This is a genomic window from Streptomyces gamaensis (genome assembly GCF_042656465.1).
Classification (GTDB): Bacteria; Actinomycetota; Actinomycetes; order Streptomycetales; family Streptomycetaceae; genus Streptomyces; species Streptomyces gamaensis.
Genome location: NZ_JBHSPB010000022.1, coordinates 1 through 104,954 on the forward strand (window position 1 = coordinate 1; position 104,954 = coordinate 104,954).

The 104,954-nt window shown below is 73.4% G+C and carries 77 protein-coding genes and 2 pseudogenes; 35 read left to right on the forward strand and 44 right to left on the reverse strand.

Annotated features, from left to right (window positions below; all coding sequences use genetic code 11):
• Positions 1 to 203 precede the first annotated feature (203 nt).
• Positions 204 to 2,519, reverse strand: coding sequence for an iron uptake transporter permease EfeU (efeU, locus tag ACFP1Z_RS27560; protein WP_390320356.1), 2,316 nt, complete (start codon positions 2,517 to 2,519; stop codon positions 204 to 206).
• 376 nt (positions 2,520 to 2,895) lie between these two features.
• On the opposite strand from efeU, the gene ACFP1Z_RS27565 reads away from it, so the two are divergent.
• The 3 genes from ACFP1Z_RS27565 (at position 2,896) to ACFP1Z_RS27575 (ending at position 7,568) form a co-directional block, all read left to right on the forward strand.
• Positions 2,896 to 4,314, forward strand: coding sequence for an amino acid permease (locus ACFP1Z_RS27565; RefSeq protein ID WP_390320357.1), 1,419 nt, complete (start codon positions 2,896 to 2,898; stop codon positions 4,312 to 4,314).
• A gap of 608 nt (positions 4,315 to 4,922) precedes the next feature.
• Positions 4,923 to 6,146, forward strand: coding sequence for a phosphatidylserine decarboxylase (locus ACFP1Z_RS27570; protein ID WP_390320358.1), 1,224 nt, complete (start codon positions 4,923 to 4,925; stop codon positions 6,144 to 6,146).
• Positions 6,147 to 6,173: 27 nt separating this feature from the next.
• Positions 6,174 to 7,568, forward strand: a complete 1,395-nt coding sequence (locus tag ACFP1Z_RS27575) for a S10 family serine carboxypeptidase-like protein (protein WP_390320359.1) — start codon at positions 6,174 to 6,176, stop codon at positions 7,566 to 7,568.
• Between the two features lie 73 nt (positions 7,569 to 7,641).
• On the opposite strand, the gene ACFP1Z_RS27580 is transcribed toward ACFP1Z_RS27575, so the two are convergent.
• Complete coding sequence (locus ACFP1Z_RS27580) at positions 7,642 to 8,100, reverse strand: Rossmann-fold NAD(P)-binding domain-containing protein (RefSeq protein WP_390320360.1); 459 nt, start codon at positions 8,098 to 8,100, stop codon at positions 7,642 to 7,644.
• 80 nt (positions 8,101 to 8,180) lie between these two features.
• Positions 8,181 to 9,395, reverse strand: a complete 1,215-nt coding sequence (locus tag ACFP1Z_RS27585) for an RNA-guided endonuclease InsQ/TnpB family protein (RefSeq protein ID WP_390320361.1) — start codon at positions 9,393 to 9,395, stop codon at positions 8,181 to 8,183.
• A gap of 683 nt (positions 9,396 to 10,078) precedes the next feature.
• Here ACFP1Z_RS27585 and ACFP1Z_RS27590 point away from each other — a divergent pair.
• The gene (locus ACFP1Z_RS27590; protein WP_390320362.1) at positions 10,079 to 10,615 is read left to right on the forward strand and encodes a hypothetical protein; all 537 of its coding nucleotides are present in this window, start codon (positions 10,079 to 10,081) and stop codon (positions 10,613 to 10,615) included.
• Here ACFP1Z_RS27590 and ACFP1Z_RS27595 read toward each other — a convergent pair.
• From ACFP1Z_RS27595 to ACFP1Z_RS27605, 3 genes are all read right to left on the reverse strand, one after another.
• On the reverse strand, positions 10,602 to 11,108 hold the full coding sequence (locus ACFP1Z_RS27595) for a nucleoside deaminase (protein WP_390320363.1): 507 nt from the start codon (positions 11,106 to 11,108) through the stop codon (positions 10,602 to 10,604). The genes ACFP1Z_RS27590 and ACFP1Z_RS27595 overlap by 14 nt on opposite strands.
• A 78-nt stretch (positions 11,109 to 11,186) precedes the next feature.
• Entirely contained in the window at positions 11,187 to 11,657 is a 471-nt protein-coding gene (gene cynS, locus ACFP1Z_RS27600; protein WP_390320364.1) for a cyanase, read from the reverse strand.
• A gap of 103 nt (positions 11,658 to 11,760) precedes the next feature.
• Positions 11,761 to 12,360: a carbonic anhydrase gene (locus tag ACFP1Z_RS27605; RefSeq protein WP_390320365.1), complete on the reverse strand. Its 600-nt coding sequence runs from the start codon at positions 12,358 to 12,360 to the stop codon at positions 11,761 to 11,763.
• A 133-nt stretch (positions 12,361 to 12,493) separates the two neighbouring features.
• On the opposite strand from ACFP1Z_RS27605, the gene cynR reads away from it, so the two are divergent.
• Entirely contained in the window at positions 12,494 to 13,399 is a 906-nt protein-coding gene (gene cynR, locus ACFP1Z_RS27610; RefSeq protein WP_390320366.1) for a transcriptional regulator CynR, read from the forward strand.
• A 26-nt stretch (positions 13,400 to 13,425) separates the two neighbouring features.
• The gene (locus ACFP1Z_RS27615; RefSeq protein ID WP_390320367.1) at positions 13,426 to 14,892 is read left to right on the forward strand and encodes an amidase; all 1,467 of its coding nucleotides are present in this window, start codon (positions 13,426 to 13,428) and stop codon (positions 14,890 to 14,892) included.
• A 53-nt stretch (positions 14,893 to 14,945) separates the two neighbouring features.
• Here the strand turns inward: ACFP1Z_RS27615 and ACFP1Z_RS27620 are convergent, their stop codons facing one another.
• The 3 genes from ACFP1Z_RS27620 to ACFP1Z_RS27630 all read right to left on the reverse strand — a co-directional run bounded on the left by ACFP1Z_RS27620 (position 14,946) and on the right by ACFP1Z_RS27630 (position 18,738).
• On the reverse strand, positions 14,946 to 16,076 hold the full coding sequence (locus ACFP1Z_RS27620) for an amidase domain-containing protein (protein WP_390320368.1): 1,131 nt from the start codon (positions 16,074 to 16,076) through the stop codon (positions 14,946 to 14,948).
• 116 nt (positions 16,077 to 16,192) lie between these two features.
• Positions 16,193 to 17,065 carry an LLM class flavin-dependent oxidoreductase gene (locus ACFP1Z_RS27625; protein WP_390320431.1) on the reverse strand — a complete coding sequence of 291 codons (873 nt, stop codon included), beginning with the start codon at positions 17,063 to 17,065 and terminating at the stop codon, positions 16,193 to 16,195.
• An 80-nt stretch (positions 17,066 to 17,145) separates the two neighbouring features.
• Complete coding sequence (locus ACFP1Z_RS27630) at positions 17,146 to 18,738, reverse strand: FAD-dependent oxidoreductase (RefSeq protein ID WP_390320369.1); 1,593 nt, start codon at positions 18,736 to 18,738, stop codon at positions 17,146 to 17,148.
• 176 nt (positions 18,739 to 18,914) lie between these two features.
• Between ACFP1Z_RS27630 and ACFP1Z_RS27635 the strand changes: the two genes are divergently transcribed.
• The 3 genes from ACFP1Z_RS27635 (at position 18,915) to ACFP1Z_RS27645 (ending at position 21,251) form a co-directional block, all read left to right on the forward strand.
• Complete coding sequence (locus tag ACFP1Z_RS27635; protein ID WP_390320370.1) at positions 18,915 to 19,316, forward strand: hypothetical protein; 402 nt, start codon at positions 18,915 to 18,917, stop codon at positions 19,314 to 19,316.
• Positions 19,317 to 19,437: 121 nt separating this feature from the next.
• Positions 19,438 to 20,172: a rhomboid family intramembrane serine protease gene (locus ACFP1Z_RS27640; RefSeq protein ID WP_390320371.1), complete on the forward strand. Its 735-nt coding sequence runs from the start codon at positions 19,438 to 19,440 to the stop codon at positions 20,170 to 20,172.
• Between the two features lie 56 nt (positions 20,173 to 20,228).
• Positions 20,229 to 21,251, forward strand: coding sequence for a CapA family protein (locus ACFP1Z_RS27645; protein WP_390320373.1), 1,023 nt, complete (start codon positions 20,229 to 20,231; stop codon positions 21,249 to 21,251).
• Between the two features lie 92 nt (positions 21,252 to 21,343).
• Here ACFP1Z_RS27645 and ACFP1Z_RS27650 read toward each other — a convergent pair whose 3' ends face one another.
• On the reverse strand, positions 21,344 to 22,210 hold the full coding sequence (locus ACFP1Z_RS27650) for a class I SAM-dependent methyltransferase (protein WP_390320374.1): 867 nt from the start codon (positions 22,208 to 22,210) through the stop codon (positions 21,344 to 21,346).
• Positions 22,211 to 22,328: 118 nt separating this feature from the next.
• On the opposite strand from ACFP1Z_RS27650, the gene ACFP1Z_RS27655 reads away from it, so the two are divergent.
• Positions 22,329 to 22,940 carry a helix-turn-helix domain-containing protein gene (locus ACFP1Z_RS27655; RefSeq protein WP_390320375.1) on the forward strand — a complete coding sequence of 204 codons (612 nt, stop codon included), beginning with the start codon at positions 22,329 to 22,331 and terminating at the stop codon, positions 22,938 to 22,940.
• A 6-nt stretch (positions 22,941 to 22,946) separates the two neighbouring features.
• On the opposite strand, the gene ACFP1Z_RS27660 is transcribed toward ACFP1Z_RS27655, so the two are convergent.
• The 5 genes from ACFP1Z_RS27660 to ACFP1Z_RS27680 form a co-directional block, all read right to left on the reverse strand.
• Positions 22,947 to 23,549 (reverse strand): hypothetical protein, encoded by a 603-nt coding sequence (locus tag ACFP1Z_RS27660; protein ID WP_390320376.1) that lies wholly within the window; start codon positions 23,547 to 23,549, stop codon positions 22,947 to 22,949.
• A 94-nt stretch (positions 23,550 to 23,643) separates the two neighbouring features.
• Entirely contained in the window at positions 23,644 to 25,035 is a 1,392-nt protein-coding gene (locus tag ACFP1Z_RS27665; protein ID WP_390320377.1) for an MFS transporter, read from the reverse strand.
• A gap of 5 nt (positions 25,036 to 25,040) precedes the next feature.
• A complete protein-coding gene (locus ACFP1Z_RS27670; protein WP_390320378.1) occupies positions 25,041 to 26,051 on the reverse strand; it encodes a phosphotriesterase family protein in 1,011 nt (336 codons plus the stop codon).
• 209 nt (positions 26,052 to 26,260) lie between these two features.
• Positions 26,261 to 27,922, reverse strand: a complete 1,662-nt coding sequence (gene cmdF / locus ACFP1Z_RS27675) for a tyrosine 2,3-aminomutase (protein WP_390320379.1) — start codon at positions 27,920 to 27,922, stop codon at positions 26,261 to 26,263.
• Between the two features lie 134 nt (positions 27,923 to 28,056).
• Positions 28,057 to 29,358: an APC family permease gene (locus ACFP1Z_RS27680; RefSeq protein ID WP_390320380.1), complete on the reverse strand. Its 1,302-nt coding sequence runs from the start codon at positions 29,356 to 29,358 to the stop codon at positions 28,057 to 28,059.
• Between the two features lie 210 nt (positions 29,359 to 29,568).
• Between ACFP1Z_RS27680 and ACFP1Z_RS27685 the strand changes: the two genes are divergently transcribed.
• The 3 genes from ACFP1Z_RS27685 (at position 29,569) to ACFP1Z_RS27695 (ending at position 34,459) form a co-directional block, all read left to right on the forward strand.
• A complete protein-coding gene (locus tag ACFP1Z_RS27685) occupies positions 29,569 to 32,340 on the forward strand; it encodes an AfsR/SARP family transcriptional regulator (RefSeq protein WP_390320381.1) in 2,772 nt (923 codons plus the stop codon).
• A 70-nt stretch (positions 32,341 to 32,410) separates the two neighbouring features.
• Positions 32,411 to 33,850 carry a multicopper oxidase family protein gene (locus ACFP1Z_RS27690; RefSeq protein ID WP_390320382.1) on the forward strand — a complete coding sequence of 480 codons (1,440 nt, stop codon included), beginning with the start codon at positions 32,411 to 32,413 and terminating at the stop codon, positions 33,848 to 33,850.
• 63 nt (positions 33,851 to 33,913) lie between these two features.
• Positions 33,914 to 34,459, forward strand: coding sequence for a hypothetical protein (locus tag ACFP1Z_RS27695; RefSeq protein ID WP_390320383.1), 546 nt, complete (start codon positions 33,914 to 33,916; stop codon positions 34,457 to 34,459).
• On the opposite strand, the gene ACFP1Z_RS27700 is transcribed toward ACFP1Z_RS27695, so the two are convergent.
• The 3 genes from ACFP1Z_RS27700 to ACFP1Z_RS27710 form a co-directional block, all read right to left on the reverse strand.
• Positions 34,395 to 35,984, reverse strand: a complete 1,590-nt coding sequence (locus ACFP1Z_RS27700; protein ID WP_390320384.1) for a hypothetical protein — start codon at positions 35,982 to 35,984, stop codon at positions 34,395 to 34,397. The two genes, ACFP1Z_RS27695 and ACFP1Z_RS27700, sit on opposite strands and share 65 nt — an antisense overlap.
• Before the next feature lie 302 nt (positions 35,985 to 36,286).
• The gene (locus ACFP1Z_RS27705; RefSeq protein WP_390320385.1) at positions 36,287 to 37,162 is read right to left on the reverse strand and encodes a universal stress protein; all 876 of its coding nucleotides are present in this window, start codon (positions 37,160 to 37,162) and stop codon (positions 36,287 to 36,289) included.
• Between the two features lie 6 nt (positions 37,163 to 37,168).
• Complete coding sequence (locus ACFP1Z_RS27710) at positions 37,169 to 37,600, reverse strand: Hsp20/alpha crystallin family protein (protein ID WP_390320386.1); 432 nt, start codon at positions 37,598 to 37,600, stop codon at positions 37,169 to 37,171.
• Positions 37,601 to 37,849: 249 nt separating this feature from the next.
• On the opposite strand from ACFP1Z_RS27710, the gene ACFP1Z_RS27715 reads away from it, so the two are divergent.
• The 3 genes from ACFP1Z_RS27715 to ACFP1Z_RS27725 all read left to right on the forward strand — a co-directional run bounded on the left by ACFP1Z_RS27715 (position 37,850) and on the right by ACFP1Z_RS27725 (position 43,608).
• Positions 37,850 to 40,534 carry a SpoIIE family protein phosphatase gene (locus tag ACFP1Z_RS27715; protein WP_390320387.1) on the forward strand — a complete coding sequence of 895 codons (2,685 nt, stop codon included), beginning with the start codon at positions 37,850 to 37,852 and terminating at the stop codon, positions 40,532 to 40,534.
• A 79-nt stretch (positions 40,535 to 40,613) separates the two neighbouring features.
• Positions 40,614 to 41,219 carry an EF-hand domain-containing protein gene (locus ACFP1Z_RS27720; RefSeq protein ID WP_390320388.1) on the forward strand — a complete coding sequence of 202 codons (606 nt, stop codon included), beginning with the start codon at positions 40,614 to 40,616 and terminating at the stop codon, positions 41,217 to 41,219.
• 493 nt (positions 41,220 to 41,712) lie between these two features.
• Positions 41,713 to 43,608: a hypothetical protein gene (locus ACFP1Z_RS27725; RefSeq protein ID WP_390320389.1), complete on the forward strand. Its 1,896-nt coding sequence runs from the start codon at positions 41,713 to 41,715 to the stop codon at positions 43,606 to 43,608.
• Positions 43,609 to 43,677: 69 nt separating this feature from the next.
• On the opposite strand, the gene ACFP1Z_RS27730 is transcribed toward ACFP1Z_RS27725, so the two are convergent.
• Together ACFP1Z_RS27730 and ACFP1Z_RS27735 are read right to left on the reverse strand one after the other, a co-directional pair.
• Positions 43,678 to 44,853, reverse strand: a complete 1,176-nt coding sequence (locus tag ACFP1Z_RS27730) for a L,D-transpeptidase (protein ID WP_390320390.1) — start codon at positions 44,851 to 44,853, stop codon at positions 43,678 to 43,680.
• Positions 44,854 to 45,049: 196 nt separating this feature from the next.
• Positions 45,050 to 46,096, reverse strand: coding sequence for an endonuclease/exonuclease/phosphatase family protein (locus ACFP1Z_RS27735; protein ID WP_390320391.1), 1,047 nt, complete (start codon positions 46,094 to 46,096; stop codon positions 45,050 to 45,052).
• 253 nt (positions 46,097 to 46,349) lie between these two features.
• Here ACFP1Z_RS27735 and ACFP1Z_RS27740 point away from each other — a divergent pair, with 253 nt between their 5' ends.
• On the forward strand, positions 46,350 to 48,038 hold the full coding sequence (locus ACFP1Z_RS27740; RefSeq protein ID WP_390320392.1) for a sensor histidine kinase: 1,689 nt from the start codon (positions 46,350 to 46,352) through the stop codon (positions 48,036 to 48,038).
• A 45-nt stretch (positions 48,039 to 48,083) separates the two neighbouring features.
• A complete protein-coding gene (locus ACFP1Z_RS27745) occupies positions 48,084 to 48,731 on the forward strand; it encodes a response regulator (RefSeq protein WP_390320393.1) in 648 nt (215 codons plus the stop codon).
• Between the two features lie 148 nt (positions 48,732 to 48,879).
• Here ACFP1Z_RS27745 and ACFP1Z_RS27750 read toward each other — a convergent pair whose 3' ends face one another.
• Positions 48,880 to 50,289 (reverse strand): MurL C-terminal domain-containing protein, encoded by a 1,410-nt coding sequence (locus tag ACFP1Z_RS27750; RefSeq protein WP_390320394.1) that lies wholly within the window; start codon positions 50,287 to 50,289, stop codon positions 48,880 to 48,882.
• A 127-nt stretch (positions 50,290 to 50,416) separates the two neighbouring features.
• Complete coding sequence (locus ACFP1Z_RS27755; RefSeq protein ID WP_390320395.1) at positions 50,417 to 52,492, reverse strand: NACHT domain-containing protein; 2,076 nt, start codon at positions 52,490 to 52,492, stop codon at positions 50,417 to 50,419.
• A gap of 659 nt (positions 52,493 to 53,151) precedes the next feature.
• On the opposite strand from ACFP1Z_RS27755, the gene ACFP1Z_RS27760 reads away from it, so the two are divergent.
• The 6 genes and pseudogenes from ACFP1Z_RS27760 (at position 53,152) to ACFP1Z_RS27785 (ending at position 57,434) form a co-directional block, all read left to right on the forward strand.
• The gene (locus tag ACFP1Z_RS27760; protein WP_390320396.1) at positions 53,152 to 53,334 is read left to right on the forward strand and encodes a hypothetical protein; all 183 of its coding nucleotides are present in this window, start codon (positions 53,152 to 53,154) and stop codon (positions 53,332 to 53,334) included.
• 155 nt (positions 53,335 to 53,489) lie between these two features.
• Positions 53,490 to 53,669: pseudogene (locus ACFP1Z_RS27765) on the forward strand (MerR family transcriptional regulator); the annotation flags it as partial.
• Positions 53,670 to 53,854: 185 nt separating this feature from the next.
• On the forward strand, positions 53,855 to 54,223 hold the full coding sequence (locus tag ACFP1Z_RS27770; RefSeq protein WP_390320398.1) for a hypothetical protein: 369 nt from the start codon (positions 53,855 to 53,857) through the stop codon (positions 54,221 to 54,223).
• A gap of 334 nt (positions 54,224 to 54,557) precedes the next feature.
• Positions 54,558 to 55,094 carry an NUDIX hydrolase gene (locus tag ACFP1Z_RS27775; protein WP_390320399.1) on the forward strand — a complete coding sequence of 179 codons (537 nt, stop codon included), beginning with the start codon at positions 54,558 to 54,560 and terminating at the stop codon, positions 55,092 to 55,094.
• Positions 55,091 to 57,043: an ABC transporter ATP-binding protein gene (locus ACFP1Z_RS27780; RefSeq protein WP_390320400.1), complete on the forward strand. Its 1,953-nt coding sequence runs from the start codon at positions 55,091 to 55,093 to the stop codon at positions 57,041 to 57,043. The genes ACFP1Z_RS27775 and ACFP1Z_RS27780 overlap by 4 nt, the downstream gene beginning before the upstream one ends.
• Positions 57,044 to 57,125: 82 nt before the next feature.
• Positions 57,126 to 57,434 carry a hypothetical protein gene (locus ACFP1Z_RS27785; protein ID WP_390320401.1) on the forward strand — a complete coding sequence of 103 codons (309 nt, stop codon included), beginning with the start codon at positions 57,126 to 57,128 and terminating at the stop codon, positions 57,432 to 57,434.
• Between the two features lie 31 nt (positions 57,435 to 57,465).
• Here the strand turns inward: ACFP1Z_RS27785 and ACFP1Z_RS27790 are convergent, their stop codons facing one another.
• The 6 genes from ACFP1Z_RS27790 to ACFP1Z_RS27815 form a co-directional block, all read right to left on the reverse strand.
• On the reverse strand, positions 57,466 to 58,287 hold the full coding sequence (locus ACFP1Z_RS27790) for an oxidoreductase (RefSeq protein ID WP_390320402.1): 822 nt from the start codon (positions 58,285 to 58,287) through the stop codon (positions 57,466 to 57,468).
• 156 nt (positions 58,288 to 58,443) lie between these two features.
• On the reverse strand, positions 58,444 to 59,031 hold the full coding sequence (locus tag ACFP1Z_RS27795; protein ID WP_390320403.1) for a hypothetical protein: 588 nt from the start codon (positions 59,029 to 59,031) through the stop codon (positions 58,444 to 58,446).
• A gap of 182 nt (positions 59,032 to 59,213) precedes the next feature.
• Positions 59,214 to 60,023, reverse strand: a complete 810-nt coding sequence (locus ACFP1Z_RS27800) for a lipase family protein (RefSeq protein WP_390320404.1) — start codon at positions 60,021 to 60,023, stop codon at positions 59,214 to 59,216.
• A 26-nt stretch (positions 60,024 to 60,049) separates the two neighbouring features.
• On the reverse strand, positions 60,050 to 61,633 hold the full coding sequence (locus tag ACFP1Z_RS27805) for a PfaD family polyunsaturated fatty acid/polyketide biosynthesis protein (RefSeq protein ID WP_390320405.1): 1,584 nt from the start codon (positions 61,631 to 61,633) through the stop codon (positions 60,050 to 60,052).
• Positions 61,630 to 63,732, reverse strand: a complete 2,103-nt coding sequence (locus ACFP1Z_RS27810) for a hotdog family protein (RefSeq protein WP_390320406.1) — start codon at positions 63,730 to 63,732, stop codon at positions 61,630 to 61,632. Before ACFP1Z_RS27810 ends, ACFP1Z_RS27805 begins: the two co-directional genes overlap by 4 nt.
• 1,037 nt (positions 63,733 to 64,769) lie before the next feature.
• A complete protein-coding gene (locus tag ACFP1Z_RS27815) occupies positions 64,770 to 70,811 on the reverse strand; it encodes an SDR family NAD(P)-dependent oxidoreductase (protein ID WP_390320407.1) in 6,042 nt (2,013 codons plus the stop codon).
• A 299-nt stretch (positions 70,812 to 71,110) separates the two neighbouring features.
• Between ACFP1Z_RS27815 and ACFP1Z_RS27820 the strand changes: the two genes are divergently transcribed.
• The 3 genes from ACFP1Z_RS27820 to ACFP1Z_RS27830 are packed head-to-tail and all read left to right on the forward strand — an operon-like array spanning position 71,111 to position 74,030.
• Entirely contained in the window at positions 71,111 to 71,467 is a 357-nt protein-coding gene (locus ACFP1Z_RS27820; protein WP_390320408.1) for a hypothetical protein, read from the forward strand.
• Positions 71,468 to 71,472: 5 nt separating this feature from the next.
• Positions 71,473 to 73,251 (forward strand): hypothetical protein, encoded by a 1,779-nt coding sequence (locus ACFP1Z_RS27825; protein ID WP_390320409.1) that lies wholly within the window; start codon positions 71,473 to 71,475, stop codon positions 73,249 to 73,251.
• On the forward strand, positions 73,248 to 74,030 hold the full coding sequence (locus ACFP1Z_RS27830) for a hypothetical protein (RefSeq protein WP_390320410.1): 783 nt from the start codon (positions 73,248 to 73,250) through the stop codon (positions 74,028 to 74,030). Before ACFP1Z_RS27825 ends, ACFP1Z_RS27830 begins: the two co-directional genes overlap by 4 nt.
• A gap of 115 nt (positions 74,031 to 74,145) precedes the next feature.
• On the opposite strand, the gene ACFP1Z_RS27835 is transcribed toward ACFP1Z_RS27830, so the two are convergent.
• Together ACFP1Z_RS27835 and ctaD are read right to left on the reverse strand one after the other, a co-directional pair.
• Positions 74,146 to 74,505, reverse strand: a complete 360-nt coding sequence (locus tag ACFP1Z_RS27835) for a hypothetical protein (protein WP_390320411.1) — start codon at positions 74,503 to 74,505, stop codon at positions 74,146 to 74,148.
• Positions 74,506 to 74,551: 46 nt separating this feature from the next.
• Positions 74,552 to 76,243: an aa3-type cytochrome oxidase subunit I gene (gene ctaD / locus ACFP1Z_RS27840; protein ID WP_390320412.1), complete on the reverse strand. Its 1,692-nt coding sequence runs from the start codon at positions 76,241 to 76,243 to the stop codon at positions 74,552 to 74,554.
• A gap of 379 nt (positions 76,244 to 76,622) precedes the next feature.
• Here ctaD and ACFP1Z_RS27845 point away from each other — a divergent pair, with 379 nt between their 5' ends.
• A complete protein-coding gene (locus ACFP1Z_RS27845; RefSeq protein WP_390320432.1) occupies positions 76,623 to 78,230 on the forward strand; it encodes a sensor histidine kinase in 1,608 nt (535 codons plus the stop codon).
• 103 nt (positions 78,231 to 78,333) lie between these two features.
• On the opposite strand, the gene ACFP1Z_RS27850 is transcribed toward ACFP1Z_RS27845, so the two are convergent.
• Entirely contained in the window at positions 78,334 to 79,056 is a 723-nt protein-coding gene (locus ACFP1Z_RS27850; RefSeq protein ID WP_390320413.1) for a response regulator transcription factor, read from the reverse strand.
• 352 nt (positions 79,057 to 79,408) lie between these two features.
• On the opposite strand from ACFP1Z_RS27850, the gene ACFP1Z_RS27855 reads away from it, so the two are divergent.
• A complete protein-coding gene (locus ACFP1Z_RS27855; RefSeq protein ID WP_390320414.1) occupies positions 79,409 to 80,713 on the forward strand; it encodes a globin domain-containing protein in 1,305 nt (434 codons plus the stop codon).
• Positions 80,710 to 81,750, forward strand: a complete 1,041-nt coding sequence (locus ACFP1Z_RS27860) for a protoporphyrinogen/coproporphyrinogen oxidase (protein ID WP_390320415.1) — start codon at positions 80,710 to 80,712, stop codon at positions 81,748 to 81,750. The genes ACFP1Z_RS27855 and ACFP1Z_RS27860 overlap by 4 nt, the downstream gene beginning before the upstream one ends.
• A 143-nt stretch (positions 81,751 to 81,893) precedes the next feature.
• Here the strand turns inward: ACFP1Z_RS27860 and ACFP1Z_RS27865 are convergent, their stop codons facing one another.
• The gene (locus ACFP1Z_RS27865; protein ID WP_390320416.1) at positions 81,894 to 82,370 is read right to left on the reverse strand and encodes a hypothetical protein; all 477 of its coding nucleotides are present in this window, start codon (positions 82,368 to 82,370) and stop codon (positions 81,894 to 81,896) included.
• A 365-nt stretch (positions 82,371 to 82,735) separates the two neighbouring features.
• On the opposite strand from ACFP1Z_RS27865, the gene ACFP1Z_RS27870 reads away from it, so the two are divergent.
• The gene (locus tag ACFP1Z_RS27870) at positions 82,736 to 83,161 is read left to right on the forward strand and encodes a pyridoxamine 5'-phosphate oxidase family protein (protein ID WP_390320433.1); all 426 of its coding nucleotides are present in this window, start codon (positions 82,736 to 82,738) and stop codon (positions 83,159 to 83,161) included.
• Between the two features lie 31 nt (positions 83,162 to 83,192).
• Here the strand turns inward: ACFP1Z_RS27870 and ACFP1Z_RS27875 are convergent, their stop codons facing one another.
• Positions 83,193 to 83,708, reverse strand: a complete 516-nt coding sequence (locus tag ACFP1Z_RS27875) for an FBP domain-containing protein (protein WP_390320417.1) — start codon at positions 83,706 to 83,708, stop codon at positions 83,193 to 83,195.
• 113 nt (positions 83,709 to 83,821) lie between these two features.
• Here ACFP1Z_RS27875 and ACFP1Z_RS27880 point away from each other — a divergent pair, with 113 nt between their 5' ends.
• Positions 83,822 to 86,821: a trypsin-like peptidase domain-containing protein gene (locus tag ACFP1Z_RS27880; RefSeq protein ID WP_390320418.1), complete on the forward strand. Its 3,000-nt coding sequence runs from the start codon at positions 83,822 to 83,824 to the stop codon at positions 86,819 to 86,821.
• Positions 86,822 to 86,879: 58 nt separating this feature from the next.
• On the forward strand, positions 86,880 to 87,482 hold the full coding sequence (locus ACFP1Z_RS27885) for an NUDIX domain-containing protein (RefSeq protein WP_390320419.1): 603 nt from the start codon (positions 86,880 to 86,882) through the stop codon (positions 87,480 to 87,482).
• Here ACFP1Z_RS27885 and ACFP1Z_RS27890 read toward each other — a convergent pair.
• Positions 87,472 to 88,680: a hypothetical protein gene (locus ACFP1Z_RS27890; protein WP_390320420.1), complete on the reverse strand. Its 1,209-nt coding sequence runs from the start codon at positions 88,678 to 88,680 to the stop codon at positions 87,472 to 87,474. The two genes, ACFP1Z_RS27885 and ACFP1Z_RS27890, sit on opposite strands and share 11 nt — an antisense overlap.
• A 129-nt stretch (positions 88,681 to 88,809) precedes the next feature.
• On the opposite strand from ACFP1Z_RS27890, the gene ACFP1Z_RS27895 reads away from it, so the two are divergent.
• Positions 88,810 to 89,175: a CU044_2847 family protein gene (locus tag ACFP1Z_RS27895; RefSeq protein WP_390320421.1), complete on the forward strand. Its 366-nt coding sequence runs from the start codon at positions 88,810 to 88,812 to the stop codon at positions 89,173 to 89,175.
• A gap of 56 nt (positions 89,176 to 89,231) precedes the next feature.
• Here the strand turns inward: ACFP1Z_RS27895 and ACFP1Z_RS27900 are convergent, their stop codons facing one another.
• The 4 genes from ACFP1Z_RS27900 to ACFP1Z_RS27915 form a co-directional block, all read right to left on the reverse strand.
• Positions 89,232 to 90,260 carry a hypothetical protein gene (locus ACFP1Z_RS27900; protein ID WP_390320422.1) on the reverse strand — a complete coding sequence of 343 codons (1,029 nt, stop codon included), beginning with the start codon at positions 90,258 to 90,260 and terminating at the stop codon, positions 89,232 to 89,234.
• Positions 90,261 to 90,404: 144 nt separating this feature from the next.
• Entirely contained in the window at positions 90,405 to 90,977 is a 573-nt protein-coding gene (locus ACFP1Z_RS27905) for a DinB family protein (protein ID WP_390320423.1), read from the reverse strand.
• 62 nt (positions 90,978 to 91,039) lie between these two features.
• Positions 91,040 to 92,026, reverse strand: coding sequence for an alpha/beta fold hydrolase (locus tag ACFP1Z_RS27910; RefSeq protein ID WP_390320424.1), 987 nt, complete (start codon positions 92,024 to 92,026; stop codon positions 91,040 to 91,042).
• Positions 92,027 to 92,089: 63 nt separating this feature from the next.
• The gene (locus ACFP1Z_RS27915) at positions 92,090 to 98,050 is read right to left on the reverse strand and encodes a WD40 domain-containing protein (protein WP_390320425.1); all 5,961 of its coding nucleotides are present in this window, start codon (positions 98,048 to 98,050) and stop codon (positions 92,090 to 92,092) included.
• Between the two features lie 109 nt (positions 98,051 to 98,159).
• Between ACFP1Z_RS27915 and ACFP1Z_RS27920 the strand changes: the two genes are divergently transcribed.
• Positions 98,160 to 99,323: an ArsB/NhaD family transporter gene (locus ACFP1Z_RS27920; protein ID WP_390320434.1), complete on the forward strand. Its 1,164-nt coding sequence runs from the start codon at positions 98,160 to 98,162 to the stop codon at positions 99,321 to 99,323.
• A gap of 33 nt (positions 99,324 to 99,356) precedes the next feature.
• On the opposite strand, the gene ACFP1Z_RS27925 is transcribed toward ACFP1Z_RS27920, so the two are convergent.
• The 6 genes and pseudogenes from ACFP1Z_RS27925 to ACFP1Z_RS27950 all read right to left on the reverse strand — a co-directional run.
• Positions 99,357 to 100,232, reverse strand: a complete 876-nt coding sequence (locus tag ACFP1Z_RS27925) for an inositol monophosphatase family protein (RefSeq protein ID WP_390320426.1) — start codon at positions 100,230 to 100,232, stop codon at positions 99,357 to 99,359.
• Positions 100,213 to 100,893: a hypothetical protein gene (locus tag ACFP1Z_RS27930; RefSeq protein ID WP_390320427.1), complete on the reverse strand. Its 681-nt coding sequence runs from the start codon at positions 100,891 to 100,893 to the stop codon at positions 100,213 to 100,215. Before ACFP1Z_RS27930 ends, ACFP1Z_RS27925 begins: the two co-directional genes overlap by 20 nt.
• 3 nt (positions 100,894 to 100,896) lie before the next feature.
• On the reverse strand, positions 100,897 to 101,862 hold the full coding sequence (locus ACFP1Z_RS27935) for a hypothetical protein (protein WP_390320428.1): 966 nt from the start codon (positions 101,860 to 101,862) through the stop codon (positions 100,897 to 100,899).
• A 113-nt stretch (positions 101,863 to 101,975) separates the two neighbouring features.
• The gene (gene aroQ, locus ACFP1Z_RS27940) at positions 101,976 to 102,605 is read right to left on the reverse strand and encodes a gamma subclass chorismate mutase AroQ (RefSeq protein ID WP_390320429.1); all 630 of its coding nucleotides are present in this window, start codon (positions 102,603 to 102,605) and stop codon (positions 101,976 to 101,978) included.
• Positions 102,606 to 102,615: 10 nt separating this feature from the next.
• The gene (locus ACFP1Z_RS27945; RefSeq protein WP_390320430.1) at positions 102,616 to 104,577 is read right to left on the reverse strand and encodes a glycoside hydrolase family 3 protein; all 1,962 of its coding nucleotides are present in this window, start codon (positions 104,575 to 104,577) and stop codon (positions 102,616 to 102,618) included.
• A gap of 210 nt (positions 104,578 to 104,787) precedes the next feature.
• Positions 104,788 to 104,954, reverse strand: a pseudogene (locus ACFP1Z_RS27950) (ABC transporter ATP-binding protein); the annotation flags it as partial.

A 104,954-nucleotide genomic window follows, 5' to 3' on the forward strand; every position in this document is an offset into this window, starting at 1 on the left:
TCTCCAACGGCGCCTCTCGGGCCCGGTGGCACCACCCCCCAGGTCATCGGTTCGACAGGGGGGAACAGCCATGCCGGGCCCGGAGGCCAGCGGCCCTCTTGCAGGACCGCGAAGAACATAACGGGGGCGTGGGGGACGCCGGGGTCGCCGGGGTCGCCGGGGTCGCCGGACGGACCGTGGTCTCAGGCGGCCTTGCGGGGGCCTCAGGCGGCCTTGCGGATCTCCAGGAGGTCGGGGATCGGGGCGAGGTCTTCGAGGAGCTGGCCCGTGGCCCCGTTCAGCCGGGCCCGGCTGCCGGCGTCGAGCCGGTCGACCGGGGTCCAACGGCCGTCCTGGTGCGCGGCGTCGAGGAGCTTCTGCAGTCGGTCGACACCCGCGTGCACGGTGCCGAGCAGCTTCGGGTCGCGCCGGTCGAGCAACGGGCCGAGCACGTCGAGGAGTTCACGGGTGCCCGCGAGGTTGGCGTCGGCGGTCGCGAGGGTGGTGCCGCTGCCCTGGTCGGCGTCGCCGGTGAGCTCGAACTGGAGGGTGTTCTCCAGGATCTCGTGGGTGCGCAGCGGCAGGTCGGAGGCGGCGAAGTCCTGGCCGGGGAAGGCCTTCCCCAGGTCCTTGACGTCCTGGGCGAGCTGCTCGGCGGGGGCGCGGAGCTCCTCGGCGGACCGGCCGTGCCACAGCCCGTACTCGACGCGGTGGAAGCCGGTGAAGTCCTTGTCGCCGACGCCGTCGGGGAGCCCGGCCGTACGCCCGTTGATCTTCTTGTCGAAGTCCTGGAACGTGCCGTAGGCCGCGCCGAGGGAGGCGTAGGTGCGGTGCGCGGTGAGCCAGTCGGCGCGGGCGGCGCCGAGGTCGTCGCCCTGGATGTCGGCGGCGAGCCTGTCGGTCTGCGTCGCGAGGGTGGCGAGGCCGTCGGCGACGTACTTCTTGTAGGCGTCGAGCGGCGCGGCCAGGTCGCTCTCGGAGACCGGGGTCACGGCCCGGGTGGTGCCGCCGCCGCTGACGCGTACGGGTGCGGAGGTGACGGCCTTGCCGCCGGTGGGCACGCAGCGCCAGGCGTACGTACCGCCGCCGACGGTCGCGACGAGGTCACGGCTGGTACCGGGGGCCAGGCCCTCGATCTCGCCGTAGACGGCGTTGCTCCCCGGGTCGACGAGGTACACCTCGGACGCCTTGTCGCCGGTATTGCGCATCCGGAAGGTCTGCCGGCCGGGTTCGGGGGCGCGGAATCCCTTGCCGCACTCGGTCTCGGAGACGGCGATGGTCTGCGCGCCGGCGGGCTTGGACCCACTGAAGGCGACGACGACCCCGGCGACGACGGCCGGAACGGCGACGACAGCAACCGGCACGACCCACACGGGACGACGCCGCGGGGGCCTCGAAGAGACCGGGGTCTGCTGCGGGGCACCGGGACGGCTGTACGGGACCGCCTCCGGCGCCGGTTCCGATGCCTCGCCCGAAACGGGCTGCCGCGCTGCGGGAGCGGCCGAGTCCACGTCGCCTGCGGGTCCCTGCTCCGGTACGGCACCAGGCACCCCTGCCGCAACGGACTCCCCGGCCTGCCGCGCCGTGACACGGCCCTCCCCGGGAGCGGCCAAGTCCGCGTCACCCGCGGGCCCCTGCTCCGGCGCTCCCGCCGCCACGCCACCTTCCGGCTGCCGCGCGGCACCGCGATCCCCCTGCGGAGCAGCCCGGTTCGCGGCCGTGCCGACCGCCGCACGCGTACCGCGTACGAACAGCGTGAGCACCACGGCCAAGTAGCCGGCGTACGCGACAGCCTGCAGCCAGGTCATGGCCGGGGTCAGGTTGAACACGCCCTGGACGAGCGCGCTGTACCAGGAGCCGGCGTCGACGCTCCCGCCCAGGTCGAAGGCGAGGGCGGCCTTGCCGGGCAGGACGTCGCCTTCCTGGAGGTCACGCAGCCCGTAGGCGAGGACGCCGGCGGCGATGACGACGAGGACGATGCCGGTGGCGGTGAAGAACCGGGTCAGGTTGATCCTCAGGACGCGGCGGTACAGGCCCCAGCAGAGCCCGGCCGCGATCGCGAGTCCGGCGCCGGCTCCGGTGAGGGGGCCGGCGGATTCGCCGGCGGCCCGGGCCGTGGTCCACAGGAACAGCGCCGTCTCCAGTCCCTCGCGGCCCACGGCGAGGAAGGAGGTGACGATCAGCATGCCCGCGCCCATGGCGAGCGCGCCGGTGACCTTCTCCCGGATCTGCCCGGAGAGGTTGCGGGCGGAGCGCCGCATCCAGAAGACCATCGCGGTGACGAAGGCGACGGCGACGACGCTGAGGAAGCCGCCGAAGGCTTCCTGGGCGGTCGTCGAGAGGGTGGCCGCGGTGAACGTGAGCACCGCGCCGAAGCTCAGGGAGAGGGCCATCGCGCCCAGGACGCCCGTCCACACTTGCGGCAGGCGGGACCTGGCGTCCGCGCGGACCAGGGTGGCGACGAGGACGGACACGATGAGTCCGGCCTCAAGCCCTTCCCGCAGACCTATCAGGAAGCTCGGAAACGCGTCGTCCCACATACTGCCCTCCCCGGCGCGGCGCCGGCGTTCGCACCCCGGCCGCGGCAGCAGAGCCCCTGGCGGCCGCCGTCGGCGGACATCCGTCTGCTGCCGACCGCGGTCACCCTGGTTAGCGAAGCCACACCTTAGCTAGGTAACCCTTAGTGCTCTACAAGAATGTCGTCAAGAGATGGCGTGCTTCCGGTATAGGTCTTGACAAGGGCAATTCCGGACGCACTTCACGGAACTCTGCGGGCGGAACCGTGCGGACGAATTACTGCCGCGTCGCGATCACCGTGCGTGAAGCAAACGTCCGGATAACGGACGCCTGAAGCGGATCCCCGCAGGCCCGTTCATACTCGTGCTTTCTGATCTCGCATAGTGGACAGGCGCGACCATGAGCCGGACCATCACCTCTCCTCCCCCGCAGCCCGGGTCCCAGGCCGAGGAGTCCTCGCAGCAGCAGGGCTCCTCGCTGTCGAACGGCCTCAAGCAGCGGCACCTTTCGATGATCGCCCTCGGCGGTGTCATCGGCGCGGGCCTCTTCGTGGGCTCCGGCGCCGGGATCGCCGCCGCCGGCCCGTCGATCGTGCTGGCGTACGCGGTGTCCGGACTGCTCGTGATGTTCGTGATGCGCATGCTGGGCGAGATGTCGGCGGCGAACCCGGCCTCCGGTTCGTTCTCCGTGCACGCCGACCGCGCCATCGGACCGTGGGCGGGCTTCACCGCGGGCTGGATGTTCTGGACGCTGCTGGTCGTGGGCGTGGCGATCGAGGCGATCGGCGCGGCGCACATCATGCAGGGCTGGTTCCCGGGCACCCCGTCGTGGCTGTGGGTGCTCGTCTTCATGGCGATGTTCTGCGGCAGCAACCTCGCGGCCGTGTCGAACTTCGGCGAGTTCGAGTTCTGGTTCGCGGCCCTGAAGATCGGCGCGATCGCCCTCTTCCTGGGCCTCGGCCTCCTCGCGATCCTGGGCGTCCTGCCCGGCACGCACTCCCCCGGCACCACGAACCTGCTGCACGAGGGCGGTTTCATGCCCACGGGCGTCAGCGGGTGGCTGGTCGGTCTGCTGGCCTCGGTCGCGGCCTACGGCGGCCTGGAGACGGTGACCATCGCGGCCGCCGAGTCCAAGAACCCCGAGCGCGGCGTGGCCCGCGCGGTGCGCACCACGATGTGGCGGATCGGCATCGTCTACGTCGGCTCGATGCTGGTGATCGTCACGCTGCTGCCGTGGAACGACCAGTCGGTCACGGAGAGCGGCCCGTACGCCGCCGTCCTCGATCGGCTCGGCATTCCCGGCGGCGGACAGATCATGAACGTGGTCGTGCTGATCGCGCTGCTCTCGGCGATGAACGCCAACATCTACGGCTCCTCCCGCATGGCCTACTCGCTGGTCTCGCGCGGCCAGGGCCCGAAGGTGCTGGGGAAGGTCTCCGGGAACGTGCCGCGCCGCGCGGTGCTCGCCTCCTCCGCTTTCGGCTTCTTCGCCGTGCTGCTCTCCTACTGGTACCCCACGACCGTCTTCGCGTGGCTGCTGAACATGGTCGGCGCGGTGGTCCTCATCGTGTGGGGCTTCATCGCCGCCTCGCAGCTGGTGCTGCGCCGCCGGATGGAGCGCGAGGCGCCGGCGAAGCTGGTCGTGCGGATGTGGGGCTTCCCGTATCTGACGTGGGTGGCGCTGGCCGGGGTCGTCGGGGTCCTGGTGCTGATGCTGCTCGACGCGGGCACGCGCGTGCAGCTGTACTCGACGGGCGCGCTGGCCGTGACGCTGGCCGTGACCGGATATCTCAAGCAGCGGGCCGCGGCGGCCCGTTGATCCCGCTCTTCAGCGGCGAAGGCCGGTTCCCGTGACGGGAACCGGCCTTCGCCGTGTTCTGGGGGCCCTGGCCCTGGCGGCGGGGCGCTGTTCGCCACCACCGGTACGGCGTCGGCGGCGGCGCACCAGCCCGTGGTCACCGGCTTCCAGTGCGTCGACGATGGCGGAGTTGTCGTCAACGACCCGTTCAGTCCAACCGGCTTCAGCTGCTTCGGCGGGGTCTTCAACGGTGACCCGGTCGTCATCACCGGCGCGAAACAGGCCCCCCGGTAACCGCACGCCGTGCCCGGTCCGCCCCGTGCGAGCGGGCACGGTCATGTCGGGGACCGGCTTGTTTCGACCGAGCGGATCCTGGTCATTGTGCACTGCTTCCAGCTGGGGGCACTGGAGTTGCGCAGCAGCGCGAGGCTCGGCCGTGGGGCCGGTGGGAAGGTGACGCGGGGCTCGCGCGGTGTTCGTGCGGCGGTTGCTGCCCACTGATGCGGGGACCGAGAGGTGTCCGCTTGGCAGGGAACGTATTCCTGTCGGGATCCCCCTCTTCCGCGGCAGTCCGGGCCCGGGCCAGTCTTGCCCGGGCCAACATCCCTGGCGCGGAAGGGGACAGGAAAGTGCCGCAGGGCCGCGAACAGTTCTCGACCACCCTCGACGGGTTTCTCCGGAAGATCCGCACGTGGTACGGGGACGACCACAAGGGCTTCAAGACCATGTACGACGCCGCTGTCAGGAACGTGGTGCCGTACCCGGACGACACACCCAAGGAAGTACGCTGCGACTGGAAGAACCAGGACATCGAATTCCTGTGCAGCTTCTTCACCGAGTGGTACCACTGGCAGCCCGGGGTCCACACCGGCCTGGACTACATCGAGAAGTTCAGCTGGCTCAACTACGAGAACGACTACGGCATGGTCTTCCTGACCTGCGGGCCGGGGTACGAGATGACCGCCGACTTCACCCATCTGCAAGGCCTGCAGATGGACGAGGAGACGCCGGAAGCACAACAGCTCATCCACAGGTGGGTCGCGGAACTCGGTCCCAAGCGCATGAAGGACTACGAGCACAAGGACTGGAAGACCTTCAACGAGTTCTTCGTCCGCGAGCTCAGCGATGCCGAAAAGGTACGTCCCATCAGCGCCCCGGGCGACAACAGCGTGGTCGTCGCCCCGGCCGACTGCGTCATCAACATGATCGTCGACGAGCTCACCGACACCACGCCGATCCCGGTCAAGTCGGTGACGATGAACATCGCCCAGTTGCTCGACGGTGCCGAATGCGCCGAGAGGTTCATCGGCGGCACGGCGGTGTCGTGCATCCTGATGCCCGACAGCTACCACTGGTATCACGCCCCGGTGGCAGGTGAAGTGGTGGCGGCCCGTGCTGACATCGGCGGTGTCTACTACGGGATGCGGGACTTCCCCGAGCTGCTCGACAAGGGCGATGTCGGCTACGGCTACGACTACTCGATGTTCGACAACTTCCGCCGGGGATACGTCATCATCAGGACGGAGGACAAGGACGACGACGGACATCTCGTGGGCGAACAGTACGTCGGTCTGGTGCCCGTCGGTCTCAACTCGATCGCGTCCGTGAACTTCCTGCCCAAGTTCACACCCCCGTTCAAGCGTCCGGTCCCGGTGGCCAAGGGTGAGAAGATCGGGAACTTCATGTACGGCGGGTCGCTCAACATCCTGCTCTTCGAGAAGGACCGGTTCCCCGCACTGCAGATGCTCCAGGGGCAGCGCATCGGCGTCCTGGAACAGCCGGAACGCACAGCCGGATTGTTCAACCGCTCCTATCACCGTCAGTCCCTGCGCCTGCGCCCTCTGGCTCCCTGAACCCACCGCCGAACGGGAAGGTGAACCGTGTCATCGGACCTGGTTGTCTCGATACCGGCGAACGTCGCCAACACCCGGAGCATCGGCTTCTGTACCAAGGACACCAAGAAGGTCCGCTCCTACGCCGGACACGCGCACATCGACAGCACGGAGAACCCGGGCACCCAGAACCACCTGTTCTACTGGTTCTTCGAGAGCCAGACCTGCAACCCCCACGTCGCGGTCCCCGACCAACAGGACCTGATCAGCCGGACGCCACTGCTGATCTGGCTGAACGGCGGTCCCGGCGCCTCCTCCCTGATGGGGCTGTTCCTGGAGAACGGGCCGCTGACCATCGCCGACGATGCCGCCGGGACGATATCGGTGCGCACCGACTCCTGGAACCAGGAAGCGCACGTCGTCTACTGGGACCAGCCCATCGGGACCGGCTACAGCTACTCCGACGACCAGGAGCACGTGTACGACGAGGACACCCTCAGCCAGATGTTCTACCAGGGCCTGCAGAAGTTCTTCGACTCGCACCCGGAGTACGTGCAGTGCCCGCTGTACGTCTGCGGCGAGAGCTACGGCGGCAAGTACGTACCGGCGATCGCCCGGGAAATCCGCAAGCAGAACCGCCTCAACGCCGACGGACGGCAGATCAATCTGCAGGGGATCTCCGTCGGCAACGGCTGGATCAGGCCCGAGCTCTCGCTCCGCGTCCTGATCGACTATGCCTACACGACAGGCTTCCTCGGTATCGGCCAAAGGGACTCCCTGTACGAGTCCTACGGCGTCTACCAGGCCGCGCTCCAGGCGGGAGAGCTGAAGAAGGCCACCCGGCTCGGCAACGCCCTGGTGGCCACGGTCCTGGAATACGGCGGGACCTTCGACTTCTACGACGTCCGGCGCTGGGACGACCTGCCCATGGGGGCAGTGCGCGCCTACCTCGGCAGCGAGGCGGTGAAGAAGGCGCTGCACGTTCCCCCGGAAGTCACCTGGCAGTTCTACGACAACGCGGGCCCGGTGGCCGACGCGCTGGCAGAGGACAACATGACGGACTGCTCCGAGCTGTACGCCGAGCTCATCGGCAATGGCTGCAAGACGCTTCTCTACACAGGGAACTTCGACACCGCCTGCGGATACCGCAGCACCGAGGAGATCCTGGACGACCTCATGGAGCGGATGGGCCGACAAGGAGAGTGGCGCAACGCCCCCCGGCTGATCTGGACGCAGGCCCAGGGAAATCCGAAGGGATTCGTCCGCAGCCTCGGGAACCTGACCCAGGTCAGTATCCCCGACTCCGGACACGAGGTGCCGGCCTTCCAGCCGCAGATCTGCCGGGAAATGCTCTACAACTGGCTCTTCGCGCGCCCCTTCCACGGCTACGACCCGGATCAGCTGTCCAAGCCGCGCAACGGCAGCACCGGCGGATCCTCCTGACCCCCACCCGGCGGCCGCCCCGGCATCAGCCGGAGGGAACTCCCCGCACGCAAGACCGGCGGGGGCGCACGAGTCACCCGGCGCCCCCGCCACCCCACCGCTCCAGCACCGCCCGTTCCTCCTCGTCCGTGAACCCGCACCCCAGCGGCGGCTCGCCCCGGGCCCGGTCCCAGGCCAGGACGTCGGCCGCGGTCACCTCCAGCGGGGTGGCGGGCAGGCCCGCCGCGCGGGCGCGGGCCGGACTGCGTTGCTGGGTCGCCCAGTTGTCGCGGACGAGGGGGAACGCCGCCGGCGCCGCGGCGCGCGGCACCGGCACGATCTCGATCCGGCTGCCCGCGACGCGGGCACAGGTCTCGATCAGGCCACCGAGGGTGACCGGTTCCGCCGGGCCCACCGCCTGGAAGGCCCCGGGCCGGTCGTCGGTGAGCAACCGCACCACGAGGCGCGCCAGATCGCGTACGTCCACGACCTGCACCGGCTGCGCGGGGTCGCCGGGCAGGGCCACCCGGCCGCCGCGCGCGGCCCGGCGCACCCAGTAGTTGACTCCTCCCCCTCGTAAACCGAGGGGGATTCCTAGCTCACGTCGCCTGACCCCCGGCGGGGGTACAGGTCTTACACGATCAGCGCTAGCCGGGACAGAGACCAGCCCGGACCTGGGGGCACCTCCCAGCGGTAGCTGGGGGACATGACGCGGGCGGAGTTCTTGTCCCGGGGGGACACGGCTGCGCACACGGTGCAGGTATACGTTCGTTCGGAGAGGGGGAGTGCGTGCTTGGTTCTCGCTCCGCACTGCGCACAGTCCATCGTGGTGTGCGCGGGGTGCACCAAGCGGACATCCCGCCCGTGCTTGCGGCCTATCCCGATCAGGGCCTTCTTGGTGGCACCGATCGCGGCGTCGGCGGCCTTGCGGGCCATGGTGGTCCTGGCGAGGAACTTCGGCCTGAAGTCCTCCACCGCGATGGCGTCGTGGTCGCGGACGACCTTCTTGGCCCACTTGCGGGCGGTGTCCTGCCGCTGGGCCGCAACCTTGCGGTGCAGCTTCGCGGTCTGCCGCTTCGCCTGCCGGTAGCCCTTCGAGGCGGCCTGTCCCTTCTTCGGCTTCCTGCGGGCCATCATCCGCTGGTACTTGGCGAGCTTCTGCGCGGCGGTCCTGCCGTGCTGCGGGTGGGGAAGGTCGTGGCCGTCGCTGGTGGTGGTGGCGATCTCCTTGACGCCCCAGTCGATCCCGATCACCTGCCCGGTGGCAGGCAGCTCCTCGGTCACGGCAGGGACGACGAACGACGCCCACCAGTGCCCCACGCTGTCCCGGTACACGCGCACCGACGAGGGCGGCTTGGGCAACTGGCGCGACCACACCGGACGTACGACGATCCCGCCCGCCAGATGCAGACGGCCGTCTTTGAGCCGGAATCCGTTCTTGGTGTAGTTCAGCGACGGGAGCGAGCCGCGTCTCTTCTTCCAGCGGGGCATCCCGGCCCGCTGCCGTACCGGCAAGCGGTTCCTGATGTCCTTCAGCGCCTTCGCCCGCGACTTCGCGAAGTCCCGTATCACCTGCTGCTGGGGAACGCTGGAGCCCTCCGCAAGCCACGGGGTGCTCCTGCGCGCCCCGGTCAGCATCCTGTCGAGCAGGGCAGGGCCACAGGCCGGCTTCTCCCCGGTGGCCCTGCCCCGTGCGTGCACCTGCTGGGACTTCGCGACGCATTCGTTCCACAGCCAGCGGCAGCGGCCCCACTCAGCCTCAAGATCACGCCGCGCCGAAGCGGACAGGCGAAGACGGTAGGTGTACCGGACATGCCCGGCATCCTCCGCCTTCCCTCCCGCAGCCACGCACGCCAACCTACCGGAGAAGACGGCCAGTTGAGCCCTGATTGATTTTTTTGGCGCCCCTCACCCGCCGGGACAGCGGACGCCATTTCGCCCTGACAGCGAAACCACAACCGCTGTCCTGCTCCGCAGGAGTCCGACGCCTCCCCGGCGTCAACGCCGGGGCCTCCTCGGATAAATTTGGTGAAGGTCTCCATCGGGTCGTGCGGTCCGGCCACCTTGCCGGGGCGGTGGAGCCGCTCCGTGTCCCGTACGGGCGCGCGGCGCGGGATGTCCTCGTCCGCGCCGGGCCGCAGTCCGGCGCGCTCGTACACCGCGTGGCTGGAGACGAACAGATACCGGCCGACGCGGTCGCCGAGCACGTCCATGGCCTGCCGGACGTGCCGGGGGACGTAGCCGCTGACGTCGACGACCGAGTCCCAACTGCCCTCGCGCAGCGCCTCATAGTCACCGGTGTCCCGGTCGCCGATGAGCCTGGGTGCCTCCGGGAACAGGTCCTTGCCGGTTCTGCCCCGGCCGAAGAGGGTCACGTCGCAGCCGTCGCGCAGGGCGTCTTCGACGATCGCGCGGCCGATGAAGACCGTGCCTCCGAGAACGCCGCCTTGGCCGATTCGGGCCCCGTGACAGCGGGGAGGGTGTGCGTAGGCTCAGGCGCACATGTCCCGGAGCAGTCCGAGGAGGTCGGCATGTTGTACGCGTTCGCCTTCGAGCGGGTCGGTGTGGTCGTGAGCGACCTGTACTTCATCGATCCGGATCCGATCCCGGGGCAGGAGAGCCCCGAGCGCGGGGTGCGGCTGGAGTTGCGGCTGTTCGAGCGCGGGGAGGTGACCGGGTCGATCTACGCCGCGCGGCCGGTCACGATCGGCCGGCCGCTGTGGCGGGTCGACCTCCTGCAGGACGCGAACGCCGCGCCGGCCACGTTCGACCGTACGCACCACCATCCGCACATCGACGGCTGGGAGCCGGGTCACCGCGTCTTCGTCGAGGAGCTGTCCGCCGACCCGCTGTCGTGGCTGGCGGCCAAACTCTCGGACATCACGGGCCTGTTGAAGGAGACGGGCGTGTCCGCCGACGAGCTCGCGCCGACGGACGCGGCCGATCTGCGCGCCGCGGTCCCCGAGATCACCGACACGGTGCGCCGGCTGCTGGACCGGGTGTGGGCGGGAGAGCTGGCCCGGCCGTCGGGGGACTCGGCGACGAGCGCGCGGGTCAGCTGGCTGTAGTCCCCGGGACGCCCGGCACGCGCCGTTCCCCGCCGTTGCGCTCTTGCCAGAAGCGGTACACGTCGGTCGCTCCGGCGCGGTGCTCGTGGCGCATGGGCAGGCGGCGTTCGGTCCAGTCCTTGGCGAACTCGTCGTAGAAGGTGGCGAGTTCGAAGTACTTGCGGTCGTCGACGTAGTGCGGCTCGTAGGCGTCGCGGGTGGTGAGGAAGACGACCTCGTCGGGCGAGCAGTAGTAGAGGGATCCCAGACACATGGGGCAGGGGTGGGCGAGCACGTAGATGGTGCAGCCCGTCAGGTGCTCGGTGCCCAGTCTTGTGCACGCCTCGCGGATGGCGAGGATCTCCGCGTGGGCGGTGGGGTCGTTGGTCTGGGCGACCTTGTTCGGGCTTTCGGCGAGGATCCCGCCGTCCTTGACGATGACGGTCGCGAACGGGCGGCCGCCCTCGGTGACGTTACGGCGGGCGATGTCGATGGTGCGCTGCGCGAAGTCCACGAAAAACCTCCTGGTGAAGCGGGGGGGGCGGGGCGGGCCGGTGTGCGGCCCGCCCCTGGGTCGCGTGTGCCGCTCGGGTCAGAACGGCTTGGTCGGCAGGTACTTGCCGTCGAGGGTGATGACGGCGCGCTCACCGCCCTCGGGGTCGGCGACCTTCTTCACGTCCAGCTTGAAGTTGATCGCGGAGATGATGCCGTCGCCGAACTGCTCGTGGATCAGGGCCTTGAGGGTGGTTCCGTAGACCTGGAGCATCTCGTGGAAGCGGTAGATGGTCGGGTCGGTGGGGATGCCGCCGTCGAGGGAGCCGCGGGTCGGGATGGTCTGCAGCAGCAGGGCGGCGTCGTCGTCGAGGCCGAGGAGTTCGGCCACGGCCCGGGCGGACGTCTCCGGCAGGGGGTGCTGGCCGAGGACGGCGGCGGTGACGAAGGCGACGGACAGGCCGGCCGCGTCGGCTATCTGCTGCCAGGTCAGGTCGCGGCGGGTCTTGGCCTCGACGGCGGTGACGGCGAGCTGCCGGCGGGCGGTGGGGTCGAACTGGGCATGCTGCATGGGAGGTTCCTTTCCTGTGGAACGGCGTGGAACGGCGGATGGGTCGTCACTGCCGGTCCGGGCCGGTCGAGGCCCGGGGCAGCAGGTCTGTCGGGGATGTGGTTCAGTCGGCCAAGGCGCCGGCGCCCTCGCGGTCGAGTTCTTCGACGCCGCCGGTGGCGATGTCGAAGACCCAGCCGTGCAGGGTGAGCGTGCCCCCGGTCACGGCGCGGGCCACGGACGGGTGCGTGGCGAGATTGGCGAGCTGGGCGAGGACGTTGTGCCGGACCAGGGTCGCGACCTTGTCGGTGCCGGGCGCGGCGGTGGTACGGGCCACGGCCGCGTCCGCGTGCCGGAGCCACGCGGCGACGGCCGGGGCGCCGGCCGGCTCGTGGCCCTCGGCGAGGGCGGTCATGGCTCCGCAGCCGGAGTGCCCGCACACCACGATGTCGGACACGCCCAGCACGGCGACCGCGTACTCGATGCTCGCGGCCACCCCGCCGGCGAAGGGGCTGTGCGCGGGCACGAGGTTGCCGGCGTTGCGGATGACGAACAGTTCGCCGGGCTCGCCCTGGGTGATCAGCTCCGGTACGACGCGGGCGTCGGAGCAGCCGATGAACAGCGTGCGCGGCGTGTGCCGGTCGGCGAGGCGGGCGAAGAGCTCCGCCTTGGCCGGGAAGACGTCCCGCTGAAAACGCGCGACGCCCTGAGCGAGGTCCTGCATGGCACTCCCTTCGGTGGTGCCGGTCCCGTGGGCCGGCGAGATCCACCATGCATGAGCTGGCTCTATAGAGTCCAAGAGTTGTTGACCATGATTGCTATTGCTGTCATCTATAGTCGCGTCTAGAGTCGGGAGCATGGCCCTGGAACTGCGTCACCTGCGCTATCTGCTCGCCGTCGCCGAGCACGGCAACTTCACCCGTGCCGCCGAGGACCTGCACATCTCCCAGCCGACGCTGTCGCAGCAGATCAAGCAGCTGGAGCGCACGGTGGGTGCGCAGCTGCTGGACCGGGGCGGGCGCGGTGTGCGGCTGACGGACGCGGGGGAGACCTACGCGCGTCACGCGCGGCGCGCGCTGCGCGATCTGGCCGCCGCCGAGCGCGCCGTCCACGATCTCCAGGACCTCTCGCGCGGCCATCTGCGGCTGGCGACGACGCCCACGTTCACGGCCTATCTCGTCGGCCCGCTCACCGCCGAACTCCATGCCCGTCACCCGGGGATCACCCTGACGGTCCGTGAACTGTCCCAGGAGCGGATCGAGTCGGCGCTGCTCGCCGACGAACTCGACCTGGGTATCGCGTTCGACGGACCGCACCAGCCGGGCATCGCGGCGGCCGCCCTGTTCACCGAGACCCTCAGCCTGGTCGCGGGTGCCGCCCAGGGCGCCGGCCCGGGGCGCCCGCTGCCCGTAGCAGAGCTCACGGAGCGGCATCTGGCCCTGCTCAGCGGCGACTTCGCCACCAGGGGCCACGTGGACGCCTATCTCGCCCGGCACGGTGTCACCCCCCGGATCGCGGTCGAGGCCAACTCGATCCAGGCCCTCGTCGAGATCGTCCGGCGCACCCCGCTCGCCACCGTCCTGCCCGACGCCCTCGCCCACGACCACCCCCACCTGACCCCCGTCCCGCTGCGGCCGCCGCTGCCCGCCCGTACGGTCGCCCTGCTCAGCCGCGACGGCGCCTACCACAGCGCCGCGGCCCGGGCCTTCACCCGCCTCACCGGAGAACTCGTGCGGGCCCGCGGCTACAGTCTCGCCCCGTGAAGCGCACCGGCACCGAGGAGATACCCATGACCAGCAGACCGCTCCCGCTCCCCCTGCGTCCCGCGCACGAGCAACTGGCCGCTCTCCGCCGCAAGGAGATCTCCAGCCGCGAGCTCCTCGAACTCCAGCTGCGCCGTATCGCGGAGGTCGATCCCCGGATCAACGCGGTCGTCACGCTCGACGCCGAGCGCGCCCGCGACGCGGCCGACGCCGCCGACCGGCATCTGGCCCGGACCGGCGAGCCGGCCGGGCCGCTGCACGGGCTCGCGATCACGGTGAAGGACTCGCTGGAGACCGCCGGGCTGCGCACCGCCTGCGGTGCGCCCGCCCTCGCCGGGCACGTGCCCGCGCGGGACGCGGACGCCACGGCCCGGCTGCGGCGGGCCGGGGCGATCGTCGTCGGCAAGACGAACACGCCGACGTACTGTCAGGACATCCAGACCTGCAACCCGCTGTTCGGCACCACGGTCAATCCCTTCGCGCCCGGCCGGACTTCCGGCGGGTCCTCCGGGGGAGCCGCGGCCGCGCTGGCCGCCGGGCTGACCGCGCTGGAGGTCGGCAGTGATCTGGCGGGTTCGCTGCGGCTGCCCGCGCACTACTGCGGGGTGTACGCGCTGCGTCCGAGCCGTGGTCTGGTCTCCGCGCGGGGTCACATCCCCCGGCCCCCGGGCTGGCTGACGAGCAGTGACATGCTGACGGTGGGTCCGCTGGCCCGTACCGCCGCCGATCTGGAGCTGCTGCTCGGGGTGCTCGCCGGGCCGACGCCCGCCGACGCCGTCGCCTGGCGCGTCGAGCTCCCCGGTCCCCGGCACGCGCGCCTGGAGGACGTGCGCTTCGGCGTGTGGGCGGACGACCCGCACTGTCCGGTGGACGCGGACACGCGGGCGCTGCTCGCGTCCGTCACGGAACTGCTGCGCGGGGCCGGTGCGTCCGTCGACGAGGCCGAACGGCCCGTGGACCTGCGGGAGTCGGAGCGTGCCTTCCGGAACCTGATGTACGCCTCCTCCGCCGCCTCGGCCGAGGACGAGGACTTCCGCGCGGAGGCCGAGCAGGCGGCGCTGCTGCCGCCGGACGACCACTCCCCGGGCGCGGAGTTCCTGCGGTCGCGCACCCAGCGGCACCGCGACTGGCTCCTCGCCGACGAGGAACGCGAGCGGCAACGCGAGCGCTGGGCCGACTACTTCACCCGGCACGACGTCCTGATCACCCCGGCGGCGCCCACGGCGGCCGTGCCGGACCAGAGTGCCGTCCCCCTCCCCGACCGTTTCATCACCGTCGACGGCGAGCGCCACGGCTACTGGAAGCAGACCACGTGGGCCAATCTCACCGGCCATGTCGCCCTGCCCTCCGCGGTCGTCCCGGCCGGCCGTACCGCGGACGGCCTGCCGCTGGGCGTCCAGGTCGTCGGCCCGTACCTCGCCGACCGTACGGTCCTCGCCGTCGCCGAGCACCTTTCCCGGCTGCTGCCGGATCCCCCCTCCGCGTGCTCGTGACGGGCTTGCCGCCGTGACCGGGCGGGGGCGTCCCCGCCCGGTCGCGCCGGCCGTCAGGTGCGGTAGGCGTAGTAGACCGCGTCCGGGTAGGAGGCGATGATGCTCGCGACCGACTTCCGGTAGGTGTTGGTCGAGTGGTAGGTCAGGTACGGCACGCCGGCCCGGCTGCGGTACGTGACCATCATGGAGTGGTCCTTCGACCCGTCACCGTCGAAGTCCATCTGCATGATGTCGCCGACGTCCATCTGGAAGACGTTGGACAGGCTGGTGACGCGCTTGGAGGACAGCGCGTACCAGGACCACTCGTTGGCGCCCACCCACGAGGTGGCCTCGCCCTTGGAGTTGTACCACCACTTGCGGAAGTCCTCGGCGCCGCCGGGCTCCTGCTTCCAGCCTCCGGCCGCGAGGGCCTGGCTGATGAAGTTGGTGCAGTCGCCGCCCGCGTCGTTGAACTTGCGGTAGGCGGGGTTGTAGTTGCGCCAGTACTTCTCGGCATAGTCGGCCATGGCCGCGTAGTCGTAGCCGCCGGCGCGGAGGTCCTTCGGCTGCGGGCGGGCGGACCAGCGGCTGGTGGAGGCCGGGGTGCCGGTGGGCAGGGCGCCGGTGTCCGAGGTGGCGGCGGTGCGCGGCTCGTTGATGGCGGCGGGGCCGTTGTCGGTGGGCCGGATGCCGGTGAGCTCCCACTTGCCGCTCTTGCCGGTGAAGCTCAGCTCGTGGTGGGCGGTGAAGCCGGTGGTCGTGGGCTCGTCGCCGCGGACCTTCTTGTACGTGAACCTGGTGGTCTCGGTGACCTGGACGGTGGCCCGTCCGTTCTTGACGGTGGTCTTCTCCACGGTGGTCGTGGTGTCGGCCGCGCTGTAGGCCTCGCCGAGCGCGTTGAGGCGCTGCTTGCGCTTGCGCAGTGAGGACAGGGCGCTGTCCTCACTGCGCTTGAGCGAGGCGGCTATGCGGACCTTGCCGTCGGAGAAGGAGCCCGCCGCGCGCGTCTTCGCCGCGTCCACGAGCGCTTCGGAGCGCTGGGCGAGCACCGCGTCGGCTATTCGGGCAAAGGACTTGGCCGTCGCGCTGTCCGCCGTGCCCGGCTCGGCCGCGCTCGCGCTCGTCGCGGTCACGGGCAGGAGGACGGCCGACAGAGCCACGGTCACAGCGGCGCCGACGGCGGGTCTGAACGTCGTTTTTCTCACGAAGTTACCCCTTGTCTCCCGGTCCGGGGGGAGGGACCGGGAGCGGCATCTTCGCACATACTGCCGCACGCTCGTGATCGGGTGACGGTCCGTGGGCGGAGCGCGCTCCCCTCTCCTCACGCGTCGAGCGACGGCGGCCCCTGCTCGGTCCGGCGCAGCACCGGTTCCAGGCGCCCGAGTTCGCCGTCCATGAGCTGTCGTTCGTCCCACCAGGTCGCTCCGGCGTCGACGAGCGGCCCGATCAGATCGCGGGCCTTCGCGGGGGCGGCGGGGCTGACGGCCCCGACGACGAGGTCGAAGGGCGCGCCGGAGCGCCCGGCGCCGGCCCGCTCCCGCCGTACGCAGTCGGCCAGTTCGCGGACCTCGTCCACGGGCGGGGTGTGCCCGTGGACGGCGGAGCGGAACAGCGGGACGGCCCCGTCCCAGCGGGCGGCTCGGCGCATGGGCCGGCGGTGCGGCCAGAATCCGGCGATCCACACGGGCGGCCGGGGGCGCTGCACCGGGGCGGGCAGCAGGGCGACGTCCTCGGCCCGGTAGTGCCGACCGTGGTGGGTGACGGGCTCGCCGGACCAGTAGCGGTCGAGCAAGTGCAGTCCTTCGTCGAGGAGTTCGGCGAGCAGGGCCGGGTCGGTGGGTTCGCCGAAGCTGCCGTACTCGTCCTCGACGGGCGCGCCCAGGCCCGCGCCGAGGGTCACGCGGCCGCCGCTGAGGTGGTCGAGCGTGGCCACCTGCCGGGCGAGCTGGTGGGGTCGGCGGCGGGCGAGCGGGGTGACGAGGGTGCCGAGCCGGATCCGGGTGGTGGCCAGGGCCGCGGCGGCGAGCAGCAGCCAGGGGTCGCCGACGGGGCGCCGCAGGCGCTTGTCGTGGACGACGTGGTCCCAGACGAACAGGCCGTCCCAGCCCGCCTCTTCCGCCGCCGCGGCCACGCGGGCCACGGTGCGGGGGTCGGCGAAGTCACCGAAGTTCGGGATGTTGACGGAGCATCGCAAGCTCATTCCCGCATGGTGCTCCCCGTCGTGAAACCGGGGCAACGGAAATACTCCGGCCACCGTCCGGCGGCCGTACGCGGCTATCCGGTCCGTACGAACCAGCGCTCCAGGTAGCGCTCCAGCGCGCCGTGGTCGCCCGTGCGCGCCCGCAGTCCGATGTGCCCGTCGGGGCGTACCAACAGCAGGGTGCCGGGCGGGAGTTCCCGCTGCCGCTCCCGGGCGGGCCGTACGACACACACCTCCGCCGGCATGGCGAAGCGGCCAGTGACGGCGCGGACGGCGGCGAGGTCCGCCGACGGTTCCGTGTCCCCTTCCGGGCAGAGCAGCAGGGTCAGCCGCTCGTAGGAGAACAGTTCGTGCAGGGCGACATGGCGGGCGCCCCCGGTGACCGGCAGGTCGGGCAGCCGGTCACCGGCGCGCGGCCCGCCGCTGCCGGGCACTTCGGCGCACAGCTCGCTGCCCCGGTGGTTTCTCGCCAGGTCGGACAGGACGGCCCGTTCGCGGTCGGCGGCCCGCGCGCTCGCGAGGACGGCGGGGCCGAGCAGCCGCATCGCGGTCAGGGTGAGCGAGGAGGGCGGCAGTTCCAGGACGTTCCACCGCATATGCCGCATCACTTGGCGTGCGGTGCGGCGCTGTTCGTGCGCGTAGGTGTCGAGCAGCGTCTCGTGCGCCCGGCCGCGTACCACGGCGCCGAGCTTCCAGCCGAGGTTGTGGGCCCCGAGCAGCCCGGTGTTCAGGCCGTGTCCACCGACGGGCGCCCACAGGTGGGCGCTGTCGCCCACGAGCAGCGCGCGGCCCGCGCGCAGGGTCGCGGCCAGCCGGTCCTGGAAGCGGGCCCGGGAGACCCAGCGCGGCGCGGTCGGCGTCAGCCGCGCCGCCGGGTCGCGCGCGGCCCCGGCGACGAGCGCGCGCATCGCCTCGACGCCGGGCGGCCCGGTCTCCTCGGGGCGCGGGTCGGTCAGGAACGCGAAGAAGCGGTATCCGCCGCCGGGCCGGGGGCTCGCGATGAGGCAGACGCGCTGCTCGTAGAACATGTACGTGACGTCCTCGGCGTACGGGAAGCGCCAGTCGGCGGCCGCGTTGATCTGCACGGCCTGGAGGTCGGCGCGGGCCCGGCCCTCGAAGGGGATGCCGAGGGTCCGGCGGACGAGGCTGTGGGCGCCCTCGCAGCCGACGACCCAGCGGCAGCGCAGCGTCGCGACGCGCCCGTCGGGCCCGCGTACGTCCACCTCCGCGCCCTCGCCGCCCACGCGGACGGCCAGCGCGTCGTGTCCCCACCGCACGTCGCCGCCCAGCTCGGCGAGCCGCTGCGCCAACAGCCTTTCGGTGGCGTGCTGTTCGATGGACAGCGGGTGGGGGAAGGCGGTGCCGGGCACGCCCATGTCGTACGTGCCGATGCGGCGCCCGCGCACGTAGCACTCGGCGCGGCGCTGGGGAAGTCCCTCGGACGCGAAGCGCTCCGCGCAGCCGAGGTCCCGCAGCGTCTCCAGGGCGCGCTGCCACACGACGCTGGCGCGTCCCTCCTGTTTGACGGAGGGTTCACGCTCGACGACCGTGACCCCGGCCCCGTGCGTCCGCAGTCCGACGGCGAGCGCGAGCCCGGCCGGTCCGCCGCCGATCACCACGACGTCCTGCTCGTTCTGCCCGTCCTGCCCTTCCTCTTCGCTGTCCACCGTCGGCTCCTCCCGTTTCTCCCGCTCATGGCGGCAGGACCGCGACTGCTGCGCGAACGCCCGCGTCAATGGCGCGAAAAGATCCGTGTCCGCCGAGTTGATCTTGGGTAGACACCGCGCTGAGCAGCACCTGCTCACTCTGTGCACCTCAACGACTACGCGACGAAGGAGTCATCATGATCTCGCGTGCCCTGCGCCTCGGCATCGGCGCCCTGACGGTCCTCGGCCTGACGGCCGGCCTCGCCCCGGCGGCTTCGGCCGCCGGCACGGACGGTACGGCCGTCAAGTGCCGCAAGAGCGACTTCTGTCTGTTCAGCGGCCCCCACCAGAGCGGCCAGGTCCTCTACCGGATCGATGTGAAGGTCACCAGGACGGGCTTTCACTTCCCGGAGGTCGACGCGCTCGACCCCGTGATCACGCCGCGTTCGGCGCGCAACCCGATACCGGACTCCTTCGGCTGCATCGTGCGCCTCAACGACAAGCCGCACTTCGCCGGCGACGAGCAGGAGATCTCCGGTTCCGGCGACGCGGAGCTGACCGGCGCGCCCGTCGGCTCGATCACGCCGGACTGCGGCTGACCTGCCGTCCCGCAGCCGGTACGGGCGTGATCCCGCGCCTGTACCGGCGGCGCGACGCTCCGTAGAGTTGAACGCGGGAGGGCGGGCGCCCGGCCTGCCCCGTGGACGCGAGCGGTGACGGATGAGCGGGGTGCGTGGGCCGGCGGCCCGACACGGACTGGGCAGCGCGGAGGAGATGATCGCGGAGGCGCGGAAGGCGTTCTTCGTGATGTTCGGGATCGTCGCGGCGGTGTGGCTGGCCCAGTTGGTGAACTGGGCGCAGGGATACGCGCTCGTCCGGGAGTACGGGCTGCGGGCCGGGGACGTGACCAGCCTGCCCGACATCCTCACCGCGCCCCTCCTGCACGCGAGTTGGGCGCACATCGAGTCCAACTCCGGTCCGCTGTTCGTCTTCGGGTTCCTGGCCGCCTACCGGGGGGTGGCCCGCTTCCTCGGGGTCACGCTGCTGATCGCCGTGGCCAGCGGGGCCGCGGTGTGGTTCCTGAGCCAGGGAGGCTCCGTCACCGTCGGGGCCAGCGGGCTGGTCTACGGCTACTTCGGGTACGTCGTGGTCCGGGGGCTCTTCGACCGGCATCTGATCGACACGCTCGTCGGCCTCGTCATGGGGGCGTCCTTCGCCTTCCTCCTGACGACGGCCGTGCCGGGAACCCCGGGGATCAGCTGGCAGGCCCACCTCGGCGGGCTCGTCGGCGGCCTGGTCGGCGCCTGGCTCTTCCGCGACCGGAGGCCGCGCGACAGCGCCGGCGCGAAGGGCGGCGGTACGAAAGGCGACGGCACGAAGGGCGGCGGCACGGGCACGGACCCCCATCCCCGCTCCGACCTGCACAAGGAGCTCGGCGACCTCGGTCTGCTGTAGCTGGTGTGCGCGCCCTCTCCCCCGCGCGCGAGACTGGGGGGAGAGGGAGAGCGACGGTGACGGTCACCTTGGCCCTGGCCGGGGACACCATGCTGGGGCGCTGCGTCGCGGAACGGCTGCGGGAAGCGCCCGCTCCGCAGACCGTGCTGTGCGCGGAACTGCGCGCGCTGCTCGCCGAGGCCGACCTGTGCGTGCTCAACCTGGAGTGCTGCGTCTCCGACCGCGGCGAGCGCTGGCACGCGCCGGGCAAACCCTTCTTCTTCCGGGCGCCGCCCGCCACCGCCGACGTCCTCGCGGAGCTGGGCGTGGACTGCGTGACGCTCGCGAACAACCACGCCCTGGACTACGGCTTCGACGCCCTCGCCGACACGCGCGCGCTGCTGCGGCGGGCGGGGGTCGCCGCGGTGGGCGCGGGGGCGGACGTGGCGGCGGCCCGGGAGTTCGCGGTGCTGGAGGCGGGCGGGATACGGCTGGCCGTGGTCGGCGCGACCGACCACCCGGAGGACTTCGCCGCCGCTGCCGACCGCCCCGGCGTGGCCTACGCGGACCTGCGCCACGGCGTCCCGCGCTGGCTCCTGGACACCGTCGGGCACGCGGCGGACGCCGCCGACGCCGTGCTCGTCACCCCGCACTGGGGCCCGAACATGACCTCCCGCCCGCCGCACTACGTCCAGGACGCGGCGCCGCGCCTGCTGCGGGCGGGCGCGACGCTGGTGGCCGGGCACTCCGCGCACGTCGTGCACGGGGCGGGCCACAGGATCGTGTACGACATGGGCGACTTCATCGACGACTACGCGGTCGACTCCCGTCTGCGCAACGACCTGGGACTGCTGTTCCTGGTGACCTGGGAGGCCGCACCGCAGGACGGGCACACCCGTTGGCTGCCCGTCCGCCTGGAGGCCGTGCCGCTGTATCTCGACCACTGCTTCACGACGGTGGCGACCGGCGGGCACTGGCAGTGGATGCGCGCCCGTTTCACGCGCGCCTGCGCCGAGTCGGGCACCGACGTGACCGTGACGGGGGACGAGGGACGGCTGGTGGTGGAGTGGCCCGCCGAACGTCCGCGTCGGACGCCCTGAGCGGCTCGGCGACGTCCGGTGTGCTTCGGGCAACGCCCCGAAGGGGCGCGGCTGTTGCGGTGTGCGGCTCCGCCGCGTGTCCAGCCGGCCGCTCAGGCGGCCCGCGCGGTGTGGACCGTGAGCGTCGAGAGCCAGAAGACATCGGGGCGGCGCAGGACGCCCGTGGGGGCGGCGCGGTCCAGCAACTGCTCCAGGGCGTCGCGGTCCTCGGCGTCGAGGCGGTCCCCTGCCCGGTCCCGCAGTCGGGAGAGGTGGGCGTGCGCCTGCTCGCGGACCTGCGGGGACGGCGGGGCGGGCAGGTCGACGAGGAAGGTGCGCGTCCCGGTGGGGGTGAGGCCGGCGGCGGTGAGCATGGCCCGCCAGTCCTCGACCGCCCTGACGGAGCCCGGCAGCCGCTCGCGCATCTCGGTGAAGCCTTCGTCGTACAGGGCGTCGAGGCGGGACTGCAGTCCGGGGCGGCCGATGCCGGTGTCGCGGGGCAGACAGCGCGGGGGCGCCACGCGTTCGGCGACGGCGAGGACGCCGCCGCGGCGCAGCGTCGCGGCCAGGGCGTCGAGTGCCGCCTGCTGGTCGCCGAGGTGGTGGACGGCCTTGCTGCTCCAGATCAGGTCCGCCGGGGGCAGGGCGCCGAAGTCCTCGGGCAGGCCGGCGCGTCGGGTGCTCAGCCGGCCGGCCAGTCCCTGGGCGGCGGCGCGCTCGCGGGCCCGATCCAGCAGGTCCGGGGAGCCGTCGACGGCGACGGCCTCGGCCTGCGGGAAGGCCCGGGCGAGCAGGCAGGTGGCGACGCCGGGCCCGCTGCCGACGTCGAGCACGCGGCGTACGGCCGTACCGTGCAGGTCCGTCACCTCGCGCAGCCACGCGGCGGCCGCCGCGAAGCAGGTGCCGTGGATCTCGCCCTCGCGCTCCAGCTCGGCGCCCCGTGCGCCCCAGTCCGTGGTGTGGTGGTGGTGTGCGGTCATGTGATGCCCGTGCCCGTCGTCTCGATCGGTGGTGACCTCCGGGCCGAGACTGCGCCCACAGGCCCCGCCCCGGCAATCTTTGTTGCCGTTTCCGGGACGCGGAGGTGCAATGGGCGGCATGGAACCGTCGAACGCCATCGCCCGCGCCCTGACCGAGGTCGGCCCCCGGCTCAGACGGCTGCGTACCGGGCGCGGTGTGACCCTGGCCGCGCTCGCGGAGGCCACGGGCATCTCCAAGAGCACCCTGTCGCGGCTGGAGTCGGGGCAGCGCCGGCCGAGCCTTGAGTTGCTGCTGCCGATCGCCCAGGCGCACCAGGTGCCGCTGGACGAGCTGGTGGGCGCGCCCGAGGTCGGTGATCCGCGGGTGCGGCTGACCCCTCGGCGCCGCAACGGCACGGTGGTGCTGCCGCTGACCCGGCAGCCGGGTCCGTTGCAGTCGTTCAAGATGGTGGTCCCGCCCTCGCGCAGCACCCCGGATCCGTGCACGCACGAGGGCTACGAGTGGCTGTACGTGCTCGCCGGGAAGCTGCGCCTGGTCCTGGCCGAGCACGATCTGGTGCTCGGGCCGGGCGAGGTGGCCGAGTTCGACACGCGGCTGCCGCACTGGTTCGGCAGCACCGGCGAGGGCCCGGTCGAGGTCCTCAGCCTGTTCGGGCGGCAGGGCGAGCGGATGCACGTCCGTGCCAGGCCCCGGGCCGGGGACACCGCGCAGGGGGCAACGCCCCGGTAGGCGCGGTCAGTTCGAGACGGTGGCCCCGCACGTCCCGAACGGTGCCCCGGCCTCGGCGGTCCCCGGGCCGAAGGTGCCGTTGAGGGCTCTGGCGAACTCGGGGGCGAAGGCGGCGGGCACGCCGGAGGCGCGTACCGTGACCTTCGGCGGATCCGTCGAGGCGACCTCGGGGGTGAACTGCGAGGGGCTCGCGAAGGTGTGGACGGGGAGCCGTTCGCCGTTCGGGTCGCCGGAGGTCTTCACCATGTAGGTGACGTTGCCGGAGGACGCGGCCGCCTGGCCGTCGGAGACCTGCACCAGGTGTCCTGCCGCGTCGGTGAGGGTGAACCCGCCCTTGAACTGGGCCTGGACGTCACCGACGGTCTTCTCGCCCAGGTCGACGGTGACCGTTCCCGTGAAGTCGCTCAGCGCGTAGGACGAGGGTGCCTGGCCGGCGGTGAGGGGCTTGAAGGTCACGCCCGCCTTCTGCCAGGAGACGGCGCACTCCCCGCTTCCCTGGGCGACGGTGAGCGCGACCGGGTCGCCGGCGAAGGCCGCGTGCGCGGCGAGCCCGCTGCCGACGAGTGCGAGGACCCCCAGGAGGATCACGGACGGGCGGAGCACAGGCATGACGTACACGGCTTTCTCGACGGAGTGCCCCTCCCCCACTGTTCGGGGCACGCGCGCGTGCCGCAACCGGGCGGTGCCGGACGGGTGGTCGCGTTCAGCCGTCCGCGAGCGGCCGGTCCCGGGTCTCCCCCGCGGCCCGTACGCTCCACGCGCTCACCGCGCACGCGGCCGCCATGAGGACCGCGACGGCGAGGGTGTTGCCGCTCTTGCCGTCTCCGGTGCGTACCAGCCAGGTCGCGGCGAGCGGGGCGAGGCTGCCGCCGAGGACGGAGGCGGCCTGGTAGCCGAGGGAGGTGCCCGTGCAGCGGGTGCGGGTGGGGAAGAGTTCGGCGAACAGGGCCGCCATCGGCCCGTACAACGCCGCGTGGAACACCGCCAGGTTCAGCGAAAGCGCGACCGCGAAGAGTGCCGGGGAGCGGCTGTCGACGAGCGGGAAGAGCAGGAAGGAGCTGCCGCCGAGGAGCAGGGCCCCGGCGAGGGAGACGGGTCTTCGGCCGATCCGGTCGGAGAGGGCGGCGTAGGCGGGCAGGGTGAGCAGGGAGAGCGCGCAGGCGAGGATCAGGCCGGTCAGCACGGCGGGTCTGCCGATGCCGAGGTCCTTGGCGTGGGCGGGGACGAAGGTGATCAGGACGGCGTTGGTGGTGAAGGGGCCGATGCCGATGCCGACGGCGAGGAGGGTGGCGCGGCGGTGGTGCCGGAGGGTCTCCAGGACGGGGCGGTGGGCGGTGCCCGTACGATCAGCCGTCAACACGCCGGTACCGTCCGGCACTTGCTCCCCCTCCCGACTCCCCTCCTGGTTCCTGTCCTGTGTGAACAGCGGGCTCTCCGCGAGGCCGCGCCGTACCCAGTACCCGAGGGCGACGAGGACCGCCGAGAGCAGGAAGGGCACGCGCCAGCCCCAGCGCTGGAAGTCCTGCTCGGGCAGGGTGTTGAAGGCGGCCAGGACCAGGGACGAGAGCAACAGTCCGGAGGGCGCGCCCATTTGGGGCAGGGCGCCCCACAGGCCGCGCCTGCCGGGCCGGGCGTGCTCGATGGCCATGAGGGCCGCGCCGCCCCACTCGCCGCCCACCGCGAAGCCCTGTGCGAGCCGCAGCAGGACGAGCAGCAGCGGGGCGGCGATGCCCAGGTCGGTGTAGCCGGGCAGGAGCCCGATCAGGACGCTGGAGGTGCCCATGAGCAGCATGCTCAGGGTCAGGACGGGCCTGCGGCCGGCGCGGTCGCCGTACCGGCCGAGGACGAGTCCGCCGAGGGGGCGGGCGAGGTAGCCGACGGCGAGGGTCGCGAAGGAGGCGAGGGTGCCGGTGAAGGGGGCGAGTCCGGGGAAGAAGAGTTTGTCGAAGACGAGGGCGGCGGCGGTCCCGTAGAGCAGGAAGTCGTACCACTCGATGACGCTGCCCAGGTAGCTGGAGAGCAGGATGTGCCGTAACGCGGCCCGTCGGCCGCCGGTGGCTCTGCGGGTGCGGGGACGTGCGTGCAGCGGCGGCACGGCGGTCAGCCGGCGAGCGCGCGCTGGGGGTTGGTCTCGGTCAGCTGCCGGATCTCCTCGTCGTCGAGGCCGGCCGCGCGGAGTTTCTTGGTGAAGTCGGTGAGCAGGTAGGCGAATCCGGTGCCGCCCCGCGAGGCGAGGTGGTCGCGGACGCAGATGTCGTGGGAGAGCAGGATCCGCTCCAGGTGGCCGGCGCGGACGAGGGCCATGACGAGGGCGACGCGCCGCTCGGCCTCCCGGGGCGAGGCGCACTCGTGGAAGGTGTCGAACTGCACCCAGGCGCCCCGGCGGGCGAGTTCGAGGTGGTACTCGGGCAGGCAGACCTTGTCGCAGTGGCCGATGATGACGCGCTCGGGCGGCACCCCGGCGCCGGTGAGCAGGTCGAGCTGGGGGATGCCGACGGGCCAGCGGGCGGCGTGGGTGGTGATGGCGGCGCCGGTGCGCAGCTGGGCGTGGGCGGCGGCGCGCAGGGAGCGTTCCTCGGTGGCGGAGACGTACCAGCCGTCGCTGCCGACCTCGCCGATGATCCCGGCGCGGGTGCCGTCGGTGCCGGGTATGCCGTCGGTCAGGTCGCGGACGATGAGTTCGCCGATCTCGGCGACGGTGTGCCGGTCGAACCAGTCGCGGTCGAGGTAGGGGTCGCGGTAGTGGCCGGTGCCCAGGACGATCCGGACGCCGGTGGCGGCGGCGAGACGGGCGAGGGCCGCCACGTTGGCGGGGTCCCGTCCGCCGTCGTCCGTGCGGGCCCGCGCCGCGGTACGGGCGCCGGGCGCCGCGAACAGGCCGCTGGGGTCGGTCGCGGCGCCGGTGGTCAGTTCGCTGGTGGTGACGTCGACGAGGGTGCCGCCGCCGGCTGCGGCGTAGGCGGCGACCTCGTGGCGCATCTCCTCCTCGTCGTTGAGCAGCCCCGACTGCCGGTACTCGCGCAGCAGGTTGATGAAGACGTGCTCGTGGGGCAGGACCGGGCCCAGGTCGGCGGCCGGTACGGGGCCGGCGAGCGTCATGACGTCCGGCATGGCGGGCAACTCCTCGTCTGACAGCGGCTGTTCGGGACTGGGGCGGGGACGCCCCAGCGGGTTCGGCAAGGCCTGGTGCGGTTCGGCAGCGCCCCGCAGGGCGCGGGGCCGTTCCGGTGTGCGGCTCCGCCGCGCGGGCACGACCATCCCCCCGGAGGGGGACCCCCAGCCGTGCCCGCGGACGGCGTATCGGTTATCGGGCCGAGCGCTCAGCGCAACGGCTCCTGGGCGCGGGCGGTGGCCGCCGTGAGGAACTCGCCGCGGGCGAGGGCGGCGGCGACGGCTTCGATGTCGTCGCTCATCCAGCGGTCCCGGCCGAGGAAGGGGGCGTGGGCGCGTACGGTCTCGTAGGTGCCCAGGGCCACGGGGCCGAGTCCTTCGCGGCGGCCGGAGAGGTCCACGGCCTGGGCGGCGGCGAGGAGTTCGACGGCGAGGATGCGGTCGTTGTTGGACAGGACGCGGCGGGCGTTGCGCGCGGAGATCAGCCCCATGCTGACGACGTCCTGGTTGTCGCCGTTGGAGGGGACGCTCTGGGTGCTGGCCGGGCCGATGGTGCGGTTCTCGGCGACGAGGGCGGTGGCCGGGTACTGGGCGCCCGCGAAGCCGCTGCTGAGTCCGGGGTCGCCGGCGACGAGGAACTCGGGGAGGCCGTCGCTGAGATGGCGGTTGAGGAGCCGGTTGGTGCGGCGCTCGGAGAGCACGCCGAGCTGGGTGAGCGCGATCGTGGTGTAGTCCATGACGAACGCGACGGGCTGGCCGTGGAAGTTGGCGCCGTGGAAGACCTCGTCGACGCCGTCGCCGCCGAAGAACAGCGGGTTGTCGTTGGCGGAGTTGAGCTCGGTGCGCAGCACGCCGTGGGCGTGGTCGAGGGTGTCGCGGACGGCGCCGAGGATCTGCGGGATGGCGCGCAGCGAGTACGCCTTCTGGAGATAGACGTCGGTGCGGGTGACGCCGCTGTCGGCGCGCTTGCCGGCCTGGGCCTCGCGCCGCAGGTCCTCGTGGTCGCGCAGGAGCCGGCTGCCGCGGGTGAGGGCGCGCAGGTTGGCGGCGGAGGTGATCTGGCCCCGGTGGGGGCGGGCGAGGTCGTGGCCCTCGGGCTGGAAGGGGCTCGCGGAGGAGCGCAGTACCTCCAGGACGAGTCCGGTGGCGATCTCGGCCTGGCGCACCTGGTCGAGGGCGCGCAGCAGGACGAGGGAGCCGAGGCCGGTCATGGCGGAGGTGCCGTTGATGAGGGCGAGGCCCTCCTTGAAGCGCAGCCGCATGGGTTCGATGCCCAGGGAGCGCAGCACCGGTGCGGTGGGGGTGCGTTCGCCGTTCTTGAGGACGTAGCCCTCGCCGATGACGGTCGCGGCGAGGTGGGAGAGCGGGGCGAGGTCGCCGCTGGCGCCGAGGGAGCCGATCTCGGGGATGGCCGGGGTGATGCCCTCGGTGAGGTAGAGGGCGAGGCGGCGCAGGAGTTCGGGGCGGACGGCGGAGTAGCCCTTGGCGAGGGCGTTGAGGCGGGCGGCGAGGATCGCGCGGGCCTCGTGTTCGCCGAACAGCGGGCCGACGCCGGCGCTGTGGCTGCGGACGAGGTTGGTCTGCAGTTCGGTCTCGCGGGCGGTGTCGACGAGCATGTAGATCATCTCGCCGTAGCCGGTGGTGACGCCGTAGACGGGGATGCCGTCGCGGACGGTGGCCTCGAACAGTTCGCGGCTGCGGGCGGCCCGGGCCAGTGCCTTGTCGTCGACCTCGCAGCGCACGCGGCGTTCGGAGACGGTGCGGACGTCGGTCAGGCGCAGGCTCTCGCCGTCGAAGACGACGGTGTCGGGTGCGGCGGCGGGCTGGGGCGGGACCGCCGTGGGCAGGGCGGTCTCGGGCACCTGGGACATCGGTGTCACCTCTTGGTCATGTTTCGCTGGGCTCGTGGTGCGGCTGCGGTGCGGCTGTGGTGCGGTGCGGGCCCGGCCTGCGGGGGTGCCTCGCGGTCAGGCCGGTGCTCGGTGCGGGGTGTTGCGTGGCGTGGTCATCGCGGGCGCGGGTGGGCAACGGTCTTCTCCCGTTCGGGAGTCGGCGGCCGGTGTGCCGTCCCCCGCGCGAGGAGCAGGACGAGCACGGCGACGGCGGCCGGATACAGGACGGCGGGCCAGCTGAACGGCAGGATGGCCAGGCACACCAGCGCGGCGAGCGCGGCCGCGGCGCGGCCGATGTCGCGCCGCGGCAGGATCCGCAGGGCGGCGGCCGTCCCGACGAGGTAGACCGCGACGAAGGTGGCGCTCGGCCAGGCGATGAGCTCCTGCAGATCGGGCATGGTCAGCGCGACCCCGGCCAGCAGCAGGGCGAAGGCGGCGGCGAGGTGGGCGAGCGCGCGGGCCGGGGTGCCGTGGCGGGGGTGCAGCCGGGCGAGGGCGCGGGGCAGTTTTCCGTCGCGGGCCTGCGCGTACAACAGCCGGGAGAATCCGGCGATGTTGGTGTGCACGGCGACGAAGGAGCAGCACAGGGCGAAGCACGCGGTGACGGAACCGGCCACCGGTCCGAGGGCGTCGCGGGCGAGCACGCTGACGGGGGCGAGGCCGGAGGCGTCGCGGTAGACGCCGGTGCCGACCATGACGACGGCGGACAGGCAGTACAGGACGGACAGGACGGCCGAGGCGAGCACCATGCTCAGCGGCAGGTCGCGGGCGGGCCGGCGGAATTCCTCGGCGAGGTGCACGACCATCTCGAAGCCGATGTACGACCAGAAGATCAGCAGGGCCGCGGTGCCGACGGCTCCCCAGCCGTGCGGCAGGAAGGGTTCGAAGCGGGCGGCCCGTACCCGGCCGGCGCCCAGCAGGGACACCCCGGCGAGGACGGCGCCGGTCAGGACGACGAGGCGGACCTGGACCCAGCCGGACAGCCGCAGCCCGCGCGCGTTGAGGGCGCAGGAGGTGAACAGCAGGACGGCGGCGATGGCCACGGCCCAGCGGGGCGCCAGCCCGTAGTAGGCGGTGATGTAGTTGGCGCCGACCAGCGCTATGACGGGGACGGCGAAGGGCACGGAGGCCAGCAGCCAGTAGCCGGTGAGCGTGGTGAGCCTCGGCCCGAAGGCGGCCCGGGTGTAGGCGACGATACCGCCGGCGTGCGGCAGCCTGGCGCCGGCCCGTCCCAGGGCGAGCGCCAGGGCCAGGGCGAAGACCGACATGGCGCCCCACGCGAGCACCGCGGCGGGCCCCGCGGTCCGGGCGGTGAGCGCGGGCAGGACCAGCACACTGGGCCCCATGACGGAGCCGACCGCCATCGCGGTGCCGTCGGTGATGCGCAGCGTGCGGTGCAGTCCGGTGTCCGGCACGGGAACGGTTCCTTCCCTTTTCTCGCACCCGGGGCTTCCCCCGTGAGCCCCGGGGCGGGTGCCATATTGCCAACCTGCGCTGATTTCCCCATGATTTCTCGCTGACCGGGCACATGCACGGACCGGGGGCCGTGCACGTGTCCGGGTTGCCCGGTTCCCGGGGCCTCCCGGCGATACCGATGACGCCCGACGAGAAGGGGTACGCGCCGCGTGGACTTCCGGCTGCTCGGCACGTTCGAGATCCACGAGGCGGGGCGGCCGGTCGATCCCGGGCCCCGGCTGCGGCAGCTGACCCTCGCGGTGCTGCTGCTGAGCGCGAACCGGCCGGTGACCCTGGAGCGGCTCGTCGATCTGCTGTGGGACGGCGAGCCGCCGCTGACCGCCCGCAACTCGGTGCACGGGCACATCTCGCGGCTGCGGCGGCTGCTGTCCGGCGCTGCGGGCACGGATCTGCGCCGGCACGGGGAGGCGTACGTGCTGGAGGTGGATCCCGCGCGGGTGGACGCCCTGCGGTTCCGTTCGCTCGTCGAGCGCGCGCGGGGTCTGGCCGACGAGCCGGCGGCGGCGCTGCTGCGCGAGGCGCTGGGGCTGTGGCGCGGCGAGGTGCTGGCGGGGCTCGCCGGCGACCGGGTGCGGCGGCAGCTGTGCGCGTCCTGGTCCGAGGCGCGGATGGCGGCGTACGAGCGGTGCTTCGAGGCGGAGTTGCGGCTGGGCCGGCACGAGGCGCTGCTGGCCGAGCTGACCACGGTGGCCTCGGCGCATCCCACGCGGGAACGGTTCACCGAGCAGCTGCTGATCGCCCTGTACCGGGCGGGCCGGCCCGCCGACGCGGTCGCCGCCTACCGGCGGGCGAAGACGGTGCTGGCGCGGGAGTTCGGGCTGGAGCCGGGGGACGCGCTGCAGGGCCTGGCGATGGCGGTGCTGCGCTCGGATCCCGGGCTCGCTCTGCCCGCGCGTCCGTCGGGGCAGCATTTCGCGCTGCCGGTGACGCCCCGCCAGCTTCCGGCCGACACCGCGCACTTCACCGGCCGCGAGGAGGCCCTGCGGCGGCTGGACGCGCTGACGGGGGGCGGCAGCGGGCGGGTCGCCGTGGTCTCGGGCACGGCCGGGGTGGGCAAGACGGCGCTGGCCGTGCACTGGGCGCACCGTGTGAAGGAGCGTTTCCCCGACGGGCAGTTGTACGCCGACCTGCGCGGCAGACCGGGTGCCGCGCCGCTGGACGCCGCGCAGGTGCTGGCCCGGTTCCTGCGGGCGCTGGGGGTGCCGGCGGAGCAACTGCCCGCCGGGGTGGACGAGCTGAGCGCGCTGCACCGCTCGGTCCTCGCGGACTCCCGGGTCCTGATCGTCGTGGACAACGCCGAATCGGCCGAGCAGGTACGGCCGTTGCTGCCGGGCGGCCCGGGCTGCGCGGTGGTCGTCACCAGCCGCCGCAGCCTGCCCGAGCTCGTGGCGTTGGACGACGCGGTGCCCGTGGAGCTGGATCTGCTGCGGCCCGCGGCGGCCGTAGAACTGTTGTCCCGGGCCGCCGGCCCGGGACGGGTGCCGACGGAACCGGCCGCGGCGGCCGAACTGGCGCGCCTGTGCGCCTTCCTGCCGGTGGCGCTGCGGATCGCGGCCGGGCGGCTGGCCGCCCGCCCGGAGCTGACGGTGGCGGGACTGGCGGCCGAACTGGGCGGCGGCTCACCGCTGTCCGGGCTGGCGCCGCTGGGCGGTCCGCACGCGGCGCTGCGGGGCGCCTTCGACGCCTCGTACGCGGCGCTGGAGCCGGCCGCGCGGGCCGCGTTCCGGCGGCTGGGCCTGCTGCCGGGCCCCGACCTGGCGCTGCCGGCGGCGGCCGCCCTGTGGGGAGTGGACGGCAAGGACGCGAAGGAGGCCCTGGAGACGCTGCTGGCCACGCATCTGCTGCAGGAGCCCGCCCCGGGCCGCTACCGGCTGCACGGGCTGCTGCGGGACTACGCGCGCGAACGCGCCGAGGCGGAGGAGGACCCGTGGCAGCGGCAGGAGGCGCTGGGAAGGCTGCTCGACTGGTATCTGCGGCACGCGGACGCGGCGGTGCGCGAGCTGTTCCCGGGCTTCCTGCGGCTGCCGTCGCCGCCGCCCGACGCGGCGGCACCGCCCGCGGCCTTCGCCGACGGGGCGGCGGCACGGGCCTGGCTGGAGGCCGAGGCGCCGTCGGTGGTCGCCGCGATCCAGTACACGGCCGTGCACGGGCCGCTCGCGGCGGCCTGGCAACTCGCCGACGTACTGCGGGGGTTCTTCTGGCTGCACGGCCGGTACGCGGACTGGATCACCGCGGCCCGCGCGGGTCTGCACGCGGCCCGTACCGCCGGGGACGAGCGGGCACAGGCGGTCATGCACCACGCCCTCGGGCACGCCTGCCGGCAACTGGCCCAGTACCCGCAGGCCATCGAGCACCTGAGCCGGGCCCTGCGCACGCACCGCCGCTTCTCCTGGCGCGAGGGCGAGGCCATCACCCTGGGCAACCTGGGCATGGTGTACGCGCTGCAGGGCCGGGCGGAGCTGGCGATCGAGCACCATCTGCGGGCCCGGGCCCTGCACCGGGCGACCGGGGCACGGGCCAGCGAGGCCATCGCGCTGAACAACCTGGGCGACGCCTACCGGGCGCTGGGCGACACCGCCGCCGCGCTCCACCACCACCTGGCGTCCCTGCATCTGTCCCGGGAGGCCGGCTGCCGGCAGAGCGAGATCCAGGCGGCGATCGGGCTGGCGGCGACCCACCTGAGCGACGGCCGGGTCGGGGAGGCCCTCGACCGGGTGCAGGACGCGGTGGCGGCGGCCCGGGCGGCGGGTTTCCTGCCGCTGGAGGGGCACGCGCTGACGGTGCTCGGCCAGGCACACCGCTCGCGGGGGGAGCCGCGCGAGGCCCGGCTGTACTGGCAGCAGGCGCTGGAGATCTTCACCGGGCTGGACTCGCCGGAGGCCCACGAGCTGCGCTCGTACCTGGGTCTGCCGGGCGGCTGACCGGCGCCGGGCCACACCTCTGGCCCATCCCGTGGTGCGCTCGGGCGGGTGGAGCGCTTTTGATGAGAGCGTGCCGACCATATCCAGGCGCAGTCTCCTCGCCTCCGCCCTGGCCGCCGGCGGAACGCTGGCGACCGGCGCCCTGCCCGTGTCGTCGCCGCCACAGCGGCGGCAGCCGGCCGTGCCCTTCGCCGAGTTCTTCCGGATGCCGATGCCGATGCCCCGGCTGATCGAGCCGGACACCACGAGGAACGGCGTCGACGTCTACAGCGTGGCCATACGGCGCACCCGCACGGAGATCGTGCCGGGCCTGCAGACCGAGGTCCTGACCTTCGACGGCGGCTACCCCGCCCTCTTCCGGGCCACCACGGGCCGCCCGGTGCTCATGAACCAGCACAACCACCTGGGCACCCCGGTGTCGGTGCACCTGCACGGCGGGGAGGTCGCGGACGTCGACGACGGCGGCCCGATGGACTCCATCGACCCCGGGGACAGCAGGGCCTACCACTACCCCAACCACCAGCCGCACGCCCCGCTGTGGATCCACGACCACACGCACCAGCTGGAGGCCGAGCACATCTACCGGGGCCTGTCCGCGTTCTACATCCTCCAGGACGAGGACGAACGCCGGCTGCCGCTGCCGGCGGGCCGCTACGACGTGCCGATCATGCTGCGGGACGTGCATCTCGACGACAAGGGCCAACTCCTTTACCAGATGGAGGACTCCCACGGCCGCACCACGATCCTCGCCAACGGCAAGCCGTGGCCGTACTTCGAGGTCGCGGCCCGCAAGTACCGTTTCCGGATCCTCAACTCCTCCAATCTGCGCATCTTCCGGCTGCGGCTGGCCGACGGCAGCCCCATGACGCAGATCGGTTCCGACGGCGGGCTGCTGCCCCAGCCGTGCCTGGTGGACGAGCTGTACCTGACGCCGGCCGAACGCGCCGAGGTCGTCATCGACTTCTCCCACTACCCCGTCGGCACCCGCCTGGAGCTGGAGAACACCCGCAACTTCGGCAAGGACGACCCCGCGCGCAAGGTCCTGCGCTTCCACGTGACCCACACCGCCCAGGACCCCAGCAGCATCCCGGTCACGCTGCGCACCCTGCCCCCGCTGCCGGAGGTGACCGGGCGGCGCAGCTTCGAGCTGAGCATGGACGACGTGACCAAGCCCGGCGCTCAGGGCTACATCAACGGCCGGGTCTACGACCACCAGCGGGTCGACACCTCCATCCCGTGGGGCAGTTCGGAGGTATGGACGATCAGCAACAAGGACCCGCGCTTCCCGCACAACTTCCACCTGCACCTGGTGACGTTCCGGATCCTGGAACGCGACGGGCGCCCGCCGTCGGCGGCGGAGACGGGCCTGAAGGACACCGTGGGCATCGACGTCGGCGAGACCGTCACGGTGCAGGCGACGTTCGACAGTTATCGCGGCAAGTACTTGTACCACTGCCATTTCGCGGACCATATGGCGATGGGGATGATGGGGCAGATGGAGATCACGTGACGGCAGCTCACCGGGTGCGGCGAGGACCTGTTGCGGCTGGGGGCGCTCGTCCGGCTGGCGGCGGTGAGCGGCTCCACCGCCGTGTACGCCCCCACCGGCTCCAACCCCGTGCCCCGGGACATCTCGCCCTGGTTCCCCGGGAGTTATGGGCCGAGCACCGGCGACGAGTGCCCGATGGATCTGCTCATCGTCCGCAGGGACGTGGGGGTGCGCGCCTCGGCGTGGCCCGGAATCCGCCGCCGGCTCCGGCACGCACGCGCCGAGTCCGTCCGTACGCCCCGCCCCCGCAAGCTCCGGGCCGACCGGCCCTGGGAGTGGTCACCGCACCGGCTCATCACGCTGACCACGCACGCCGGCACGCTCGTGGTGAGCGGGCCGTCCTGGTCCCTGCTGCGCTTGGGCGACGCGCTCACCCACGCGGGAGAACACGCGATCACCGCCGCCGATGCCCGCCGCACGGACCCCGTCCCGCTGTACCCGCTCACCGACCTGGTGCGTGACGGCGGCCCGGTACCGGGCGACATCGAGTTCGACATCTATGGCGTCACAGCAGCCCGTACACCTGCAACTCCCCCGAGAACGTGGCCAGATACACCTTGCCGCCCGTGACCGTCGGCGGTACGAACTTCGCGAACATGCCCACGTCGTCGCGGGCCGCGTTCGTCTTGCTGTTCCAGAGCTCGGTGGTCAGGTCGGCCGCCCGGTAGCAGCGCAGCACCCCTTCCACGACGGCCAGGTTGGCGTCGGCGCGGTAGGGGTGGGAGGCCCACAGGAGTCCGGTGGCGGGGTCGTCGCCGTGGGCGGAGAGGGAGAGCATGCCGCCGGGCATGCCGGGGGATCCGCCGGGGACACCGGTGGGGTCGGTCGTGGTGCTCGTGGACACCGGCCGGGGGTCGAAGCGCTGTCCGTCGAAGCGGTAGGCGCGCAGGAAGGCGTTCTCGGGCCAGATGTACGCCCAGGGGCCGTCGGAGCGTTCCCAGTACGCGGGCCCGCCGTGGATGTGGTGGCTGTTGCCGTCGGGGGTGACGACGTAGAAGCTCTGCGGGATCTGGCTGTCGGATCCGGCGTGGAAGTGGCCCATGCCGTCGGTGCGCAGCAGATAGAACTTGCCTTCCTTGCCTCCGCCGAGCAGCAGCGCGGTGCCGGGCAGCAGCAGGGGCCCGGCCGAGCCGAGGTCGGCGTCGAGGGAGTCGAGGAGCGCGTTGTTGTAGGGCGAGAACCAGTCTGCGACGGCGAGTCCGGGGGTGAGTTTGACGATGCTGTCGCCCAACTCGCTGCCGTCGGCGGCGAATCCGCCGTTGCCGGTCATGAGGTACAGGAAGCCGGAGTCGTCGACGGCGAGTCCCTGCCCGGCCTGCCAGATGCCGCCCCGGCGGGTGTTCGGGGTGGTGACGTACGCGCCGGCGGGGGCGAGGGTCGCGGCGTCGTGGGCGAGGACCCAGCCGTGGTAGGGGCGGCGGTCCCCGTAGGAGGCGAACGCCAGGTACACACGGCCGTTGGCCAGGGTCAACGCGGGCCGCTGGTTGTGCCGTTGGCTGACGAAGGTGACGCGGCCTCCGCTGCTGCTGTCGCCGGTGCCGGGGGCGTCGGCGGCGATCCGGACGGGGGCGGCGAGGCGGTGCGCTCCGGTGCCGAGGTCGAGGGCGTGCAGGGTGTGGTGGTAGCCGTCGGCGTCCTTGGTGAAGGCGACGGCGTACAGCACCCGGCGCGCGGGGTCGATGACGGGGGTGCTGACGATGCCGATCTCGACGGCGATGTCGGCGTACCCGGGCGGGCCGATCCCGTCGTCGGGCAGGGGGACGGACGGTCCGAGGGAGGTGTGCCACAGCGGGGCTGCGGCCCGCGGGTCGTCGGCGTCGAAGGCGTAGACGCTGTTGTGCATCGTCGCGACGTAGACGACGTCGCGGGTGCCGGCGCCGGGCACGTCGACGGCGGGCACGACGAGGGGCTGGGCGTAGATCTCGCCGTCGACGGCGCGGGAGAACAGCTTGCCGAAGCTGCCGGGGCCGACGGAGTCGGGGGTGAGCAGGTGTTCCTGGAGGTTGGCGCCGGTGCGCCGGTTGTCGTTGTGCTGCGTGGTGACCGGCGCGGGACCGGACCCGTCGTCACGGGCTGCCACGTCACTGACCGCCATCGTCCGGCTCCCCCCTGTCTCCCCCTGTCCCGGTCCAGCGTCGGGACGCGGGCCCTCGGGCGGCAATCGCCGGTGGGGGTGAAGCGGGAGCACGGGCGGTACGCGCGCGCCGGGGCGCGCCGGACGGGAGGGCCCATCCACTTCTCGCGGATCCTGATTGCGCGGTGCACGGCTGTTGGCCGCTTCCCCGCGTCTCGCCTCAGGGTCCCTCCCGTCACCTCCAGCACACCACGTCACGGGGCAGAACGCCAGAGCAGCCGGACGGCTTCATGGGATGCGTGTCCCTCATGGGCGCGCGTCCCTCATGGGTGCGTGTAGGGGACGACCGCGACGGGGCAGGCCGCGTGGTGCAGCACGGAGTGGCCGACCCGGCCGGGCTGCAGCCCGATGTGCAGGTGGCGCCACGGGGAGCCGAGGACCAGCAGGTCGGCTTCGCCCGAGAGCCGGATGAGCACCTTGTGCGTGGGCCCCTCCACGGTCGACCGGTGGACGGTGACCTGCGGGAACTCCGCGCCGAGCGGGCCGAGGGCGGCGTCCAGCGCGGCCGCGGCGCGCTCCTCGGGCCCCAGGCCCGGTTCCCGGTCCAGGACGCCCATCACGGGCACGGGCTCGTGCTCGGCGTGCCGCCAGGCCCGTACGGCCCGTACCTCGCAGCCGCGCACCACGGCCTCGCGCAGCGCGAACCGCAGCGCCGCCACGGCCCCGTCCCCGTCGCCGACCCCGACGAGGATCCTGCGGTACGTCTCGCCCCGGTGCCGCTCGTCGCCCCGGACGACGACGACCGGGCAGTGGGAGCGGCCCGCCACGGCCAGGCTCACCGAGCCCGGCAGCAGGTCCCGCAGCGAACCGTGCCCGGAGGAGCCGGTGACCAGGGCGGCGGCCTCGCGGGAGGCGGCCACGAGGGCCGTGACCGGCTCGTCCGCGAGCAGGTCGGTCTCCACGCGCTGCTGCGGGGCACGGTACCGGGCGCGTACCGCGGCGTCGGCGAGCAGCCGCAGGGCGGCGGCCTCCTCCTCGGCCTGTTCGCCGGACGGGGCCGCTCCTTCGTAGCGCTCCCACACGGACGCGTGCACGATCCGCAGCGGCAGCCCCCGGCGCACGGCCTCGTCGGCGGCCCAGTCCAGGGCCCGCAGGCTGTTGTCGGAGCCGTCGATCCCGACGGTCAGGGGGAGTTCCACCGCGTCTCACCCGCGCCGGACGGGCACCGTGCGGGTGGCGGGCCGCTCCTTGCTCTCCCGTGGCACGGTCACGGTGAGGATGCCGTCGCGGTACTCGGCGTCGACGCCTTCGGCGGGGATCTCGAACGGCAGCCGTACGGAGCGCTCGAAGGAGCCGTAGCGGAACTCGGAGTGCCGCTTGTCCCCGGTGGTCTCGGTGTGCTCGGCGCGGACGGTCAGTGTGTCACCGCCGACCGTGATCTCGATGTCCTTCTCGGGGTCCATGCCGGGCAGTTCGGCGCGCAGCACGTAGCGGCCGGCGCTGTCCGTGACCTCGATGGGGATCGGATGCGCGTCCCGGTCGCCCCAGATCTCCGGCACCACGGGGAAGCCCGATCCGAGCCACTCCAGCAGCTCCGGCAGCCCTGAGCGGTGCCTGGCCTTCGACGGGTCTGTCATATCGCCCTCCTCGGTCTGACCGGCCGGCCGGTCCCGGGCGTGCGGGAGCCGTACCGCTGCTTTCCACCATCGCGCGCCGGGGCGATTCCGGCACGCGACCGGCCCACGGTGGGTGACGGAATCGGACGGCCGCACTCCTCACCGGGGCGTCGCGCCGGGTCCGGGCCGGTCCCGTACCCGGCGCGCGGGCGTTCCCCCGTCCTGCCCCCACCGTTCGCGCCCCGCGCCCGGCCGGGGTAGACAGGGGGCATGGCCCGACTCCGCGGTCGCTCCTGGCCGGGGCAGCGTCTGCGGTCGGTACTGAGCGTGCGCAGCGTCGCCGGTCAGATGTTCCTGCTCCAGGTGCTGATCGTGCTGCTGCTCGTCGTGGCGGCCGTGATCGCCCTGATCGTGCAGGCGCGCACCGACCGTTTCCGGGCGGCGCGGGCCCGTTCGCTCGCCGCCGCCGAGTCCTTCGCCTACGCACCGGGTCTGGCCGCGATCATCAACGGTCCGGACGCGACGGCGATCCTGCAGCCCCGGACGGAGGCGGCCCGCGCTGCCGCGCACGTCGACTTCATCGTGGTGATGAAGACGGACGGCCTGCGGCTGACCCACCCCATCCCGTCGCTGATCGGCCGGCACTTCATCGGCAACATCTCCGTCCCGCAGCACGGCGGGGTGGCGCAGGAGGAGGTGCACGGGCCGCTCGGCGACGAGGTGCAGGCGACCGTGCCGGTCTTCGACAACCGCGGCCGGGTCGCGGGCCTGGTCTCGTCCGGGATGAAGGCGAGTTCGATCAGCAGCGCGCTGGACCGGCAGCTGTGGTGGGTCGTGGGCTCCGCGGGCATCGCGCTCGGGCTGGCGACGGCCGGCAACGGCCTGGTCACCCGGCGGCTGCGGCGGCAGACGCACGGGCTGGGCCCGGCCGAGATGACGCGCATGTACGAGCACCACGACGCGGTGCTGCACGCGGTGCGCGAGGGCGTGGTGATCGTCGGCGCGGACGGCCGGGTGCTGCTCGCCAACGACGAGGCGCTGCGGCTGCTGGATCTGCCCGAGATGGAGGGGCACCGGGTCCGCGAGCTGGACCTGGATCCGCGCATGGCCGAGCTGCTGGCCTCCCGGCGGGTCGCCACGGACGAGGTGATCCCCGTCGGGGAGCGGCTGCTGGCGGTCAACAACCGGCCCACCGACCGCCGGGGCGGCCCGCCGGGCAGTGTGGCCACCCTGCGCGACTCCACCGAGCTGCGCGCGCTCGCCGGCAAGGCGGAGACCGCGCGCGGCCGGCTGCGGCTGCTGTACGAGGCCAGTGTGGCGATCGGTACGAGCCTGGACGTGCGGCGCACCGCCGAGGAGCTGACGCGGGTCGCCACGCGGCACGGCTTCACCGACTACGCGACCGTCGACCTCGCCGAAGCGGTGCTGCGCGGCGAGGAACCCGGGCTGACGGTGCGCGGGGCCCCCGGGGAGCCGGCACGGCTGCGGCGGGTCGCGCTGTCCGGTCCGCGCGAGGACCACCCGCTGTACACGGCGGGCGAGCTGGTGACCTTCGCCGGGCCCACCCCGCAGGCCACGGGTTTCGTCAGCGGCCGCCCGGTGCTGGTGCCGGACCTGGCGGCCGACGAGAGCTGGCGCACCCAGGACCCGCACCGTTGGCAGTCGGTGCTGGACCACGGCTTCACCTCGATGATCACCGTGCCGCTGAGGGCGCGCGGCGTGCTCATGGGGGTCGCCAACTTCTGGCGCACGCGCGACAGCGGCCCCTTCGAGGAGGACGACCTGTCGCTGGCCGAGGAACTCGCGGCGCGGGCCGCCGTGTGCATCGACAACGCGCGCCGCTTCACCCGTGAGCACACGATGGCCGTGGCCCTGCAGCACAGTCTGCTGCCGCACGAACTGCCCGAGCAGACCGCCCTCGACATCGCCTACCGCTATCTGCCCGCCCAGGCGGGGGTGGGTGGCGACTGGTTCGATGTGATCCCGCTCTCGGGCGCCCGGGTGGCGCTGGTCGTCGGCGATGTCGTGGGCCACGGTCTGCACGCGGCCGCCACGATGGGACGGCTGCGTACGGCCGTGCAGAACTTCTCCGCCCTCGACCTGCCGCCCGACGAACTCCTCAGCCACCTGGACGAGTTGGTGACCCGCATCGACCAGGAGGCGGCGGGGCTGCCGGAGGATGCCGCGGTGGTGGGCGCCAGCTGTCTGTACGCGATCTACGATCCGACCACCGGGACCTGTGCCCTGGCGCGGGCCGGGCATCCGCTGCCCGCACTCGTGCACCCGGACGGTACGGTCGAGTTCCCGGAGTTGCCGGCCGGTCCGCCGCTGGGTCTGGGCGGACTGCCGTTCGAGGCCAAGGAGTTGCGCCTGCCGGAGGGCAGCAGTCTCGTCTTCTACACCGACGGGCTCATCGAGAGCCGCGAGCACGACATCGACACCGGGCTGCGGCGGCTGGAGGCTTCCCTGGCGCACCCGGGGCGCACCCCGGACCAGACCTGCGAGGCCGTCATCGACGCGCTGCTGCCGGACCGTCAGGTCGACGACATCGCGCTGCTCGTGGCCCGTACCCGGATCCTGCCGGCGGACCGGATCGCCGAGTGGGAGCTGGAGTCCGACCCGGCGGCCGTCGCGGGGGCGCGCGCCGACGTCACCCGGCAGCTGGAGCAATGGGGGCTGGTGGAGGCGGTGTTCACCACCGAGCTGATCCTCAGCGAGCTCATCACGAACGCGATCCGCTACGCCTCCGCCCCGATCCGGGTGCGGCTGCTGCGCGACCGCACGCTGATCTGCGAGGTCTCCGACTGCAGCAGCACCGCCCCGCACCTGCGCTACGCGGCCACGCTGGACGAGGGCGGGCGCGGGCTGTTCCTGGTGGCCCAGCTCGCCGAGCACTGGGGCACCCGCTACACCCCCGAGGGCAAGGTCATCTGGACGGAACAGCCCCTCGCCTGAACGGTTTTGCGCCCGACGACCCGACGACCCCGACGAGCCCGAAGACCCGACGAGCCCGAAGGCCAAGAGGAGCCCCACGATGACCGAGAACTCCGTCGCCGCACCCGCCGCACCCACCACTGCCCCCGCACCCACCACTGCCGCCGCCGACCGCGTCCTGCGCGAGCGCTACGCGCGCCGTTTCCGCGTCCTCGACGCCGACGGCGACGGCCTGATCCGCGAGGCCGACCTCCTCGGCCGGGCCCGCCGTCTGGCCGACGGTCTCGGCGAACCTCCCGGCTCCCCACGGGCGGTGGCCGCGCTGCGGGGCGCACGGGCGTTCTGGCGGGGTGTCACCGGGCTCGCGGGTGTCGCGGCCGACGGCCGGCTCACCGAGGACGAGTTCGTGGCGGCGCTCGACGAGGCCCGGCAGCTGGGCGGGGTCGGGGAGTTGCTGCGGCCGGCGGTCCGGGCGCACGTCGCGCTCGTGGACCGCGACGGCGACGGGCACGTGGACCGCGAGGAGTTCACGCGGGCGCAACAGGCCCTCGGTATCCCGGCCGGCTCCGCGCGGGACGCCTTCGCGCGCCTCGACCGCGACGGCGACGGGCGGATCACGGTGGAGGCGTGGCAGCGGTCGGCACTGGCGTTCTACACCGATCCGGGCGACGGCGCCGGCGAACTCGTCGTGGGCACGCGGCCCTGACCCCGGCGGGCAGGGAACGGTCCCGGCCACGCGGTGGTGCACGGTGCCGTCGCGCGCACCGGCGCACGACGGGCCCGGGAGCACGGATCCCGCACCCCGGGACGGCTCGGCCTCCCCTTCTCCCCCGGGCTGTTGGCACACGGCCCGGCGCACAGGAGCGGTGCGCGGCGCGAGGGTTTCGCGGGCGCGCGCCCCAAGTCCGGGCGCGCGCGGCGGAAACCGTGCGTCGGCGCCCTTGCACAGGCCCGTGGGTCTCCCCGAAGGTGGTCGGCGCGGACGCCCGCGCGTATCCCTCCCGCTCCTCCCACCAATCGATCAAAATTCGAACATCGCGTTGCAAGTCCCCGTGCATAGTGCGATGCACAACCCGTTGCACCTCCCCATGCAGAACGCGTTGCAGAGCCCGTTGCACCTTGCCATGCGCCCAGCCGCGCATCCAGCCACGCATGTCCCCGCACCACCCCCGTGGTCGCGCCAGGAGATGAGGCAGCCCGTGACGCATTCCGCCCTCGCCGCCCCCGCCGGGCAGTACCCGTCGGCCGTACCGGACACCGGCCCGTTCCGCACGGTCTCCACCGGCGGACTCCGCGGCGCCGTACGGGAGTTCCTGTACGACCCGGAGCACACGCCGGTGCCCGTACCGGTGACCGGCCGGCCCGACCTGGAGGAGAGCGTGCGCCGGGCGGCGGGGCTCTACAGCGGCGTGCGGCGGCCGGCGCCCCTGGACTACGGCGTGGTCCTCGGCGAGGAGCAGCTCCTGGACGGCACCGTGGCCCTGGCCCGGCCCTTCGCCCTGCAATGGCTGGCGGAGGAGGAGCTCGCCGACGGCCTGTGGCCGCGCGGCCGGCACCCCGGCACGCTGCTCGTCCTCGCCTGCTACGACCGGCTCGACCTCGACCCCCTGCGGGCCCTGCTGCTGGCAGGCCACCGGGGCCGCGAGCGCGCGCTGTCCGTACTGAGCGGCCGCGACGCCGTCTCGGTGGCCTGGACGGTCGCCAAGCAGTACGCGCTGCCGGCCCCGGATGTCACGGCGCTGGGGCTGTTCACCGGCACCGACCGGCCTCCGCGCCCCTCGGGCGTGCGGGTCCTCGACGACCGCGACATCGCGGGCGCCGACCTCCGGGCCGAGATCCTCGGCACCCGCTGGCGCCGGATCGCGCTCCAGGGGGACGGTCAGGTGGACAGGGTCGGCCTCGGCGCGTTCACGGTCTGCGGGTCCGGCCCGGCCGTGCCCGCGCCGCCGGGGCTGCCCGGCCCGCGCCGCGCGTACGCGCTGCCCTGCGGCACGCCGGAGGACAGGCTCGTCCCCCTCGACCGGGTCGAGGCCGTCGAAGTGGTCATCAGCTCGTGCGGCAGCGGGCCGCCGGACGGTCTCGCGCTGTGCGACCCCACGTACCAGCTGCTTCTGGGCGCCCTGGACGGCCCGGCCCGTACGGTCGTCTCCGCCGTCTGCGCGCACGACGCGGGCCGCCCCGAGAACGTGGCGTGGATACGGGCCGCCCTCACCGGCGCCGACTCCGTCGACACCCTCAACGCCGCGCTCGCCGCCGACTCGTACCCGTATCCGGCGTTCATGCGGTTCGGCATGCCGGGCGCGCCCGGCCGGACCCCGGACGCGCCCCGCCCCCGCGAGCACCGCCCGGATCCGCTGCTGCTGGCCACGGGGCGCCGGCTGGCCGCGCTGCTGGGCTCCGGGCTTCTCCCCCAGCAGCACGCGCTGCGTCCCCGGCTCGCGGAACTGGCCCGCAAGGTGGATCTGTGGGTGGCGCGGCCCGCGCACCCCGCCGACCGTACGCCGCAGGAGATCCGTGTCGCGCTCACGACGGATCTGCAGTCCCTCGACCACGCGGTGGCCGAACGGATCGCGGTGGAGCCCGAGGACGCGCTCGTCGGCTATCCCGTGTACTTCGGCGACCGCAGCCTGCCGGCTCCTCGGGCGCGGGAGACGGTCTGTCACTGCGGGCGCCCCGCCCAGGAGTTCACCCGGCGCGGGCTGCTGCCGACGGTCCTGGACACCGTGTGCGTGGTGTGCCCGCGCTGCGGCGAGGTCGGCCACCGGGTGCCCGGGGGGCCGCAGTTGCTCGTCCAGGCCGTCGAGGAGGTGGAGCGGGGCGGTGTGCTGCGTGTACGGGCCGCTGTGACCGCCGCGCGCCCCGGGCCCGTACGGCTGGGCCTGTTCGTCCCGCCCGCTCTGCGCGCGGACAGCGTGGTGGAACCGGTCACGACCCGGGTGCGGGCCTCCTCGGAGCGGGTCCGCAACGTCTCCTTCCGGATCCGTCTCGCATCCCGGACGGCTCTACGGGCGTACTGCTGCACGGTGTTCGCCGTGCAGGACCTCGCCGTCTCCACGGCCAGGCGCCACTTCGGTGTCGTACCGCGCCGTACGTGAGGCACGTACGTGAGGAAGGGGGGCAGGCGCGCCGCCTGCCCCCCCTTCCCGTGTGCTACGGGCGCCGCGTCACTTCAGCGCGCTGCGCTTCTGCCACTCCTGCCAGGACTCCTGCCAGACTTCCAGGCCGTTGCCGACGTCGGTCTTCTTCGTGCTGGTCGAGCCCTTGACCTCGACGGTGGAGCCGACGGGCAGGAAGTCGTAGACCTTCTTGGCGTCGGCGGTGGTCATGCCGAAGCAGCCGTGGCTGTTGTTCTCCACGCCGACGGAGTTGTTCCAGGGCGCGGAGTGCAGGAAGGTGCCGGAGGCGGTCAGGTGGGTGACCCACTTCGAGGCGAGCATCCACTCGTTGCCGTGGCCGATGGTGGAGGAGTCCATGACCTCGTCGGCGGCCTTGCTGCGGACGGTGTGGATGCCGTTGCGCGTGGGGTCGACCGGGGAGCCGGCGGAACCCTTGACGCTGCCGACCTCCTTGTCGCCGTCGTACATGGTCAGGGTGTGGTTCGGGACGTCGATGACCGCCCGGTGGTCCTCGCCGACCGCGAAGTCGAAGTCGTAGTCGCGGGCGAACCAGCCGCCCTCGCCGGAGTCGATGCCGCCGAGGGTGCCCTTGACGGAGACCTTCGTGCCGGCGGGCCAGCGGTCCTTGGGCCGCCAGTCGAGGCGGTCCTTGCCGGACCAGTCCGTCACCCAGCCCCAGGCGCCCTCGACCCGGGGCTGGGAGGAGACCTTGAAGGCCTTCTCGACCTCGGCCCGCTTGTCCTTGTCGATCTTGTGGTCGAAGGTGATCGAGACCGGCATGCCGGTGCCGACGGTGTCCCCGCGCAGCGGCAGGTTGTCGAGCTTGTTGACCTTCGGGGCCTTCGCGGTGCTGAAGGTCGCGCTGGTGGCGGACTTCCTGCCCTTGTCCGACTCGGCGGCGGCCTTCACCGTGTACTCGGTCTGCGGCTTGACCTTGCCCTCGGACACCCAGGCCGTGCCGTCGCCGGCCAGCTCTCCGGCGACCTTCTGGCCCTTGCCGTCGGTGACCTCGACGGAAGTGAGCTTCCCGCCGGAGGCCTTGACGGATATCGGCGCGCCGAGCGGGACGTCCTTGCCGTTCACGGCCGGGGTCACGGTCACCTGGGCCTCGGGCCCGGCATCCGCTGGACCTTTGGCATCCTGCGAGCCGCACGCCGAGAGGGCCAGGGACCCCGCGAGCGCGGACACCAGCAGGACGGAGCGACGGACCGACCCGGCACGCACGACAGACCTCCACAACAACGGCGCAGGCGGTGACGGGCCCGGCCTGCGCCGCTACGAACGAACATCATTTCCCCCGCCATCCATACAGATGTTCCAGCCCGGCAGATGGTTGCCGTGGAAAACGATATTTGTCCAGGAAATCCAGGGCCGGTGCACCGACCGGTCCGCCGGCCGGTCCACCGCCCCTGCTGCCGGCTCAGCCCGCGAGGTCGATCCGGGCGACGAGCGGCTGGTGGTCGGAGGGGATCCGGGCGAGCGGGTCGCCGCCCGCGGGCAGGCCCTCGTAGCCGATGACCTTCGCGTCGCGCTGGGCGGGCGCGGGCCCGTCGCCGTTGATGAAGCCGATGTAGTCGAGGCGGTTGCGGTACTTCGCGTACCCGCCCTTGGCGTCGTCGCGGAGCTTGGCGCGCGGGTTGCCCACCATGTCGTAGGTGTACTCCCGGACGTCCTGCGGGGAGATGCGCCCGCCGAGCGCCGTATCGGCCCGCGTGACGTCGTCGCTGACGCGGCCGGTGGGGGCGCGCCCGTCACGCGGATCGGTCGCGTGGTACTCGACGTTGAGGTCGCCCGCCACGATCACCGGGCGCGCGCCGGACTTCCCCAGCGCCCAAGAGCGCAGCTCGGCCAGCTGCTTGAGCCGTACGGCGTGCGTCTCGGGGACCGGGGCGCCGGTTTCGTCCGCCTGGAGATGGGTGCCCGCGATCCACACGGGCCTGCCCTCCACGGTGAGCCGTACGAGGGCGGCGCCCTTGTTGGAGCGGTAGTCGTTGGTGCCGCGGTGGGAGTCGCTGTAGACGAGCTGGTGCGACTCGGCGATCGGATACTTGCTCAGCACCGTCACGCCGCCGTTGACGACGACCGGGGATCTGCTGCAGTTGCCCGCGTAGCTGTTCCAGTGGGCGCTGCCGCCGCAGTGCTCGCCGACGAGTGCGCTCTGGTGCGGGTAGACCTTCCTGAGCTCCTCGCGCATGGCCTGCGCGTACTTGTTGAACGCCTCGCCCAGGACGACGACGTCGGGGTTCTCCGCCCGGACGACGGAGGCGGCGGCCGCGGCGCGCTCGGTGCCCCGGTCGCTGCCCCAGGTGCCGGCGGCCCGGGTGACGGACGGGAGCTGCTCGACGTTGAAGGCCATCACGCGTACGGACGGGGCGGCTTCCTGGGCGGCCGCCGTGCCCGACGGGAGGGAGGCGAAGGCTAACGCCGTGGTGGCAACCGCCAGGAGAGCGCGGGGAGTTGCGGACATGACGATGTCTCCGATCTGCGGGAGGAGAGTGGCGGACCGGTGCGCACGGTGGGGGCGCCATGGCAGGTGGCGCGGCTCGTCCCGGACGGGCGGCCGCCGCGTCGCGACCGGACGCCCTCACTTTTCATGATCATTACGGGGTCCGGACAGGGACTTTGGTCCTTTGCGGAAGGAAACCATGCGACTTTCGTGAATCGGTTGCGCGACTTTCGGCCCAGGTCACAGCCGGGCCGGTCTGTTTAGGCTGCACGGCATGGCAGTGAGACGAAGGGCCCGGGAACTGTGGGCCCGGCTGACGGACCCGGCCCAGTGGAACTGGCGGCGGATGACGGGCGAGGCCGTGCTGGCCCTCGGGCTCGGTCTGCTGACGGCGCTGGCCGAGGAACTGTCCGGGCGCGGCTGGATCCTGGTGGTCCTCGCCTCACTCGCCGTCGTGCTGCTCTCGCTCGTGCGGCGGACCCTGCCGGCGACAGCCCTGGTCCTCACGGCGGCGATGTCCGGGATGAGTGTGAACGGGGCTTTTCTGCTGCTCATGGTGGCGAGCTGGTCGGCGGGGCGCCGGATCGACGCGGTGCTGCGGGCGCTGGGCGCCTACGCGGCCGCGTTCGTGCTCTTCGAGGTGCTGGTGCTGCGGGAGCTCCGGCCGGTGTCACCGGAGAGCGTGCTGGCGACCCTGATGTTCCTGGTGCTCACGGTCGTCCCCGGGCTCACCGGCCGGTACTGGGCGCAGCGCCGCACCCTGGTGCGCACCCTCCAGGAGCGGCATCTGCAGTTGCTGCGCGAACGCGAGATGGTCGCGGGGCAGGCGCGGATGCGCGAGCGGCAGCGCATCGCCCAGGACATGCACGACAGCCTGGGCCACCAGCTCGCGCTGATCGCGGTGCAGACGGGCGCCCTGGAGGTCTCGCGCGGGCTGTCCGACCAGCAGCGCGAGGCGGTCGGGGTGCTGCGGGAGGCCTCGGTGACGGCGATGCGGGAGCTGCGGGCCGTGGTCGGTGTTCTCAAGGACGGCACGGTCGGGGACGAGGAGCCGGACGCCCGGGTCGTCGCGGGGATCGGCGGGCTCGTGGACTCGGCCGCGGCGGCGGGCGTACGGGTGCGGCTGGAGCGGTCGGGGGAGGCGCGTCCGCTGGCTCCGGCGGCCGACCACGCCGCGTACCGCCTGGTGCAGGAGGGGCTGACGAACGCCTGCAAGCACGCGCGCGGCGCCGCGATCACGGTCTGTCTGCGCTACGAGCCGGACTCGCTGGTCGTCGAGGTGGCCAACGGGCCCACCCCGCAGGAGGCCGGGACGGGCCGGTCCGAGGCGGTCAGCGGCGGGCAGGGGATCACGGGGCTGCGCGAGCGGGCCCGGCTCACGGGCGGGATCGTGCACGCGGGCCCCGTGGAGGGCGGCGGCTTCCGGCTCGCGGGGGTGTTCCCCTACGGCGCGGGCGAGGACGGCGGGACGACAACGTTCGTCGCGGCGGAGGACGACTTTCGCCAGCAGCTCACGGCGGTGGCTCCGGGCGAAGGTGAGCCGGTCAACGGCCGGCTGGATCCCCGTGAGGAGTTCAAGAACGTCATGAGTCTGCGCAAGAACAACGGCTGTCTGATCGGCTGCGTGGTGGGCCTCGTGCTCCTGGTGGGCCTGGTGGTCCTGGTCGTGCTGGGCTTCGGCATGGTGCTGAAGGAGGCCGACAAGGCAATGATCGACCACAAGACGTACGAGTCGATCCGGGTCGGCGCCTCGGAGGAGGCGGTGCGCAAGGAGCTGCCGTCGGGCAGGTCGTTCCTCACCGACGGCCTCCAGGGCCAGGGCCCGGCCGAGCCGGCCGGGGCGAAGTGCCTGTCGCTGCTGGCCAAGGACTCCTCCTCGGAGCTGAGCACCGAGCGGGTGTACCGGTTCTGCTTCAAGGAAGGGAAACTGGTCGAAAAGCGCGACTTCCGGGTCGCGATGTGACGCAGTGGTGTGGCGCGACAGCGCAGTGACAGAGCAGGAGTCCAGGTGATCCGCGTCCTCGTGGCCGACGACGAGCCGCTCATCCGGGCGGGTATCCGGATGATTCTGACCTCGGCCGACGACATCGAGGTCGTGGCGGAGGCGGCGGACGGCCGGGAGGCGGTCGAGCTGGCGCGGCGCCACCGGGTGGATGTCGCGCTGCTGGACATCCGGATGCCGGTGCTCGACGGGCTGGCGGCCCTGGCCGAGCTGGGCCGGGCGGCCCCGGAGGTCCGGGTGCTGATCCTGACGACCTTCGGCCAGCGCGAGAACGTGCTGTGCGCGCTGCGGGAGGGCGGGGCCGGTTTCCTGCTCAAGGACTCGGCGCCGGGCGAGCTGATCGGCGCGGTCCGCGCGGCCGCCGCGGGCGACGCCTATCTGTCCCCGGGGGCCACCCGGCACGTCGCGGACTCGCTCGCGTCCGCGCCCGCCGAGGACCGCGGCCGGGCGGCGCGCGAACGCGTCGCGGCCCTGAGCGAACGGGAACGCGACGTGCTCGCGCTGCTCGGCGAGGGCCTGTCCAACGCGGACACGGGCCGCCGCCTGCACATGAGCGAGGCGACGGTCAAGACGTATGTCAGCCGGATCCTGGCGAAGCTGGAGTGCGACAACCGGGTGCAGGCGGCGCTGCTGGCCCGCGACGCGAGCCTGTGACCGGGGGGCGCCGCCCCCGGCCCCCGAGGCACGGCCCCCGGAGCGCGGCGCCGGGAGCGCGACGCCGGGAGCACAGCGCCCGGAGCGCGACGCCGGGATCGCAGTGCCGGCAGCGCAACGCCGGGATCGCAGTGCCACCGCCCCGTCCTCAGAGCTCCCCGAGCGACCTGCGCATCGCCGCGGCCGCGGCCGTCATCTGCGGCACGACGCACCGCAGCACATGCTCGGGGATCGTCGTCCCCGCCGTGTCGACCCGCAGATAGCGGTCGGCGAGGGCGGCGACATCCGGACGGGGAACCCGTTCCGTGTACAGGTCGACGGCCCGGCCCGTGCACCCCTTGCGCCGGCACAGTTCGAACGCCAGGCGTGCCTCGCCGATCTCGCCGACGCACTCGAAGGGGCTGTGCTCGTCCAGGCCGAGCATCTGCCGGAACCAGACCTGGTTCTCCTCCACGTCGAAGAGGTTCTCCCCGAAGATCGGCTCGACGGCCTCGCGCGGCAGGTAGGCGAGATAGGTCAGCCACACGTAGGCGCACTTCGCGCAGCGCCGGCACCAGGGCTTGCGGACGTTGCACGAGTGCGCGGTCGGCAGGGCGTGCAGCTCGTCGCGGAGGAGCCCGACGATGACCGCGTCGTGGAGGGGTTCGAGCAGGCTGAAGTAGCCCGCGTCCGCGACGAGTTCGGCGCGCAGGTAGGCGTCCAGCATCAGCTGGGCGGCGCGTGACTTGCCCCACTGGTGGTTGACCTCCTCGCCGGCGGCCCGCCACACGAGGTTGGCGGTGTTGGCGCCGCGCTCGTGCCCGACGACGAGATGGCGGTAGCCGTGCGCGAGCAGCAGCGGGACGGCGGCGAAGACGGACGCGGGGGTCTCAGCGACGGCCAGCCCGTCCACGCCCAGTTCCGGGTACAGCCGGGCGACGGGCGAGTCGAGGAAGTCGGCCTGGATCCAGGCGCGGTGGCGGTGTTCGGGCGCGCCGTGGTCGATGAGCCGGTCGGCGAGCGCGTGCTGGGGGCCGGCGGTGCCGTAGACGGAGTGCGAGTAGACGAACGTGCCGTGGGGGACGCCCCCGTGCCGCAGCAGCTTGAGCGTGGCGAGGCTGTCCTTGCCGCCGCCGCAGAACAGCAGCACCTCGCGGCCGCCGCCGGTGGTCACGGGCCCGGCTCCCGGGCCTGCGGGGCGGGAGGTGAAGGCGGGGCCGGTGTAGTCGGGCAGGTCGTGCTCGTAGCGCCACTGCGCGAAGGCGTGCCGGGCCACGGTCCGCCACAGTTCCTCGAAGGCGGGTGTGTGCAGGTGCTTCCAGGGGCCGAGGTCGACGGTCCGGGGGCGCAGGGTGACCGCGCCGTTGAACTCGAAGGCGGCGATGTGGAAGTAGACCTTCTCCATGAACGCGGCGCCGTAGCGGGCCTCCAGGCGCGGCAGGTCCACGCCCGCGTACCAGTAGCTGGTGGAGAAGCGCAGGTCGTCCACGGCGTAGCGGACGGTGAGGGCGTGCCGCGAGCGGTGGATCCCCTCCAGCCGCAGCCGGCGTGGCGGCGCATCTGACGGTGCGACAGACATGCCCGCCATCCTCCCCCGCCCGTCCCGCGCGTCCCGGCAGCCACCGCCGGACGTTCGCCCGGTCGGGCCGCCGGGACGGGACGGACACCAGGGGGCTGCCGTCAGGGACAGCTGTCAGGGGCAGCCGTCAGGGGGCGGCCTCCTCGCCGATGAGCCGGCCGAACGCCCTGCGCACCCCGGCCGCCTCGCGGCGGAAGGCCTCGTCGAGGGTGGGGTCGCGCAGGACGGCGTCGAGTTTGGCGACGGTGTCGCGGCGCGTGCGGCTGCGCACATGGTCGAGCTCGTACAGGGAGGGCGGCGCTCCCGGGGGCCGGAGGCCCTGCGGGAAGAAGTGCCACTGGTTGAGGGTGTCGAGCACGTCGGGGTCCTCGGCGAGGGCGGCGAGGGCCTCGGCGGCGAGGAGGCGTTCCTCGCCGGGAACCTTGCGGGAACCGAGGGCCACCCCGGCGAGCGTGGCGCGGGCGGCGTCGGCGGCCTCGGGGGTGATACCGGTGCCCAGGGCCGTCTGCAGCGCGATGAAGGTGCCGCCCTCGGCGCCTCCCCTCCTGGCGACCCGCAGGAGCTTGCGGTCCAGGTCGGTGCCGCTCCCGGCGACGAGGTCGAGGACGAAACCGGCGTACGACATGTGCCCGTGCGTCAGAACCGGGGTGGCGGCGCCGAATCCGAGCAGGGTCCGGAAGGAGACCCTGATGATCGACATGCTCCAGGTCATCCGGCTGAACGGCCAGCTCGGGGGCGCGAACCACCGGCAGTCGATCAGGTCGTGGATCTCCGCCCGGCGGCCGCGCTCGGTGCGGGTGGCGTAGCGGGCGGCGTGGTACTCCAGGAACGTCCGGTGCGGAAAGGCGAGTTCGCCGTCCTGAACCGTCAACAGGCCGGTGGACAGCAGGAGATCGGTGAGGAAGCGGTGCCAGTCCGCCGGCTCACCCTCCAGCGGGGCGGGGGGACGGCCGAGCTCGTGGTCGTCGAGGGCCTCGGCCACGGAGGCGGCTCCTGTGAACAGCAGCCGCAGCGCGAGGCAGCCGATCAGCTCCGGAAGGGCGTCGCGCGCCTGCTCCGCCGCGCTTCTGACGGCCAGTCGGTCGGGCATGTGCTGGAAGGGGCTCTCCAGGGCCTCGATGGCGCGTTCGTGGGTCTCGCGGATCCTCTTGTGGGGGTTGAGCAGATGGATCAGTTCGACGAAGCGGGTGTAGACGGCGGTACGGCCCTTGGGCAGCCGCGCGCCCGGGTCGGCCCGGTACACCGTGCACAGCATCGCGGCCATGAGCGGGGTACGGGCCAGCGCCTCCAGCTTCCCGTCGGCGAGCAGCGTCATGAACCGGTCCGTGCAGCCGTCCGGGTCGTCCAGGGCGCGGAAACGGTCGCGGGCGTACCCGCGCAGGTCCTCGGTGGTGAAGGGCAGCAGCTCGAAGCGGTCGAAGTGGGCGGCCGACCCGTCGAGTTCGTCCGGCGGCAGCGGCCGCGTCGTGACGACGAAGCGGTACGGGCCGTCCTCGGCCGCCTCGGCCAGGGTACGCAGCAGGGCCGCGCGGGCGGCCGGGTCGGGGACCTCGTCGAGGCCGTCGACGAGGACGAGCCAGACCGCCCTGGGGGCTGGGGGCCGCCGGAAGAAGTCGGTGGTCAGGGCGCCGGGCTCCAGGTGCCGGGCGAGGGCTTCCCCGACGACCGTGGCCAGGGCGCGGGCGAACAGGACCTTGTCGGTGAGCTTCGCGGCGCGTACGAGCACCGGTACGGCCCGGCCGGCCCGTCCGTGTCCGTGCTCCGCCGTCCCGGCCACGTGGACGCGCAGCAGCGTGGACTTGCCGCATCCGGGCGCGCCGACGAGCAGGCTGACGGGGCCGGGCGCGCCGAAGACGGCGGGGGCGGGCAGCGGCGCGGCGGGGGTGTCCGCTTCGGTACGGGCCGCGACCCGTTGGGGGACGTAGCCGTCGGCCGGGGTCGACCACGCCGGGTCGACGAGGTCCGGGTAGGGGTGTTCGGCGGCGGCGTGCGCGGCCGCCTCGCGGTAGGCGGACAGTCGCGGGCCGGGGGCCGGGTCGTCACAGGCCTGCTCCCACAGGGCGTGCCAGTAGTCGTAGAAGCCGGCGGCCGTGCCGGAGCGCGGGCGCGTGGGTCCGTTGGCTGTGGGGGCGCGGCCGGAGTTCTCCTGTCGCGGGGCGTCGGGTGCCTTGCCGACGCGCGGGCGCGCAGGTCCGCTGGCCACGGGGGCGCGGCCGGAGTTCTCCCCTCCCAGGGCATCGGGTGCCCTGCCGACGACCCCTTGGGGCGTTTTGCCCGGTTCCCGACCGACAGGGGTCCCCTCCGGCCTCCGCGCGGACGCGGTGCCCGCGCCTGTCGCTCTCGCGCGCCCCGGCCCCGGCCGCTTCGCAGGCGCGCGCCCCGGCTCCCCCGGCGGCGTCGGTGGAACGTCGACCCCTTCCAGCAGTTTGCCGCAGCCGATCAGCAGCACCTCCACCAGCGCCCACAGCTGGGCGAAGTTTTTCCCGGGCTCTCCGGAGAGTCGCTCGCTGACACGTTGCGCGTCCAGTTCCCTGGTGTGCGCGGGGAGTCGCCGGTTGGCCCGGACGCACGCCTGATTCTGGTCGAGCCCCGAGTCGGCCAGCAGCCGCCGCAGCTTCGCACTCAGGATGCGCCGTCCTGGCCCCGTACCCGACTCCCCTGTCGTCTCCCCCGTCACGCTGTCCCCTCTCCTCACTGCCCCCGCTCCGGATTCTCCGCAGCGGACCGCCCACGACCTGCGCTTCTCCCCGCGTTCCCCGGTTTGTCCGGGAACCCGTGACGCCCCCGGTGCCACCCGGGTTTCCTGGCCGTGCTCCCGGCCGCACGGCCGGGAACAGCGCCTCCGGGAAGGGGAGTTGCCGCATGATCGGTACGGAATGGGCACTGGTGGCCTGTCTGGCGGTCGTGGCCGTCACGGTCCTCGTGGTCGCCCACATGACGCTCAGGGGCAGCGCCCCGCGCGAGCGGGCGCGCCTGCTGCGGGCGCTGTCCACGGTGATCCACGCGCTGGCGGACGTGCTCCGGGCGCTGTGGGGCAGGACGTGACGGCCGTCGCCTCCTCATGACCGGACATGATGCCGCCCGGACGGCCCGCGTCCGCCGCGTTTCACCGGGGCTTGACCTCTCGGGCCGGGCACGGGACCTACGCTTTGGCCCTCCCGTTTGACCCTCCCGTCACGGGAGACCCCAAGGTGGTGGACATGAACGACGGCACCCTCTACTCCATCGGCGAACTGGCCCGGCTGACCGGGCTGACGGTCAAGACGATCCGGTTCCGGTCCGACACGGGAGTGGTGCCGCCGACCGACCGCACCCCCGCGGGCTACCGGCTCTACGACCAGGAGGCCCTGGCCCGGCTCGGCCTGGTCCGTACGCTGCGGTTGCGCGGTGCGATGCCGCACTCCTGCGAACCCCGCATCGCGGCTGCGCCGCTCGTCCTCAAACTCCCCCAGAGGGGGTGCCCCCAGCAGGCTTGATTCAAGCCCGTCCCGGGGCACCCCCCTCTGGGCGACGGGGGTTTGGGGGCGAAGCCCCCGGAACCCAAGACGCCGGCTTCCGGACCCGGATGCGGCGGGCCGCCGTCGATCAGGTCCGGGCCCGCGCCGAGGTCGGCGGACCGGACGAGGAGACCGCCCGGCAGCTCGCCGGGCTGGCGCGGGAACGGACCGCCGCCGCGCGGGAGGCCGGCATCGACCCGGCGTCCGCTGCGGCCCGGCCCGTGCTCGCCGAACTCGTCGGCGCGTGCGCGCGGTTGACCGGCCGCGAGGACGGGCCGGAGTTCCGCGCGTGGCTGCGGGAGCGGATGGAGATCGGCCACGACTCCGGTTACGAGCGCTACTGGCGGCTGCTGTCGGTGATCAACGGCTGGCCCGCGCCCACGATGGGACCGGCCGTGGAGTGGCTGCTCGCCGCGCTCCGGGCCGAGCAGCGGTAACGCGCCTCGCGGGCCCGGGCGTTCCGCGCGCCCGGGCCCGTCCGCGCGCGTAGAACGTCACGACTGCAACCCGCCCCGGAAGCACCGGCGATCACCCCCGGCACACCCCCGATCGTTGATCGTTCCCGGCCGCAACGCAACCCCCGGATCGGGTGAGCGCTCCCGCACGGGTGAATCGCACAGCGTCTCCCAGCCGCCCGGCCCGGCCGTTCCGGGCCGCTTGACTCCGACCCGAACTTTCGCCCGAGAAAGCGCCCTTGGGGGGCCGTGACATCCCTCCAACGGGCGTCGTTTCCCGAGCGCTCGTCCGAAACGGCGTCAACGAGGAGGCGTAGTGCACCAAGACCCCACCCCGCACGCGGACTTCACCGGCGGCCGACCGCCATTCGAACACCAAGGGAGGCAGGAGCGGCCCGACCGCTACCGCTGCGTCGTCGACCTGATCGTCCTGCTCCACCGCGACGACGGCCGGGTCCTGTTGCTGCGGCGGGCCGGGGACGTGTACGCGAGCGGTCTGCTCGCCCCGGTCGGCGGGCACTTGGAGCGGGGCGAGAGCGTCGTGGAGGGCGCGCTGCGCGAGACGCGCGAGGAGGTCGGTGTGGTGGTCGACCCCGGCGATCTGGAGTTCTGCCATCTCGTCCACCATCGGGGTCCGCAGGGGCAGGCGCGGCTGGGGGTGGTGTTCACCGCGCAGCGGTGGACGGGCGAGCCGCGCAATCTCGAACCGGAGAAGTGCTCGGGTCTGCTGTGGGTGGATCCGGCGTGCCCGCCGGTGGACTGTGTGCCGTACACGGCCGCGGTCCTGGGCCGGTTCGTCGCCGGGTCGCTGCTGTCGGTGCACGGGTGGCCGGTCGCCGAGGGGGCGGTGTGAGCGGGGCGCGCGCCGCGGGGCGCGTTCCTCACCAGGCGTGCGCTTCGGAGCAGTTGCTCTTCGGCGGGCCGCTGCTGGACGACGCGGGCTGGAACCAGCACGAGGACGCCTTCCTGGAGATGTCGCTGTGGGCCATGGCGGCCCGGCTGCCGCGTCTGGTGGCCTCCACGGTGCGTCTGGCGTGGCGTGCGGACCGGCGGGCCCTGTGGACGGTGGGTGCCGCCGAGGCGGTGCGCGGCGCGGGCCAGGCGGCCGGGCTGGTCGCGGTGAACCATCTGCTGACGGCCGTGCTCGCGGCCGGGCCGCTCGGAGCGCGCCTGCACGCGGCGGCTCCGGCGCTGCTGGGGGTGGCTGTCACGGGGGCGGTCGGCGCGCTGGCGGCGGCCGCGTCCACGTCCGGTACGGGCCGGCTGGAGCCGAAGGTGGAGCGGACGGCCACCGAGATGTATCTGGAGCGGGTGATCCGGGTGGAGCTGTCGGCGGTGGAGGACGAGGAGTTCCACCGGCTGCTGGACTCCGCCCAGTACGGGGCGGCCTCGGCGCGGCGCATGGTGCGGTACTGCGCGGGCGTCGTCGGGTCGCTGGTGTCGTTCGCGGCGGCCGCGGGAGTGCTGACGGTGCTGCATCCTGTGCTGCTGCCGTTGCTGGTGCTGATGACGTTGCCGCGTTCGTGGGCGTCGTTGCGCAACGCCCGGAGCAGGTACGTGAGTTTCCGGCGGTGGGTGCAGCATGCGCGGGCCGGGCGGCTGATCGGGCAGACGCTGATCCGTACCGAGCCGGCGCCGGAGATCCGGGTGCACGGTGTGGGCCCGTTCCTGCTGGAGCACTACCGGCGCATGGCGGAGAGTTCCGAGGCCGAGCAGACGCGGCTGGCGCGGGGTGCCGCCCGGGTCCAGCTGGTGGCGGCGGCGCTGACGGGGGCGGCCGCGCTCGTCACGTACGCCGCGCTGGGCGGGCTGCTGCTGACGGGGGTGCTGGCGCTGTCGGTGGCGGGGACGGCGGTGCTGGCGACCCGCAGTGGTGCGACGGGGCTGGCGGCGCTCGTCCTCCAGGTCAACTGCCTGTACGAGGAGGCGTGTTACGTGCAGGATCTGGAGCTGTTGTGCCGGGAGGCGGAGGCGCGGGCGATCCCGGTGGGCGGGCTGCCGGTGCCGGAGCGGCCGGAGCTGATCCGGTTCGAGAACGTGTCGTTCACGTATCCGGGCGGCGGGGAGCGGGAGCGGCGGCCCGTCCTGCGGGACGTGACGCTGGACATCCCCGTCGGCAAGGTCGTGGCCCTGGTCGGTGAGAACGGCTCCGGCAAGAGCACGCTCGTCAAGCTGCTGGCCGGGCTGTACCGGCCGGGCTCCGGGGCGATCCGCTGGGACGGTGTGGACGCGGCCGCCCTGGACCGGGCGCAGCTCTCGGCGCGGTTCGCGATGGTGAGCCAGGACTTCCACCGCTGGCCGCTGACGGCCCGGATGAACGTCGCGATCGGCCGCACCGACACCCCGCCCGACGAGGAGCGGATCCTGGCGGCGGCCCGGCACTCGGGTGCGGACAAGGTGGCGGAGGGGCTGCCGCGGGGCTGGGACACCCTGCTCGGGCGGGGTTACAAGAACGGGCACGAGATCTCCGGCGGGCAGTGGCAGCGCCTGGGCATCGCCCGCGCCCGCTACCGCGACGCGCCGTTCCTCATCGTCGACGAGCCCACGTCCGCGCTGGACGCCCGCGCCGAGCTGGAGGTCTTCGAGCAGATCCGGCGCCTGACGGACGCGGGCCGCACGGTGCTGCTGATCACGCACCGGCTGGCATCGGTGCGCAACGCCGATCTCATCCATGTCCTGGAGCGGGGGCGGCTGCGCGAGAGCGGCACGTTCGAGGAGCTGATGCGTGCCTCGTCGGCCGGGGTCTTCCGCGGTCTGTACGAGTTGCAGCGTGCCCAGTACGCGGCGGCGGACTGCGCGTAACGGGTGACGCGACGTGTTCCGAAAGCGCGTGCGGGGCAATGTTGGTGCACCATCCGCTCACCCGCGTCAGAGAGGCAAGCTCATGCGCCGTATGCCAGCCGCCGTCATCGGGGCCGTCGCGCTCCTGTGCTTCACCGTCCCGGCCGCCGGTGCGGCCGACGCCCTCGGGGCGCGTCCGCCCGGGCCGGGGCCGGTGCGGGACGACGACACCAACAATGGCCGGGAGACCAACGGAAGAGAGACCAACGGAAGAGAGACTGTCGGCCGGGAGACCACCGGCCGGGAGACCGTCGAGCAGGACGGCGTCGACCGGCAGGACAACGGCCGTTTCCTGGGCGGCGGCGACAGTGTGCTCAAGGGCGTGCTGGACGCCCTGATCGGTCTGTCGTGATACCCGGCGCCCCTGCCGGCCGGGGTGCCGCTCAGGCCACGGCGCGCCGCACGACGGCGTCGAAGCCCCGGTCGGGCAGGGCGCGGCGGAGGGCGAGCAGGGGCCTGGCGCCGAAGCCGACGGCGTAGCGGGTCCGGGGCCTGGGGGCGGTGGCGGCCTTGCCGATGGCGTCGGCGACGACCACGGGCGAGGACAGGTGCCGGGTACCCCTGCCGGTGCTCAGGGCCTCCGCGACGGCGCGGGCCCGCCGGCCGTAGACGCCGTCGCCGGAGACCTCGCGCAGGTGCTCGGCGGCGAGAGCGGCGAACTCGGTGCGGATCCCGCCCGGCTGGATCACCACGACGTCGATGCCGAACGGGGCGACTTCCAGGCGCAGGACGTCGCTGAGGCCTTCGAGGGCGTACTTGGTGGCGTGGTACCAGGCGCCGAGGGGGGTGTGGATCCGCCCGCCGATCGAGGAGACGTTGACGATGCGCCCGCTGTGCCGCTCGCGCATGTGCGGCAGGACGAGCTGGATCAGGCGGGCGGCACCGAAGACGTTGACCTCGAACTGGTGGCGGGCCTCGTCCAGGGGGACGTCCTCGACGGCGCCGAGGCAGCCGTAGCCCGCGTTGTTGACCAGGACGTCGACGCGGCCGCACTCGGCGATGATCCGGGCGATGCCCTGCTGCCGGGACTGCTCGTCGGTGACGTCCATGGCGAGGGGGCGGACGCCCCGTTCGGCCAGGTGGGCCATGCGTGCGGTGCGCCGGGCCGCGGCGTAGACGGTCAGGCCCAGTTCCTGGAGCCGGCGGGCGGCGGCTTCCCCGATGCCGGAGGAAGCTCCTGTGACCAGGGCGACTCTGTGCGTCATGCTGCCGCCTCCTTCGTGTGGGTGCCCGGCCCCGGTGCGGCGGGCGGACCGCCGTCCCAGGGCCAGGGCACTACGCGCGGGCGCGGCGCGCAACCCGGCGGACGCGTTCTTTTCCGAGGGCCCGGTTTCTCACTTGCTGCTCCGGATCGCCCCGGGTCAGGACAGTTCGGTCAAGGTGAGGATCACGCTGGGGATCAGCGGGCCGTCCGTGGGCCGGGTCGCGTCGAACTTCACACCGACGCCCTTGGCCCGGACCTTGACGGTGTCGCCGGCCTTGAGGGGGGTGACGGACTGCGAGACGACGACGTGGGTGCTGTGCGTGGCGGCCTGACACAGGCGGACGGCGCTGTTGGGCACGTCCTTGTCGTTGACCGCGAACCAGGTGTCCGCGCAGCCCTCGGTCGGGTCCTTGCCCTTCTGCACGCCGCCCTTCTCGGTGGTCACCTGCGGGGCGACGACGAGGAGGTAGGTGCCCGGGTGCCGGACGGTCACGGAGTCCTTGGTGACGTCGACGCCCCTGCGTCCGTCGACGAGTTCGAACTGCACCGGCTTGACCCTGCCGTCCTGTTCCTGGTCGACCGCGGAGGACAGCTGGGCGAACGCGGGGCCCTTCGCGGCCCGGCCGGGTGCGGGGCGTTCGGCCGCGGTGTGCGCGGTGCCCGCGCCGCCGGGCGCGGCTCCGGCGGTCACGGCCGCGATGACGGCGGCCGTACCGAGAGCGACAAGGGTGCGGGGAACGTACACAGGGGCCTCCCGTGCGATGCCCGGGGGCGGCGGCGACGGCCCCCGCCCCGTGCCGAGGAATGTGCGCATAGCGTATGACGGGTGCAATGTCCGTTGTTACCCGGAACTTTCGTCCGGTCTCTGCACCGATCGGGCGATGCGTCACGGGAGTTGGGGGTCGGACGGCACCGACTGGGCGCGCGTCAGCCGAAGTTCGTCTCCAGGGCCGCTATGTACGTGCGGATCGGGTGGTCGTGTATCTCGTCGAACGCGTCCGCCCTGAGGCCCCTGAGGTGGTCGGCCAGCCTGCTCCACAGGCTCATGGACTCGTGGAGCCTGCCCCGGGAGTCGAGGTAGCGCGGGCTGTCGACGTGCGCGAACTCCGGCTCGGGCGGCAGGTGCGGGACGATGTCGTTGTTGTTCACGAAGCGGTACGTGCGGTCCGCGAAGCCCTGGTTGTACGCCTCGGCCAGCCGCTGGTCGCAGGTGCGCGGCTGGCCGAAGGTGTAGACGCCGTCGGCGCGCAGGTTCGGCTCCTCCAGGTACAGGCGGGCGCCCGCGAGCACCGCCAGGGCCCCGCCGAGGCTGTGGCCGGTGAACAGGACGCTCTGGCCCGCCGTGCGGAACTCGGCTATGGCGTCCCGGACCGTCCCGTAGACGGAGTCGAGGGCCTTGGCGAAGCCGTGGTGGACGAATCCGGTGCCGTCGGGGCCGGGGACGCGGGTGGCGTCGGCGTCGGAGAGCCAGTCGCGGATCTCCCTCGGCTCGGTGCCCCGGAAGGCGGTGAGGACCAGGCCGTCACTGGCGACGGTGAACGCCTGGGTGTCCTCCAGCGGGAAGGGCGGGGTGAAGCCCGTCCTGTGGTGGCGGACACGGTCGAACCCCCATTGTTTCGCCTGGATGTCGATCGCGGCCTCGTCCTTGTACGCCAGGTCCGAGGCGCGGGCCATCCAGTAGGCGAGCGTGAGGCTGTATCCGGTGGCCTGGTGGTCGAAGGCGGTCGGTGCGGGCACGGCCGGACTCCCTTATTGACAGAGTGTCAGTTGCATCCGGCAGGATGCCCGGGCCCCGGCGGTGGAGGCAACCGGTAGTCGGCGCAGGCGGGCGGAAGGCGCAGGCCGCTCGTGCGCAGGTGCCGCAGTCTGCTCAGGTAGGCGGCGCCGCGCAGCAGGTGCCCGGCCACCTCGGCCGCGTGGCGGTGTCCGGGGACGGCCAGGGCGCTGCCGGCGGTCCACAGGTTGAAGGCGCCCATCGCGGGGCCGCACCAGATCTGCCAGTCGGCGGCGCGCGCGGTCTCGCCCTGGACGGCCCAGCGGGAGCCCATGGCCAGGTACCAGCGGAACAGCAGGGCCATGCGGTGCCGGGGATCGCGTTCGGCGCGGGCGAGTTGTGCCGGGTGGTGCTCCTTGAGGTGGGCGGCGGTCTCGTGCCAGGCGTCGGCGAGGGGGCGGCGCAGGACGCGTTCCTCCAGGCGCCGCCGCTCGGCGTCCGGCAGCTCCTCCAGGCTGCCGTGCTCGCGGTAGAGGCGGTACAGGCGGGCGGCGTGGGCGGGGAACATCGTCCCCCGGCCGAGGACTTGTACCTGGATGCCCTGCTCGAACATGTCGGCCGCGGGGGCCATCACGCAGTCGGCGATGCCCGCCGTGGCCAGGAGCTGTTTGACGGGCTGCGAGGTGTCGGCCTCCACGGTGGCCTGGTTGACGGAGCCGGTCACCACGTAGTCGGCGCCGAGCGCGAAGGCGGCGGCCACCGCGTGCGGGGTGCCGATGCCGCCGGCCGCGCCGAGGTGGACCTCCGGCCCGGTGCCCCGCTCGCGTGCGACACGGTCACGCAGCCGGGCGAGGGCGGGCAGCAGTACAGCGAGGGGGCGGCGGTCGGTGTGCCCGCCGGAGTCGGCCTCGGCGGTGACGGCGTCGGCCAGGGGCACGGCGTGGGCAAGTGCCGCCTGCGCGGCGGGAACCCGGCCCTCGGCGACCAGGGAGGCCACGAGTCCGGCGGGGGCCGGCCGCAGGAACAGCTCGGCGGTCTCCTCGCGGGAGACCTTGGCGATGACGCGGTGCCCGGCCCGTACCCGGCCGTCCGGACCGGTGCCGAGGCCCAGGACGCGGTAGCGCACCAGCTCGGGGGTGAGCTGGACGAACGCGGAGGCCTCCACGCAGGACACCCGGTGCTTCAGGCACAGGTCCACGCAGGTGCGCTCCAGGCGCGGCGCCATCGGGGTGTGGATGAGGTTGCACGCGTACGCGCCGCCGGGGACCAGACGCGTCAGCTCGGCGAGTGCGGCGTCCAGCCGCTCCTCCGGCAGGCCGGCGGCACCGAGGGCGGCCAGGCAGCCGGCCCGGGACAGGGCGGCCACGAGCCGGGGCCCGGCGATGCCGCCGGCCATCGCCCCCGCCATGTACGGCAGGCGTGCCCCGTGCCGGGGCGGGAAGTCCGGGGCACCGAGCCGTTCGGGCGGCAGCGCGCCGCTCACCGCGAGGAGGGTGCCACGCCCCGGCCGGGGCGGCCCGTGGGACACCCCGACGCGGCCGTCCACGGCGACGACATAGCAGGGACGGTCGAGGGCGGAGAGCACCGCGTACGCCTCGTCCGGGGTGTGGTGGACGGCTTCCGCGCGCGTCATCGGGGCACCGCTTTCCGGCGCGTCGCGAGAGCGATGTTCTCGACGTGGTAGATCCGCAGCCCGTCGCGCCACACGCTGCCGTCGGCACGCAGGAACAACTGCCCGTCGGTGCGGCGGACTTCGCGCAGGTGGATCTCGCCGAGCACCTCGCGGTGGTGGCGCAGGATCTGTCCGCGGTACGACCAGCGCAGCTCCTCGCCGACCGCCGGGAGCAGCGCGGGGGCGGGCAGGCCGTCGGTCAGGCCGGTGTACAGCGCGTACGCCTGCACCGCCTGCACGAGCATCTGCACCCCGGCCGAGCCCGGCATCACCGGGTCGTGGAAGAAGTGCTGATCGAAGTACCAGTCGTCGGGACGGACGGGTTTGGCGCAGCGCACGTATCCGGCACCGTGTTCGCCGCCGTCGGGGACGAGCGTCAGGTCCTCCAGGAGCGCCAGCCGGCCGGTGCCCAGCCGGGCGTCGCCGCGGGCGTCCACGGCGCGGGTTCCGGCGGGGGGTACGGGCTGCCGGTCGAGCCAGGGCGGGACGCGGCGGCCGTTGTCCATGCCCTGCTGGAGGTCCAGGACTTCCTGGGTGAAGTAGCCGTGGACGGCCTCGCCGGTCCAGAACGGGCCGTCGGCGGTGGCAAGTTCGAAGGCGTAGCGGTGCACGTCCGCGCCGGGCAGCTTCGCGGCGGACTCGACGGTGAGGCGCTGGGTGACGGTCCTGCCCCGGGGGTCGGTGTCGTCGAGCAGTCGCGCCCGGCCCTCCAGGTTGCGGCAGACGTAGCCCTGTTCCGGATACCGCAGAGCCACCCCGTGGGCGATGCCGCTGAGCAGTCCGCCCGGTTGCAGGGCGATCTCCATGACGGCCAGTACGGGCACGGTGCCGGTGCCGTTCTCACGGCTGTACCAGGGGTGGTGCGGCATGTCGTACTCGGTGACGCCCACGGCGCCGCCGCCGGCCCGGCCGCTCTCGAAGCGGACACCCCGGTCGATCATGAGGAAGTCCCCCCGGGGCAGGCGCGGCCGTACCTCGTGGACGGTGGCCGTGGACCCGCAGGCGGCGGCGAACTGCCGGGCGTTCCCCTCGCTGGAGTGCGCCATGTGCAGTTCGTTGAACAGCGTCGGCCCTCCTGCTGCCGACGAGAGACGGCAGTTGGGCTGTTCCAGGTGCAGCAGGGGGTCCTCCTCGGGGCGCCCGTACACCGCGATGCCGATGTCCCGCAGCCGGGCCACCACGTCGCCGGAGACGGTGATGACCTCGCAGTCGGCGGTCACGTACGGGCGTGGCACCATGCCGACGGCGACGACCTCGACGGTCAGCCCCAGCGGGCCCCGGCCGGGAGGCCGCAGCACGTCGATACGGGCCGCGGCGTCCGGCAGGGGAACCGCGTGGGCTCCGGGCAGGCACAGGTGCATGCCGAGGAAGAAGGCGTGGACGCGCAGGACTTCACCGGCCGCCGCGTGCAGCGTCGTCCAGTCCGCGCCGTCGGGTACGGGACGCGTCGTCGCGGTCAGCAGGCCCTGCCGGCCGGGGCCTCCCCGGGGCTCGATGCTGTCGACTCCCGCGAGCAGCCGGTCCGGCCAGGGTTCCGGGAGCAGTTCGGGGGCGAGGTGCCGCTGGTCGAAGGCCTCCCCGAGGACGGCCGCCACGTCGCCCCGGGCGAGGGCGTCGAGGTCGGTGCCGGACAGCCGGGTCACGCCGGTATGGGCGAGGGGCCGGAACTCCCGGGGGAAGCGGGCGGCTTGCCGGGCCGGGCGGTCCGTGTCCGCCGACGGCTGCGCGGTGACGGTGAGGAGAAGGCGGTCGCCCGCGCTCACCCGGCACCGGGAGGGGTCCCGTTCGGTGTCGAGCGTGAGCCGTGCGGGGTCCTTCGGGGGAGGGCGGTGCCACGTCACCTCGTAGCTGCCCCTGTCCTCGTCCCGGCCGACGGGGAGCGCGGCAGCGGCTGCCCCCAGCGCAACTGCCGGGCCGCCGCGGGCCGTCCACTCGACGGGGTCGGGGACGACGAGGGAACCGTCCGCTGCGGGTACGGAACCCGGCGTGGCGGGCGCGGTCCCGGGCCGCCGCCGTCCGGAGGCGAGGGCCGCCCACTGCGCACGGAGACCGTCGGGCAAGGGCCGGGTTCCCCCGGTATGCGGAGCGGGACTCGGCGCGTGGCGGCCGCCGGAGGCCGTGGACGGGCCGACCGTCGTCGGCACGGTGGCCGCCGCGGACGCCCCACCGGCAACCGGGCCCGCCACCGGGGCGGTTCCCGACACCGTCGCGGCTGCGGCTCCTTCAGGGATCGGCGGCACCCCGGGCGCCGTGCCGGCCTCCACGAGCGGGTCCGCCGCCGGGTCGGCTCCCGGGACCGGCGGTGCGGCAGACGAGCCGGCAGCCGACGCGGCTGCCCTCGCCGGCACCACCGGCCCAGCGGCCGTACCGCCGAAGGGAGTTGCGGAGGCAGCGACAGCCGCACCCGTAGCCGACTCCGCGCCCACCCCCGGACCGCCGACCCCGCCCGGGCCCTCCGTACCCGACACGACAGACCCAGCGGCCGTATCGCCGACGGGAGTTGCGGGGGCAGCAACAGCCGCACCCGTGCCCGGCCCCGCGCCCACCCCCGGAACACCGACCCCGCCCGGGCCCCTCGCAGCCGGGGCAGCCCCCCGGACCAGTGGCGCGACAGACCCAGCGGCCGTACCGCCCAAGGAAGTTGCCGAGGCAGCGGCAACCGCGCCCGTGGACAGCTCCACGCCCACCCCCCGAACACCGGCCCCTTCCGGCGCGACCCCCCGGACCACAGACGCGACGGACACACCAGCCACCGGCACAGACCCAGTGGCCCTACCGCCCAGGGAAGTTCCCGGGTCAGCGACCCCCCGTACCGGCGGTGCCACGGACATACCCTCGACCGGCGCAGGCCCCGCACCCGCGCCCCGCGCCAGGGCCCGCGCTCCCCCGTCCGCCCGGGCGGCCCGCCAGTCGGACACGGCCTGTTGGGCGGCGAGTGTCGCGGCGTGCGCGCGCTGGAGCTGCCGGACCGTCCGCCGCAGCAGTTCCCCGCAGTCGGGCGCGGAGACCGGCCGGAGTGCGGCACCGTCGGCGTCCCCGGACGGCAGCACCGTCTCTTCCTGCCCCAACGGGAGCCCCTCGAAGGCGAGTTCCTCGTTCATCCCGCGCCACCCCCGTTCGGCCGCCCGCCGCCGAGGGCACGCTGTTCCGCGATCATGTTGCTGAGGAAGCGCGCCGCCTGTTCCTCGCTCGCGTTCAGCATCCGCAGCCCGCTCCACTTCTGCAGCACGCGGCCGCCCGTGTCGCACGCCGTGATCGTGCAGCGCATGTCCAGCGCGCTGTGCGCGTCGATCTCGCCCACGATCAGGAACTCCTCGTCGTCGGGCAGCGGGGCGTACAGATCGATGCACTCCACGCTCACCGGCATGCACACCACCCCCTGGCAGCGGTAGGAGACGAGAGCGGCGGCCTGTACCAACAGGTCGGCGAGGCACGGGCTGTACAGCCGGCCGCCGTACGCCCCCGCCGCGAAGTCCGGGTCGCGCAGCCGCGCGGGGACGACGAGCCTGCGGTCGTCCTGTTCCAGTACCTCCCGAAGCCCGGCCAGTGACGGTCCGTGGAAGAGGAGTTCGTCCGCGTAGCACGAGTGCGGCCGCGAGGGGATCTCGTACGGCGGCAGCTCCAGGCGTGGCGGCTCCCCGGGGTGCTCCGCCCACTGGAAGCGGGCTTCGAAGTGCAGTTGGCCGCCGCGGCCGTCGGCCCGGCGGATGCTGACGTGTGCCGTCGAATCTCCCTCCGTCTCCTGCGGCACCACGTGCACAGCGAGGCGCCGCGTGTGATGGCCGTCGAGGTAGAGCCCCCGGGCGACGCGGGCGTCGCGGCACCGCACCACCGTGCGGTGTCCGCCCTGGGCCCGCTCGACGACGTGGAGGGCCGCGCCCACGATCACGGTCATCGGGACCAAGGGGTGCCCTGCGACCCGGTGTTCGCGCAGGACGCGTTCGTGGTCGAGGCCGTCGAGCGAGCGCAGCGCCGTGAGGCCGCCCGCGGGGAGTTCGCGGACGTGGCGGAGCACGGGTTCCAGAGGTCCGACGACGACGCTGCCGTCGGCTCCGGCGTCGGGGCCCGCGCACGCGCGGAAGTGCGCGGTGCCGGTCTCGCGGGACAGCACGGGCACCCCGGCCGCCTCCATGAGCCGGTGGACGCGGTCGGCCATGCCGCCCTCCCACGGCCCCCAGACCATCGAGGTCGCCCGCAGCCCGGGGTGGGCGGCGCGCAGGGCGCGGGCGGCACGGGTGAGCGCTTCGTTGGCGAGTGCGTAGTCGGCCTGGCGGACGTTCCCCCACAGACCCGAGACGGAGGAGAACACCACCAGGTGCCGCAGCCGACCGGGGTCCAGCGCACCGAGCACGTGGTACAGGCCGGACAGCTTCGTGCCGATCACGGGCGCGATCGATTCCTCGGTCATCTGGCTCAGCGGGCGGTCGCGGAGGACACCCGCCGCGTGGATCACTCCGGTGATCCGGGAGGCGTGGGGTGCCAGGGCCCGGGTGACGGCGTCGGCGTCGCGCACGTCCACGGTGAGGTAGTCGGCGCGTGCGCCGAGCGCACGCAGGGTGTCGAGCGTGGCGCGGGCCGTGCGGACGCGGTGCAGTGCGGCCAGCTCCTGGGCGATGGTGTCGCGGATCCCGGGGTCGGTGACGTCCTGCCCGGCGGTGCGGGCCGCTTCGGTGGCCGCGTCCAGCAACTGCTGGGGAGTCGTGAGCCCTTGGGCCCACGCCGGTTCGTCGGTGAGCGGGGTGCGGCCGAGCAGCAGGAATCCGCAACGGACGTCTTCGGCCAGGGCGGTCACGCACCAGGCGGCGATGCCCGAGCCGCCTCCTGTGACGAGCAGGGTGTCGTCCTCGGTGAGGCCGGGGCCGGCGGGCGCTGCGGCGAGAGCGGGGTCGGGGGTGCCGCTCAGGACGGGGGTGCGGCGCTGTGCGCCGTCGTGTGCCACCTCGGTGATGTCGGTGGCGGCGTCGCTGATCTCCTGGGCGAACGCCTCGGCCACCGCTTCGGTGTCCATGCCGGGTGCGAGATCCACGGCCCGGCAGAACAGCGGGGCCGCTTCCAGGGCGACGGTCTTGACGAGCCCGGCGAGGCCGCCGGCCGCCGCCTCGACGGGGTCCGCGCCCGATCCGGCGTGGCCGAGCGCGCCGTCCAGCCGCGTCACCGTCACGAACGCGGCGCGTTTGCCCGTCCGCGCCGTCTTCTTGAGGGCTTCGCGGGTGTGCTTGGCGACCAGGACGGCGTGCGCGAGCCGGGCCACGGCGTGGCCGGCGTCGGCGACGGACGTACGGCTCACCGGCAGGACGCACAGGTCGATGCCGGTGTCGTCCCCGGTGAACGCCCCGAGTTCTTCGGCCAGTTCGTCCTCGTTCCAGGTCCTCAGCCGTGCGTGGCCGCCCTCGCGCTCAGCGCCGGGAAGCAGCAGCCGGCGCACGTCCCATCCCCGGCCGCGCAGTGTCTCGCCGGTCACGGTGCACAACTCTCCGCCGTCGTCGAGGAGTACGGCGCGCGGGGCGTCCCGGTAGGCGTCGGTCTGCACATCCACGGGGGGAAGCGTCCGCAGGCCGACGTACGCCCGGCCGAAGGGCACGGCTCCGCTGTGCCGCAGTTCGCCCCTCGGGCCCGTGAGGACTTCCCGGAGCATCGTGCCCAGGTCCCCGACCGTGCGGGCCTCGCTGAAGCGGAAGAGTTCCTCGCGCTTGATGACGGGGTAGTGGCGCCACACCTCCGCCGCGATCTCGACCTGTTTGAGGGAGTCGATGCCCAGGTCCTCCTGGATCAGCATGTCGGGTTCGAGGAGTTCGGGGTCGTAGCCCGTCTTCTCCGCGAGGATGCCCCGGCAGACCCGTTCCGCTTCCTCGATGTCGATGTCGGCCGCGCTCATCACTGCGTGCTGCGGCATCCCGCCGTCGTTCGCCAGGAGTTCGGCGAGAGCGGAGCGGTCCGTGTCGGATACGGGGGCAGGCTCCCGTGTCCCCGGCTCCCCGGCCTCCTCGGCGGGGCGTTCCGCACGCTCCGGCTCGTCCTGCGCCGGCCGGGGCAGGGGCGCGGGCGGAGGGGATCCGGCGCCGTCGCGCAGCAGCTCCGCCACGACCTCGCCGGCGCGCGTGTGTGCCTCGCCCACGGCCAGGCCGTGCTCGCTGATCGCCGTCACGGCGGCGGCGAAGGCCTCGTCGATCCCGCCGTCCGCCTCGCGGGCCCGCAACAGGGCGGTGAGCTCCTGCGCGGTGGCCAACTGGCCGTTCATGTAGCGCACATGCGCGGCCAGGTGCGCGGCGGCGGCTTCCGCGAGCGGGTCGTCGGCCAGGATCGGCACAGGAGGCGTCCATCCCGCCGGGACCTCGGCGGGGCCGCGCCGTTCGGCCGCCTCTCGTGCGGCGTTGGCCGCGAAGTTCGGTCCCTCCAGGAGCCGGGCCATGCTGGAGGGTTTCCGGGAGGCCGGGCGCGCGGGCGCGTCGTAGCGGTTGATGCCGGTCAACGGCAGGCCGAGCACTGCCAGTCGGAGGGCCGCCTCCTTCAGGGTGAGCGCACTGTCGCCCGCCGGGCCCCGGTCGCAGGCGACCGTCTCCACGCCGTCCTCGCCGAGCGTGGCGCGGGCCAGGCGGGACAGGGTGTCGCGGGGGCCGAACTCGACGAGGACGCGGATGCCGTCGGCGCGCATCTCGCGCAGCCGGGCGGCGAAGTCGACCGGCGTGCGGAGTTGTCCGACGAGTGTGGCGCGGTCGGCGTCGGCGCCCGCGCCGTAGGCCGCTCCGGCGGTTCCGGCGTACACCCGAGCGGAGGGCTGCTTGAACTCCGCCCGGGCGCAGGCCGCCGCGAAAGGTGCGGTGGCATGCTCGACGAGCGGGGTGTGGAAGGCCGCGGCGACCGGCAACCGTACGGCGGGCACGGCCTGTTCGGCGCAGTGGGCGAGGAAGTCGTCCACGGCCCGGGTGGGGCCGCCGATGACGTGCTCTTCCGGCGCGTTGCGATTGCAGACGAGGAGTTCGGCCCGGCCGGAGAGCAGTTGTGCCAGGCGGTCCTCCGTCGTCCGTACGGCCGCCATGCCGCCCGGGTCGCTGCCGTCGTCCCGGGGGCGCAGGGCCTGTCCCCGGGCGTGGGCCAGCGCGTGGAACGCCTCGTCGTCGAGGACTCCGCCCGCCCACAGCGCGGTCAGCTCGCCGAAGCTGTGGCCGAGCAGGCCGTGCGGGGCGAGGCCGAGTTCGCGCAGGAACCGGTACTGGCCGGCGGCGAGCGCCCCGACGGCGGGCTGTGCGTAGTCGGTGCGGTTCAGGCGGTCCGCGGCCGCGTCGTCGGCCGGGCAGGGCGGCGGGAAGACCGTACGGGCCAGGGTGTCCCCCGGCGGGAAGAGCGCGTTGGCCGCGTCGAACGCCTCGCGCAGCGGGGGGACGGCGAGCAGGGATCGCAGTCCCATGTCGACGTACTGGCTGCCCTGTCCGGTGAACAGGGCGCCCACCCGGGTGTCCGGCGGCAGGCCCGTACGCCGGTAGTGGATGCCCGAACGCGAGCGCCACGCCCCGCCGTCGGGGTTCTCCCGGAGCCGTGCGTCGGCTTCGGCGCGCAGAGCGGCGTACTGCTCGTCGCCGTCGGCGACGAACCCCAGGCGGGCGTGCGCTGCGGGGACGGGGCCGTCGTCGGGGTCGTCGCCGTGCTCGATACGGGCCTGGAGGGCGCCCGGGTCCTCGGCGTGCCACAGGCAGGCACGGGGCACCCGGTGCAGGGTGCTCGCCCCGCCCGGCGCGTACTCCTCCAGTACGGCGTGGTAGTTGACGCCGCCGAAGCCGAACGAGGAGACGCCCGCGCGGCGGACCGGGCGGGCGGGGTCGCGGATCCAGGGGCGGGCGGCGGTGTTGACGTAGACGGCGCCGTCCTCGCGGGCGGAGGCGCTGGGGGTGGTGACGTTGATGGTGGGTGGCAGCACCTTGTGGTGCAGGGCGAGGGCCGCTTTGATCAGTCCGGCGGCTCCGGCGGCCGCCTTGGTGTGGCCGATCTGGGACTTGACGCTGCCCACGGCCGTGCACCGGCGCTCCCCGGTGTCGGCCAGGAGCGTGTTGAGGGCGGTCAGTTCGACCTCGTCGCCGGCCGGGGTGCCGGTGCCGTGCGCCTCGATGAGCTCCACGGTGCGGGGCGGGCAGCCGGCGTCCTCGTACGCGCGCCGCAGCGCTGTCAGCTGGCCTTCCCCGCAGGGGGCGTAGATGCTCTTGGCGATGCCGTCGCTCGAACTGCCCAGTCCGCGCAGGACGGCGTAGATCCGGTCCTGGTCGCGCTCGGCGTCGGCGAGGCGTTTGAGGGCGAGCATGCCGAGTCCCTCGCCGATGAGTGTGCCGTCGGCGGCTTCGTCGAAGGGCCGTACCCGGCCGGTGAGGGACAGCGCGGGAGTTTTGCTGAAGCACATGAACGACACGACGGAGTTGTCGGCGTCGCAGCCGCCGGCGAGCATCACGTCGGCGCGGCGGCAGGTCAGTTCGTCCACGGCGGCGCGCAGGGCGGCGAGCGAGCTGGCGCACGCGGCGTCCACGGTGTGGTTGGCGGCGCGCAGGTCGAGGCGGTTGGCGACGCGGCCGGAGACGACGTTGGCGAGGATCCCGGGGAAGGAGTCCTCGGTCCAGTGGGGCAGTCCCTCCAGGAAGGCGCGCGTGAGCCGCCGGGCCCCGTCCTCCGGCACCCCCGAGTCGAGCATGGCCTTGAGCAGGGGCGGTGCGAGCAGCCGGGCGGCGAGCGGGAGCACGGTGGAGTTGAAGCCGCACGCCCCGAGCACCACGCCCGTGCGCGCCGGATCGTGCCAGCCGGTCCGTCCGTTCGCCGCGTCGCGCAGGACGTCCCGCGCCACGGTCAGGGCCAGCAACTGCACGAGCCCGGTGGAGTCGAGCGCCTTGGGCGGCATGCCGAACTCCATCGGGTCGAAGGCCACGGGGGCGAGGAATCCGCCGCGCCGGCAGTAGGTGCGGTCGGGGGCGAAGGGGTCGGGGTCGTAGTAGTGGCCGGTCTCCCACCACGCGGCGGGGACCTCGTCGGTGCAGTCGCGGCCGGAGACGATGTTGTCCCAGAAGTCGCGGATGTCACGGGCCTTGGGGAACATCCCGGCGATCCCGACGATCGCGACCGGGTCGTGTGCGAGGCGGTGTTCTCGGTGTCGCCGGTCTTCCATCCCGCGCCTCCAGCTGACGTTCCGTCACTGACTCGGCGATCTGTCAACAGGTCATATTTTCCCAGGACATGGGACGCAACACCGCCCATACACCCTTGTGGGTGACCACGGGGCACGGAGTCCGACGAGCCCCCCGCAGCGCGGGCAAACCGGAGAGTAGCGACATGGGGGAAGCTTCGTTGCATTGGCCACCTCACGGTGCAGGCCCGACAGTTGACCGGGAAAGCGGCGAGGGGACGACACATGTCCGGGGGTGGTTCGTGCGGGTCGGCGTATGGGACCGGATCAGGCTGGCACGCGTGGTGCTGCGGCATCGCCGGTGCGCGACGGACGAGTTGGTCGGCATGCTGGAGCGGCCGACACCGGCGAGCCCGTGGCGGGTCGGCGCGCTCGACGCGGCGCGCGCGGCCCGGGCGACGCAGCGCGCGGTGTGCGGGTTCGCGAGCCCACTGCGCGAGTCGGCGCTGACGGCCGTCGCACTGCGGGAGTTGGGCCACTGCGCGGGCCTGGTGGTGGGAGTGGAGCCGGTGCCGGACGGCGGGCGGCGACGGCTGTGCTCGTGGGTCGAGGTCGGCGGCAGAGTGGTCTCCACGGACGTCCCCGTGGAGACGCTGTGCCAGGTGCTGGCCCGTTATCCGGAGAAGGCGGGCAGGTGAGGCCGATGGCGGGGACGTGTGCGCACGAGGGCAGGGCCGTGGGGTTCGTCGGGCTGTTCCGCACGGGCGGGGTGTCGGTCACCCAGCTACGGGCGTGCGGCTGCCGGATCCCGGCCGTCGGCAAGGTCGAGTGGTCCGCGTTCGACGACCTGCCGGAGCCGACGCGCACCTGGTGCAACCCGGCGACGCGCGCGGTCGGCCGGGAGGCCCTCGCCCAACTCCCCGTGTTCTACACGGAGACGGGCGACGGGGTGCGCTTCGCCACCGACCCGCGCACGGCGGCCGGGCCGGGCGCACGCCCGTACGGCCCCGCCGTCGCGGCCCTGCTGACCGGCGCCGCCGTACCGCCGCCGCTGACACCGTGGCAGGGCGTGTACCGGCTGCCGCCCGGTTCCGAACTCTCCTGGTCCGACGGCCGGTTGCGGATCCGGCTGCACGACATCGACCTGCGCGAGCTCCCGGCCACCGGCATCCGGCAGGCGCTCGTGCACGCGCTCGCGATGCTGCCGGCCGGTCAGCTCGCCGTGTCCGGCGGCAGCGGGTCCATGGCGCTCGCACGGCTCGCGGCCGACGAGGGACTGCCGCTGACCGCCGCGCACGCCCGCGTCGACGTGCCGGTGCTCGATCTGCGGCACCCGCGGATCACCGGTGTGCTGCCGGCCTGCGAGGTCACCGACGCGTCGGCGGCCTGGCAGGCCCGCCGCGACCGCAACGCGGTGCTCCTGCCCGCCGACTGCGACCCGTGGGCCGAGGTCCTCACCGCGCGCGGCGGCGGACTGCTGCCCGTCGCCGGCACCGGGGTGCACGTCCTGCTGTCGCCGTCGGTCGTGCGGCGCCCCTGGTGGCGGCGGGGCTGGCAGCGGCTCGTCGCCGACCAGCCCGCCCAGGCCCTGAACGGACAGCCCCCGCAGCGGGCCTGGTCGCAGCTGCCCGCACTGCCGCCCCAACCGGACGCCGGCGACGGCCTGTTGGGGGCCGGCGCGCTGCGCGCCGCCGCCGAGGCGCGGGCCGCGTGGACGGCCGGGCATCTGGTGCCGCGCGACGCCCGGCCCCCGGTCCGGGCGAGGATCGCCACGATCGCCGCGCTCCTCGACGCGTGCCCCGGGCCGTCCCGGGCCCTGCTGCCGGTGCTGCACCCGGCTGTCGTCGGCACCGTCCTCACCCAGGCGCGCGAGCGGCCGCAGCGCTCCCTGCTGCACCAGCTGCTGCCCGCCGACATCCGTCCCGCCGACCCGCCCGGCCCCGCCAGGGAGCGGCTGCTGGCGGCGGCCTGGGCCACGGCACGGCTGGCCGACCACGACCGCCGGGCCGCCCTGCTGCACCGGCTCTCCGGCAGCGGCTGGGTGCGGCACGACGCCCTGGCCCGGGCCCTGGCGAGCGATTCGGGACGGCTGCGGCACTCCCTCGAACTGCACCGGATCTGCGCCACGTCGGCCGCCTGGCCCCAGGCCTTCCACGAGCACACCTCCCCGGCCGCCCGGCCCGTGCCCGAGCCGCCCACCGAGCACGAGCGCGTCCCCGAGCCGGCGCCGCCCGCCGATGTCGCGGGGCGGCTGCGGCTGGGTGACGGGCTGTCCGTCCATCCCCTGCCCTTCGGAGGCGCCATGGTCGTCGACCGCCGCAACCTCACGGCCCTGGAGATCGACCCGTCGACGGCCGACGTGCTCACGGGCACGGCCCCGATCCGCACGTTCGACCTGCCCGGCCCGGTGCGCGACCGGCTCGCCGGAGGGGTCGGCGAGGGCTGGCTGCGGCCCGTCGGCCTGCGCGGGGGTGACCGGTGACGGCCGCGCTCCTCGCCCTGTGCGCGGCGGCCGCGCTCGCGGTGGTGGCCTTCGCGGTGACCGCCAAGCTGCTGGACTGGCCGCGTACGCAGCTGCGGTGGCCGGTGCGCGGGCGCGCGGCCTGGCTGGTCGGGCCGGTGCACGTGGTCGTGCTGGAGACGGTCGTCGTCCTGCTGGTCATCACCCCGGGCGGCGCCCGGCCGCGCTGCGCCGTGCTGGCGGTGCTCTTCCTCGGGTACGGGGTGGCGGCGGCCGTGCTGCGGGGCCGTACGTGCGGCTGCTTCGGCGCGGGCTTCACCACGCGCTTCGGGTACGGGCACGCGGCGGCCTGCTTCCTCGCGAGCGGCGTGCTGGGCGCGGCGGCGGCGCTCGTGACCGTGCCCGCGCACACCGCTTCCCTGGGCGCGGCCGACGCGGCGCTGACGGGGGCGGCGGTGGCGGCGGGCCTGTGGTGGCCGCGCGCGCGGGCCGAGCAGCGGGCCACGGACCCGGCGCGGATCCCGCTCATCGAGCGGATCGTGGTGTACGGGTCGAGCGACTGCCCGCACTGCAAGGGGCTGTGGACGCACCGCGAACAGCTCGCCGCGATCTCCGCGCACCCGGTGGAGTTCCAGCTGGTCGACCGGCTGCCCGGCGGGGAGAACGCGCGGCGGGCTGCGCTGGCGGAGGCGGGTGGGGCGGTGCCGGCGGCGGTCGGCTACCGGGCGGATGGTCAGCGGGTCTACGGGCCGGCGGTGGGGACGGTTCCGATCCGGGATCTGTTGCGGGCCACGGGGTGAGGGCGGGGCGGGGCCGGGCGCCTGCGGCGGGCTTTTTCCCTCCCCGCCCTTTCCCTTAACTGGGGCTCCGCCCCAGACCCCGGTCCTCAAGTGCCGGACGGGCTGGAGATGCCGCTCACCCGGACCCGCGAGGCGCCCCAGGCGAACGCGCCCCCGCCCCCCGCAGCTCCTCCCACCGCACGCTCTCCTCCCGTTGCTCGCGCCTCCGTTGCACCCACGACCTCCCCCACAACCACGCCACCGCGACCGCCCCCGTCGCGGTCACGGCGCCCAGGGCCTGCCACGGCGCGGGCGTCAGCAGCAGGATGCCGACGAGGGCCAGCGTGCCCCAGCCGGTCAGGGTGCCCGCCGCGGTCAGACGCAGTGAGTCCGGGCGGTCGCCGCCGGCCCGCAGGTCGACGGCGGCGGGCAGGTACCAGACGCAACCGGAGGCGCACAGCGCGGCGGTGCCGAGCGCGAGCACGGGCTGGGACATGGCAGTCGGATCCTTTCGACGTCCGGTGGTGTCGCGGGGGTTGCCGTCAGCGGGAGGCCGGTTCCAGGGCCGCCACCTCGGGGTGGTGCAGCTCGAAGGCCGGGGACTCGCTGCGGATGCGGGGCAGGGCCGCGAAGTTGTGGCGCGGCGGCGGGCAGGAGGTCGCCCACTCCAGCGAACGGCCGTAGCCCCACGGGTCGTCGACCTCGACCTTCTTGCCGTACTTGGCGGTCTTCCAGACGTTGTAGAAGAACGGCAGGAGGGACAGGCCCAGCAGGAACGAGCCGACCGTGGACAGCGTGTTGAGCGTGGTGAAGCCGTCGGCGGCCAGGTAGTCGGCGTAGCGGCGCGGCATGCCCTCGGCGCCCAGCCAGTGCTGGACGAGGAAGGTGAGATGGAAGCCGGTCGTCAGCGTCCAGAAGGTGACCTTGCCGAGGCGCTCGTCCAGCATCTTGCCCGTGAACTTCGGCCACCAGAAGTGGAATCCGGCGAACATCGCGTAGACGACGGTGCCGAACAGCGTGTAGTGGAAGTGCGCGACGACGAAGTACGAGTCCGACAGGTGGAAGTCCATCGGGGGCGCGGCGAGGATCACGCCGGTCAGCCCGCCGAAGACGAAGGTGACGAGGAAGCCGGTCGCCCACAGCATCGGCGTCTCGAAGGACAGCGAGCCGCGCCACATGGTGCCGATCCAGTTGAAGAACTTCACCCCGGTCGGCACGGCGATCAGGAAGGTCATGAAGGAGAAGAACGGCAGCAGGACACCGCCCGTCACGTACATGTGGTGGGCCCACACCGTCACCGACAGACCGGCGATCGAGATCGTGGCCGCGATCAGACCCCAGTAGCCGAACATCGGCTTGCGGGAGAAGACCGGGATCACCTCGGAGACGATGCCGAAGAACGGCAGGGCGAGGACGTAGACCTCGGGGTGGCCGAAGAACCAGAACAGGTGCTGCCACAGCAGCACGCCGCCGTTGGCGGGGTCGAAGATGTGCGAGCCGAACTTGCGGTCCATCTCCAGCGCGAACAGCGCGGCCGCGAGGACCGGGAAGACCAGCAGGATCAGCAGCGCGGTCAGCAGCACGTTCCACGTGAAGATCGGCATGCGGAACATCGTCATGCCCGGGGCGCGCATGCCGATGATGGTGGTGATGAAGTTCACCGCGCCCAGGATCGAGCCGAAGCCGGAGAGCGCCACCCCCATGATCCACATGTCGGCGCCGACGCCGGGCGAGTGCACGGAGTCCGACAGCGGCGCGTACGCGAACCAGCCGAAGCTCGCGGCGCCCTGCGGGGTGAGGAAGCCGCCGGCGGCTATGAGCGAGCCGAAGAGGAACAGCCAGTAGGCGAGCATGTTCAGCCGGGGGAAGGCGACGTCCGGCGCGCCGATCTGCAGCGGCATCAGCCAGTTGGCGAACCCGGTGAACAGCGGCATGGCGAACAGCAGCAGCATCACCGAGCCGTGCATCGTGAACGCCTGGTTGAACTGCTCGTTGGAGAGGATCTGGGTGCCGGGGCGGGCGAGTTCGGCCCGCATCAGCAGGGCCATGAGGCCGCCGACGAGGAAGAAGACGAACGCGGAGACGAGGTAGAGGGTCCCGATCCGCTTGTGGTCGGTGGTGGTCAGCCACTCCACGACGGTCGCTCTGCCGCCGCGCGGAAGGGGTCCGGGCCGGGCCGCTTCCTCCGTGTCGGGACCGTACGTGTCCGTACTGTCCTGGTGCCGTGCTTCCACCGGCCGTTTCCCTTCGTTCTGTTGTGCTTGACGCGCTGTGCGCGCTGGACCGGGAAGAGCACCTGGGGGACGGGGGACATGGCCCGGGCTCTTCCCGGCCGCACCAGGATCGGGCTCGCCAGGCTGTACGAAACAGGGCCGGGCGGGCGGGAACAGAGGGGCCGGGTGGGCGGGATCGAGAGGGGCCGGGCAGGCCCACGGCGAGGGCCGAAGGTCCCGGTGCCGGAGGGGCCGGGTGGTCGGGGCTGAGGGACCGTCACGTACGCTGCTGCGGGAGTACCGGGCCGGGGAGCAGCAGGAAATGTCGACAACAGCGGACCACGAAGGAACGACGACGCCGACGGCGGCACCGACGCGTCGGCTGACCGAGCCCGCCCGGATGCACAGCCTCCTGGACGCCGTGATGAGTCTGGGGCGGGGCCTGGAACTGCCGCAGGTGCTGCGGGGGATCGTGGAGGCGGCGGTCACGCTCACCGACGCCGAGTACGGGGCGCTGGGTGTCGTCGGGGACGGGGAGAAGCTGTCGCAGTTCCTTCCGGTGGGCATGTCCGACGAGATCGCCCGGCAGATCGGTCATCTGCCGTGCGGGCGGGGCATCCTGGGCGAGCTGATCCGCAATCCCGAGCCGCTGCGGCTGACCGATCTGACGCGGCACGAGCGCAGTTACGGCTTTCCCGAGCACCACCCGCCGATGCGTACGTTCCTGGGGGTACCGGTGCGGGTGCGCGACGAGGTGTTCGGGAATCTGTATCTCACCGAGAAGCGCGGCGGGGGTTCCTTCGACGCGGACGACGAGGCGGTGGTGACGACGCTGTCGATCGCGGCGGGCGTGGCCGTCGACAACGCCCGGGTGTACGAGGAGAGCCGGCGCCGCGAGCGGCGGCTGGAGGCGCTGGGCGAGATCACCCGGAGTCTGCTGTCCGGCGACGGGTCCGGGCAGGTGCTGCGGCTGATCGCCGAGCGCGCGGTGGAGGTCGCGGGCGCGGACCTGGCGGCCGTCCTGCTGCCGGAGGGACCGCGGGAGCGGGACCGGCTGGTGGTGGAGGTCGCGCACGGCCGGGGCGCGGAGCGGCTGCGCGGGGCGCGGGTGCCCGCCGGGGGTTCGCTGGCCGGGCTGGCCGCGCGGACCGGCCGGCCGGTGGCCACCTCCGACGTGCGCTCCGATCCGCGGGCGCATCCGCTGGGCAGCGGTACCGACGACGCGTACGGGCCGACCGTGGCCGTACCGCTGCCCGTGGACGCCGGGGCCTCGGGGGCGTTGCGGCTGAGCCGGCTCGCCGGGCGGCCCGCCTTCGACGACACCGAGGTCGCGCTCGTCACCGGGTTCGCCGACCAGGCGGCGATCGCCCTCGAACTGGGCCGTCGCCGCGCGGAGTCGGAGGAGCTGACGGTCCTGCACGACCGCGACCGCATCGCCCGCGATCTGCACGACCTGGCGATCCAGCGGCTGTTCGCGACGGGCATGACGCTGCAGAGCACGACCCGGCTCGTCGACCGGCCCGAGGCCGCCGAGCGCATCGGGCGCGCGGTGGGCGACCTGGACGCCACGATCCAGATCATCCGCTCGACCATCTTCGGGCTGCGTACCTCCGGGGACGCGCGCGGCGGTCCGGGGCTGCGCCGCCGGCTCGCGGAGGCCGCGCAGTCGGCCGCGCGGACCCTGGGGTTCGCGCCGTCGCTGCGGATCGAGGGGCCGGTGGACACCAATGTCCCGGACGAACTGGCCGAGCACGTCCTGGCGGTGGCCTCCGAGGCCCTGAGCAACGCGGCCCGGCACGCGCGGGCCCGCCGCGTCGGGCTCGCCCTGACCGCCGGTGAGGACGTCGTGCTGACGGTGACGGACGACGGCGTCGGCGTGGGGACGGCCGCGCACCGGGGCGGGCTGGCCAATATGCGCTCACGGGCCGAACTCCACGGCGGCCACCTGGAAGTGACCGAGCCTCAGGAGGGCGGCACGCGGATCGTGTGGCGGGTGCCGTTGCCGTAGCACTGGCCGGCTCCTACGACTCCCCGGCAAGCGCGCGGGTACGCCGCCGCGAACCCGGCCCGCGAGGGCGGGAGTCGTGCGGGCCGCCAGCCGGGGACGCCCGTCAGGAATCCGCCGCGCGCGAGCGCACCCTTCCCGAGATGACCGCCGCCTGGACCCGGCGGCCGACGCCGAGCTTGGACAGGATGGACGAGACCCGGTTCTTGACCGTCTTCTCGGCCAGGAACAGCCGGTCCGCGATCTGACGGTTGGTCAGCCCCTCGCCGATCAGGTCGAGGATCTGCCGCTCGCGGGGCGAGAGCCGGTCCAGACCGTCCTCCTCCGGGACCTCCGGCTCCTCCTGCGGGGCACGCAGCCGCGCCATGACGCGGGAGGCCGTGCGCGGGTCCAGCATCGACTTGCCGGTGGCGACCGTCCGTACGGCCGTGACCAGTTCGGAGCCGTTGATCTGCTTGAGCACATAGCCGGCCGCGCCCGCCATGATGGCGTCGAAGAGGGCCTCGTCGTCGTCGAAGGAGGTGAGCATCAGACAGGCCAGCTCCGGCATCCGGGCGCGCAGCTCGCGGCACACCTCGACGCCCTCGTGGTCACCGCCGGACCCGCCGCGCTCGCCGAGGCGTACGTCGAGGACCGCGACGTGCGGCCGGACGGCCGGGACCCGGGCCAGGGCCTCGCGGGCGTCGGACGCCTCCCCCACGACCTCGATGTCCTCCTCCGCCTCCAGCAGGTCGCGCACCCCACGGCGCACCACCTCGTGGTCGTCGAGGATGAACACCCGCAGGGGCGTGGCGGATCGCTCGGTGTCGGGCACGGTCTCGTCGGTCATGCGGCTGCTCGCTCTGTCGGCCGGGACGCACGGAAAACGCCCGTCCACGGGCGGGAACATCAGGAACCCCAGTATCCCCGGACCCGGCCGGGCACCCCGCGCGGGGTACGGGCCGCCGCGGCACTCGGGCATCCGGCGAACCGGGGGGACGGCGGCGGGATCCGGGCGCGGCGGCCCGCACAGCCCAGCACAGCGCATACGGACCCCGGCCGGGGAGGGCCGAAAGACCCCAGGGAATAGGGCCGATGGGGCAACCCGGGCAGGTGCCACACTGGCGTGCCCGTTCCGCCGGCGGGCGGTACCACGGTCCCCTGCGGGCCGCCGCCCCCATTCCCCTCACCGGAGGTCTGCCATGCCGCGTCCGAGCCCGGTCGGTGCCGAGTACCACGCGCTGCTCGCCCGGCACGAAGCGATGCGGCTGCGCCGGCAGCTGCTCTCCCCGGGGCAGTCCCCGGGCACGCCGGCCGGCCACAACCCCACAGCCGGCAACCGCGACGGCTCCTACGACGGAGCGGCCGATCAGCGCGTCATCACCGAACACCTCGCGCTGGTCACCCCGTTCGGGGAGCTCATCACGCACCTCTACGACGCCATGTTCGAGCGCTGGCCCTCGCTGCGCTCGCTGTTCCCCGAGTCGATGGAGTTCCAGCGCGCCCATCTCGCCAAGGTCTTCTGGTACTTGGTGGAGAACCTGCACCGCCCGCAGGACGTCGCCGAGCAGTTCTTCCGGCTCGGCCGCGACCACCGCAAGCTGGGGGTGCGGCCCGCGCACTACAGGGCGTTCGAGGCCGCGCTCCGCGAGGCGCTGCGGCGCACGGCGGGCGAGCGCTGGAGCGCGGAGGCGGAGGAGGCGTGGATCCGGATGCTGCGCTTCGCCGTCGCCGCGATGGTGCGGGGCGCGGACGCGGCCGTCGGCGAACCCGCCTCCTGGCAGGCCACGGTGACCTCCCACGAGCTGCGCCGCCCCGACCTCGCGGTGCTGCGCGTCCGGGCACACGAGCCGTATCCGTGGCGGGCGGGCCAGTACGCGGCCGTCGAGTCCCCGCGACTGCCGCAGGCATGGCGCCAGTACACGATCGCACGCGCTCCCCGGCCCGGCGGCGAGCTGGAGTTCCACGTGCGGCGGACCGGCAGCGGCGGGGTCAGTGAGGCCCTGGTGGCGCACACCCGGGCCGGGGACACCCTGCGGCTGGGGCCCGCCCAGGGCACCACCACCCTCGACGACGACCTCACCCGCGACGTGCTGCTGGTCTGCGGCGGCACGGGCTGGGCCACCGGCAAGGCGCTCCTGGACGAGCTCGCCGCGCGCCGTACGCCCGTCCGGTCCGTCCTCCTGATCCTGGCCGCGCGCGGCGCCGAGGAGCTGTACGACGCCGACTGGGCGGCCTCGTTGGAGCGGCGCAGGCCGTGGCTGCGGGTGGTCCCCGTGCTCGGTACGGGCGAGTCCGGCGCACTGGCCGACGCCCTGGCCCGGCACGGGGACCTCTCCGGGCACCAGGCCCTCGTCAGCGGCCCGCCCGGCATGGTCACCGCCGTCGTGTCGCGGCTGACCTCGCTGCACGCGCTGCCCGTCGACCGGCTGCGGCACGACCCGCTCCCGGACACGCTCTCCCCGACGGCCCACCGGGCGGCGGCCTTCGAGGAGGCGCGGCAGTGAGGGAGCGGACGCCACGTCATGTGATCGTCATCGGGGGCGGGATCGCGGGACTCAGCGCCGCGCACCGGCTCACGGGCGCGGGCGCCCGCGTCACGCTCGTGGAGTCCGCCGAACGGCTCGGCGGCAAGCTGTGGACCGGTGAACTCGCTGGCGTGCCCGTCGACTTCGGCGCGGACGCGTTACCCGGGCACCGTCCCGAGGCCGTGGACCTGGCCCGTGCCGTGGGGCTCGGCGACCGGCTGCGGCCTCCCTCCGGTGCGACCCCCTTACTGTGGTCGCACCGGCCCCAGGGCCTGACCGGCGGCACCGGCGCGCTGGCCGACGCGGTCGGTGACGCCGTCCGCGCGGCGGGCGCCCGGATCCTGCTGGGCTCCCCCGCGCTCGCCCTCTCCCGCGGCGTCTCCGGCTGGCAGGTGCGGCTGCCCACGCGCACCGTGACGGGCCACGCGGTGGTGATCGCGGCCCCCGCGTGGGTCGCGGCGACCCTGCTGTCCGCCGAAGCACCGGCGGCGGCCGCCGAGTTGTCGCAGGTCTCCTACACGTCGACGGCGCTGGTGACCATGGCGTTCCGCCGTGCCGACGTGGAGGGCCCGCACGGTTTCGCGGGCCGCTGCGGCTACCTCGTCCCGCCCGTCCCCGGCCGGGCCGTCACCGCCGCCGCCTTCCTCACCCGCACCTGGGGCTGGCTGGACGAGCGCGCCCCCGAACTGTTCCTGCTGCGCGCCACGATCGGCCGGCACGGCGAGGAGGACGCCCTCTATCTCGACGACCGGGACCTGACCGCCGCCACCCTGCGCGACCTGTCCGAGGCCGCGGGCCTCACCGCGCACCCCCTCGCCACCGAGGTCACCCGCTGGATCGGCGCCGTCCCCCGCCACGTCTCCGGCCACGCGGCCCGCATCACCCGGGTCCGCCGGGCCCTGGCGAAACTCCCGGGACTGCGGATCTGCGGCGCGGCGTACGAGGGGGCGGGCATCGCGGACTGCGTGGCCGGCGGGTGGCGGGCGGCGGAGGGGGTGCTGGGCGAACGGGGGTGATCGCGGGCGGCCCGCGCGGCGAGGGCCCGAGCGTGGGTGCCGCGCGGGCGCGACCGCCCCCCAGAGGGGGACCCCCGGACGCACCCGCAGCCGACGTACCGGACCGCCGGCGCAGCCCACGTGCCGGACCGCCGGCGGAGCGCTCAGCCCCGGCCCGCGCCCTTCGGCCACACGACGTCGACGGGAATGCCCCGGGCACGGGCGTACGCCACCAAGTGGGCTGTCGCGTCACGGCCGTTGCTGGGAGAGCCGTCCCACACGGCGAGCACCCGCCGGCTGGAGGCGATGATGCCCTCGTCGGCGGTCACGCAGGCGTCACGGTCGCCGGGATCGCAGGTCAGCAGGTGCACGTGCTCGGCCATCACGAGCAGTTCCCTGGTCGCCGTCCGTTCCCGCGCCGAGAGCGGCGCGGGCACCACGCCCTGCGCGGGCAGCACCACGACCAGCCGCCGCCGGGCGCGCCGTACGGCCCGTCCGAAGACGACCGGCAGCCCCGCCCCGGCCCGTACCAGCCCGGCGGCCCCGTCGCCGCCGGCCCGCCGCAGCCGCGCGGACAGTTCGTCCTCCAGCAGCCCGGCCGTCGCGGGGTTCAGGTCCGCGTGCCCTATACCGACGATCACCGTACGTTCCCGTCCCCCAGCCCGTTCCTTGCCGTCACGGGGCCGGCCGCCGGGTGAGGGCGGCAGCCGGCCCGGAACGGAAGTGAACACGGAGGTGATCTCCCGGCGGCAGGGGCCGAACGGCCCCGGCCCCGGTACCGAACGGCCCTGGCGGCCAACGCCGTTCGGGGCGTGTACTGACCGCACGCGCGACCGCCGCCCGGAACGGCGGCGCGAACGGCGCACCACGTACGGACAGGGAACCGGAGGCCATGGTGAACGACGGAGCCGTGGCGGCGAACCGGTCAGGCCCGGCAGCGCACCGGGATCCCTGCCGCCCGCCGGCGACCGCCCCCGGCCCGGAACCGGCCGCCGGCCCGCGCCGCATGGTCCCGCTGGACCGCGCCGAAGCCCTGCGCCTCGTCGGCAGCGTCGCCCTGGGCCGGATCGTCTTCACCCGGCACGCGCTGCCGGCGATCCGCCCCGTCAACCACGTCCTCGACGACGGCGCCGTCATCATCCGCACGCACGAGGGCGCGGCCCTCGTCCCGGCCGTCGAGCAGGCCGGCGCCCCGGGAGTCGTCGTCGCCTACGAGGCGGACGTCATCGACCCCGTCACCCGCCTCGGCTGGAGCGTCGTGATCACCGGCTACGCGGAACTGATCACCGACCCCGGGGAACTCGCCCGCTGCCGGGCCCTGCTCCAGCCATGGGTCGACCAGCGCATGGACTACGCGGTACGGGTCCGCCCGGACCTGGTCACCGGTTTCCGGCTGACGGACCCGGAGGAACAGGAGGAACAGGCGGATTGACGCCCGTACGGGGACCGACCCCCGGCACGGGTCAGCTCCGGCCCGGCTCTCCGTGCAGGACCTTCGCCACGAACTCGTCGAGATTGCCGAGCATCCGCTCGACCCGCTCCTCGGCCGTCAGCCGCTCCTCGTACCGGGCGGCCAGCTGCGACGTCTTCTTCCCCCGCGCATACAGCGAGCACGCGAGATCGGCGCACACATATGTCCCCACGGTGTTCCCCTGCCGCCCGGCGGCCCCGGCCCGCCGGGCCGCGAACAGCGTCACGCCCGATCCCGGGTGACCCGTCATGCACAGCATGCACACCGTGGTCTTGGTGAAGCTCCGGCGGATGTTCTGCGGTACGCGCAGGGTGATGCCTGTCAGGCCGTCGTCGCGCGGCACCACGACATACCCCCGGTCGGGCGCGCCCGGATCCCGCCACCCAAGGAAGTCCAAGTGCTCCCAAGGGAGTTCGGCCAGCCCGGCGGGCAGGCTGATGCGGCTCGCCTCGCCCTTGGAACAGTTGACGAAGGAGGCGCGGATCTCTTTTTCGGCGATCGGTTGCATGATCAAGGAAGCTAACAGGGGGGCGGGGCGGGCGTCGCGGGATTTTTCCGGCTGCCGGCCCCACGCGGCGTATCGTGGGCGGTTGTCGATCAGCCTCGTCCGGGGAGCGCATCGTGGGCCTCGACCGCGAACGACGCAGCAGACACGAGCAGTTGACCGAGCTGGTCATCGAACAGGTCGTCAGCGTGCGCACCGGGACCGCGTTCGGATCCGGCTTCCTGGTGTCCGGGGACACCCTGCTGACCTGTGCCCACGTCGTACGCGGCCACGAGCGCGTGACGGTCACGGTCCACGGGCAGGTGGTCGAGGCCGAGGTCGTCCGGTCGGTGCCCGCCGAGCGGGACGACGCGTTCCACGGGTTCCCGGATCTCGCGGAAGTCCGTCTGTCCCGTCCCCTCCCCGGCATCGGTGTATGGCTCGCGACCCGGCAGCCCCTGCACGGAAGCGAAGTGAGCTCCCACGGGTTCACCGAGGGCGTCCTGGAGACCGGTATCCAGGCGGACACCCTGCGGATGACCGTGGCCGGGGCCAACGGCCGGTACGTCCGGCTCCAGGGGGACCAGATGGTCGAGGGCTTCAGCGGGGCCCCGGTGCTGGACCTCGGCACGGGCCGGGTGTGCGGCGTCCTCAAGGCGAGCCGCAGTCCGGAGGCCGTGCTCGGCGGCTGGATGATCCCGGTCGAGGCCGTACGCTCCCACTTCCCCGAACTGGTGGCCCGCAACGAGCGGGCCCACCGGCCGGGCACCCCATGGCGCGACGCCGCCACGGGGAGCCCGCTGCGCCGCGACAGGCTCTTCGGCCGGTACGGTTCCGCGCGCCCGCGTACGTCCCGTGCCGCCGCGACACCGCCGTCCGTACCGGCGTCCCGCCTCCTCACCCACGGCACGCTGCCCTTCGTGGAGCGCCCGGAGCTGGGGGAGCTGCTCGACTGGTGCGACGAGGAACCCGACGTCCTGCTGCGCCTGTTGCATGCTCCCGGCGGTGCCGGGAAGACCACTCTGGCCGCCGAGCTGTGCCGCAGTCTCAACGACGAACGGGGCTGGATCGCCGGATTCGCCGCCAAGGGGGCTCCGGGGCAGCCGCAGTGGCTGCGTGAACTCACCGAAGCCCTGGAAGCCGGGCTCCCGGTGCTCGTCGTCTTCGACTACGCGCAGGCCCGCCTGGCCGACATCTGCGCGCTCCTGGACCACGTCTACCTCGACGGCCCCGACGGGATGCGGCTGCGGGTGCTGCTGCTGGCGCGCTCGGACGAACCCCTGTGGCAGGCGCTGCGGAACCGGCTGTCGGAGGACTGGGCACTGGCCGGTGCACGCGTGGTCCCTCTCGCCGGCACCATGACCGGTCCGGACGGAGTCCCTCTCGCGCCGTGGGCCTTCGGGAAGTTCGCCGAGTTGCTCCGCTGTCGCGCACTGGAGGCTCCCGCGAGTCTCAACGAACGTGCGAGCAAGGAGGATTCAGTGTTGGGCGTCCTCGCGCTGGCCCTGGACGCCGTTCTCACCCGGCTCCAGGGAGGGACATGGCCGGAGGACGCGGACCCTCTGGAGCGGATCTGCGGCCACGAGACCCGCGGCTGGCACGATCTGCTGGCCGCGCGGATCCCGGCGGCGGCCGCCCTCTCCGGGGACAGCGGCCGTGACCTGGCGGAACTCCTGCTGCTCGTCCCCACGTTGGCTCCCGGCCGCTCCGGTGCCGAGCTCGTCGCGGCGCTGGAACGGGTCTTCGCCGCGGTCCTCCCCGGGCAGCGGCAGCCCGACATGTGGGCCGTCCACACCTGTCTGCGGATGCTCTATCCCACCGGAGACGGCCGGGTGGCCCCGCTGGAACCCGACCGGATCGGCGAGATCCTCACCCGCCGGGTGCTGTGGGCGCTGGGGGACCCGGGACGTGCCGGAGCCTGCCTCTCGGCGCTGCTCGACGAAGGCGGCCCGATCGAGGAGGCCCGGATCGCGGCGGCCGCGGAAACCCTCGAAGTGCTCGCCAGGGCACGCGGATGCACCAGTGTGGGCCGCATCGACGACCATCCCGCGCACACGGTCCTCGACACGGCACTCCAGCAGGCGTCGACGGACCGGCCCGAGCTCCTGCTGCCCGCTCTCGTGGACACCGGCGGCGTCCTGCCCTACGCCCGACCACTCACCGATGTCCTGCTTCCCGCCCTGGAAACCTGCGGACCCGAGCTGCTCGCCACGATCGAGAAGCGGCTGCCCGGCCACCCCTCCAGCCTCTCCCCCGCAGCGGCCGTGGTGCTCCGACGGCTGCTGCGGGCGTCCGGCACCGCGGCGTCCGAGGAGGAACTGCTGGCAAGGCTGCACCGCCTCGGGGGCTACAGTCTCCGCCTCGCCGACTGCGGCCGCGCGTCCTCCGCGCTCGACGCCGCCCACGAGGCCGTCGCGCTCAGCCGCGATCTCGTGCGACGGTACGGGCGTCACGTGGCCGAGCACGCGAAAGCGCTCCACAACATGAGCCTGCTGCTGCGCGGCGAGGGCCGCGTCGGCGCCGCACTGGAACTCAGCCGGTCGGCGGTCGTCCACTACGAACAGTTGCTGGCGCGGGCCCCGGAGCAGGATCCGGCGCGGCAGCGGTGTCTGCTGGACACCTCCTCCGCCCTGAGCACGCTCGCCCTCCTGGAGCTGGCCGACGACCAAGTGGACGCGGCGGCCCAGCACGCGGCTCGTGCCGTGCTGTTGTGCGAGAGGGCGCGGCCCGGAGCCCAGCGTGACGACACCCTGCTGACGTGCCTCGAAACGCTCACGAGGGGCCGGCAGCGGACAGGGCTGGCCGAGGAGGCCGTGGTCTCGGGGGCGGAAGCCGTCGCGCTGCTGGAGGAACTGGCCGAACGGCAGCCCGGACGGTATCTGGCGCGGCTGCCGACCACCCTGGACCTGCACGCGGAGGGACTGCTCAGGACGGGTCGCGACCGGGAGGCCTACCTCGCGTTGCGGAGGGCGGCACACCATCGCATACCACTCCTGGCCGGACAGCCGGAACAGCTAGGAGCACAACGGAATACCCTGTGCATATTGGCCAGACTCAGCTCGGAACAGGGCGAGTTCGCCCATGAGCGCGCCAGCTGGCTGGAACAGCTCGCACCCCTACGGGATCCTGAGGGCTGAGGAACCGGGACCGGGCCCGGACCTCGCCGTTCTCCTCGCCGTTCTCACCGGGAGCAGTATGCACACAGGCCCTGAAGCCCCCCGCACGCCCGCACCGATCCTGCGCCGCCAGGCCGTCGAGGTCTTCGGCAATCGCTTCGGCACGCTGTACAACGACGAGATCGTCTCGCCGGACGGACTCCCGGGCCGCTATCTGCGGTGGGAGTGGTCGCACAGCGGGGTGGTGGTCGTACCGACAGGTCCCGACGGCATCGCGCTGGTGCCCACGTACCGCTATCCGGTCGGTGCGGTGTCCCTGGAATTCCCCCGGGGCGGATGCGAGCCCGGCGAGGCTCCCGAGGAGGCGGCCGCGCGAGAACTCCGGGAGGAGACCGGCCTCATGGCCTCCTCCGTACAGGTCGTCGGAATGCTGCACGCGGAAACCGGCCTGATCGGAACGGCGGTGCACGTGTGCCGGGCCGTGGTGTCCCCCGAGCGGAGCCGGACCGCCCGCCCGGAGGAGATGGAGTCGGTGGGCGACCCCGTGTGGGCGTCGCCACGCGAGATCCTGATCTGGCTGCGGCGGGGCCGGATCACCTGTGGTGTCACCCTCGCCGCGTTCGCCTTCGTGATGGACGACCGCGACGCCTCGACGGCCGGGTGCGGCGGCCCTAGAGAGTGACCAGGCGGTCGAACGGATCGAGTTCGCGTGCCGGCCGCCGCGTGACCGCACCGGCCTCGCGCGGCGCGTCCTCGGCCCGGGGGCCCAGCACGTGGAACGACAGCCCCCGCCCCCGGCCGTCCGCCGACGGCTGCGTCTCCAGTCCGGCGCCCAGCTGCCCGGTCACCGTGTCCTCGTCCAGGCCGAAGCGCATCAGCCGCCTCTCCCCCTGAAGATGCGCCCAGGCCCTGCCGCCCGCGGGACGAAAGGTGCGTTCGAACGTCTCCAGCATCCAGACGCTGAACTCCTCGGCGGCACTGTCCAGTTCACCGGTATCCGGTGGCATCCCTCTGCGCACGAGGGCGAGTTGCCGGACCAGGGAGTTGCGTGCCGGCTGTGCGACCGCTTCCAGCAGCACCTCCACGGGCAGCTGCGAGAGCAGAACGCTGTCGAGCACGACAGCGGGCAGCCCGGCCCGTTCGAGTACCCGACGGGTCCTGCCGGCCGGAATCCTGTCGGGCTCGTCGCGCGGGGCGGCCAGGCCACACCCCAGGACACCGGGCAGGGCCTGCCGGTAGGACTCGCCCGCCCACTCGTCCACCGCCCCCCACACCAGGATCTCCGCCGGGCCGGCCTCATGACCACTGATCCAGTCCCGTAACGCCTTGTACCCGAGAGCGTCCTGTTCGGCCGACCACTGCCGGACGGACTCCAGAACGGCCCGTTCGGCTCCCTCGGCCCGGCGCAGCCCCGCATCGACGCGATCCAGCAGCCCCGACGTGAACGCGGCCGTCACCGCGCCCGGGTCGTAGACCGTGACATGGCCGGCCGTGAGCCCGTCCAGCCACTCCACGTAGTCACGGCTCGGAACGTTGTCGACGCGCTGCTGCTCGTGCTGCTCCCGGATCGCCCGCAGGCCGGGGCCCGCCCGGAGGGCCACCCGCATCCGCCCGTCCCGCAGCAGCGGGGCGAGATCCGGGAGCGGTGAGGTGCCGGCGGGCCACTCCACGCGCCGCGCCTCCTCCGTACACACCAGCGCCCGGAAGAAAGGGTTGTTGAGACTCTGCGAGTCCCCGATCAGCAGGGAATCCGCGAAGAGCACATGGAGCAACAGCCGCGCCCTCAGGTCCGCCACCCGGTGGATCGGTGCCGAGGAGTGCGGATCCACATCGGAAAGGTAGATCGTCTCCGCGTCCGCCGCCCGGCTTTCTCGGTTCATGGGCCAACCCCCTTCGGAGGCAGTACGGTTCGTGACCGGAGCCAGAAGGTAGCGCGTCGGTTCCGCGCAAGACAGCAGAACGGGAAATTCCACGCTCTGCCTCGGCCGCGCACACCACGGAGGAGCGGAATGTCGGAAATCATCAGGGCGGAGACACCCGACGGCAGGACCTTCTGGGTACGCGTCGAGGGATCCGCCGGCCCGAGGGACATCTCCGCGGGTGACATCAAGAAGCGGCTGGAAGACCTCTCGGAGACCCTGGAAACGGTCGTCGGTCACGTGCGTTCGGGGTTACGGAGATCGTCACCGGACGAGGTGACACTCGAATTCGGAATCGAACTCGCGGTGAAGTCCGGTGCCTTGGTGAGCGTAGTGACAGGAGCCAGCGGGAAGGGCACGCTCAAGGTGGCGGCCACCTGGAAGAAGGATGGAGAGTCCAGCATTTCACTCGGAGAGGATGCGGATTCTCCCGAGAAACCGGTTTCCGGACTGTGAGACGGGGCTGCCCGGGTCCCGTTCAGGAAAGGGACCCGGGCAGACGGCGGGCGTCTTCAGTCGTTCTCGTCGAAGAGGTCCTCGGCCTCGGAGACGGTGTGAACGCGGTCGATCCAACGCTGCAGCGTTTCCAGGTCCTGACAGTCGAGGATGCGCTCCCGCGTCCGGGCCAGCGTCGGGACTTCCCGGTTCTCCAGCACGCGCAGCAGCATCTCGGCGCAGGTCCTGGCCTCGGCGTCACGGGCCTCGGCCCGGGCCTCACGAGCCGCGGCATGGGCTGCCCGGACCTCGGCCTCGACCTCGGCCTTGCCCTCGATCCTGCCCTGGGCCAAGCCCTTGGCCAAGCCCTGGGCCAAACCCACCTCCAGGCCTTCGGCCTTCCCTTCGAGGAACGTCTCCTCGATGAGCGTGCCACGGCCGGGAAAGAACGTGCGCGGCATCAGCTTCCTCCAGATGTCTCTGGCCGGGGTCTTCCCCAGGCCGATCTCCAGCAGTTCCGCGTGGTACGAGACCGCCTCGGGTCCCGCGGCCTTGAAAGCGGTCGACAGTGCCTCCAGTATCACCTCACAGCTGCGGCTTCGACCATGTGTCATGGCCGAGAATGTTGCCAGGGTGAAGTCCTCGGCGGCCTTCGACGGGTCCTGGATCACGGGGACGTTCCCCGGGCCGAGGACCAGAGGATGGACGGTGAGCGCGGTCCACCCCTCCCGCCCGAGGTGGAAGGGCCCCGCCGCCCACTTCGCCGTCGCCTCGTCCTGGCAGACCACGAGGAGAAGCGCCGGCCGATCGTACTTCGCCTTCAAGAAGGACAAGTAGTACGCCCAACTGACCGCCTTGCCCTCGTCCCGACGGCCCTGGGCCTCGATCGCCACGAGGAAACCACCGCCCTGCCCCTCCGGGGGCTCGATACGGAGCACCGTGTCCACCCGCCGCTCCAGCGGACGGATCTCCGTGGCGTCGGGGGTGAGGACGTCCACCTCCATCTTCTCCGGCAGCGGCACGTCCAGGATCCGGAACACGGGCGCGAGTAACTCCGGACGTTCCTGGAAGATCCGGTGTGCCGCTTCGTGGTGCGCTGTGACCATGAGGTGACGCTAGGGCCACGGGCCGCTGTCACGCACGCCGCGATCACTCGTCCGAACGGCAGCGACCTGATCGCCTTGCCCCACGCTCAACAGCCTTGTATATAAGCCTGATTGCCAAGCCTGGCTGCCAGGCCTGATGGCCGCCTACTGCCCCACCCTCCCGTCGATCCGCTCCCGCAACAGATCCGCGTGCCCATTGTGCCGCGCATACTCCTCCACCATGTGCACCAGCAACTCCCGCAGGGAAATGGCCTCTTCGAGGGAGTCATCCCCGTGCCCCACGACGTCCAGATCCGGCGCCTCGGCGACGAAGCGGTCCGCGAACGCGACTTCCTCGCGCCAGAGGCGCCACGCCTCCTCCACCACCTCCGGATCGGCCACCGCCCCGTCGAAGTCCCCGTCCGGATCGGACGCGGTGCGGAACAGCGGCGGCGCGTCCGATCCGGCCATCCGCCGCCGGAACCAGCCGCGTTCGACCTCCGCCATGTGACGGACCAGGCCGAGAAGGGACATCGTGGAGGGCTCCACGGCGCGGCGGGCGAGGGCGGCCGCGTCGAGGCCGGAGCACTTGATTTCCAGGGTGGCGCGCTGGCAGCGGAGGAATTCGGTGAGTGTGGCGCGCTCGTCGCCGAGGCGGGGCCCGCCCTCGCGGGGGTCGTCCTCGAAGGGGAGGAACATGTCGGCTCGCCTGCGCGGGGTGCCTGCTTGACCGCTCATACGGCCATCATCAGCCACCCGCGCGGCGAGCCGCCACGCATTTCACGCCCCGGCCCGCCCCACTACAACGTGCCGACCGCGCCCAGGAATTCCAGCAGCGCCGCGTTGACCTCGTCCGGGCGTTCCTGCTGCGTCCAGTGGCCGCATCCGGGCAGCATCACACTGCGGTGCAGTTTCGGCAGCACGGTGCCGAGGGCGGGCAGCAGTTGGTCCATGCCGCGGAAGGAGACGACCATGTCGCGGTCCCCGGCGACGTACAGGGCGGGCACGTCGATGCGGCGGCCCTGGAAGACGGCGAGGAGTTCGCTGTCGCGGTCGATGTTGCGGTACCAGTTCAGGGGGCCGGTGAAGGCGCGGTCGCCGTGGTGGGCGTACTCCTGGACGAAGGCGTCGATGTCCTCGGCCGTGAGCCACCGCGGCAGCTCCGGCGGTTCGGGGATCGTGTCCAGGAGCGTCGCGCCCTCGGGGATCACCCAGGGGCGGGGGCGCTCCGTCGCCGGGTTGTCCCCGGAACCGCTGTACAGGACGCGGCGGAACGTCGAGGCGGGGTCGCGCGCCAACTCGGCGTCGGCGACGCCCGGTTGCTGGAAGTAGATCTGGTAGAAGCCGTCGCCGTAGTGCTCGCGCGCGACGGAGGTCGGGGACAGGGGTACGGGCGGAACGCTCAGCCCGGCGACGGCCCGCACCACGTCCGGGCGGAGCAGGGCCGAGGTCCAGGCGACGGGCGCGCCCCAGTCGTGGCCGACGACGACGGCCCGTTCCTCGCCGAGCGCGTGGATCAGGCCGATGACGTCGCCGGTCAGGTGCAGCAGGGTGTACGCGCCGACGTCGTCCGGCGCCGTGCTGCGGGCGTACCCGCGCTGGTCGGGGGCCACCACCCGGTATCCGGCGGCGGCCAGCGGCGCGAACTGGTGCCGCCAGGAGTACCAGCACTCGGGGAAGCCGTGCAGCAGCAGGACCAGTGGTCCCTCGCCCTGCGAGGCGATGTGCAGCCTGACTCCGTTGACCTCGACTTCGCTGTGCTCGATCGCTGCGGTGCTGCCGGTCACGGGCCTCTCCCCTCGTACGGACGTCGTGTCGAGGTGAGTCTACGGGTGTTCGCCCCGGGGGCCTCAGATCCCGTCCCCCGCCCCCAGCCGCCTCACCCCCGCCACATGCCCGTCCAACTCCCCCGGTTCGAAGCGGCACATGCCCACGACGTGCCAGAACTCGCCCGCGATGTCGCCGTCGTACTTGTAGCCGCCGGACGGGGTGAGGACCGCCCAGCCGCCGGGCACGCCGAGGAGGGTGGCGCGTACGGAGGGGGTGCCCTCCGTGGGTACGTTCCACAGGCGGACCGTGCCGTCCGCTCCGCCGCTGGCCAGGAGTGAGCCGTCGGGGCTGAAGGCGAGGGCGAGGATGCGGCCGGTGTGGCCGGGGAGTTGGCCGGCTTCGGTGCCGGTGAGGGGGTTCCACAGGCGGACGGTGCGGTCGTCGCCGGCTGTGGCGAGCAGCGGGCGGTGCGGGTGGGCGGCCGCTGTCCACAGCCGGCCGGTGTGGCCGCGCAGCCGGTGGACGGGGGTGCCGTCGCGCCAGACGATGGCCTGGCTGTCCCAGGAGGCGCTGGCGAGCCAGTCGTCGCCGGGGCCGTACACCACCGCGTACACGCGGTCGTCGTGGCCGTCGAGGCGTGCGGCGAGGCGGCTGTCCGCGAGGTTCCACAGGCGGACGTAGCGGTCGTCGCAGCCGGTGGCCAGGGCGGAGCCGTCGGTGCGGAAGGCTATCGAGCGGACGCGGCCGCGGTGTTCGGCGAGGGTGGTGACGTGGGCGCCGGTGCTGCGGTACCACAGGCGGACGGTGTCGTCGTCGTTGGCGGTGGCCAGGACCGTACCGTCGGCGCTGAACGCCTCGGCCCACACGTGGTCGGTCTCGGCGTCGAGTTCGCGCTGGTACTCGCCGGTGAGGGTGTCCCACAGGTAGACGTCGCCGTCGCTGCTGGAGGTGGCCAGTACGGGGCCGCCGGGGGTGAACACGGCGGAGACCAGGCGGTCGTTGCGGCCGGTGAACTCGCGTACGCGGCGGCCGGTCGCGGGCTCCCACAGACGGACGACCCCGTCGTTGCCGCAGGCGGCGAGGTGGCCGCCGTCGGAGCTGAAGGCCAGGCCGGTGACCTTGCGGCCGTGGCCGCGCAGGATGCGGCGGCCCTGCCCGGTGGCGGCGTCCCACAGGCGGACGGCGCCCTCGTTGCCGACGGACACCAGCAGCGGGCCGGCCTCCGTACCGGCGGTGCCGCCGGGGCGGAACCGGCAGGCCCACACGGACCCTTGGTGGTCGGCGGGCTGCCGGCCGAGCGGGGTGGCGCTCCAGCCGTCGGTGGTGCGGCCCACCCGCCACAGCCGGACCACGCCGTCGCTGTCCCCGATGGCCAGCAGGCCGCCGTCGGGCGAGAAGACGACCTGGTAGACGGCGCCGCCGTCGGTGCGCAGCGGTGCTCCGACCGGCCGGCCGGTCAGCGGGTCCCACAGCCGGACCCCGCCGGCGGTGTCGCCGCTGACGAGGAGTTCGCCGCTGGGGTGGAAGTCGAGGGTGTACACGCGGCCGGTGTGGCCGGTGAGTTCGTGCCGCAGCCGGCGGCCGTCGACGCTCCAGACGCGGACGGTGCCCCGGTTGTCCTCGCCGCGGTCGCCGGTGGCCAGCAGGGTGCCGTCGGGGCTGAAGCGGGCGCGGTAGGCGGCGCCGTGGTGGCCCGCGAACTCGCCGAGGAAGCGGCCGGTTCCGGTGTCCCACAGCCGTACGGCCGCGTCGGCGTCGCCGGTGACCAGGAGCGTGCCGTCGGCGCTGAAGACGGCGGTGTAGACGGGGGCGCGGTGGCCGGAGAGGCGGTGGAGGGCGGTGCCGGTGGCCGGGTCCCAGAGGGTGACGGTGCCCTCGGCGTCGCCGGTGGCGAGGCGGCCGCCGGTGTCGTCGAGGGAGACGGGCCACACGCCGTCGGGGTGGATCTCCAGGGTGTGGCGGCAGGTGCCGGCGACGGGGTCCCACAGGCGGACGAAGCCGTCGGCGCCGCCGGTGGCGAGCACGTTGTGGCGGAACTTGACGGCGTAGACGCGCTCGGTGTGGCCCTGGAGGGTGCGCAGGGCGGTGCCGGTGCCGGCGTCGCAGACGAGGACGCCGCCGTCCTCGGCGCCGAGGGCGAGGAGGGAGCCGTCGGGGCTGTAGGAGACGGGTTCGGGGAGGCGGCCGGTGCGGATACCGAAGCCGTAGGGGACGCCGACGGCGGCGGGCCGGAATCCGGCCTCGACGCCCATGCCGGGGGCGACGGCGGCGGTGCTCAGTTCCGGGGCCTGGAGGGTGGCCGGTTCGGCGGAGGCGTTGATGAGGGCGGCCTGGTGCCAGCGGCTGCCGGTGACCTCGACTCCGGGCAGGGTGGTGCGGATGAGGCGGGCGCCGCGCAGATCGGCGTCGGTGAGGTCGGCGTCGGTGAGGTCGGCGTCGTCGAGGCGGGCGCCGGTGAGGCGGGCGCCGCGCAGCACGGCCCCGGCGAGGCCGGCGCCGACGAGGCTGGCCTCGGTGAGGTCGGCGCCGGAGAGGTCGACGCCGGAGAAGTCGCGGTAGGAGAGGTCCTCGCCGGCGAGGAGGGCGCCGCGCAGATCGGTGTGGGCGGGCACCCGCAGCCGGTTGAGGATCTTGACGGCGTTGGCGCGGGCGGTCTCGGCGCCCTGGCCGGCGTCGCTGTCGGCGAGGGCGCGTTCGGCCCACTCCTGGCAGGCGTGGTGGTCGGCGAGGTCGCAGAGGAACTCGACGGCGAGCTGGCTGAGGTGGCGGCGGGCGAGGAGGGCGGTCCCGTCGGTCCCGCCGCGGCCGAGGCGGTCGGCGGCCTCGCGGGCGATGAGCCATTCGACGACGGAGCCGTGGATGAACTGGAAGAGTCCGTCGTCGGTGCGCATGAGGAGGCTGCCGGCGCCGACGGCGTGCGCGGCCTGCGGTACGGACAGGCGGCTGTCGGCGAGTTCGGTCAAGGTCTCGGCGACGTCGGTGAGTTCGTCGAGGCGCAGGGCGCTCTCGCCGCTCTCCCACAGCCGCAGGGCCAGGGTGGTGACGGCGTGCCAGAGCTGGCGCAGGCTGAGTCCGGGGGCGCTGCCGGGGCCGCCGCGGCCGCGCTGTTCCTCGAACTGCAGCCAGGCGGTGAAGACTTCCTCGTACAGTCCGGCGGGGCTCAGGGCGCGTCCGGCGCCGGCGACGGCGCGCAGCCGTTCGTGGTCGACGTCGGCGACGAAGCTGAGCAGGCGGGGGTTGCGGCAGAGGGTGAGCAGGTCGGGGATGCCCTCCAGCAGGCGCAGCCGGCGGTCGGCGGCGGGCCGGTCGCCGTAGCGGGCCACGAGGTAGCGGTGGATCTGGGCGGGGGTGAACTCCTGGAGGGCGAGGAGGCGGCGCTGCGGGAGGAGTCCGACGCGCTGGCCGAGGGCGGTGAGCACCTGGGCCTGGGAGCGGAAGTGCTGGGTGCGGCTGGTGACGACGATCTTGGCGTTGTCGACGGCGGCGTCGAGGAGGACTTGCAGGTGGTCGGCGGCGCGGTCGTAGCTGACCTGGTTGACGAGTTCGTCGAAGCCGTCGAAGAGCAGGACGATGCGGCCCTGGCGGAGCATGTAGCGGAAGGCGCGCAGGTCGATGCTGTCGACGCCGTGGCCGGCGAGGTAGGCGGCGACGAGTCCGTCGAGGGTGTGGGCCTTGTCGAGGGTGCTGAGCTGGATGAGCAGCGGGGAGAGGTGGGGCAGTTCGGCGGGGATGCGGCGGGCGAGTTCGCGCAGGGCGAAGGTCTTGCCGTGGCCGAACTCGCCGAGGAGCAGCACGAATCGTCCGTGGTCGGCCTCCAGGAGGTCGAGGAGGGCCTCGACGAGTCCGTCGCGTTCGACCGTGCCGGGGCGTTCGAGTTCGCGGTAGCGCTGGGGGAGGTAGAGGCCAGGCGGGTACTGGGCGTCGGTGCTGAGGCGTTCGGTCTGGGAGGCGACGTGGTCGCGCAGGTCGAGCAGGCCCTGGAATTCGGTGAAGCTGCGGACGCGCAGGCCGCGGCGGCGGGCGCGCTCGCGCAGGGCGCGTGGGGGCGGCGGGCCCTCGTGGACGTACTCGGCGTCGGTCTCGGTGCCGGCGGCGTAGAGGTGGTCGAGGAAGCGGTCGATGTCCTCGGCCTGGGGGGTGCCGGTGCACACGGCGATGCGCTGCTGGCGGACGAAGCCGGCCTCGGTCCAGGTGGCGAGCAGGCCGGGGATCTCACCGGGGAGGCGGCGCAGGTGGACGCCTTCGTGGCGGATACGGCAGACCTCGGCGACGCGGGTGATGAGCCCGTCGAGGGGGCCGGCCAGGGCGCGTCCGGTCTCGGTGTCGGAGTCCGGCCTGCCTTGGGTGTCGGGGTCCAGGGCGTCGGGCGGGAGGGGCGCGGGCTCCTCGGCGCCGGTGCCCGGCAGGGACTGGGGGGCGGCGAACACGCGGCCGCTGTCGCGCCATTCGGTGGCGTAGTGCCAGGGGGCGGGGCCGGGGCGTTCGGGCCAGCGGACGAGGCCGTCGCGGGTGATCTGGAGCAGCTGGTGGCGGGCGGGGGCGGCGGCGCCGAGGACGGGCAGGCTGCCGGAGGCGAGCGGCACCAGGGCGGCGGTGGGGGCGGCCGCGGTGGCGCGGGGGTCGCCGGCGGGGCCGTGGAGGAGCAGGTGGAGGCGGGGGGCGGTGAGGCGGGCGAGGACGTCGGTGTCGCGCAGGGCGGTGGCCGCGGCGCGGGCGGCGGTGCCGGGCGGGCGGGGGTCGCGGGCGGGGGTACGGGCCGGGGCGGGCGCGGCGTCCCGCTCGAGCCTGCCCTGGGTGTCGGGCCGGTGGCGCAGGGCGCCGAGCCGCAGCCAGCCGTCCGCCTCGTACGGGCGCAGGGCCTGCGCGAACCAGGCGGCCTGTTCGGGGCCGAGCAGGCCGTACTGGTCGTCGGGGCGGTGGCTGTGGGCCATCGAGGAGTTCAGTCCGGCGACGACGGTGCGCAGGGCGGGGACCGGGAAGAGGGTCCAGGGCTGGTCGCTGTCGAAGACGGCGTCGAGGCCCTGGTAGAGCTCGTGGAACAGGCGGGCGTAGTGGCGCCACTTGGGCCAGTAGGGCGGGCGGGGCTGCATCTCGTCGGCTTCGCAGGTGGCGAAGTAGGCGCGGCTGGCCGCCTGGTTGACGTCCTGGCCGCCGGGGACGACGGCGAGCCGGTCGGCGGCCAGGCCGAGTCTGGCGCGCAGTCCGGTGAGGAAGGTCAGGGCCTGGTCGCACTCGCGGGGGCTGCCGGAGGCGGTGAGGTCGCCGGTGACGACGATCAGGTCGGGGGCGGGGGCGCCGGCGTCGGCGAGTTCGACGAGGTCGCCCCAGACGGCGGCCTGGAGTGCGGCGGGGTCGGCGCCGCGGCCGAAGCCGGGGCCCGCCAGGTGCAGTACGGACACGGAGGCGCGGGTGCGGGCGGTGGCGTCGGCGTGGGGGTCGCCGGGGGCGGTGGCGGGCCGGCGGCGGCCGGCCCAGCCGGGGCTGCCGGGGCGGGGTTCGGCCCGGGGGTGCGGATTGTCGGCGGGTGCCGGGTTCGCGGGGGCCGGGTTCGCGGGGGCGGGGGCGCCGGGGAAGCCCGGGTGTCCGGCCGGGCGGGCGCGGCCGGCGAGGGCCTGGCCGATGCGGGTGAGCAGCATCTCCCGGGCGGTCGCGGCCTCTTGGACGCCGACGAGGTCGACGTAGGTGATGGTGGCGAGCAGTCCCTCGACGGGGATGTCCTCGACGCGCACGGTGATCAGCCGGCGTTCGGGGGCGTCGGGGTCGGCGCGCAGGGCGGCCTGCCACTCCATGCGCCCGTAGCGGGAGCGCTCGTAGTGGTGGGAGAGGACGGCGATCACGGCGACGGACCTGCTGACGCCGTGGTCCATGAAGTCGACGAAGTTGGTGCCCGGGACGAAGTCCCAGGCCTGGAGCACGGTGCGGTAGCCGGCTTCCTCCAGGGTCCAGGCGATCCAGGACGCCCAGTGCTCGTCCGCGGGTGAGTAGCTGATGAAGAAGTCCAACGGCCGCTTTTCCTCGGCGAGTTCCCGGAGTTCGACCATGGGATCCATCGTACGGACCGGCTCGTTCGTGGTCACCGTATCGGGCGAAACGTGTGCGATCCTCTGTGCTGTGCGCGTCGTCGACCGAGTGCTGAAGCGTCTGCATGTGCTGGACTGGCTGGCCGTGGGGGTGCTCACCTGCGGTCTGTTGTTCCTGGCGACCGGGCTGCTGCCGCCCGCGCCCGCGCGGGAGGCGATGGAGCGGATCGCTCCGCTGCTGGCCTTCCTGGGCACGGTGATCGTGCTGGCCGAACTCACCAGCAGGGCAGAGGTGTTCGATGTGGTGGCGTCGGCGGTGGCGCGGGCGGGGCGGGGCCGCTACGGGGTGCTGTTCGTGCTGTGTGTGCTGTTCGCGTCGGTGACGACGATCGCGCTGAACCTGGACACGACGGCGGTGCTGCTGACGCCGGTCATGCTGGCGCTCGCGTCGCGGGTGGGGATCGCGGCGGTGCCGCTGGCGATGACGACGGTGTGGCTGGCCAATACGGCGAGTCTGCTGCTGCCGGTGTCGAATCTGACGAACCTGCTGGCGGCGGACCGGGTGGCGCTCTCCCCGGCGGGGCTGGCGGCGCGGATGTGGATACCGCAACTGGCCGCGGTGGCGGTGACGATGGGGTGTCTGTGGCTGTTCTACTGGCGGCGGGGCAGACGCGGCGCGCGGAGCTATCGTCCGCCGGAGCCGCACCGTCCGCCGGACCGGGTGCTGTTCCGGGTGTGCGCGCTGGCGTGTGCGGGGTTCCTGCTGGTGATACTGCTCGCGGCGGTGCCGTTGTGGGTGGCGTCCGCGTCGGCGGCGGCGGTGGCGGTGGCGGCGTTCGCGGTGCGGCGCCGGTCGGTGCTGCGGCTGTCGCTGGTGCCGTGGCGGCTGCTGGTCCTGGTGCCGGGGTTGTTCCTGGTGGTGGAGACGGTCGATGTCAACGGGCTGCACGGTGCGCTCGCGGCGGCGGTGGGTACGGACGGCGGGGTGGCGGGGATGCTGCGCGCGGCGGGTGTCGGGGGCGCGCTGTCGAACGTACTGAACAATCTGCCCGTGTATCTGGCGGGTGAGGCGGCGGTCCCGGCGGGCAACCACGATCAGCTGCTGGCGCTGCTCGTCGGCACCAACGCGGGCCCGGTGATCACTCCTTGGGCCTCGCTGGCGACGCTGCTGTGGTTCGAGCGCTGTCACGCGCAGGGGGTTGCGGTGCCGGTCGGCCGGTTCGTGGGCACCGGCGCGGTGCTCGCGGCGGGAGCCGTGCTCGCGGCGTCGGCGGCGCTGGCCGCGACGCGCTGAGCCCGCGCCGGTGCTCTTGCGTGCCTGGTGGTTTCAGCCGACGCCGAGGACCGTACTGCCGCCCACCAGCTCCAGCAGGTACGGCATGTCCTGCGGGCGGCCGGCGACGAAGCTGCGGTCGGTGTCGGGTCCGGCGAGCCCGCAGCGGAACCGGCCGCCGTCCAGCGCCCGGATCTCCACCCCGGCCTCCCGGGCGAGCAGCGCGCCCGCCGGCAGGTCGATGGCCTCGGCGCGGTAGCCGACGAATCCGTCGATGTCGCCCCGGGCGAGCAGCGACCACGACAGCAGGGGCGCCCACAGCTGCAACAGCCGCCTGGCGCGCGCCTCCAGACACTCCTTCAGGGCGCGGGCCCGGGGGTCGTCGCGGGCCACCCCGTAGCCCTGCGTCCACGCGAGCAGCGGCCCGGCGGAGGGCACCCGGTGCCCGTTGACGCGCAGCCGCCCGGCGGGGCCGTAGGCGCCGCCGCCGCCGATCGCGCTCCAGGTCCGGTCGGTGACGGGGTCGTGGACGACACCGACCACGGGCAGGTCGCCGACGCACAGCGCGATGCCGACGACGTAGGTGGCCAGGCCGATGACAACGTTGTTGCTGCCGTCGAGCGGGTCCACCAGCCAGGTGCGCCGCACCGGTCCGGCGGCGCCGGGGAGGCCGCCGGACTCCTCGGCGAGGATCGCGTCGCGCGGGAAGGCCTCGTGGATGCGCCGCACGATGAGGTTTTCGGCCAGGACGTCCAAGTCCGTGACCACGTCGCCGCGTTCACCCTTGGCCCGTACGTCGTACTCGCCCTGGAAGCGCGAGCGCAGCAGCGCCCCCGCTTCGCGCGCGGCGGCGACGGCGAGCCGGTGTTCGGCGCGGAACGGCGTCGCGGGCAGGGCCGGTCCGTGCGCGTCATCGGTGGTGAGGAGCATCGATCCTCCTGAGGACAGTGGAGGCGGTCCGGGCGGACTGTGCGACGTCGCACGTCTGTCGTACCACCCGGTGCCCCACCCCATCCACCGGTCCCAGGGAAAGGTCCCGGCGCCCCGGGCGCACCCGGCCGAGCAGCAGGGTCGCGGAGGCGCTCCCCCCGGGCAGAACGGTGGTGTGGAACTCGCCCGCCGGCAGGGAGTAGATCTCCCCCGTGACACTGGCCTGTTCAGGACCGTTCTCGCTGCGCACCAGGCGCGCGGTCGGCCGGATCTCGTCCACGCCGGAGGGGCTGCTCGCGACCTCGTACACGCGGTGCGTGGGACGTTCGCGCTCGTCCAGCACACGAACAGGCAGATTGATGACCCGCCCGTACAGCACACAGCTGATCAGGTCCCAGCTGTGCGAGTGGACGGGCGAGGTCGTGAGCGGCGCCGGGGCGGCGTCGCCGGGGCCGCCGAAGACGTGCACGCACACCCCGGAGTCGCCCTCGCGCTGGACGGGGAAGCACAGAAAGCCGAGCGGGTGCCGCACGGCGCGCAACTCCCGCCGCCCCGCGGCGATCTCGGCGAGGGCCAGGGCGGCGGCGCGCAGCAGCGGCGCGGGGTCCCGGCCGCTGGTCGCGGCCCTTTCGAGTAATCGGTAGTCCACCGTGGCGGCCACCCTTCACCTCCGGTACGGGTTCTCCGCGTGCAGCGCCTTCTCCACGATCTCGCTCACGTCGCCGTCGGTGAGCGAGGCGGGCAGCGGCAGGTTGATGCTCTCGAAGAGCCGGTGGACCTCGTCGACGGTCGGTTCCTCGCTCAGCGGCTCGGCCCCCAACAGGCTGACGGCGACAGCCTGTTCGCGGTGCTGGTGGAGCTCGGTGACGTAGTAGTCGTACAGGGGGCGGTTCTTCTCCACCAGGAGGTTGACCCGCCGGGGGTCGTCCTGGGTGATGATCAGGTACTCGTCGGACAGGTCGAAGCGCAGGGTGGGCACGACCGAGGAGAGATGGACGTCGATCTCCAGGGTGTCCAGGCGCTGCCGGTGCCAGCACGCGGCGAGCACGGTCGCGTAGGACTCCTTGCGGGTGCGTTCGGCGCTCCACGGCTCGGGCGGGGGTGTGACGTCCAGGCGGCTGGCGAAGGTCTGGCGGAACCGCGCGTAGGCCGCGCAGGCCTGGTCGTCGGCCGGGTTGACGATGTCTATCTTGACGGTCAGGGACCGGCGCCTGCGGCGGGCCTCCTGGGCGCACACGGGCAGGGTCACCGCGCGCAGATAGGTGCCGGTGCCGCCCTTGAAGACCCAGCGGTCGGTGTGCTGCCGGGCGTGGTCCAGGGCGCGTTCGAGCTCGTCCCCGGAGAGGGAACGCACCATGGTCAGGTCCTCGATGGCCATCCGGGCCCCGGTGGTCGCCTCGTGGATGTCGGCCATGCGGCGCCGCCGCTCGGTGAGCGTGCCGTAGACGAGCGCGCCGAGCACCAGCAGGGTCGCGCCGGAGCCGATGCTCGGATCGAGATGGTGGTCGAAGATCTCCAGCAGGCCGATGATGAGCGCGGCGCCCATCGCGACGACCGCGTCGAGGTTTCTGACGGTCCAGGCGACGGCATTCTCGATCCGCCGCCCTGTCTGTACCGTTCCGCGCGCCATGGCGACACCCTTTCCCCCGGTTAACGGCCATGGTAGGAGCGGTGGTTGGCAAGGGGCCAGATCGCCGGGTTCCGCAGCGCCGCGATCCGGCCCGGGGGGCGCGCGAGCCGTGTTCAGCGGGGCGGGGCCGCGTCCGCGGCGCACACCCCGGCGAGCGCGCGCCGCAGTCCGCGCGCGTGGCCGGGGTCGAGGTCCAGGGCGTCGATGGCGGTCGCGCGGGCGCGGTCGCGCAGGCGCCCGCACTCGGGCTCGTCGAGGAGCTCCTCGGCGCGGCCGATCGCGGCGAGGAGCCGGGTGTCGATCGCGTCGACGCGCGCGTGGACCTCGGAGAGCTCGGGGGCGGTGGTGGGGGCTTCGTCCGGGAAGTGGTGCCAGTGGGCGTGCAGTTGCCGCTGCACGTACGTACCGGCCGCGATCTGGTCGCGGAAGATCCGCCGCACGGTCAGCGGGTCGATGTCGCGGCGGACGGCTGCTTCGTCCATGGCGTCGAGCACGTGCTGTTCACGGGCGGGGTCCACGACGGGCTGGGCGGAGAGCCACGTGGCGGCGGCGAGGTCGTCGGCGGCCCGCAGCCGTTCACCGGCGGCGAGGGCGAGAGCGGTGAGGAGTTGTTCCGGCGGGTCGGCCGCTGCCTGGGACTGCGCGGGGAGCGCCGAGGTCAGCACGGCGGCGACCGTGACGGCGGCCAGGGCCGGGACCCGGCCGCGCGGGCCGCGCCGTGACGGGCGGTGAGTACGCGCCATGTCCCGCCCCCTACCCGGCCGTTCCGGCCCGTGAACTCCCCTTTGCCGTCAGCCCGTAGCCGTACGGGAACAGCGGATCGTAGTGCCTGTCACCGACGTTGACCGGCTCCTGCGCCTCGCTGCGCGGCCAGCTCACCGGGAGCTTCCCTGTGAACGGCCGCTTGCCGAACAGCACGTCGGCGACGCCCTCGCCCTCGCCGCCGGGCAGCCAGGCCATGACGAACGCGGCCGCCTTGCCGAGTTCGTCGGTGACGATCTGCGGGCGCCCGGCGACGTCGAGGACCACGCAGGTGGGCACGGACCGGCACACGCGGTCGACGGTGGCCCGGTCGCGGGGGGAGAGGTTCAGGGTGCGGCCGTGGTTGCCGACGTCGCCCTCGCCCTCCGCGTACGGGCTCGTCTCGCCGACGACGACGATGCCGACGTCGTGGCCGCGTACCGGAGCGGAGGCGTCCGCGCTGTACGTCACGTGGCGCGCGGCGTGCCTGATGCCCCGCAGGATGCTCGTGCCGGGGAAGGTGTGCCCGGAGGCGCCCTGCCAGGTGACGGTCCAGCCGCCGCCCTGATTGCCCACGTCGTCGGCGTTGACCCCGGCGACGTACAGGCGCTGCGAGGGTTTCAGGGGCAGGGCGTGGCGGTCGTTCTTCAGCAGCACCTGGGACTCGGCGACGGCGCGGCGCGCGACCGCGCGGTGGGCCTGCGAGCCGATGGCGTGCGCGCCCCGGCGGTCGGTGAAGGGGTGCTCGAACAGGCCGAGTTCGAACTTGGCGCGCAGGATACGGCGCACGGCGTCGTCGACGCGTGTCAGGGGCACGCGTCCGGCCCGTACCTCCGCGATCAGGGTGCGCAGGAACCGGGCCGGGTGGTCGGCCTCCATGAACATGTCGATGCCGGCGTCGACGGCGGCACGGACCTGGTCCGGGTAGTCGCCGGGCAGTTCACCGATGGCCTCCCAGTCGCTGACGACCAGGCCCGTGAAGCCCATGCGGCCCTTGAGGGTGCCGGTGAGGAGTTCCCTGTTGGCGCTCATCCGCACCGGGGTGCCGTCACCGTGGTCGGTCCAGCGGACGCTGGAGTAGGACGGCATGACGCTGCCCACGTGGTGGCGGCGCACCGCGGGCCCGTAGGGGGCGAGGTCGACGCGCTCGAAGTGGCGGCGGTCGGTGACGGTGACGCCCTGGTCGATCGTGTAGCTCTTGGTGGTCGACGTGCCGTAGGTGGTGTCGCCGTCGCCGGCGAAGTGCTTCGCGGTGGCCAGGACGTGGTCGGGGCGGGCCCGGTCCTTCACGCTCGTGCCCTGGAGTCCGTCGATGACGGTCTCCATCGACTCGACGAGGCGCGGGTCCTCGCCGTAGCTCTCGTAGGTACGGCCCCAGCGGTCGTCACGGACCACGCACAGACACGGGGCGAAGACCCACTGGGGTCCACTGGCGCGGGTCTCGGCGGCGGTGATCCGGGCGGCCTCCCGGACGAGCGCGGGGTCGCGGGTGGCGCCCATGGCGATGTTGTGGGGGAAGACCGTGGCGCCGAGGACGTTGTTGTTGCCGTGCACGGAGTCGGTGCCGTAGAGCAGGGGGATCCGCAGCCGGGTGGCCAGGGCGCGTCGCTGGTAGGCGTCGACCATGTCGGCCCAGGCGGCCGGGGTGTTGGGGGAGGGCGCGGAGCCACCGCCGGACAGCAGCGCGCCGAGGCCGAGACGGGTGATACGGGCCCGGTCGCCGTCGACGGCCTCCCGGGACGCCTGCGTCATCTGCCCGGCCTTCTCCTCCAGCGTCATCCGGCCGAGCAGATCGGTGACGCGCTGCTCGACGGGCAGCCGGGCGTCGAGGTACGGGGCCGCCGGCGCGGGGCGGGCGGTGGAGGGCGTGGAGGGCTGGGCGAGGGCGGCGCCTGCGGCGAGCGTGACGCCTGCGGCGAGCAGGGCGGCGTACCGCCGCGTCCGGTGTCGGGTCTGATGGCCTCTCACATCCATGAGCGCACCATGTCGCTGGGGCAACGTCAAAGGGTGCGCTCCATCCGGGTGTGGCGTTTGCCCGCCCTCCTCCAGAGGGGGTGCCCCCAGCACCCGGAAAGAGGGGGCCTGGGGGCGCAGCCCCCAGTTTCGGGAAGGGGCGGGGTGGGGAACAAGCCCGCCGCAGGCGCTCACCCACCCGCACCCAGCGACGCGCCGGCACCCCCGGCCTCACCGCACCCGAGCCGCCGGTACCACGAGCGGCGTGCCCGTCTCCGGGTCGTCGATGACGCGGCACTTCAACTGGAAGACGTCCTCGACGAGTTCGGCCGTCACGATGTCCCCGGGCGCGCCCTCCGCCACGACGCGTCCGTCCCGCATCGCGATCAGGTGCGTCG

What these genes read in the sequence shown, in the direction of transcription:
- efeU (WP_390320356.1), bottom strand. Translation starts at nt 2,519, where the DNA reads ATGTGGGACGACGCGTTTCCGAGCTTCCTGATAGGTCTGCGGGAAGGG.
- ACFP1Z_RS27565 (WP_390320357.1), top strand. Translation starts at nt 2,896, where the DNA reads ATGAGCCGGACCATCACCTCTCCTCCCCCGCAGCCCGGGTCCCAGGCC.
- ACFP1Z_RS27590 (WP_390320362.1), top strand. Translation starts at nt 10,079, where the DNA reads ATGTTGTACGCGTTCGCCTTCGAGCGGGTCGGTGTGGTCGTGAGCGAC.
- cynS (WP_390320364.1), bottom strand. Translation starts at nt 11,657, where the DNA reads ATGCAGCATGCCCAGTTCGACCCCACCGCCCGCCGGCAGCTCGCCGTC.
- ACFP1Z_RS27605 (WP_390320365.1), bottom strand. Translation starts at nt 12,360, where the DNA reads ATGCAGGACCTCGCTCAGGGCGTCGCGCGTTTTCAGCGGGACGTCTTC.
- cynR (WP_390320366.1), top strand. Translation starts at nt 12,494, where the DNA reads ATGGCCCTGGAACTGCGTCACCTGCGCTATCTGCTCGCCGTCGCCGAG.
- ACFP1Z_RS27615 (WP_390320367.1), top strand. Translation starts at nt 13,426, where the DNA reads ATGACCAGCAGACCGCTCCCGCTCCCCCTGCGTCCCGCGCACGAGCAA.
- ACFP1Z_RS27635 (WP_390320370.1), top strand. Translation starts at nt 18,915, where the DNA reads ATGATCTCGCGTGCCCTGCGCCTCGGCATCGGCGCCCTGACGGTCCTC.
- ACFP1Z_RS27640 (WP_390320371.1), top strand. Translation starts at nt 19,438, where the DNA reads ATGAGCGGGGTGCGTGGGCCGGCGGCCCGACACGGACTGGGCAGCGCG.
- ACFP1Z_RS27650 (WP_390320374.1), bottom strand. Translation starts at nt 22,210, where the DNA reads ATGACCGCACACCACCACCACACCACGGACTGGGGCGCACGGGGCGCC.
- ACFP1Z_RS27655 (WP_390320375.1), top strand. Translation starts at nt 22,329, where the DNA reads ATGGAACCGTCGAACGCCATCGCCCGCGCCCTGACCGAGGTCGGCCCC.
- ACFP1Z_RS27660 (WP_390320376.1), bottom strand. Translation starts at nt 23,549, where the DNA reads ATGCCTGTGCTCCGCCCGTCCGTGATCCTCCTGGGGGTCCTCGCACTC.
- ACFP1Z_RS27670 (WP_390320378.1), bottom strand. Translation starts at nt 26,051, where the DNA reads ATGCCGGACGTCATGACGCTCGCCGGCCCCGTACCGGCCGCCGACCTG.
- cmdF (WP_390320379.1), bottom strand. Translation starts at nt 27,922, where the DNA reads ATGTCCCAGGTGCCCGAGACCGCCCTGCCCACGGCGGTCCCGCCCCAG.
- ACFP1Z_RS27700 (WP_390320384.1), bottom strand. Translation starts at nt 35,984, where the DNA reads ATGGCGGTCAGTGACGTGGCAGCCCGTGACGACGGGTCCGGTCCCGCG.
- ACFP1Z_RS27710 (WP_390320386.1), bottom strand. Translation starts at nt 37,600, where the DNA reads ATGACAGACCCGTCGAAGGCCAGGCACCGCTCAGGGCTGCCGGAGCTG.
- ACFP1Z_RS27715 (WP_390320387.1), top strand. Translation starts at nt 37,850, where the DNA reads ATGGCCCGACTCCGCGGTCGCTCCTGGCCGGGGCAGCGTCTGCGGTCG.
- ACFP1Z_RS27720 (WP_390320388.1), top strand. Translation starts at nt 40,614, where the DNA reads ATGACCGAGAACTCCGTCGCCGCACCCGCCGCACCCACCACTGCCCCC.
- ACFP1Z_RS27735 (WP_390320391.1), bottom strand. Translation starts at nt 46,096, where the DNA reads ATGTCCGCAACTCCCCGCGCTCTCCTGGCGGTTGCCACCACGGCGTTA.
- ACFP1Z_RS27740 (WP_390320392.1), top strand. Translation starts at nt 46,350, where the DNA reads ATGGCAGTGAGACGAAGGGCCCGGGAACTGTGGGCCCGGCTGACGGAC.
- ACFP1Z_RS27750 (WP_390320394.1), bottom strand. Translation starts at nt 50,289, where the DNA reads ATGTCTGTCGCACCGTCAGATGCGCCGCCACGCCGGCTGCGGCTGGAG.
- ACFP1Z_RS27760 (WP_390320396.1), top strand. Translation starts at nt 53,152, where the DNA reads ATGATCGGTACGGAATGGGCACTGGTGGCCTGTCTGGCGGTCGTGGCC.
- ACFP1Z_RS27770 (WP_390320398.1), top strand. Translation starts at nt 53,855, where the DNA reads ATGCGGCGGGCCGCCGTCGATCAGGTCCGGGCCCGCGCCGAGGTCGGC.
- ACFP1Z_RS27785 (WP_390320401.1), top strand. Translation starts at nt 57,126, where the DNA reads ATGCGCCGTATGCCAGCCGCCGTCATCGGGGCCGTCGCGCTCCTGTGC.
- ACFP1Z_RS27790 (WP_390320402.1), bottom strand. Translation starts at nt 58,287, where the DNA reads ATGACGCACAGAGTCGCCCTGGTCACAGGAGCTTCCTCCGGCATCGGG.
- ACFP1Z_RS27805 (WP_390320405.1), bottom strand. Translation starts at nt 61,633, where the DNA reads ATGACGCGCGCGGAAGCCGTCCACCACACCCCGGACGAGGCGTACGCG.
- ACFP1Z_RS27815 (WP_390320407.1), bottom strand. Translation starts at nt 70,811, where the DNA reads ATGGAAGACCGGCGACACCGAGAACACCGCCTCGCACACGACCCGGTC.
- ACFP1Z_RS27825 (WP_390320409.1), top strand. Translation starts at nt 71,473, where the DNA reads ATGGCGGGGACGTGTGCGCACGAGGGCAGGGCCGTGGGGTTCGTCGGG.
- ACFP1Z_RS27835 (WP_390320411.1), bottom strand. Translation starts at nt 74,505, where the DNA reads ATGTCCCAGCCCGTGCTCGCGCTCGGCACCGCCGCGCTGTGCGCCTCC.
- ACFP1Z_RS27845 (WP_390320432.1), top strand. Translation starts at nt 76,623, where the DNA reads ATGCACAGCCTCCTGGACGCCGTGATGAGTCTGGGGCGGGGCCTGGAA.
- ACFP1Z_RS27850 (WP_390320413.1), bottom strand. Translation starts at nt 79,056, where the DNA reads ATGACCGACGAGACCGTGCCCGACACCGAGCGATCCGCCACGCCCCTG.
- ACFP1Z_RS27855 (WP_390320414.1), top strand. Translation starts at nt 79,409, where the DNA reads ATGCCGCGTCCGAGCCCGGTCGGTGCCGAGTACCACGCGCTGCTCGCC.
- ACFP1Z_RS27870 (WP_390320433.1), top strand. Translation starts at nt 82,736, where the DNA reads ATGGTCCCGCTGGACCGCGCCGAAGCCCTGCGCCTCGTCGGCAGCGTC.
- ACFP1Z_RS27875 (WP_390320417.1), bottom strand. Translation starts at nt 83,708, where the DNA reads ATGCAACCGATCGCCGAAAAAGAGATCCGCGCCTCCTTCGTCAACTGT.
- ACFP1Z_RS27885 (WP_390320419.1), top strand. Translation starts at nt 86,880, where the DNA reads ATGCACACAGGCCCTGAAGCCCCCCGCACGCCCGCACCGATCCTGCGC.
- ACFP1Z_RS27890 (WP_390320420.1), bottom strand. Translation starts at nt 88,680, where the DNA reads ATGAACCGAGAAAGCCGGGCGGCGGACGCGGAGACGATCTACCTTTCC.
- ACFP1Z_RS27895 (WP_390320421.1), top strand. Translation starts at nt 88,810, where the DNA reads ATGTCGGAAATCATCAGGGCGGAGACACCCGACGGCAGGACCTTCTGG.
- ACFP1Z_RS27900 (WP_390320422.1), bottom strand. Translation starts at nt 90,260, where the DNA reads ATGGTCACAGCGCACCACGAAGCGGCACACCGGATCTTCCAGGAACGT.
- ACFP1Z_RS27905 (WP_390320423.1), bottom strand. Translation starts at nt 90,977, where the DNA reads ATGAGCGGTCAAGCAGGCACCCCGCGCAGGCGAGCCGACATGTTCCTC.
- ACFP1Z_RS27915 (WP_390320425.1), bottom strand. Translation starts at nt 98,050, where the DNA reads ATGGTCGAACTCCGGGAACTCGCCGAGGAAAAGCGGCCGTTGGACTTC.
- ACFP1Z_RS27925 (WP_390320426.1), bottom strand. Translation starts at nt 100,232, where the DNA reads ATGCTCCTCACCACCGATGACGCGCACGGACCGGCCCTGCCCGCGACG.
- ACFP1Z_RS27935 (WP_390320428.1), bottom strand. Translation starts at nt 101,862, where the DNA reads ATGGCGCGCGGAACGGTACAGACAGGGCGGCGGATCGAGAATGCCGTC.
- aroQ (WP_390320429.1), bottom strand. Translation starts at nt 102,605, where the DNA reads ATGGCGCGTACTCACCGCCCGTCACGGCGCGGCCCGCGCGGCCGGGTC.
- ACFP1Z_RS27945 (WP_390320430.1), bottom strand. Translation starts at nt 104,577, where the DNA reads ATGGATGTGAGAGGCCATCAGACCCGACACCGGACGCGGCGGTACGCC.